The sequence below is a fragment of the Paraburkholderia saeva genome (genome assembly GCF_907164555.1).
Taxonomy (GTDB): domain Bacteria; phylum Pseudomonadota; class Gammaproteobacteria; order Burkholderiales; family Burkholderiaceae; genus Paraburkholderia; species Paraburkholderia saeva.
Genome location: NZ_CAJQZC010000003.1, coordinates 1 through 113975, shown reverse-complemented (window position 1 = coordinate 113975; position 113975 = coordinate 1). Strand labels below are relative to the sequence as shown.

At 62.9% G+C, this 113975-nt stretch carries 106 protein-coding genes, 3 pseudogenes and 1 riboswitch (1 of these 110 running past the window's edge); of the genes and pseudogenes, 44 read left to right on the top strand and 65 right to left on the bottom strand.

Features of this window, described 5'->3' with window-relative positions; all coding sequences use genetic code 11:
- The 4 genes from sdhA to LPA36_RS08675 form a co-directional block, all read right to left on the bottom strand.
- Window positions 1–429: the 5' end (the start) of a succinate dehydrogenase flavoprotein subunit gene (gene sdhA, locus LPA36_RS08690; RefSeq protein WP_228875751.1), read on the bottom strand. 1347 nt of this gene lie to the left of the window's left edge; only the first 429 of its 1776 coding nucleotides appear in the window; the start codon lies at window positions 427–429; its stop codon lies off the left edge, out of view.
- A gap of 4 nt (window positions 430–433) precedes the next feature.
- Window positions 434–802, bottom strand: a complete 369-nt coding sequence (sdhD, locus tag LPA36_RS08685) for a succinate dehydrogenase, hydrophobic membrane anchor protein (RefSeq protein ID WP_228875750.1) — start codon at window positions 800–802, stop codon at window positions 434–436.
- A gap of 3 nt (window positions 803–805) precedes the next feature.
- Window positions 806–1219 (bottom strand): succinate dehydrogenase, cytochrome b556 subunit, encoded by a 414-nt coding sequence (sdhC, locus tag LPA36_RS08680; RefSeq protein WP_228875749.1) that lies wholly within the window; start codon window positions 1217–1219, stop codon window positions 806–808.
- A gap of 145 nt (window positions 1220–1364) precedes the next feature.
- Complete coding sequence (locus LPA36_RS08675; RefSeq protein WP_228875748.1) at window positions 1365–2165, bottom strand: GntR family transcriptional regulator; 801 nt, start codon at window positions 2163–2165, stop codon at window positions 1365–1367.
- A 515-nt stretch (window positions 2166–2680) separates the two neighbouring features.
- Here LPA36_RS08675 and LPA36_RS08670 point away from each other — a divergent pair.
- The 6 genes from LPA36_RS08670 (at window position 2681) to acnA (ending at window position 11017) form a co-directional block, all read left to right on the top strand.
- Window positions 2681–3664 carry a malate dehydrogenase gene (locus LPA36_RS08670; protein ID WP_228875747.1) on the top strand — a complete coding sequence of 328 codons (984 nt, stop codon included), beginning with the start codon at window positions 2681–2683 and terminating at the stop codon, window positions 3662–3664.
- Window positions 3665–3881: 217 nt separating this feature from the next.
- Window positions 3882–4883 carry an HpcH/HpaI aldolase/citrate lyase family protein gene (locus LPA36_RS08665; protein WP_228875746.1) on the top strand — a complete coding sequence of 334 codons (1002 nt, stop codon included), beginning with the start codon at window positions 3882–3884 and terminating at the stop codon, window positions 4881–4883.
- A 124-nt stretch (window positions 4884–5007) separates the two neighbouring features.
- On the top strand, window positions 5008–6183 hold the full coding sequence (prpC, locus tag LPA36_RS08660) for a bifunctional 2-methylcitrate synthase/citrate synthase (RefSeq protein ID WP_228875745.1): 1176 nt from the start codon (window positions 5008–5010) through the stop codon (window positions 6181–6183).
- A 101-nt stretch (window positions 6184–6284) separates the two neighbouring features.
- Complete coding sequence (locus LPA36_RS08655) at window positions 6285–6773, top strand: hypothetical protein (protein WP_228875744.1); 489 nt, start codon at window positions 6285–6287, stop codon at window positions 6771–6773.
- Window positions 6774–6797: 24 nt separating this feature from the next.
- Window positions 6798–8249: a bifunctional 2-methylcitrate dehydratase/aconitate hydratase gene (locus LPA36_RS08650; RefSeq protein ID WP_228875743.1), complete on the top strand. Its 1452-nt coding sequence runs from the start codon at window positions 6798–6800 to the stop codon at window positions 8247–8249.
- 50 nt (window positions 8250–8299) lie between these two features.
- Window positions 8300–11017 (top strand): aconitate hydratase AcnA, encoded by a 2718-nt coding sequence (gene acnA / locus LPA36_RS08645; protein ID WP_228875742.1) that lies wholly within the window; start codon window positions 8300–8302, stop codon window positions 11015–11017.
- A gap of 174 nt (window positions 11018–11191) precedes the next feature.
- Here the strand turns inward: acnA and LPA36_RS08640 are convergent, their stop codons facing one another.
- From LPA36_RS08640 to LPA36_RS08610, 7 genes are all read right to left on the bottom strand, one after another.
- On the bottom strand, window positions 11192–12946 hold the full coding sequence (locus LPA36_RS08640; protein ID WP_228875741.1) for a ShlB/FhaC/HecB family hemolysin secretion/activation protein: 1755 nt from the start codon (window positions 12944–12946) through the stop codon (window positions 11192–11194).
- A gap of 157 nt (window positions 12947–13103) precedes the next feature.
- On the bottom strand, window positions 13104–13283 hold the full coding sequence (locus LPA36_RS08635) for a hypothetical protein (protein ID WP_228875740.1): 180 nt from the start codon (window positions 13281–13283) through the stop codon (window positions 13104–13106).
- 180 nt (window positions 13284–13463) lie between these two features.
- Window positions 13464–13817 (bottom strand): hypothetical protein, encoded by a 354-nt coding sequence (locus LPA36_RS08630; RefSeq protein WP_228875739.1) that lies wholly within the window; start codon window positions 13815–13817, stop codon window positions 13464–13466.
- Window positions 13818–13961: 144 nt separating this feature from the next.
- Complete coding sequence (locus LPA36_RS08625) at window positions 13962–14321, bottom strand: hypothetical protein (RefSeq protein ID WP_228875738.1); 360 nt, start codon at window positions 14319–14321, stop codon at window positions 13962–13964.
- Window positions 14318–14587, bottom strand: a complete 270-nt coding sequence (locus LPA36_RS08620; RefSeq protein ID WP_228875737.1) for a hypothetical protein — start codon at window positions 14585–14587, stop codon at window positions 14318–14320. Before LPA36_RS08620 ends, LPA36_RS08625 begins: the two co-directional genes overlap by 4 nt.
- Complete coding sequence (locus tag LPA36_RS08615) at window positions 14584–15600, bottom strand: hemolysin (protein WP_228875736.1); 1017 nt, start codon at window positions 15598–15600, stop codon at window positions 14584–14586. Before LPA36_RS08615 ends, LPA36_RS08620 begins: the two co-directional genes overlap by 4 nt.
- Before the next feature lie 86 nt (window positions 15601–15686).
- On the bottom strand, window positions 15687–21614 hold the full coding sequence (locus LPA36_RS08610; RefSeq protein ID WP_228875735.1) for an ESPR-type extended signal peptide-containing protein: 5928 nt from the start codon (window positions 21612–21614) through the stop codon (window positions 15687–15689).
- Between the two features lie 529 nt (window positions 21615–22143).
- Here LPA36_RS08610 and LPA36_RS08605 point away from each other — a divergent pair.
- From LPA36_RS08605 to LPA36_RS08545, 13 genes are all read left to right on the top strand, one after another.
- Complete coding sequence (locus LPA36_RS08605) at window positions 22144–22434, top strand: Flp family type IVb pilin (RefSeq protein WP_228875734.1); 291 nt, start codon at window positions 22144–22146, stop codon at window positions 22432–22434.
- 13 nt (window positions 22435–22447) lie between these two features.
- Window positions 22448–23998, top strand: coding sequence for a pilus assembly protein TadG-related protein (locus LPA36_RS08600; protein ID WP_228875733.1), 1551 nt, complete (start codon window positions 22448–22450; stop codon window positions 23996–23998).
- On the top strand, window positions 23995–24861 hold the full coding sequence (locus tag LPA36_RS08595) for a hypothetical protein (RefSeq protein ID WP_228875732.1): 867 nt from the start codon (window positions 23995–23997) through the stop codon (window positions 24859–24861). The genes LPA36_RS08600 and LPA36_RS08595 overlap by 4 nt, the downstream gene beginning before the upstream one ends.
- Window positions 24858–25571, top strand: a complete 714-nt coding sequence (locus LPA36_RS08590) for a hypothetical protein (RefSeq protein WP_228875731.1) — start codon at window positions 24858–24860, stop codon at window positions 25569–25571. The genes LPA36_RS08595 and LPA36_RS08590 overlap by 4 nt, the downstream gene beginning before the upstream one ends.
- A gap of 1 nt (window position 25572) precedes the next feature.
- A complete protein-coding gene (locus tag LPA36_RS08585; protein ID WP_228875730.1) occupies window positions 25573–25761 on the top strand; it encodes a hypothetical protein in 189 nt (62 codons plus the stop codon).
- Window positions 25762–25784: 23 nt separating this feature from the next.
- Window positions 25785–26909, top strand: a complete 1125-nt coding sequence (gene cpaB, locus LPA36_RS08580) for a Flp pilus assembly protein CpaB (protein WP_228875729.1) — start codon at window positions 25785–25787, stop codon at window positions 26907–26909.
- A 20-nt stretch (window positions 26910–26929) separates the two neighbouring features.
- Complete coding sequence (locus LPA36_RS08575; RefSeq protein ID WP_228875728.1) at window positions 26930–28486, top strand: type II and III secretion system protein family protein; 1557 nt, start codon at window positions 26930–26932, stop codon at window positions 28484–28486.
- A 22-nt stretch (window positions 28487–28508) separates the two neighbouring features.
- Entirely contained in the window at window positions 28509–30386 is a 1878-nt protein-coding gene (locus LPA36_RS08570; protein WP_228875727.1) for an ATPase, T2SS/T4P/T4SS family, read from the top strand.
- 10 nt (window positions 30387–30396) lie between these two features.
- Window positions 30397–31245, top strand: a complete 849-nt coding sequence (locus LPA36_RS08565) for a type II secretion system F family protein (RefSeq protein ID WP_228875726.1) — start codon at window positions 30397–30399, stop codon at window positions 31243–31245.
- 3 nt (window positions 31246–31248) lie between these two features.
- On the top strand, window positions 31249–32130 hold the full coding sequence (locus tag LPA36_RS08560; protein WP_228875725.1) for a type II secretion system F family protein: 882 nt from the start codon (window positions 31249–31251) through the stop codon (window positions 32128–32130).
- Between the two features lie 26 nt (window positions 32131–32156).
- Window positions 32157–32477 (top strand): DUF192 domain-containing protein, encoded by a 321-nt coding sequence (locus LPA36_RS08555; RefSeq protein WP_324250918.1) that lies wholly within the window; start codon window positions 32157–32159, stop codon window positions 32475–32477.
- Window positions 32478–32548: 71 nt separating this feature from the next.
- Window positions 32549–33295, top strand: a complete 747-nt coding sequence (locus tag LPA36_RS08550) for a TadE family protein (protein ID WP_228876498.1) — start codon at window positions 32549–32551, stop codon at window positions 33293–33295.
- Between the two features lie 107 nt (window positions 33296–33402).
- Window positions 33403–33966, top strand: a complete 564-nt coding sequence (locus tag LPA36_RS08545; RefSeq protein ID WP_324250917.1) for a lytic transglycosylase domain-containing protein — start codon at window positions 33403–33405, stop codon at window positions 33964–33966.
- A 40-nt stretch (window positions 33967–34006) separates the two neighbouring features.
- Here LPA36_RS08545 and LPA36_RS08540 read toward each other — a convergent pair whose 3' ends face one another.
- Both LPA36_RS08540 and LPA36_RS08535 read right to left on the bottom strand, forming a co-directional pair.
- Window positions 34007–34363 (bottom strand): Hpt domain-containing protein, encoded by a 357-nt coding sequence (locus LPA36_RS08540; protein ID WP_228875723.1) that lies wholly within the window; start codon window positions 34361–34363, stop codon window positions 34007–34009.
- 4 nt (window positions 34364–34367) lie between these two features.
- The gene (locus tag LPA36_RS08535) at window positions 34368–34952 is read right to left on the bottom strand and encodes a response regulator transcription factor (RefSeq protein WP_228876497.1); all 585 of its coding nucleotides are present in this window, start codon (window positions 34950–34952) and stop codon (window positions 34368–34370) included.
- Between LPA36_RS08535 and LPA36_RS08530 the strand changes: the two genes are divergently transcribed.
- Entirely contained in the window at window positions 34860–35099 is a 240-nt protein-coding gene (locus LPA36_RS08530) for a hypothetical protein (protein WP_228876558.1), read from the top strand. The two genes, LPA36_RS08535 and LPA36_RS08530, sit on opposite strands and share 93 nt — an antisense overlap.
- Here LPA36_RS08530 and LPA36_RS08525 read toward each other — a convergent pair.
- Window positions 35088–35825, bottom strand: coding sequence for a hypothetical protein (locus LPA36_RS08525; protein WP_228875722.1), 738 nt, complete (start codon window positions 35823–35825; stop codon window positions 35088–35090). The genes LPA36_RS08530 and LPA36_RS08525 overlap by 12 nt on opposite strands.
- A gap of 304 nt (window positions 35826–36129) precedes the next feature.
- Between LPA36_RS08525 and LPA36_RS08520 the strand changes: the two genes are divergently transcribed.
- Complete coding sequence (locus tag LPA36_RS08520) at window positions 36130–37785, top strand: tetratricopeptide repeat protein (RefSeq protein ID WP_228875721.1); 1656 nt, start codon at window positions 36130–36132, stop codon at window positions 37783–37785.
- Between the two features lie 25 nt (window positions 37786–37810).
- Here LPA36_RS08520 and LPA36_RS08515 read toward each other — a convergent pair whose 3' ends face one another.
- The 4 genes from LPA36_RS08515 to LPA36_RS08500 all read right to left on the bottom strand — a co-directional run bounded on the left by LPA36_RS08515 (window position 37811) and on the right by LPA36_RS08500 (window position 42234).
- Window positions 37811–38647 carry an ABC transporter permease gene (locus LPA36_RS08515; RefSeq protein ID WP_228876496.1) on the bottom strand — a complete coding sequence of 279 codons (837 nt, stop codon included), beginning with the start codon at window positions 38645–38647 and terminating at the stop codon, window positions 37811–37813.
- 15 nt (window positions 38648–38662) lie between these two features.
- On the bottom strand, window positions 38663–39934 hold the full coding sequence (locus tag LPA36_RS08510) for an ABC transporter permease (RefSeq protein ID WP_324250916.1): 1272 nt from the start codon (window positions 39932–39934) through the stop codon (window positions 38663–38665).
- A gap of 111 nt (window positions 39935–40045) precedes the next feature.
- Entirely contained in the window at window positions 40046–41095 is a 1050-nt protein-coding gene (locus LPA36_RS08505) for an ABC transporter substrate-binding protein (RefSeq protein ID WP_228875720.1), read from the bottom strand.
- A 47-nt stretch (window positions 41096–41142) separates the two neighbouring features.
- A complete protein-coding gene (locus LPA36_RS08500; RefSeq protein ID WP_228875719.1) occupies window positions 41143–42234 on the bottom strand; it encodes an ABC transporter ATP-binding protein in 1092 nt (363 codons plus the stop codon).
- Between the two features lie 128 nt (window positions 42235–42362).
- Between LPA36_RS08500 and pdxR the strand changes: the two genes are divergently transcribed.
- On the top strand, window positions 42363–43931 hold the full coding sequence (gene pdxR, locus LPA36_RS08495) for a MocR-like pyridoxine biosynthesis transcription factor PdxR (protein WP_228875718.1): 1569 nt from the start codon (window positions 42363–42365) through the stop codon (window positions 43929–43931).
- 47 nt (window positions 43932–43978) lie between these two features.
- Here pdxR and LPA36_RS08490 read toward each other — a convergent pair whose 3' ends face one another.
- Both LPA36_RS08490 and LPA36_RS08485 read right to left on the bottom strand, forming a co-directional pair.
- Complete coding sequence (locus LPA36_RS08490; protein WP_228875717.1) at window positions 43979–47782, bottom strand: DUF748 domain-containing protein; 3804 nt, start codon at window positions 47780–47782, stop codon at window positions 43979–43981.
- 224 nt (window positions 47783–48006) lie between these two features.
- Window positions 48007–49431: a DUF1254 domain-containing protein gene (locus tag LPA36_RS08485; protein ID WP_228875716.1), complete on the bottom strand. Its 1425-nt coding sequence runs from the start codon at window positions 49429–49431 to the stop codon at window positions 48007–48009.
- A gap of 250 nt (window positions 49432–49681) precedes the next feature.
- Between LPA36_RS08485 and LPA36_RS08480 the strand changes: the two genes are divergently transcribed.
- From LPA36_RS08480 to LPA36_RS08470, 3 genes are all read left to right on the top strand, one after another.
- Window positions 49682–50323: an FMN-binding negative transcriptional regulator gene (locus LPA36_RS08480; protein WP_228875715.1), complete on the top strand. Its 642-nt coding sequence runs from the start codon at window positions 49682–49684 to the stop codon at window positions 50321–50323.
- 165 nt (window positions 50324–50488) lie between these two features.
- On the top strand, window positions 50489–52951 hold the full coding sequence (locus LPA36_RS08475) for a heavy metal translocating P-type ATPase (RefSeq protein ID WP_228875713.1): 2463 nt from the start codon (window positions 50489–50491) through the stop codon (window positions 52949–52951).
- A 137-nt stretch (window positions 52952–53088) separates the two neighbouring features.
- Window positions 53089–55056, top strand: coding sequence for a methyl-accepting chemotaxis protein (locus tag LPA36_RS08470; protein WP_228875712.1), 1968 nt, complete (start codon window positions 53089–53091; stop codon window positions 55054–55056).
- 28 nt (window positions 55057–55084) lie between these two features.
- Here the strand turns inward: LPA36_RS08470 and LPA36_RS08465 are convergent, their stop codons facing one another.
- The 6 genes from LPA36_RS08465 to LPA36_RS08440 form a co-directional block, all read right to left on the bottom strand.
- A complete protein-coding gene (locus LPA36_RS08465) occupies window positions 55085–55702 on the bottom strand; it encodes a flavin reductase family protein (protein WP_228875711.1) in 618 nt (205 codons plus the stop codon).
- A 43-nt stretch (window positions 55703–55745) separates the two neighbouring features.
- On the bottom strand, window positions 55746–56684 hold the full coding sequence (locus tag LPA36_RS08460; RefSeq protein ID WP_267478896.1) for a 3-hydroxyacyl-CoA dehydrogenase family protein: 939 nt from the start codon (window positions 56682–56684) through the stop codon (window positions 55746–55748).
- 161 nt (window positions 56685–56845) lie between these two features.
- Window positions 56846–57148 (bottom strand): hypothetical protein, encoded by a 303-nt coding sequence (locus LPA36_RS08455; RefSeq protein WP_228875710.1) that lies wholly within the window; start codon window positions 57146–57148, stop codon window positions 56846–56848.
- Between the two features lie 446 nt (window positions 57149–57594).
- A complete protein-coding gene (locus LPA36_RS08450) occupies window positions 57595–57753 on the bottom strand; it encodes a hypothetical protein (RefSeq protein ID WP_228875709.1) in 159 nt (52 codons plus the stop codon).
- Window positions 57754–57920: 167 nt separating this feature from the next.
- Window positions 57921–59381 carry a hypothetical protein gene (locus LPA36_RS08445; RefSeq protein ID WP_228875708.1) on the bottom strand — a complete coding sequence of 487 codons (1461 nt, stop codon included), beginning with the start codon at window positions 59379–59381 and terminating at the stop codon, window positions 57921–57923.
- 184 nt (window positions 59382–59565) lie between these two features.
- A complete protein-coding gene (locus LPA36_RS08440; RefSeq protein WP_228875707.1) occupies window positions 59566–60249 on the bottom strand; it encodes an MgtC/SapB family protein in 684 nt (227 codons plus the stop codon).
- A 182-nt stretch (window positions 60250–60431) separates the two neighbouring features.
- On the opposite strand from LPA36_RS08440, the gene LPA36_RS08435 reads away from it, so the two are divergent.
- Window positions 60432–61526: an AGE family epimerase/isomerase gene (locus LPA36_RS08435; protein WP_228875706.1), complete on the top strand. Its 1095-nt coding sequence runs from the start codon at window positions 60432–60434 to the stop codon at window positions 61524–61526.
- A gap of 96 nt (window positions 61527–61622) precedes the next feature.
- Here LPA36_RS08435 and LPA36_RS08430 read toward each other — a convergent pair whose 3' ends face one another.
- Window positions 61623–63242 carry a methyl-accepting chemotaxis protein gene (locus LPA36_RS08430; RefSeq protein ID WP_228875705.1) on the bottom strand — a complete coding sequence of 540 codons (1620 nt, stop codon included), beginning with the start codon at window positions 63240–63242 and terminating at the stop codon, window positions 61623–61625.
- Between the two features lie 234 nt (window positions 63243–63476).
- Here LPA36_RS08430 and LPA36_RS08425 point away from each other — a divergent pair, with 234 nt between their 5' ends.
- The gene (locus LPA36_RS08425; RefSeq protein WP_228875704.1) at window positions 63477–63911 is read left to right on the top strand and encodes a PaaI family thioesterase; all 435 of its coding nucleotides are present in this window, start codon (window positions 63477–63479) and stop codon (window positions 63909–63911) included.
- Between the two features lie 79 nt (window positions 63912–63990).
- On the opposite strand, the gene LPA36_RS08420 is transcribed toward LPA36_RS08425, so the two are convergent.
- From LPA36_RS08420 to LPA36_RS08380, 9 genes are all read right to left on the bottom strand, one after another.
- Window positions 63991–64839 (bottom strand): ureidoglycolate lyase, encoded by an 849-nt coding sequence (locus LPA36_RS08420; protein WP_228875703.1) that lies wholly within the window; start codon window positions 64837–64839, stop codon window positions 63991–63993.
- Between the two features lie 65 nt (window positions 64840–64904).
- Entirely contained in the window at window positions 64905–65648 is a 744-nt protein-coding gene (locus LPA36_RS08415) for an SDR family oxidoreductase (RefSeq protein WP_228875702.1), read from the bottom strand.
- 82 nt (window positions 65649–65730) lie between these two features.
- Window positions 65731–66567: an amidohydrolase family protein gene (locus LPA36_RS08410; protein WP_228875701.1), complete on the bottom strand. Its 837-nt coding sequence runs from the start codon at window positions 66565–66567 to the stop codon at window positions 65731–65733.
- 1 nt (window position 66568) lies between these two features.
- Window positions 66569–67606 (bottom strand): aldo/keto reductase, encoded by a 1038-nt coding sequence (locus LPA36_RS08405; RefSeq protein WP_228875700.1) that lies wholly within the window; start codon window positions 67604–67606, stop codon window positions 66569–66571.
- Window positions 67607–67631: 25 nt separating this feature from the next.
- The gene (locus tag LPA36_RS08400; protein ID WP_228875699.1) at window positions 67632–68960 is read right to left on the bottom strand and encodes a UxaA family hydrolase; all 1329 of its coding nucleotides are present in this window, start codon (window positions 68958–68960) and stop codon (window positions 67632–67634) included.
- 33 nt (window positions 68961–68993) lie between these two features.
- Window positions 68994–69314: a UxaA family hydrolase gene (locus LPA36_RS08395; protein WP_228875698.1), complete on the bottom strand. Its 321-nt coding sequence runs from the start codon at window positions 69312–69314 to the stop codon at window positions 68994–68996.
- Between the two features lie 59 nt (window positions 69315–69373).
- Window positions 69374–70417: an ABC transporter permease gene (locus tag LPA36_RS08390; protein ID WP_228875697.1), complete on the bottom strand. Its 1044-nt coding sequence runs from the start codon at window positions 70415–70417 to the stop codon at window positions 69374–69376.
- The gene (locus LPA36_RS08385; protein WP_228875696.1) at window positions 70407–71933 is read right to left on the bottom strand and encodes a sugar ABC transporter ATP-binding protein; all 1527 of its coding nucleotides are present in this window, start codon (window positions 71931–71933) and stop codon (window positions 70407–70409) included. The genes LPA36_RS08390 and LPA36_RS08385 overlap by 11 nt, the downstream gene beginning before the upstream one ends.
- A complete protein-coding gene (locus LPA36_RS08380; protein ID WP_228875695.1) occupies window positions 71930–72982 on the bottom strand; it encodes a sugar ABC transporter substrate-binding protein in 1053 nt (350 codons plus the stop codon). Before LPA36_RS08380 ends, LPA36_RS08385 begins: the two co-directional genes overlap by 4 nt.
- Window positions 72983–73232: 250 nt before the next feature.
- Here LPA36_RS08380 and LPA36_RS08375 point away from each other — a divergent pair, with 250 nt between their 5' ends.
- Window positions 73233–74024, top strand: a complete 792-nt coding sequence (locus LPA36_RS08375; protein WP_228875694.1) for an IclR family transcriptional regulator — start codon at window positions 73233–73235, stop codon at window positions 74022–74024.
- 118 nt (window positions 74025–74142) lie between these two features.
- The gene (locus LPA36_RS08370; protein ID WP_228875693.1) at window positions 74143–74685 is read left to right on the top strand and encodes a hypothetical protein; all 543 of its coding nucleotides are present in this window, start codon (window positions 74143–74145) and stop codon (window positions 74683–74685) included.
- Between the two features lie 181 nt (window positions 74686–74866).
- Here the strand turns inward: LPA36_RS08370 and LPA36_RS08365 are convergent.
- The 3 genes and pseudogenes from LPA36_RS08365 to LPA36_RS08355 form a co-directional block, all read right to left on the bottom strand.
- Window positions 74867–75139: pseudogene (locus LPA36_RS08365) on the bottom strand (type II toxin-antitoxin system RelE/ParE family toxin); the annotation flags it as partial.
- Window positions 75140–75146: 7 nt separating this feature from the next.
- Window positions 75147–75416, bottom strand: coding sequence for a ribbon-helix-helix domain-containing protein (locus LPA36_RS08360; protein ID WP_228875692.1), 270 nt, complete (start codon window positions 75414–75416; stop codon window positions 75147–75149).
- A gap of 168 nt (window positions 75417–75584) precedes the next feature.
- Window positions 75585–77984 carry a GNAT family N-acetyltransferase gene (locus LPA36_RS08355; protein WP_228875691.1) on the bottom strand — a complete coding sequence of 800 codons (2400 nt, stop codon included), beginning with the start codon at window positions 77982–77984 and terminating at the stop codon, window positions 75585–75587.
- A gap of 183 nt (window positions 77985–78167) precedes the next feature.
- Window positions 78168–78355: riboswitch (yybP-ykoY riboswitch) on the top strand.
- Window positions 78356–78450: 95 nt separating this feature from the next.
- On the opposite strand from LPA36_RS08355, the gene LPA36_RS08350 reads away from it, so the two are divergent.
- Entirely contained in the window at window positions 78451–79461 is a 1011-nt protein-coding gene (locus LPA36_RS08350; RefSeq protein ID WP_228875690.1) for a sodium:calcium antiporter, read from the top strand.
- Window positions 79462–79637: 176 nt separating this feature from the next.
- Here the strand turns inward: LPA36_RS08350 and LPA36_RS08345 are convergent, their stop codons facing one another.
- The gene (locus LPA36_RS08345; RefSeq protein ID WP_228875689.1) at window positions 79638–80831 is read right to left on the bottom strand and encodes a phytanoyl-CoA dioxygenase family protein; all 1194 of its coding nucleotides are present in this window, start codon (window positions 80829–80831) and stop codon (window positions 79638–79640) included.
- Window positions 80832–80929: 98 nt separating this feature from the next.
- On the opposite strand from LPA36_RS08345, the gene LPA36_RS08340 reads away from it, so the two are divergent.
- Entirely contained in the window at window positions 80930–81985 is a 1056-nt protein-coding gene (locus tag LPA36_RS08340; protein WP_228875688.1) for a LacI family DNA-binding transcriptional regulator, read from the top strand.
- Between the two features lie 329 nt (window positions 81986–82314).
- Here the strand turns inward: LPA36_RS08340 and LPA36_RS08335 are convergent, their stop codons facing one another.
- The 6 genes and pseudogenes from LPA36_RS08335 to LPA36_RS08310 form a co-directional block, all read right to left on the bottom strand.
- The gene (locus tag LPA36_RS08335; RefSeq protein ID WP_228875687.1) at window positions 82315–83916 is read right to left on the bottom strand and encodes a peptide chain release factor 3; all 1602 of its coding nucleotides are present in this window, start codon (window positions 83914–83916) and stop codon (window positions 82315–82317) included.
- A 222-nt stretch (window positions 83917–84138) separates the two neighbouring features.
- A pseudogene (locus LPA36_RS08330) lies at window positions 84139–84528 on the bottom strand (MFS transporter); the annotation flags it as partial.
- Window positions 84529–84740: 212 nt separating this feature from the next.
- Window positions 84741–85145 (bottom strand): annotated as a pseudogene (locus LPA36_RS29505) (aldo/keto reductase); the annotation flags it as partial.
- Window positions 85146–85799: 654 nt separating this feature from the next.
- Window positions 85800–86105 carry an H-NS histone family protein gene (locus LPA36_RS08320; protein WP_228875685.1) on the bottom strand — a complete coding sequence of 102 codons (306 nt, stop codon included), beginning with the start codon at window positions 86103–86105 and terminating at the stop codon, window positions 85800–85802.
- A gap of 122 nt (window positions 86106–86227) precedes the next feature.
- On the bottom strand, window positions 86228–87427 hold the full coding sequence (locus tag LPA36_RS08315) for a serine hydrolase domain-containing protein (protein WP_228875684.1): 1200 nt from the start codon (window positions 87425–87427) through the stop codon (window positions 86228–86230).
- 187 nt (window positions 87428–87614) lie between these two features.
- On the bottom strand, window positions 87615–87821 hold the full coding sequence (locus LPA36_RS08310) for a hypothetical protein (RefSeq protein WP_228875683.1): 207 nt from the start codon (window positions 87819–87821) through the stop codon (window positions 87615–87617).
- Between LPA36_RS08310 and LPA36_RS08305 the strand changes: the two genes are divergently transcribed.
- Window positions 87786–89360, top strand: coding sequence for a helix-turn-helix transcriptional regulator (locus tag LPA36_RS08305; protein WP_228875682.1), 1575 nt, complete (start codon window positions 87786–87788; stop codon window positions 89358–89360). The two genes, LPA36_RS08310 and LPA36_RS08305, sit on opposite strands and share 36 nt — an antisense overlap.
- Window positions 89361–89396: 36 nt before the next feature.
- Here LPA36_RS08305 and LPA36_RS08300 read toward each other — a convergent pair whose 3' ends face one another.
- The 3 genes from LPA36_RS08300 to LPA36_RS08290 all read right to left on the bottom strand — a co-directional run bounded on the left by LPA36_RS08300 (window position 89397) and on the right by LPA36_RS08290 (window position 91788).
- The gene (locus LPA36_RS08300) at window positions 89397–89690 is read right to left on the bottom strand and encodes a hypothetical protein (RefSeq protein WP_228875681.1); all 294 of its coding nucleotides are present in this window, start codon (window positions 89688–89690) and stop codon (window positions 89397–89399) included.
- 66 nt (window positions 89691–89756) lie between these two features.
- Complete coding sequence (locus LPA36_RS08295) at window positions 89757–90314, bottom strand: BON domain-containing protein (protein ID WP_228875680.1); 558 nt, start codon at window positions 90312–90314, stop codon at window positions 89757–89759.
- 1 nt (window position 90315) lies between these two features.
- Window positions 90316–91788 (bottom strand): sigma-54 interaction domain-containing protein, encoded by a 1473-nt coding sequence (locus LPA36_RS08290; protein WP_324250915.1) that lies wholly within the window; start codon window positions 91786–91788, stop codon window positions 90316–90318.
- Window positions 91789–92121: 333 nt separating this feature from the next.
- Between LPA36_RS08290 and LPA36_RS08285 the strand changes: the two genes are divergently transcribed.
- The gene (locus LPA36_RS08285; protein ID WP_228875679.1) at window positions 92122–93522 is read left to right on the top strand and encodes a GntP family permease; all 1401 of its coding nucleotides are present in this window, start codon (window positions 92122–92124) and stop codon (window positions 93520–93522) included.
- A 105-nt stretch (window positions 93523–93627) separates the two neighbouring features.
- Here LPA36_RS08285 and LPA36_RS08280 read toward each other — a convergent pair whose 3' ends face one another.
- Both LPA36_RS08280 and LPA36_RS08275 read right to left on the bottom strand, forming a co-directional pair.
- Window positions 93628–93888, bottom strand: coding sequence for a DUF6723 family protein (locus LPA36_RS08280; RefSeq protein ID WP_228875678.1), 261 nt, complete (start codon window positions 93886–93888; stop codon window positions 93628–93630).
- A 106-nt stretch (window positions 93889–93994) separates the two neighbouring features.
- Window positions 93995–94267 carry a hypothetical protein gene (locus tag LPA36_RS08275; RefSeq protein ID WP_228875677.1) on the bottom strand — a complete coding sequence of 91 codons (273 nt, stop codon included), beginning with the start codon at window positions 94265–94267 and terminating at the stop codon, window positions 93995–93997.
- Between the two features lie 221 nt (window positions 94268–94488).
- Here LPA36_RS08275 and LPA36_RS08270 point away from each other — a divergent pair, with 221 nt between their 5' ends.
- The gene (locus tag LPA36_RS08270) at window positions 94489–94692 is read left to right on the top strand and encodes a cold-shock protein (protein WP_090535384.1); all 204 of its coding nucleotides are present in this window, start codon (window positions 94489–94491) and stop codon (window positions 94690–94692) included.
- Between the two features lie 213 nt (window positions 94693–94905).
- Here the strand turns inward: LPA36_RS08270 and LPA36_RS08265 are convergent, their stop codons facing one another.
- Both LPA36_RS08265 and LPA36_RS08260 read right to left on the bottom strand, forming a co-directional pair.
- Window positions 94906–95760, bottom strand: coding sequence for a CHAD domain-containing protein (locus tag LPA36_RS08265; protein WP_228875676.1), 855 nt, complete (start codon window positions 95758–95760; stop codon window positions 94906–94908).
- Between the two features lie 478 nt (window positions 95761–96238).
- Window positions 96239–96892: an H-NS histone family protein gene (locus LPA36_RS08260; protein ID WP_228875675.1), complete on the bottom strand. Its 654-nt coding sequence runs from the start codon at window positions 96890–96892 to the stop codon at window positions 96239–96241.
- Window positions 96893–97270: 378 nt separating this feature from the next.
- Here LPA36_RS08260 and LPA36_RS08255 point away from each other — a divergent pair, with 378 nt between their 5' ends.
- Window positions 97271–98035: a hypothetical protein gene (locus tag LPA36_RS08255; RefSeq protein ID WP_228875674.1), complete on the top strand. Its 765-nt coding sequence runs from the start codon at window positions 97271–97273 to the stop codon at window positions 98033–98035.
- A 20-nt stretch (window positions 98036–98055) separates the two neighbouring features.
- On the opposite strand, the gene LPA36_RS08250 is transcribed toward LPA36_RS08255, so the two are convergent.
- Complete coding sequence (locus tag LPA36_RS08250) at window positions 98056–98352, bottom strand: DUF2866 domain-containing protein (protein WP_228876488.1); 297 nt, start codon at window positions 98350–98352, stop codon at window positions 98056–98058.
- 213 nt (window positions 98353–98565) lie between these two features.
- Between LPA36_RS08250 and LPA36_RS08245 the strand changes: the two genes are divergently transcribed.
- The 3 genes from LPA36_RS08245 to LPA36_RS08235 all read left to right on the top strand — a co-directional run bounded on the left by LPA36_RS08245 (window position 98566) and on the right by LPA36_RS08235 (window position 99946).
- A complete protein-coding gene (locus LPA36_RS08245; RefSeq protein WP_228875673.1) occupies window positions 98566–99003 on the top strand; it encodes a PRC-barrel domain-containing protein in 438 nt (145 codons plus the stop codon).
- Between the two features lie 242 nt (window positions 99004–99245).
- Window positions 99246–99557 (top strand): hypothetical protein, encoded by a 312-nt coding sequence (locus tag LPA36_RS08240; protein ID WP_228875672.1) that lies wholly within the window; start codon window positions 99246–99248, stop codon window positions 99555–99557.
- Between the two features lie 116 nt (window positions 99558–99673).
- The gene (locus tag LPA36_RS08235; protein ID WP_228875671.1) at window positions 99674–99946 is read left to right on the top strand and encodes a DUF1488 family protein; all 273 of its coding nucleotides are present in this window, start codon (window positions 99674–99676) and stop codon (window positions 99944–99946) included.
- Window positions 99947–100005: 59 nt separating this feature from the next.
- Here LPA36_RS08235 and LPA36_RS08230 read toward each other — a convergent pair whose 3' ends face one another.
- From LPA36_RS08230 to msrB, 6 genes are all read right to left on the bottom strand, one after another.
- Window positions 100006–100953, bottom strand: a complete 948-nt coding sequence (locus tag LPA36_RS08230) for an RDD family protein (RefSeq protein ID WP_228875670.1) — start codon at window positions 100951–100953, stop codon at window positions 100006–100008.
- 171 nt (window positions 100954–101124) lie between these two features.
- The gene (locus LPA36_RS08225; RefSeq protein WP_228876487.1) at window positions 101125–102051 is read right to left on the bottom strand and encodes a CPBP family intramembrane glutamic endopeptidase; all 927 of its coding nucleotides are present in this window, start codon (window positions 102049–102051) and stop codon (window positions 101125–101127) included.
- Between the two features lie 75 nt (window positions 102052–102126).
- On the bottom strand, window positions 102127–102747 hold the full coding sequence (locus LPA36_RS08220) for a J domain-containing protein (RefSeq protein ID WP_228875669.1): 621 nt from the start codon (window positions 102745–102747) through the stop codon (window positions 102127–102129).
- A gap of 330 nt (window positions 102748–103077) precedes the next feature.
- Window positions 103078–103311, bottom strand: coding sequence for a T6SS immunity protein Tli4 family protein (locus tag LPA36_RS08215; RefSeq protein WP_228876484.1), 234 nt, complete (start codon window positions 103309–103311; stop codon window positions 103078–103080).
- Window positions 103312–103628: 317 nt separating this feature from the next.
- Entirely contained in the window at window positions 103629–104369 is a 741-nt protein-coding gene (gene msrA / locus LPA36_RS08210; RefSeq protein ID WP_228875668.1) for a peptide-methionine (S)-S-oxide reductase MsrA, read from the bottom strand.
- A gap of 114 nt (window positions 104370–104483) precedes the next feature.
- Window positions 104484–104993 (bottom strand): peptide-methionine (R)-S-oxide reductase MsrB, encoded by a 510-nt coding sequence (gene msrB, locus LPA36_RS08205; RefSeq protein ID WP_228875667.1) that lies wholly within the window; start codon window positions 104991–104993, stop codon window positions 104484–104486.
- Window positions 104994–105335: 342 nt separating this feature from the next.
- Between msrB and LPA36_RS08200 the strand changes: the two genes are divergently transcribed.
- A complete protein-coding gene (locus tag LPA36_RS08200) occupies window positions 105336–105938 on the top strand; it encodes a cytochrome b (protein WP_228875666.1) in 603 nt (200 codons plus the stop codon).
- 35 nt (window positions 105939–105973) lie between these two features.
- Complete coding sequence (locus LPA36_RS08195; RefSeq protein ID WP_228875665.1) at window positions 105974–107458, top strand: glycosyltransferase family 2 protein; 1485 nt, start codon at window positions 105974–105976, stop codon at window positions 107456–107458.
- Window positions 107459–107504: 46 nt separating this feature from the next.
- Here LPA36_RS08195 and LPA36_RS08190 read toward each other — a convergent pair whose 3' ends face one another.
- Both LPA36_RS08190 and LPA36_RS08185 read right to left on the bottom strand, forming a co-directional pair.
- Window positions 107505–107798, bottom strand: a complete 294-nt coding sequence (locus LPA36_RS08190; protein WP_228875664.1) for a hypothetical protein — start codon at window positions 107796–107798, stop codon at window positions 107505–107507.
- 95 nt (window positions 107799–107893) lie between these two features.
- On the bottom strand, window positions 107894–108658 hold the full coding sequence (locus tag LPA36_RS08185; protein ID WP_228875663.1) for a ribonuclease activity regulator RraA: 765 nt from the start codon (window positions 108656–108658) through the stop codon (window positions 107894–107896).
- Between the two features lie 214 nt (window positions 108659–108872).
- Here LPA36_RS08185 and LPA36_RS08180 point away from each other — a divergent pair, with 214 nt between their 5' ends.
- The 3 genes from LPA36_RS08180 to LPA36_RS08170 all read left to right on the top strand — a co-directional run bounded on the left by LPA36_RS08180 (window position 108873) and on the right by LPA36_RS08170 (window position 111264).
- Complete coding sequence (locus LPA36_RS08180; protein WP_228875662.1) at window positions 108873–109274, top strand: DUF302 domain-containing protein; 402 nt, start codon at window positions 108873–108875, stop codon at window positions 109272–109274.
- A 275-nt stretch (window positions 109275–109549) separates the two neighbouring features.
- Window positions 109550–110419: a transglutaminase family protein gene (locus LPA36_RS08175; protein WP_228875661.1), complete on the top strand. Its 870-nt coding sequence runs from the start codon at window positions 109550–109552 to the stop codon at window positions 110417–110419.
- A 41-nt stretch (window positions 110420–110460) separates the two neighbouring features.
- Window positions 110461–111264: a transglutaminase-like domain-containing protein gene (locus LPA36_RS08170; protein ID WP_228875660.1), complete on the top strand. Its 804-nt coding sequence runs from the start codon at window positions 110461–110463 to the stop codon at window positions 111262–111264.
- Between the two features lie 39 nt (window positions 111265–111303).
- Here the strand turns inward: LPA36_RS08170 and atpE are convergent, their stop codons facing one another.
- The 3 genes from atpE to LPA36_RS08155 all read right to left on the bottom strand — a co-directional run bounded on the left by atpE (window position 111304) and on the right by LPA36_RS08155 (window position 112758).
- Complete coding sequence (atpE, locus tag LPA36_RS08165; RefSeq protein ID WP_228875659.1) at window positions 111304–111543, bottom strand: F0F1 ATP synthase subunit C; 240 nt, start codon at window positions 111541–111543, stop codon at window positions 111304–111306.
- Between the two features lie 105 nt (window positions 111544–111648).
- Entirely contained in the window at window positions 111649–112377 is a 729-nt protein-coding gene (locus LPA36_RS08160) for a pentapeptide repeat-containing protein (RefSeq protein WP_228875658.1), read from the bottom strand.
- Window positions 112378–112464: 87 nt separating this feature from the next.
- Window positions 112465–112758: a GYD domain-containing protein gene (locus tag LPA36_RS08155; protein WP_228875657.1), complete on the bottom strand. Its 294-nt coding sequence runs from the start codon at window positions 112756–112758 to the stop codon at window positions 112465–112467.
- A 345-nt stretch (window positions 112759–113103) separates the two neighbouring features.
- On the opposite strand from LPA36_RS08155, the gene LPA36_RS08150 reads away from it, so the two are divergent.
- Entirely contained in the window at window positions 113104–113814 is a 711-nt protein-coding gene (locus LPA36_RS08150; protein ID WP_228875656.1) for a glutathione S-transferase N-terminal domain-containing protein, read from the top strand.
- The last annotated feature ends 161 nt before the right edge of the window (window positions 113815–113975 follow it).

The following is a 113975-nucleotide window of genomic DNA, read 5'->3' as shown; positions in this document are numbered from 1 at the left end:
AGCCGCCGCGCAGGCGCGCTGCACCGGCTTTTCGCCGTAGTTCGCCGTGTGGCCGCCGAACGGACGCTGGTAGATCGTGCCGTCAGCGTTACGGTCAAACGGCATGCCCATGTGTTCGAGTTCGTAGACGGCGCCCGGTGCTTCGCGGCACATGAACTCGATCGCGTCCTGGTCGCCGAGCCAGTCGGAACCCTTGATCGTGTCGTAGAAGTGATAGTGCCAGTTGTCTTCGCTCATGTTGCCAAGCGAGGCGCCGATGCCGCCCTGGGCAGCGACCGTGTGCGAACGCGTCGGGAACACTTTCGACAGCACGCAGACCGACAGGCCGGCGCGCGCGAGTTGCAGCGAAGCGCGCATCCCCGAGCCGCCTGCGCCGACGATGACCACGTCAAACTTGCGACGCGGCAGAGAATTTTTGATTGCAGCCATTCTTTTACACTCTCCAGAGAATCTGCGCAGCGTAGCCTGCACACCCGAGCAGCCAGACGATCGTCAGCGCCTGGAGGAACAGACGGAGCCCCGTGGGCTTGATGTAGTCCATCCAGATGTCACGGATGCCGACCCACGCGTGATAGAACAGCGAGAGCAACGTGACAAACGTGGCGAGCTTCATCCATTGCATCGCGAAGATCGATGCCCAGCCGTCATACGAGAAATCGTGCGCGCCGAAGAAGAGCGCAAGCAGGATGACGGTATAGACCGCCATGATGCAGGCGGTGATGCGCTGCGCGAGCCAGTCGCGCAGGCCGTAATGTGCGCCTACGACAAGGCGCTTCGAGCCGATCCGGTTATTGGCTGCCATTTTTCAGAATGCTCCAAACAGTTTTGCCGCAAACACAATCGTGAGCAGCGACGACACAACCAGCACGACGACCGACGTCTGCTTGCCACCTTCCTTCGAGACTGCGTAGTGCATGTCCATCACGAGGTGACGGATACCGGCGCAGAAGTGAAACAGAAAGGCCCACGCAAGAACGAGCGTGATGAGCTTGACGATGATGTTGGAGAGGAAACCCTTGAAGACTTCGAAGCTGAGTTCAGACGTGAGGCTTTGATCGAAGAGGTACAGCAGGAACGGAAGAAATACAAAAAGCAGCCCACCGCTCAAACGATGGAGAATCGACACACGCCCCGCTAGAGGGAGACGGTATGCCGTCAAAATCTGCCCGATACCGATGTTCCGGAATTCCGGCCTCGGTTTTTTTACGGCTTCAGCCATGCTAGACCCCTACTTGTAGTCACACTAATCCGCGATTTTAGCGCCTTTTCATTTCGCGCTGCAGCGTAACAACGTTCAACACTGTTGTCGCGCGCGCGATAAAGGCGTCTTCATACGGGCTGCGCGCCTCGCGCAGCACCGTCATTCAGCTCAAGTCATTCTGATAGTAATACCCGGTTGTGACGTACCAGCCGCGCCGCACTTCGACGGGCCGGTCACCATAGGTATACGAAACGCGTTCGACGGAGAGTAGCGGAAACCCGGCCGGCACGTGCAGCAGGTCCGCTACCGAAGGCTCCGCGGCCACAGCACGGATCTTTTCTGTCGCGCGGATCATGCGGGTGCCGAACTCCGTTTCGAACATGGCGTAGAGCGGCCCCTTGTACTCCGACAGGCGCTCGAGCGTCAGCCCACGAAACACGCCGCCAGGCAGCCAGATTTCATCGAGCACAGTGGTTTCGCCGTCGAACTGCAGGAGGCGCTTGATCAGCACGACCGGGTCGGCCGGCTTCAGGTCGAGCTGCCGGGCAATATCGGCCGAAGCGCGCAGCCGTCTGCATTCGAGCAGCCGGCTGACGTGTGGATGTTCCACACCGTCATCGGCCAGTAACCTGAGAAAGCGAAACTGGGCACGGTCTTCGTTGTGCGTCGCAACAAACGTTCCCTTGCCCTGGCGGCGGACCAGCAGGTTGTCGGCGGCGAGTTCGTCGATCGCCTTGCGCACGGTGCCCTGACTGACCTTGTAACGCGACGCCAGTTCGACTTCACTGGGAATGATCTCGCCCGGCTTCCATTCGCCGGATTCGAGGCTCTGTGTAATGAGCCCCTTGATCTGCTGGTAAAGCGGGCTGAACGTGGGCGAAGAAGCAGGCGCAGCAACGGGCACAGCCTCGCCGCTGGCGGCCGGGCCGATCGGATTCGCGGTGCTCGCCGGGTTCGAAGTCATCCGCGCATTTCATCATAAAGGGTCATCCGCCGTCCAGAGATTTCCCCTCAAGACTTATGTCTTATATAAGACATAAGATAATGTTGACTTTGCGCCTCTCGACTTCTACACTCCTTGTCGAGCAAGGGTTTGCAGGTGCGATTGCGGGTGGTCGGGCAGCGTATTTTCTGCATGACCGCCGCGTCGCGAAAGCTGCCCTGCGCCACGCAGCACCCTCCGCAGTCCAGGTTTCGATTCGCCCGTCAGTGCTACGTCAGACGCTTCCGGAACACGCTGTTGCAGGGCCCGCGCCATGCAGTGGCCAGACGCAGCGCTCGCCGCTTCCCGTTTTACCCGCTCTGCCGTACAGGCACAGGTTTTCCGGCATGGTGGCCTCGCCGCAGCACGCCTTCCAGCTTCATTACAGGCTGTTCGCGCGCTGCGAATTCCGCTGTGTTTAACCGACGCTTCGAGCAACGCGCATATAGAATGGCGTTTTCCCTTAGCGTCTAACGCATCGTCCTGGAGATTTCTCAATGGCTAAGCCCGCAAAGCGCGTTGCCGTCACCGGCGCCGCAGGTCAAATCGCTTACTCCCTGCTGTTCCGCATCGCCAATGGCGATCTGCTCGGCAAGGATCAGCCGGTCGTCCTGCAGTTGCTGGATCTGCCGCAGGCGCAAGCCGCCGTTAAAGGCGTCGTGATGGAACTGGATGATTGCGCATTCCCGCTGCTGTCGGGCGTCGTAATCACCGACGATCCGAAGGTTGCATTCAAGGACGCCGACGTTGCCCTGCTGGTTGGCGCCCGTCCGCGTTCGAAAGGCATGGAACGCAAGGACCTGCTGTCGGCAAACGCTGAAATCTTCACGGTTCAGGGCAAGGCGCTGAACGAGGTCGCAAGCCGCGACGTGAAGGTGCTGGTGGTCGGCAACCCGGCCAACACGAACGCGTACATCGCGATGAAGTCGGCGCCGGATCTGCCGAAGAAGAACTTCACCGCCATGCTGCGTCTCGACCACAACCGCGCGCTGTCGCAACTGGCCGCGAAGTCGGGCAAACCGGTCGCTTCGATCGAAAAGCTGGCTGTGTGGGGCAACCACTCGCCGACGATGTATCCGGATTTCCGCGTTGCAACGGCCGAAGGTCAAGACCTGACCAAGCTGATCAACGACGAAGAATGGAACCGCAACACGTTCATCCCGACCGTCGGCAAGCGCGGCGCGGCGATCATCGAAGCGCGTGGCCTGTCGTCGGCAGCATCGGCGGCGAATGCGGCGATCGATCACGTGCGTGACTGGGTGCTCGGCACGAACGGCAAGTGGGTCACGATGGGCATTCCGTCGGACGGTTCGTATGGCATTCCGGAAGACATCATTTACGGTGTGCCGGTTACGTGCGAAAACGGCGAGTACAAGCGCGTCGAAGGCCTCGCGATCGACGCTTTCTCGCGTGAAAAGATGGACGGTACGCTGAACGAGCTGCTCGAAGAGCGCGACGGCGTGCAGCATCTGCTGGGTTAATCGCTGATGCAAATGAACCGGATCTCCGTTGCAGCGCGGCGGGTTCCGGTTTTTTTCACGTGCGGATACGTGAATGGCGGTTCCTTCGAATTCAACCTGAACGAAGCGTCATCCACGTTTTCCTCACCTGATCCGGACGCGTTTTGCCCGCCTGCTGTCCCGCAGAGCGCGCCCGAATCAGTTTGATCAACAGACACCCACGCCCCTGACGCCGAAGATGCGCGCCCTTTCCCCCGCCGAAGTGTTATTCGAAGGCGAAGCGCCACCCGCTGTTCTGCCTGCCTGCGATCACTACGCCGGCAGCGAAAAGCTGATGCTGAAGTCGCTTGCATTGCAGCAGGCGCTCGGGCCCGTATTCGACGTCACGCTCGATTGCGAAGATGGCGCGCAGGTCGGCCATGAAGCGGAGCACGCGGAACTCGTCGCTTCGCTTCTGGGCAGCGAGCACGACCGCTTTGGCCGCGTCGGCGTGCGGATTCACGACTTCCAGCATCCTCACTGGCGCGACGACGTGCGCCTGATCCTGCGCGCCGCGAAGCGCGCGCCGGCGTACATCACCCTCCCGAAGATCCGCAACGTACCCGACGCCGCCGAAATGTGCGCGTTCATCGAGGCCACACGTCGCGAACTTTCGATTGCGCAGCCGGTTCCGGTGCAACTGCTGGTCGAGACTCATGGCGCGCTCGCACGCGTCTTCGACCTGGCCGCCCTGCCGGGCGTCGAGGCGCTCAGCTTTGGCCTGATGGATTTCGTCTCGGCGCACGACGGCGCGATTCCCGATAGCGCGATGCGCTCGCCGGGCCAGTTCGATCATCCGCTTGTGCGGCGCGCCAAGCTCGAAATTTCGGCGGCCTGCCACGCGCACGGCAAGGTGCCGTCGCACAACGTCAGCACGGAAGTGCGCGACATGAGCGTGGTCGCGAACGACGCGAGCCGTGCCCGTAACGAATTCGGCTACACGCGCATGTGGAGCATTCATCCGGCGCAGATCGAGGCGATCGTCGCGGCGTTCGCACCACGCGACGCCGAAATCGCCACCGCCGCTGAAATCCTGCTTGCCGCGCAATCGGCACAGTGGGGCCCCACGCGCCACCACGACACGCTCCACGACCGCGCGAGCTACCGTTATTACTGGTCAGTGCTGCGTCGCGCGCGCTCGACTGGCCGCGCCGTGCCTGAAGAAGCCGCACCGCTGTTCGCAGGGAGCGCCGTTTCGTGAGCATTCGACACAACGCATTCGTCCCGAAGCGCGACTTTTCGCAGGAAAGTCGCGACTGTCAGGCCGCAGGTAATCGACATAACACCGCAACGAAAATGCGCGGACATACAGGAGATTGCTGGAGATGAGCGAGACGACACAAGCCGCGGCACCGTCAGAAAGCGGCGCATTCAAACCGAAGAAATCCGTCGCGCTGTCCGGCGTGACGGCCGGCAACACGGCGTTATGCACGGTCGGCAAGACCGGCAACGACCTCCATTACCGCGGCTACGACATTCTCGACATCGCCACCACCTGCGAGTTCGAGGAAATCGCGTACCTGCTCGTGCACGAAAAGCTGCCGACGCAGGCCGAACTGACCGCTTACAAGACGAAGCTCAAGGCGTTGCGCGGTCTGCCCGCGAACGTGAAAGCGGCGCTCGAATGGATTCCGGCTTCGGCGCACCCGATGGACGTGATGCGCACTGGCGTTTCGGTGCTCGGCACCGTGTTGCCCGAGAAAGACGACCACAACCTGCCGGGCGCGCGCGATATCGCTGACCGGCTGATGGCGTCACTGGGTTCGATGCTGCTCTACTGGTATCACTATTCGCACAATGGCAAGCGCATCGAAGTCGAAACCGACGACGACTCGATCGGCGGCCACTTCCTGCATCTGCTGCATGGCGTCACGCCGTCGAAGTCGTGGGTCGAGGCGATGCACACGTCGCTGAACCTGTACGCCGAGCACGAGTTCAACGCATCGACGTTTACCGGTCGCGTGATCGCGGGCACGGGCTCGGACATCTATTCGGCGATCACCGGCGCGATCGGCGCGCTGCGCGGCCCGAAGCACGGCGGCGCGAATGAAGTCGCGTTTGAAATCCAGTCGCGCTACCAGTCTCCCGATGAAGCCGAAGCGGACATTCGTCGCCGCGTCGAGAACAAGGAAGTCGTGATCGGTTTCGGTCATCCGGTGTACACGATCTCGGACCCGCGCAACAAGGTCATCAAGGAAGTCGCGAAGAAGCTGTCGAAAGAAGCGGAAAACATGAAGCTTTTCAGCATCGCCGAGCGGCTCGAAACCGTGATGGCCGATGCGAAGAAAATGTTCCCGAATCTCGACTGGTTCAGCGCCGTGTCGTATCACATGATGGGTGTGCCGACGGCGATGTTCACACCGCTTTTCGTGATCTCGCGAACCGCGGGCTGGAGCGCGCACATCATCGAGCAGCGCATCGACAACAAGATCATCCGACCGAGTGCAAATTACACCGGACCTGAGAATTTACGATTCGTGTCGCTAAATAAGCGAAAATAGCGTCCGCTGTGCGCTCCTGAAGCGCGTGCAGTTCAACCCTGGCGGTTGCGCGGTTAGCGCCGTCCACCGTTTAACTGATACTAGATAGAAAGGTTTCTCTCATGAAAAAACTGCTGATCGCCACCGTCGTTGGCGCACTCTCCACGACGTTGCTGGTCGCCGCTCCCACTGCTTTCGCGCAAACCGCGACGGGCGCAGCGAAACCGAAGGCACCGGCACCGAAGCGCCTGATCAAGCGCAAGCCGAAGGCTGAGGAGCAAGCGAAGGTCGATCCGGTACCGGAAGGTTCGGAAAAGTGGTCGTGCAACGAAGGCCTTTCGTTCGACATGAAGGGCGACATGAAGCGCGACCAGATCGTGACCGTCCACTGGGCGAACAAGAACTACAACCTGCCGCGTGAAACCACGACGACGGGCGCAGACCGCTTCCACGATGCCGCAACGGGTATGGACCTGGTCGTGATCCCGACCAAGGCAATGCTCTTCTCGGACAAGGACAGCTCGCGTCTCGCCGACGAGTGCAAGACGGCCGCCATGGTTCAGGGCGCGCCGGCTCCGACGCAGTCGAACGCCGTCAACAAAGCGCAGTAACTTTCCTTACGCCAGGAAGCCTCGATGTCCGCCCCGATCTCCAACGTCCGGCCCAAACCGGACCAGGTGCTTGCCGATATCGTCGATTACGTGCAGAACTACCGGATCGACAGCGCGCTCGCGCTCGAAACGGCGCGTAACTGCCTGATCGACACGCTCGGCTGCGGACTCGAGGCGCTCACCTACCCGGCGTGCACGAAGCTGATGGGACCGATCGTGCCCGGCACGATCGTCCCGAACGGCGCGAAGGTACCAGGCACATCGTTCCAGCTCGACCCCGTCCAGGCCGCGTTCAACATCGGCGCGGTGATCCGGTGGCTCGACTTCAACGACACGTGGCTCGCCGCTGAATGGGGTCATCCGTCGGACAACCTCGGCGGCATTCTCGCCACGGCCGACTGGCTCTCACGCAGCGCCATCGCCGCCGGCAAAAAGCCGCTGACGATGCAAGACGTCCTGATCGCCATGATCAAGGCGCATGAAATTCAAGGCTGTATCGCGCTCGAAAACTCGTTCAACAAGGTCGGCCTCGACCATGTGCTGCTCGTGAAGCTCGCTTCGACCGCCGTGGTCGGCCAGCTGATCGGTCTCACGCGTGACGAGCTCATCAACGCGGTGTCGCTCGCACTGGTCGACGGCCACGCGCTGCGCACGTACCGGCATTCGCCGAACACCGGTTCGCGCAAGTCGTGGGCCGCGGGCGATGCGACCTCGCGGGCCGTGCGTCTCGCATTGATCGCGAAGACCGGCGAAATGGGCTATCCGTCTGTTTTGACCGCGAAAACGTGGGGCTTCTACGACGTGCTCTTCAAGGGCAACGCGTTCAGGTTCCAGCGTCCGTATGGTTCGTATGTGATGGAAAATGTACTGTTCAAGATTTCCTTCCCGGCTGAATTCCACGCGCAGACCGCCGTGGAAGCGGCGATGAGCTTGCACGAACAGCTTCGTGCAAAAGGCAGGAAAGTCGAAGACATCAGGAAGATCACAATCCGCACGCACGAAGCGGCACTCCGCATCATCGATAAAAAGGGTCCGCTGGATAACCCGGCCGACCGCGATCACTGCATCCAGTACATGATCGCCGTGCCGCTGGTTCACGGGCGCCTGACCGCAGCCGATTACGAAGATTCGGTCGCACAGGATGCCCGTATCGATGCGTTGCGCGACAGGATGGAATGCGTCGAAGACACGCAGTTCACGAAGGATTATCACGACCCGGAAAAGCGTTCGATTGCGAATGCGCTGACGGTCGAGTTCAATGACGGTTCGAAGTTCGACGAAGTCGCCGTCGAATATCCAGTCGGCCACAGGCGTCGCCGTCACGACGGCATCCCGCTGCTGGTCGAGAAGTTCCGGACCAACCTCGCCCGACGTTTCCCGGCGAAGCAGCAACAGGCGATTCTCGACGTGTCGCTGGATCAGGCAAAGCTCGAAGCGATGCCGGTCAATGAATACGTCGATCTGTATGTGATCTAGTTAGTAGAAACGTAGCAACGTCATTTCCTCGAAAACCCCAGGAATAAACCATGGCCCACAATCTCCACAAAACGCTCAAGGAATTCGACAGCGGTTCCGGCAAAGCCAAGTTCTATTCGCTGCCGCAACTTGGCAAGGCACTCAACGTCAAGATCGACCGTCTGCCGGTTTCGATCCGCATCGTGCTGGAATCCGTGCTGCGTAACTACGACGGCAAAAAGATCTCCGAAGAACACATCGCGCAACTGATCAACTGGAAGCCGAACGCAGCACGCGTCGACGAAATCCCGTTTGTCGTGTCGCGCGTCGTGCTGCAGGACTTTACCGGCGTGCCGCTCCTCGCCGACATCGCTGCCATGCGCGGCGTCGCAAAGCGCGTGGGCAAGGACCCGAAGTCGATCGAACCGCTGGTCCCGGTCGATCTGGTTGTCGATCACTCGGTGCAGATCGATCACTTCCGCGAAAAGAACGCGCTCGACCTCAACATGAAACTGGAATTCCAGCGCAACAACGAGCGCTACCAGTTCATGAAGTGGGGCATGCAGGCATTCGACACGTTCAAGGTCGTGCCGCCGGGCGTCGGTATCGTCCACCAGGTGAACCTGGAATACCTCGCACGCGGTGTGCACAAGAAGGCTGACGGCAACGACACCGTGTACTACCCGGATTCGCTCGTCGGCACCGACAGCCACACCACCATGATCAACGGTATCGGCGTGGTGGGCTGGGGCGTGGGCGGCATCGAGGCGGAAGCCGGCATGCTCGGCCAGCCGGTGTACTTCCTGACGCCGGATGTGGTCGGCGTGGAACTGAAGGGCAAGCTGCGCGAAGGTGTGACGGCCACCGACCTGGTGCTGACCGTGACCGAACTGCTGCGCAAGGAAAAGGTCGTCGGCAAGTTCGTCGAATTCTTCGGCGAAGGCACGAAGTCGCTGTCGCTGCCGGACCGTGCGACGATCGGCAACATGGCGCCGGAATACGGCGCGACGATGGGCTTCTTCCCGGTCGACGAAAAGACGATCGACTACTTCAAGGGCACGGGCCGCACCGACGCAGAAATCTCGGCGTTCGAGAACTACTTCAAGGCGCAGAACCTGTTCGGTATTCCGAAGGCTGGCCAGATCGACTACACGAAGGTCGTCACGCTCGACCTCGGCACGGTTGCACCGTCGCTGGCAGGACCGAAGCGTCCGCAGGACCGCATCGAAATCGGCAACGTGAAGTCGACGTTCGGTGATCTGTTCTCGAAGCCGGTCGCCGAAAACGGCTTTGCGAAGAAGGCCGCTGACCTCGACGCACAGTACACCACGTCGAACGGCGTGAACGTGAAGAACGGCGACATCCTGATCGCCGCGATCACGTCGTGCACGAACACGTCGAACCCGAGCGTGCTGCTGGCCGCCGGTTTGCTGGCGAAGAAGGCCGTCGAAGCCGGCCTGACCGTTGCGCCGCACATCAAGACGTCGCTCGCTCCGGGATCGCGTATCGTCACCGAATACCTGACGAAGACCGGCCTCCTGCCGTTCCTCGACAAGCTCGGGTTCACGCTCGCCGCTTACGGCTGCACGACCTGCATCGGCAACGCGGGCGACCTCACGCCGGAACTGAACGAAGCGATCACGAAGAACGACATCGTCGCGGCAGCCGTGCTGTCCGGCAACCGTAACTTCGAAGCACGTATTCACCCGAACATCCGCGCGAACTTCCTGGCCTCGCCGCCGCTCGTCGTCGCTTACGCGATCGCCGGCAACATCACGCGCGACCTGATGACGGAACCGGTCGGCAAGGGCAAGGGCGGCAGGGACATCTTCCTCGGCGACATCTGGCCGACGAGCGACGAAGTCAACGCACTGCTCAAGTTCGCACTGGACGCCGACGCATTCCGCGCGAACTACGCCCAGCTGACGAAGAAGGGCGACCTGTGGAGCAAGATCGAAGGCGAGGAAGGCCAGGTCTACGACTGGCCGAAGTCGACGTACATCGCTGAGCCGCCGTTCTTCGGCAAGGACTTCTCGATGACGCCGGCTGCAAGCATCGCCCCGGTCAAGGGCGCGCGCGCACTGGGCATCTTCGGTGACTCGGTCACGACCGACCACATCAGCCCGGCTGGCTCGATCAAGGAAGATTCGCCGGCAGGCAAGTGGCTGAAGGCAAACGGCGTGCAGAAGGCCGACTTCAACAGCTACGGCTCGCGCCGCGGCAACCACGACGTGATGATGCGCGGCACGTTCGCGAACGTCCGGATCAAGAACCTGATGATCCCGGCGAAGGCAGACGGCACGCGCGTCGAAGGCGGCCTGACGATTCAACAGCCGTCCGGCGAACAGGCGTTCATCTACGACGCCGCGATGAAGTACATCGCCGAAGGCACGCCGACTGTCATCTTCGCGGGCGAAGAGTACGGCACGGGCTCGTCGCGTGACTGGGCAGCGAAGGGTACGCAACTGCTGGGCGTGAAGGTTGTGGTCGCACGCAGCTTCGAGCGGATCCACCGTTCGAACCTGGTCGGCATGGGCGTGCTGCCGCTGCAGTTCAAGGGCTCGGACAGCGTGCAGTCGCTTGGCATCACCGGCGACGAAACGTACGACATCGAAGGCCTCGGCGCAGACTTCAAGCCGCAGCAGGAAGTGACGCTCGTGATCCATCGCAAGGACGGCAAGTCGCAGCGCGTGCAGGTTCTGCTGCGTATCGACACGCCGATCGAAGTCGACTACTACAAGCACGGCGGCATTCTGCCGTTCGTTCTGCGCTCGCTGCTCGCAGCGTAAGCATTGCATTAGCAGAAAGCTTTTGCAGGTGTCGCGGCCTTTCGGGGCTGCGGCAATTTCGAAGCCCGACCTGGTCGGGCTTTTTTTTCGGTTATTCGCTGGATTCCGCGCGCCACGCGATCGTTCTGCAAATGGGCGCTGCTTTCAAGAGCATCGGCCTTGTCGCCATTGCGACTAGAACTGTGCCGTCGCCTGCACGCCCGCGGTCACACGCGAAGTTGAAAATCCCTTGGGCTTGTAGATCGGCGTACCCGCGAACAGGTCATATGAGAGTCCCGCAAAGCGCGAAGGCACACCGCCTCGAATCCCAATCACCATACCCGCCAGTTGCGTCCCGGCCAGATATGCCGTGTTCGGGCCGAACACGCGTCCATAATCGATCCCCGCGTACAACGCCTGCCCGGTCTGGCCGATGGGCCATTGCAGCTCGTTGCGCCAGTAAAAGCCCTTCTCTGCCGCCAGCATGGTTTCGCCGTCGAAGCCACGCACGGTGTAACGGCTGCCGATGGTCAGGTCGTCCAGATAGAACAGCGTGTCGTCGGTTAATTGGGCGTGCACGGTCGTCACGTAACGGAAGCCCTGTTGGGCGACGGAAAACGGCACCGACAGATTCGCATCGAGCACGGCCATGTGGTAACGGTACGTCGGCCCCTCTGGATACGGGTCGGGCGTCGCACCAAGGCCACCGATCCCCTGTCGGTACGCGAGCGTGCCGTCGAACTGCGACGCGCCGAAGTAATGCCGATCGGTCAGGCCCGCTTCGATGAACGTGTTGTTACGTCGCTGCTGCGGGATGTCGGCGTCGTCAATGAAGCTCTCGCCGAAACGCTTCGATAGCTGGAACTCCACGCCGAATACATCGCTCTGGCTACGCCTCAGTACACGCGCAAGCCTGAGTGCGGCGGTCTGCGAATTGCCGCTGGACACGAACGTCTGGTTCACGCCCGCGATGTTCTGGTAGTAGGTGTTCGTGTTGCCCGACAGCGTGGCCGTCCAGTAACCCCATGGCACGGAATACGAGCCATTGAATCCGTGTGAACCGAGCGACTTGTTGCCGAACGAAAGGTCCTGGTTAGCGCCGACCGTGAACACATCGTTCAGACCGAGCGGATTGTCGATGCCGAGGCTCATGTTGCCTTGCCACTTGCCGGTCGCGTCCGTACCCGAGTTATCGACGGATGCGACAAAGCTCCACGGCTTCGAGCGCTTCACTGTCACCACGACATCGCTTTCGCCGGGTGTATCGGTCGGCTCGATCTTCATGTCCACGTCCTGCGACGCGACACGCTTCATCTGCTCCAGGCCCTGCTCAAGGTCGCGCAGGTCCAGCAGGTCGCCGTCGCTTGCCGGGAATGCGGATTTCAGGGTGCCGCGTGTGTCAGGGTCGGCAAAGCGGAGCTGGTGCACGACGCCGGGGACGAGTGCAAATGCCAGTGTGCCGCTGGACAGGTCCTGCTGCGGGACGAGCACGCGCGTGGTCACGTATCCGCGACTCAGGATCGCCTGCTGCAGTCCTTTGGTCAGTGTGTCAATGCCGGCCTTGCCGACGCACAGGCCCTTGTAGTGATCGAGCCATTCGCGCGCGAAGGCGAACGGGTCCAATGATAGGGCCGACGCTCCCTTGCTGCGCATCGCATCGGGCAGCGTCGTCGGGACATCGAGCGCGAACGTGCCGATGCGGAAGCATGGCGTCTCGACCGGCAGCAACGGATAGCCCTCGAATGTCGGAAGGGTCGAACGCACAGCGGGTGCCTGCACGATTGCGTCGCGCTGCTGTGCCTCACGCTGCTGCTGGATTTGCTGGTTCTGCCCGGCGTTGGCCCGCGCGGCAGCGGCTTCGTCCGCTGGCGTGGGCGCATGCTGCGCGTTCGACGCGAGCGATACCAGGGCTGTGAGCGGCAGTGCCGCCAGCCTCTTTCTGAGTTTCATGGTTATTCCAGACCTTGATTCTGCTCGTCGCGCGACGATGCAAGCGAGGGAGAGCAACAGTCGCACTAAATGCTTTTCTGGATTTAATGCCTTGATCGATTTGGAATGCTAACGACGATGAGCCTAAGCAGTCCAATCACCAGCATGAAACCAATCGCTACGACTTCTCAACCGCCTTTCCGATGCGGAGCGCCAGTGCCAGTGGACGGACGCCCCAATTGTCCATATCCGGAAGATATAGAATGCCGAAATAGGCCCCGGACACCAGAAGAATCCGCGTGACGATTCCCTTCCAGCCGTCGTCAAAGATCAATTGATCAACTTTCGAATACCTCACTTCGGTTTATCCTTCCCAGGTTCAAGTCGTTAATCGCTTGGTCAACAGTAAAACCCTGCTGCTTTGCATAGGCCGCCGCGTTGTTCTTGATCCACTGCGTTTCCGTCGGATGCAACTGACGGTTGTAACGGTCAACCGGGACCGGGGCGATACGATAGCAATCGCTCCAGCCGCGACACGTTATCCTCGATGCATATCGAGCTCGACCTTCTTCAACACTCCGGTTTTATCGTCAAAATAAAAATTTGCGACTTTCTTCGCACCTGTCGGAACAGCAGCAAATGCCACCATGACGTAAGCATTCGATGCGTATGAATATGTCCAAACCTCCAAGGACCCGGCCGTTATCTTTTTGTCGGGCGGCCCCAGCTGGCTTACAACGTCATCTCTAGTTGCAATGTCAGGCTTGAACTGACTAGCCAGCGACTCCTGACTCGCGTTCTCAAGCGTTAGATTGCCACTTCTTTCGCCTGAATTGAAGGCGCAAGCAGAAAGTGCAGCGATTAAGAGAATAAATGCTAAGTTTTTGAACATGAACAGCTTCCTCGTTTTCCATTGGGGTGAAACATTCTGTTGTACAAGTCCGGTTGAACTAATAGCCCCGACTAGTGACAGACATCTGGTTTTGACGGTCGGTTTCGCGGGTCTATCCATACATCTTTTTGGACCAATCCACGCTCACTCCACATCGAAATAGCGCCAGTGTTGGCAAGGTGCACGTCGATGCTGGATAGCGTTGGCTTGAGCACCTTTCGCTAGCGCGGCAACGCCGGTGTTGATGAGGAATATGCCCGAAGCAATACGTCGGACTAGGCCTGTACAGCGATTCAGGCACCGAGCCAGCAAGGCGTACCCGACGGTAAAATAAAGTGTCTTGGCGATCGCATTATTGATCGTCGAGACGCGCTGCGTTGTCGAGGCTTGCGGGGCGAAACCAAAGGGAACCACTACGGTTGCCGCCATTAGCGCCACCACCACTTGCAGGATCGAAGACAGGTGGAGTACCAGCTGTGCGACGCCGAATTTCGTTTGCTTCATTTCGGTTCATCCTGCTTATCGCCTTCGGTTTTGTAGCTCTCGCGCGCCTTCTTGTAGCTGTTGTCGAAGGGTTTGATGTTAAGCATGTGGGCGCGACTAGAAATTCCGCCTACAGCCATTAGCCCAAAGCCCAACAGGAAAGCCGCCATCCTGAGCCCGCGCGGCAACCAATCGAGCGCGAGGCTCATGCCGAATGCGGTAAGGCCGACCACGAACAACGTAATGCGTACCCAGCCAGATAAATTTCCGGCCTCAACAAATTTCATTTCCTTGTCCCATTCGAATTTACATTGAATATCGAGTTGGATTGACGAGTTATCCAATCTTGGATTTGTGTCGAATATGGAGCGTTGTTTAGTGCAGTTGCGGCTCCATTGACCACCAACGATGCTGTCGGAGCGCGGTCCGCTGCGATCTGGCCTGCTAGTGCTACTGCGCCTTGATATGTGTACTGTCCGACGTTAGGCCGCACCAGTTGCGATACCCCGTCTGCGGCAATGCCTACTACCGTAGCACCGAAGGCAATTTCACCGAAAGCAGGGGCCAACGGAGACGGTGATACTGCGCCGGTGGCCGCAGCAGAACTGATCCATCCGGCAGTGTTAGAAACCATTGAAGCCGTGTCGGCGCTCGTATTCCGCATGAAGTCCGCGTCCGACTTATCGAACTTCGTGAACGGACCGGTGATGTTAATCGAGTCGCTTCCAGTCTGTTGATACGTGAACTGGCTCGGCACTCCACCCGGCGAAGCGCTGTTGTAGTTCGCCAGAATATACGACTGCAACTGCGGATCGGCCTGCACCGTTACCTGCGTCAGGATCGGCTTGCCGTCCACCGTTGTCCCGCCCGAAATCCAATGTGCGCCCGGGTCCGTCGGCGTCTGGCCAATCACGGTCGTCGGTGCGCCCGACTCGTTCGTCCCATTCACGCTTACGCCCATGATACGAAGCTGGTCTTCGACCTGTGCCTGCGTGTACTTGCCATCGCTCTTTTCCGCGATCTGCTTCGCCAGCGTCTTTTCGTCAGGATGTAACTGCCGGTTGAACCGGTCAACGTTATAGCCTTCGAATGCACCTGCATTGCCGCCGACAGCCGCACCCGCGCCGGTAGCAATCGCGTTTGCCACGATGTTGCCAAGCGCGGTGTTGACGTCAGAACTGCCAGTCGGGTTCGATCCGGCGATAGCACCACTCAGGTCGTTCAGCTTGCCCGCAGCAATCGACGCGATACCCGCACCCGCCGCACCGCCGAGCGCATTACCACCCGCAAGACCGGTCACAAGCGCCGCGCCTGTCTGCGATGGTCGAACCCTTCACGTTCAGGTCGCGGCCCGCGCTGACCGTGACCGTATCGCCGGATACGGTGCTACCCACGCCGATGGAAGTACTTCACGCCACCGCCATTGGTGATGTTGTTCACCGTACTCGATATGTTCGTGACGTTACCGGCCAGGTTTGCCACGTCCTGGTTCGTCGCGTAGAGCTGCGAACCGGTGACCGCATCCGAACTCGTCGCCGACAGCGAACCGTTCGACAGACCCGTGATCTTCGTACCGCTCGTGCCCTTCAGCGTGATCGAGCTCATGGTGGAGTCGTCGTAGGAGACGAAGCTGCCTTTCACCTTGCCGTTGCCGTCGATGATCGCGCCCATGTCCTTCAGCTGCGCGACGTTCACCGCGTCGGAGTTGTTGACGCCCGCTGCCACGTTCGTCAGCGTGACCGCCGGTGCGCTCGTGCCGCCCAGCGTGACCTGCGTATGCGCCGACGTGTCGTACTTCACGGCATCGGCTGCGGCCGCGCTCGAGCCCGCGGTGACGGCCGCCTGCAACTGGCTGACGTTGACGGCATCGGTCGCCGCCGAACCGGCTGCGAGGTTCGTGATGCGACGTTCCGCACCCGACGAGCCCAGCGACACTTCTCCCGTGGCGGTCGTGCCGGCCAGCGTGCCGGTGCCCGGGTTGTACGCAGCAGCGGAAAGATTCGCCGTCGTCGTCGCGTTCGCCCCGAGCGCGATCGAGTTGTTCGCCGTAGCCTTCGCATTGCCGCCGATCGCCACCGCGTTGGTGCCGGTCGCCGACGAATCGGCCAGCGTCGAATTCGCGTGGAAATACTTGACGCCCGTATCGCCGTTCGTGATGTTGTTGACCACGTTCGTCAGGTTCGTCACGTCGCCGGCGACGTTCGCAACATTCTGGTTCGTCGCGTAGAGCTGCGAACCGTTGACTGCGTCCGTGCTGGCTGCCGACAGCGTGCCTGCCTTGAGGTTCGTGATCGTCGTGCCGCCCGTGCCGCCGAGCGTGACGGTGCCCTTCGACGCGTCGTCGTATGCGACGAATGCGCTCGTCACGTTGCCGTTGCCGTCGATCGAAGCGCCCATGTCTTTCAGCTGCTTCACGTTCACCGCATCGGAGTCCGCTGCGCCCGTTGCGACGTTCGTCAGCGTGACCGGCGCGCTCGCACCGGTACCGCCCAGCGTGACGCTGGTGTGCGACGGGGAGTCGTACGAAACCGCATCGGGCGAACCGGCGCCTGCCGCTGCGACAAGCGCCGAGCCGACGTCGTTGTACGTCTTGCCACCGATCGTGTAGGTCGGCCTCAGGATCGAGCCATCCGTATTGACGCCTGCGCCGCCGCCCATTGCGGACGTGACGCCCTTCAGCTGGCTGACGTTGACCGCGTCCGTGTCTTTCGTACCGGCCGCCATGTTGACGACCTGACGCTGCGCCGTGCTGCTGCCGACCGATACCGTGCTGGCGCGGTCTGCCACCGAGTTCGAGCCGATCGCGACCGAGTTCGCGGCCGTGACGGACGAACCCGCGCCGAGCGCCATCGACTGGGTCGCGCTACTCGACGTGAACGCGTTGCTACCGATCGAAACAGAACTGTCGCCGAGCGTGCTGGCGTTCGAGCCGATCGACACGGCGTTGGCTGCCGAGGTGCGCGACAGTACGCCGATGGCGACACCGTTGTCGGCGTCGTTCGTGGTCGATGCCTGCGCCCCGATCACCGTCGTATTCACCGCGCCCGCGTCGGCGATATAGCCGACGGCCGTCGAGCCGTCCTGCGCCGCAAAGGCGCCCGCGCCGATTGCCAGCGATTCGTTGCCGATCGCGTTCGACACCGGGCCGATTGCCATTGCGTCCGTCTTGCTGGTGTCGACGTGCGTCGAGTTACCCTGCGTAACGATGGGGCTCACGACGATGTAGTCCGTCACCGGCGTGCTGGTCGCGCCGAGCAGCGTCGGCGAGCGCAGCAACGTGGTCTGCTGCTTCGTGAGCTGCTGTTGCAGCGCAGTCAGCTGACCGTACGTGGCGGCGTCGGTTGAGGTCGTGCCCGCCGCGACATTCGTGATGCGACGCTCCGCACCCGCAGCACCCACCGACAGCGTGTTCGCCTGGTTGGCGATCGAGTTCGCGCCCAATGCGATGGCATTCACGCCCATCGCGGTCGCACCCGAACCGATCGCGATTGCGCCCGATGCACCGGCGAACGTGCCGCCGCCAATGGCGACGGTGTTCGGGCCGGACGCCTGCGCTTCCGATGTCGTTGCCGTGACCTTGATGTACTTCGTCGTGCTGCTGATGTTGGTGTTGATCGTATCGACGGTTGCGCTCATGGCGTCGAGCGCTGAGCCGACGTCGTGATAGGTCGTCGTGCCGATCGTGTAGGCCGGCGCCGAGAGCTTGCCGTCGGCACCGACAGCGGTCGTGCCGCCGAGCGCGCTCGCGACGCTGTTTGCCGTGTCGGACAGCTGGCCGCCGTTGATCGCGTCCTTGCTGCCGGCGGCGACCTGACCTGCGGCGACGTTGGTCAGCGTGACCGGCGCGCTTGCGCCGACGCCACCGAACGTTACCTTGTCGTGAGCCGAGGTGTCGTATTTGACGCCGTCTGCCGAGCCCGTCGACGCTTTTGCATCGACTGCCGCGAGTGCCGTGCCTACGTCGTTATACGTATTCCCATCGAGCGTGTATGCCGGCGTGCTGAGCTTGCCGTCAGCGCCGACCGTGGTGTTTCCGCCGAGCGCCGTCGCGACGCTGTTCGCCGTGCCGTACAGTTGCGCGCCGTTAACCGCATCCTTGCTGCTTGCCGTGACCTGACCGGCGGCGAGGTTCGTCAGCGTGACAGGCGTGCTTGCGCTTACTCCGCCGAACGTTACCTTGTCGTGTGCCGAGGTATCGTACTTGACGCCGTCTGCCGAGCCCGTCGATGCCTTTGCGTCGACTGCCGTAATCGCCGACCCAACGTCGTTGTACGTGCTGCCGTCCACCGTGTACGACGGCTTCGAGATCTTGCCGTCCGCGCCGACGGTCGTATTGCCGCCCAGTGCATCGGCGACGCTGCTGGCCGTGCCGTACAGTTGCGCGCCGTTGATAGCGTCCTTGCTGCTTGCCGTGATCTGGCCGGCTGCCAGGTTCGTCAGCGTGACAGGCGCGCTTGCGCTTACTCCGCCGAACGTTACCTTGTCGTGGGCCGAGGTGTCGTATTTGACGCCGTCTGCCGAGCCCGTCGACGCTTTTGCATCGACTGCCGCGAGTGCCGTGCCTACGTCGTTATACGTATTCCCATCGAGCGTGTATGCCGGCGTGCTGAGCTTGCCGTCAGCGCCGACCGTGGTGTTGCCGCCGAGCGCCGTCGCGACGCTGTTCGCCGTGCCGTACAGTTGGGCGCCGTTAACCGCATCCTTGCTGCTTGCCGTGATCTGGCCGGCGGCGAGGTTCGTCAGCGTGACAGGCGTGCTTGCGCTTACTCCGCCGAACGTTACCTTGTCGTGCGCGGATGTGTCGTATTTGACACCATCTGCCGAGCCTGTCGATGCCTTTGCATCGACTGCCGTAATCGCCGACCCAACGTCGTTGTACGTGCTGCCGTCCACCGTGTACGACGGCTTCGAGATCTTGCCGTCCGCGCCGACGGTCGTATTGCCACCCAGTGCATCAGCGACACTGCTTGCCGTGCCATACAGTTGCGCACCGTTGACCGCGTCCTTGCTGCTTGCCGTGATCTGGCCTCCGGCGACGTTCGTCAGCGTCACAGGCGTGTTTGCGCCGACCCCACCGAACGTTACCTTGTCGTGTGCGGACGTGTCGTAGCGCACGCCATCCGCCGGACCAGCCGCCGCCTTCGCGTCAACTGCCGTAATCGCCGAGCCGACATCGTTAAACGTGTTACCGTCAACCGTATACGTCGGCTTCGAAATTTTCCCGTCCGCGCCGACGGTCGTATTGCCACCCAGTGCATCAGCGACGCTGCTGGCCGTGCCGTACAGCTGCGCACCGTTGATTGCATCGTTGCTGTTCGACGTGACCTGACCCGCTGCCAGGTTGGTCAACGTGACAGGTGTGTTTGCGCCTGCGCCGCCAAACGTCACCTTGTCATGCGCGGACGTGTCGTATTTAACGCCATCAGCCGAGCCCGTCGATGCCTTCGCATCGACTGCAGCGAGCGCCGTGCCTACGTCGTTATACGTGTTGCCATCGAGGGTGTATGCCGGCGTGCTGAGCTTGCCGTCAGCGCCAACGGTCGTATTGCCACCCAGTGCGCTCGCGACGGTGCTTGCCGTGCCATACAGCTGCGCACCATTGACCGCATCCTTGCTGCCCGATGCGACCTGACCTGCTGCCACGTTGGTCAACGTGACAGGCGTGTTTGCGCCGACGCCGCCAAACGTGACCTTGTCATGCGCGGACGTGTCGTAACGCACGCCATCCGCCGGACCAGCCGCCGCCTTCGCGTCAACTGCCGTAATCGCCGAGCCGACATCGTTATACGTGCTGCCGTCAACCGTGTACGACGGCTTCGAAAGCTTCCCATCCGCGCCAACGGTCGTCTTGCCGCCGAGCGCATCGGCGACGGTGCTCGCCGTACCGTACAGCTGCGCACCATTGACCGCATCCTTGCTGCCCGATGCGACCTGACCTGCTGCCACGTTGGTCAACGTGACAGGCGTGGTCGAGCCGGCGCCGCCAAACGTGACCTTGTCATGCGCGGACGTGTCGTAACGCACGCCATCCGCCGGACCAGCCGCCGCCTTCGCGTCAACTGCCGAAATTGCCGAGCCGACGTCGTTAAACGTGCTGCCGTCAACCGTGTACGACGGCTTCGAAATCTTCCCGTCCGCGCCGACGGTCGTATTGCCGCCCAGCGCATCGGCGACGCTGCTGGCCGTGCCGTACAACTGCGCGCCATTGACCGCATCCTTGCTGCCCGATACGACCTGACCTGCTGCTACGTTGGTCAGCGTGACTGGCGTACCCGAACCCGCACCGCCCAGCGTCACATGATCGTGGGTCGTCGAATCGTAGATCACGGCATCCGGCGAACCGCCGCCTGACGAACCCGCGATCGCCGCATTCATCTGGTCCAGGTTGACTGCATCGGTGCCAGCCGTGCCCTTTGCCACGTTGATGATCTGACGTTGCACCGTGCTCGAACCCACCGACACCGCGTTGCCCCGGCTCGCAACCGAACCGGATCCGAGCGCCACCGAGCCAACGCCCACTGCATTCGCGTTCGCACCCAGTGCGACCGACTGGTCCAGCACTGCGTTCGAATTGGCACCGAGCGCCACCGAGCCCGTGCCCATCGCGCCCGCTCCACGACCGACCGCCGTCGAGGTCGCGCCGGCCGCGAGCGCCCACGGTCCAGCCGCGACCGAGTCGCTACCCGTCGCAGCCGCATCGCTTTGCGGTGCGTCAGAAATCGAGTTCGCCTTGAAGTAGCGCGTGTGCTCGTACAACTGGCCGTAATTGACCGCATCGTGTGTCGCACTGCCGTCGGCAACGTTGACGATCTTCGTACCCGTCATGTCCGCGCCGGCCTGGAACGTGGCGTTGCCGGTCGTGGTCGTCGCACCCTCCAGTGCAATGCCGCCAGGGCCATACAGCGCGACCGAACCCGCTGCGTTGTACGCCGTCTGTCCCACGGTGATGTAGGCAGTCGAGCCGCTCACCCCACCGTTGCCCGAGTTGTACTCGCTCATGACGACGCCCGAGCCGCCCCCGCACTCGCCCTCACCCATCGAGCCGATCGCACTGCCCCAGGTCGCGCCGTTCCAGGACGCGCCGTCCGCCGCGTTCATCCACTGGCTGCTCGCCGAATCCGTTCCATTACCCGCGCAGTTGACTATCGCCCCGGCAAACGCAGCCGGCGCAACCGACACCGCGCCCGCACCCAGCACGACCGCCGCCACGCGCGCACGCCGCGAGGACCCTTTCTTCTTCGCCGTACTCAGCTCGGATGCGGCGACCCACGCGCCGACCGACTCATTCCAGACAGACTTATGTACCTTGTTCATTGCCTATTACAACCTCAAAAATTGCCAATGGATTTGTTCTCTTTCGCAATTCGCGATTCGTCGCGCAAAAATCCCTTCCGGGTACCGGGCAGGAAGCCTGTGTATAAAAAATCCCTCATCGCACACAGCGTCGCAATTCTGTTTATCGCCGCGTAACTGTATCGACAGGCTCCGCCCTATCAAATCAGTGGGCGCCGAATCGACGTAGGAATATTCGCAACTGGCTGACGATAAATGGAAGACTTGAACTGAAGACGAAGCAGCCGCCTTGCGCCCACCTCAGAACGGCCTGATCGCCCGCAGGCAATGGCAAAGCGGAATATCTGGATACGCGCATCGGGATAAAACCACCTGAAAAAGAGGAAATTTCCCCATCAACTATCCAGGTGGCGTTTCTATAATCTCAGCCCGATTCAATCAAATGAATCGAAGAAGCGCATTAATCAATCATTTTATTTTTTGCGCGCTAAACAGTCATGCGCTCATGGCCGCGCATATCAAGTCGACATTAATAACGGGCATATAAACCATGCAACTTTCCCAGCTTCGCATTAAAAGCCGTCAACGCGGCCAGGGCATGACCGAATACATCATCATCGTCGCGTTGATTGCCGTTTCGGCGATCGGTGTTTATTCGCTTTTCGGCCAGACGATCCGTAACCAGACGTCCGGGCTCGCGCAGGAAATGTCGGGCGGGAATGCCGCGAACGACATCAGCAACGCTCAGACGAACGCTGGTGACGCTACGACCAATGGCAATAAGAAGAAGGACATGGGTACGTACAACGACAACAACAACGGCGAGATGCAGAACCACTAAGTCCGCACCCACCATGAACCGCTCTGCCCGCCCGGGCAGGGCCAGGGTCGCCGGCGCCAGCGGGCAGGCGCTGGTCCCTGCACTGATTTTTCTTCTGGTCGGCGGCATTGGCCTTTTTGTCGCCTTCAATTCCTTTCAGATGACAAGCGCCCGCATCAAGCTGCAGAACACGGCCGACGCCGCTGCGTACAGCGCCGCCGTACTGCAGGCGCGCGACTACAACTTCGCCGCGTACACGAACCGCGCGATGGTCGCCAACCAGGTCACCGCCGCCCAGGCAGGCGCGCTGAAATCGTGGATCGACGACCTGGACGCGACGTACGCACCCTCCGATGTCGATGACACGGTCAGTGTCTACGCCGATCATCCGGTGCTCTGGCAAACGCCGAAGCAGGCCGGTCACGCCGAAATCGCACCGCTGCGCGCAACGCTCGATGCGCTGCTGCCCGTCGTCACCAGCGGGGTCGGCCGGATCACGCGCGCGCTCAGCGATGCGCAACTCAACTATCACGCCGCCACGCTCGTCACCGCGCCGCAAACCGCGGACGTCGTCGCGCAGCAGAACCAGTCCGACACGCACGTGACGGCCGGCTATTTCACGAGCGCACGCAACGCGACGCAGCTCGCCGCGTGGACAAACTACACACAGATCGTGACGCCCGCGGGCTCATTGGGTGCCGATCATTTCGCCGATGTCGTCACCGATGCGGACACGCTCGATGCGTTCCTGAAAGACCGTTCGGGCACGCGCAGCACCGGCCCGCGATACCAGGAACTCGACGACTCGGGCGGCACCCGATGCCGCTTCAACCCGGCCGCGACAGTGAGCGTGCGCGCGTTTCACAACGGCGCCACGCAGCTGCGTCAGGACAAGAAAGGCTGGGAAGCGATCGACGCAACGACAGCATCGGTTTACGTCAGCTGCTACGACATGACCTTACCCGTCATCGCGGGAACCGGCGGTAGTACGAACGGCGATGTGCGCGTCAATGGCGTCGAGAGCTATCTGAAATCCCCGCCGTTCGTCGCATGGTCCGACTGGCAGGGTTATGGCGGCTATTACAACTTCGGCGATCACACGTCGACCACGCCGGGCCTTGGCGTTGCGGACGGTCTCGCTCAGAAAATGGGCGAAGGCCCCGGCGCGTCGCTCGATCTTGCGAACGGCGGACTGCTGCCGTACCAGGACATCAACGGCGCGCCCGTAGCGAGCGCAGCCCCGCGCATCACGATCGAAGTCGAGCGCGCAAGCGACACCCGTATCAAGACGCAGGGCCTGTCCGGCGGCGGACGGATGGCCGTGTCGCCGGCCGACGCAGGCGGCGTAATGCGCGCACTCGCGAGCGCGAATGCGTACTTCGTGCGCCCCAACCCGGGCGTGCTGGACGCGTCGATCAGCGGCGCGCTGCTTCACGCGAAGGACTGGCTGCGCGCCGACGGCAAGACCGAGTTCCCCGACACGTTCAGCCCGTACTGGCAGGCAACGCTCGCGCCCACCAGCGATGCAGAACGCGACGCGGCGCGCGCCGCGCAGATTCCGGCAAGCGAGGCGGTTGCACCATGAAACGCACATGCTTTCAGCCAACGCCGCAGCAATACGGCCAGGCGATGACCGAATTTCTGGTGGCGACCGCGCTAGTGATGGGCGTGCTGCTCCTCGCGGTCGCCACGCTCGGCAAGTTCAATGACGTGCGCAACAAAACGCTGATGGGCGCGCGCTACATCGCGTGGGAACGTACGGTCTGGCGCAGCGAAGCGACGGTGAACGACTCGCCAGCAACCTCCGGCGACGACGACTGGTACAGCCAGTACGGTTCCGGCACCCAGCAACCGGTCAAGAGCGATAACGAACTGCAACGCGAAGTGATCCGGCGGATGCTCGCGCAGAACGGCGCGCCAGTGGCGGCTGGCGACCGTGTGAACAGCAGTCTGCCCATCGCACCAGCCATGTGGGAAGACCACGGCGGACACGCATTTCTCGGCGCGGCGGACGATGTCGTCGCGAGCAGTGGCCGCGACGAAAGCCCCGCGGCGAATCTCGCGCAGTACACGTCCGGCTCGTTCGGTTCGATGTCGACGTCGGGCAGCGGGACGTTCAACGCTTCGCTGAATCTGGCTACGCGCAATCTGCAGACCGGCACGCTCAGCGTAGCGATCGCAAAAGACAACGACGCGTTGAAGAACATCTGGCCCGGTTTCAGCGGTCTGACGTTTAGCGATACGAACGCGGTACTCGCCAACACATGGCTCGCCGAAGGCGCGTCGAAGGGTGAGCAACTCTTCACTGCAGCCACGCCCGCGCCGAAAGCGAGTCTCGTCAATCCGTCGCTCTACACCGGCCTTGGAAAGTACGCGCCCGAAATCGGCACGCTTCAGTTCGGCCGCGTCGAACGCGACGTGGTCCCTGCCGACCGCCTCTCGCCATGACGATCAGACATCCGGTATTTCGCGCCGCGGCATGGGTCTGCGCAGCGCTGCTGGCGCATGCCGGCAGCGCGCACGCGGCCTGCGACAAACAACCCGTCAAGGCGGAACGCGTTCAGGCGGTCGGCCTCGACATGCTCGTCAACGGCGTGCCGACCTCGATTCGCGAACTGGACTTCGCGGGGACCGCCGACGATGTGTCGAGCGCCTTCCGCGAATTCTGGACGCAGGAGGACGTGCCTGCGAAAGCCGTGCGTGCGCCGGAAGGACTGGTGCTCAGCGCGCTCGACGAAACTTGCTTCTACGTTCTCACGATCCCCGCCGCAGAGAGCAATGCGCCCGCGAAAGGCATCCTCAGCGTGATGCAGATCGGCGAACAGAACGCGTCGCATGCAATTGCCCGTTCGACGATTCCGTTGCCCGAGGGCACAACGATCAGCGATGTCGAAAGCCGCGATCCCGGCCAGGCCGGACGAACCTGGCTTATCCAGATGTCGGGCAACGCCAGCGACAACGCGCGCCGCTATGCGAACCAGCTTGAACAACAGGGCTGGTCGGTGATCGCGCAGGCGCCTGCGTATCAACTCGACGGATCGAACCGCGTGCTCGGCAACGCGCTCGCGATGCAGCGCGGCAACGACCGGCTCGATGTGATTTTCACGGCGCGCAACGGACAAACCGAAGCCGTCATCAACGCAACAAGGAATCGCTGACATGAAGCACTCCGCACACCCTGCGCGCCGGCAATGTGGTCAGGCGAGCATCGAATACGTCGTCGTGACGGCGTGCATCGCGACCGCACTGCTCGTCGCGGGCGATATGCCCCAGTCGCCGGTCGACGCACTGACCGCAGCGTTCAAGTCGCTTTTTAGCGCCTACAGCTTCGCCCTTTCGCTTCCCTGATCATCAGGGCTCACTCATTCGCCATGTTCAAAAGAATCAAGATTCGCTCGCTCCTCGGCAACGCATGGGTGCTCTTTCTGTGCGCCGCGCTGGTCGCGGGCGGCCTCACCTTCGTGCTCTATCGGTATCTGAGCGAGCGCGAAACACGCATCAAGGCCGAAGCCGCCGGGCAGCAGCAGCGCGCCGGTATCGAAGTCGTCGTGCCGCGCCGCGATGTGCCCGTCGGCACGCCGCTTTCGAGCGGAGATTTCGTCGCACGCGAGATCGCGGCGGACCTCGTCTACGACGACATGATCCGTGTCGGCGATTTCGATACGTACCGTACGTCGCATCTGGTGAACGCCGTGCGACGCGGGCGTCCATTACGCGCGGGCGATATCGACGCGCTGCATGGCCGCGATTTCGCCGACATCCTGCCGGCGGGCCAGCGTGCGTTGACGCTGGAGATCGACACGGTCAATTCCACCGCGACGATGGTGAGGCCCGGCAATCGCGTCGACGTGTACTGGGTCGGCAAGAATCCGGATCCGCAACCGGCCGGCGTTCAGTCGGGTCTGTCGAGTTCATCTGCGCAGTCCGGCGACGGCAAGGCGATTCGCCTGTTGTTGCCCAATGTGCTGATTCTCGCGACCGGTCAGGACATTCGTCCGCGCAATGCGGGCGAAGCGATGGAACGCACAACCAGTCAACGCCCGACTGACAACTACAGCACCGTCACCGTGCAGGTGCCGGTCGCGGAGGCACCGCGCATCGTGCTGGCGCAAAAAGTCGGAACCCTGCGCCTGATCCTGAAGAACGCCGACGACGCCACGTCCGACGTCCCGCAAAAGCTCACCGAAGACAAGCTGTTTGCGAACGCCGGCGGTGCTGGCGGTAGCAGCGCAAGCACCGGTAACGCGTCGTTCGTCGAAGTCATCACCGGCGGCGGATCCACCGCGACGACGCTCGTGCCTGGGGGGCCATCCGACTCCGCGCCAGCCGCGGCAGCCTCATCGCAACGCGCTCGCGCTCTTTCCGCGCCAGCCGCACCGGCTGCCGCAGGCAACCCGTTCTCGGGCACACCGCAACCGGACGCCTATGAAGAGGCGAACGCGATCGCTCAACAACTCCAGAAACTCGATACGCGCACGACGTCGGATCGCAACTGAAAGTACACGGCAGGTTCAGAATGAAAGTCCCTCATCGTCCGACGATGTTCCATCGCCGCGTCATCCCGGCGCTGATCGCCGGCGTTCTCCTGTGCGAAGCCGCGCCGGTCGCGCTCGCACAGCGCGTCGACATGTCGCTCACTCACGATGCCATCAGCGAAAACACCAGCACCAGCGTGCTCGAACTCTTTCGCGGCGAAGTCCACATGCTGCGTCTGCCCGGCACGATCAAACGCATCGCGATCGGCAACGGCAAGATCGTGAACGCGAGTGTCGTCGATGGACGGCTCATGCTGCTCGCCGAAAGCGCGGGCGTGACCTCGCTCGTGGTGTGGAACGAAAAGGGCATCGCGCTGCAAACGATAGTGCGTGTCGGCAAGGGCGAGGTGAACGCATCGGTCGAGCAGTTGCGTCGCGTGCTGCAGTCCGTTAGCGGGCTGCGCATTCAGCCGGTCGGGCCGAACATCGTGCTTTCGGGTGTCGTGCATCGTGACATGGTGCCGGTGATCCAGTCCGCGACTGCCGATCTCGGCAACGTCATCAACACGACGACGGTCGACGAAGGCGACGCGCTGAAAAAGACGATCCACTTCAAGGTGCAGATCATGGAAATGACGCGCACCGGCCAGGAAAGTCTCGGCATCGCGTGGGACAGCCAGTTCAACGGGCCGCAGGTCGGCGGCCAGGCGCTTTTCGGAACTGGCGGCGCCGCAGCGGCTGCAACCGGCGCGACGAATTTCTTTCTCGCGGGCATCGCGTCGAACATCACGTCGAAGATCAACTTCGCGATCAACAACGGCGACGCCTACATTCTCGCGGCGCCCGAACTCAACACGAAGAGCGGCGGCGTAGCGACGTTTCTCGCCGGCGGCGAAGTGCCGGTGCCGAAAGCCGGCGCGCTGGGCACGACCGATGTCGACTACAAACCGTACGGTATCAAGCTGAACATCAAGCCGGTGGTGGACGCGAACAACATCATCTCGGCGAGCCTCGAAACCGAGATCAGCCAGATCGATCCTTCTGTTTCGTATGGCGGCTTTCCGGGCTTTCTGACGCGCAAGACGACCTCCGACATTTCGCTGCGCGCCGGCGAAACGCTCGCGATTTCCGGGCTCGTGAGTTCCGACGCGCTCAATTCGGCGGACGGCATGCCGTTTCTCGGCCAGTTGCCGATCATCGGCAGACTGTTCCGCTCGGACTCGTTCCGTTCGAAGAAGAGCGATCTCGTGATCTTCGTGACGCCGATGATTTCCGATCCGGCGCTCTCGCCGAACGCGGGCCTGCTCGCGCGCGCCGACCGTGTCGATCAGCATTTCCGCGACCAGTACGGCGATCCGAATCCGCTTGCGCCGGTTCCCGCAAAGGACACGCCGCCCGCGCCACGGCAAGTCATTGCGCCCACTGCCGCAGTGCCGCCGGCTCCCGTGCGCAGCGCCCCGCAGCGCGCTGAAGCGCAGGCTTCGGCGCCTGCCGCAGCGCCGGTACCGAATCTGCCGGCCTCGTCAAATCCCGTTGGACTCGCGGAAGCGATCCGCATGCTCGATACGCCTGCGGTCTCGCAAAGCACCACGCACTGATCACCTACGGACGTCGCTTCTCATGATCCATCTTCACGTGCAGCCGCGTAACGCACCGGCGCAGACTTTTCAGACCGATAGCGGCTGCTCGATCGGCAAGGACCCGGCGTGCGACATCGTCCTGAAGGGGATGCTGGTCGGCAAGCTGCATGCGCGTGTTATCCGCGAACACAACGCGTGGTACATCGAAGACCAGGGCGGCATTCTCGCGACGCTCGTCAACGGTTCGGCCATTACGCGCTACGGCCCGTTGATGGACACCGACCGGATCGAAATCGGCACGACGGTGCTTCAGATCGTGACCGCGCCTGCGGTTTCTTCAGGCAACCCCGTCGCCGGTGTAACCGCGGCGGTTGCGTCTGTATCGCAACAAACGGCACCGGTGGACAATGCGGCGCGAGCGGAGTACAGCGCACCAGTCGATGCGTCTTACGCCGCAGCTAACGAGCGGCCTGCTGAAATCACACGACCATCGCCGTTTGCGGAGCCCGTACGGCCCGATCCGCTCGCAAGAGAACAATCCCACGCGTCAGCGCCACCGGAAAAACCGCAAGCGCCACCCCGCGCGCAATTCCCAGCTGCACGAAAATCGGCCGCACCGGCGCTCGAAGTCTCGCCGATCAACAGTCCGAGCGGCATCGAACTGCGAAAGCGGGCGCATATGAAAGTCATCGCAACGCTCGACCTGCGTCGTCTGAACGTTTCGCGCATGGAAGAGGACGAACTGCGCCGCACGGTCAACGCCGCGCTCGACGAAATCCTCAATCACGACGTCAGCCTGCGCTCGCCGGACATCCCGCTCGACGTGTTGAAGAAAAGCGTGTTCGACGAAATCATCGGGCTCGGTCCGCTTGAAGAACTGCTCGCCGACGAGAGCGTGTCGGAAATCATGGTGAATTGCCACGACGAGGTCTTCGTCGAGCAGCATGGACGTCTGGCGCGCTCGCCCGTCGTCTTCACGGACGATCGCGCGGTGATCGGCGCCATCGAACGCATCGTCGCGCCGATCGGCCGGCGTATCGACGAAAGCTCGCCGATGGTCGATGCGCGCCTGCCCGACGGCTCGCGCGTGAACGCCGTCATTCCACCGCTTTCGCTCAAGGGCCCCAGCATCACGATCCGCAAGTTTTCAAAGCGCAAACTCGCCGGTGAAGACCTGATCGACTTCGGCACCCTGTCGCCCGACATGCTGGAATTTCTGCGGACCGCCGTCGAACAGCGCGCGAACATCGTCATTTCAGGGGGCACCGGCTCCGGCAAAACGACGCTGCTCAACGTGCTGTCCAGCTACATTCCCGACGACGAACGCATCGTGACCGTCGAAGACGCCGCCGAACTGCAGCTTTCGCAGCCGAATCTCGTGTCGCTCGAAGCGCGGCCCGCAAACATGGAAGGCAAAGGCGCGATCCCGATCCGCGATCTCGTGAAGAACTGCCTGCGGATGCGTCCCGACCGGATCGTGGTCGGCGAATGTCGCGGCGGCGAGGCGCTCGACATGCTGCAGGCGATGAACACGGGTCACGACGGCTCGCTCACCACGACGCATGCGAACACGCCGCGCGACTGCATCGCGCGCCTCGAAGTGATGACGTTGATGGCGGGTCTCGATCTGCCTGTGCAGGCGATTCGCGAACAGATCTGTTCGGCCGTCGACATCATCGTTCAGCAAAGCCGCTTTTCGTGCGGTTCGCGGCGCGTCACGCACGTAACTGAAGTGAATGGCATGGAATCGGGCGTGATCCAGTTGCAGGACGTATTCGTCTTCAAGGAAGAAGGCTTCGGTATCGATGATCGCATCCAGGGCGAGTTCGTGCCGACCGCGTATATCCCCGATTTCTATCAGGATCTGATCCGCAGGCGCATTCCCGTGAACACCGATATCTTCACGCGCACGGACTAGCTTTTCGATCATGACCCTCGCACTCATTCTCGCGCTCGTTTTCACCGGCATTCTTGTCGTGATCTGGCTGGTCGCGCGCGGCGGCAGAACCGCGCTCACCGCGCGCTCGCAGCACATGGCACACGAACTTGAACAGCAGCTGGCCGATGCGTTCGTGTTCGTGAACCGCCAGAAGGTCGCGACGTGGACGATGGTCGCGATGATCGCGCTCCCCATCGCGGCATTTCTGTTGAGCGGAAGCGTGCTGGTGGGCATCGTCGCCCTACCCCTTGCACTGATGTTGCCGAAAAAAGTCGTGGCGCGCATGCGTGCAAAGCGTATCGTCGCGCTCGAAAAGCAGTTGCCCGATGCATTGCTGATGCTCGCCGGCGCGTTGCGGGCGGGCGCGAGTTTTCCAGTTGCGCTCGAGAGCGTGGTCCACGAATCCACGCCGCCCATCGCCGAGGAATTCGATCTGCTGATGCGCGAAATCCGCCTCGGCATCGATCTCGACGTCGCGATGCGCAACGTCGAAAAGCGCATCCCGGTACCCGACTTCATGATGGTTACGGCGGCCATTACGATCGCGCGCGAAGTGGGCGGCAATCTCGCCGAAGCGCTCGAATCGGTCGCGCGCACACTGCGCGAAAAACTGCAGATGGAAGGCAAGATTCGCGCGCTGACTTCGCAGGGGCGTATGCAGGGCATCGTGATGACGTGTCTGCCGTTGCTGCTGATGCTTGTGCTGCGCTTCATCGAACCCGTCGCGATGGCGCCGCTCTTTAGCGAGCCCGTCGGCTGGGCGACGCTTGGTGTGATCGCCGTGATGGAGTTTCTGGGCTACCGGTTCATTTCCGCAATCACCCGTATCGACGTCTAAACCATGCTGCTTGTCATCGCATTTCTCGTCAGTTGCGGCGTGGTAGTCGTCGCGTTCCTCGCGTTTCATTCCGTGTCGGGTCTCACCCAGGCTGTACCCGACGAAGACCGCACGTGGCTCGATCCGCTCCCGAAGCCACTCCGTGTGTTATGGCCCGTCGTCAATTTCGTCGACCATCACTTTGGCGCGCTCTTTAGCGACCGACACGTCGCACGAATCGAAGCGCAGTTGCGGATTTCGTCGATGCTGTTCCTGATGAGCGCGCGGCAGTTTCTTGCGCTCTCGCTGCTGACTTCAGTCCTCGCCACCCTCGCCGCGCTGCTGGTGATGCTCGCGCTGCACGCGTTTTCTGTCTGGGTACTGGCCGGTGTCGCCGTGCTGGCGTTCTTCTATCCGCGCGTCTGGCTCAAAGGTCTGCGCAAACGTCGCGTTTCGCAGATTCTGCGGCATCTGCCGATCTATCTCGACTTCCTGACGCTGGCCGTCGAGGCAGGACTGAACGTCAACGGCGCCATCCAGAAGGCCGTCGAGAAAGGTCCCGATGGTCCGCTGCGCCGTGAATTCGAACACGTGCTGCGCGATCTCAAGTCGGGGCTGAGTCGTAACGAAGCGCTGCGGCGATTCGACGACCGGCAACGCATCAAGGAAGTGTCGAATCTGGTTGGCGCCATCGTGCAAGCGGAACGCATGGGCTCCGGTCTCGCAAAGACGTTGCGTTTTCAGTCCGAACAGCGTCGCTCCGAGCGCTTTCAGCGAGCCGAAAAGCAGGCCATGGAAGCGCCCGTGAAACTGGTCTTTCCGCTCCTCATCTTCATCTTTCCCGTTACGTTCATCGTGCTGGGATTTCCGATCGCCATGAAATTCATGCAGGCGGGCATGTTGTGAAGCGCGCCCGACTGATGAACACCGGTGTGGATACAGGCCTCCGCATCCTGATCGCCGATACGGCGGTCGAGCGCATGCGCGGTCTGCTCGGTCGCGACCACCTCGCGAGCGCCGAAGGGTTGCTGTTGCGTCCGTGCCGCTCGGTGCATACGTTCGGCATGCGCTTTTCGATCGACGTGCTGTTTCTCGATCGCGATGGCTGCGTCGTTGCGTGCCATGCCGATACGCCGGCACGGCGTCTCCTCTTCAACTTCCGCGCGACGCAAACGCTTGAACTCGCGGCGGGCGCCGCACGCATACGGACGATCGAACCCGGCGACATACTGGCTTTTGAGGCGATACCTTGAACCTCCTTCAATTCCCGCGGCGCGCACGCGCGATCCGCATTCGTGTGACGGGGCGGCAACGCGGCCAGTCGATGGCGGAGTTCCTCATCGTCGCGCCGTTGCTGCTGTTCTTCTGCCTTGCGACTGTGCAATTTGTCCTGCTATATCAGGCTAAATCCACGCTGGACGTCGCGACGCTCGAAGCCGCCCGCGCAGGCGCCGTTGCGCATGGCTCGATGACCGCGATGCAGGACGGCCTCGCACGCGGCCTCGCGCCGCTCTACGCGCGCCATGCAAGCGCCGACGGGGCGCAGGCCGCATTGCTGAACGCCCAGACCGATGTAAAGACAACCAGCCACGTCACGATCATCAGCCCGACCGCCGACATGGTCAGCGATTTCGCGCAGGCGGGCTCGTTCGCGACGCAAGGCGCAGCCGTCGCCGAAATTCCGAACGACACGCTGATCTATCGCAATACCGTGACCGGCCCGCGCTCCGGTGTGAACATTCAGGACGCGAACCTGCTGAAAATCCGCGTGCATTACTGCTACGACATGTATGTGCCGCTGGTCAACAAGGTCCTGTATTACGCGGTGAACGTGATCGGCAATATCGGCCCTGACGGCATCCTGCCGCGCGAACCCGCCGACGCCGGCGAAGATCCCTATGGCGATCCGCAACAGCCTGACACGTGGTGCAGGACCCAACTCGCGGACGGCGTCGCTACCGGAAAATGGCCGCTCGCCCTGGAATCCGAGGCGCTCGTGCGGATGCAGTCCAGTTTTCGTCCGTCCGCTGCGAACGATCTGACTACGACGCGCAGCGCGCCGGCACCGTGAAAATGTCGCTGTCAATGTGCCCCGCAGGATGCAGATTTCTGACGGCCATCGTGCTCGCTGCGGCTGCAGTTGCGGTGCCGCATTCCGCCCTGGCTTCGGGCGTGGTCATGATAGTCGGTGGCTTGAATCACGATGCCGATCGCGCCGTTGATACGGATCGCACCGCGGTGATCGTCGAGCCTGCGAACCGGCAGTCGTCCTCGAACATGGCGCGCGATTCGCGCGTTATCGCATTGACGCCGCTGATCAACGAGGCGGCGCATAACACCGGTATTGATCCCGCGTTGCTGATGGCCGTGATCGACGTCGAATCGGGTGGCGACGCGCGCGCGGTTTCGCCGAGGGGTGCGAGCGGATTGATGCAGCTGATGCCAGCAACGGCCGCACGACACGGCACACTCGACGTCTTCGATCCGAAGCAGAACATCGCGGCTGGAGCGCGCTATCTCGGGCAGCTATTGCATCAGTTTGGCACGCTGCCGTTGGCGCTCGCCGCGTACAACGCGGGTGAAGGGGCCGTGCTGAAATACGGTAAACAGATTCCACCGTTCGAGGAAACGCTGACCTACGTGCCGCGCGTGCTCGACCGCTATCAGCGATACCGGAGCGTCGTGCAGCCACAAGGGCGCTTCCTGCTCGTGCGAAGCGGAGATGTCCTGTCGCGCGAGTGATGCATACAGCTTTTGATTCGCGCCGCGCAAACCAGCGACTTCAGGCATTTGCATCACCTGCGCCGGGGAGATTTTCAAGCCACGTCTCCAGGTTCCCGACGTCCTGCTCGACAGCCGCAAAGAGTGCGGCTGCACGCGGCGCATGCCGCGCCGTCGCCGCCGATTCCAGCTGCACTGTCCGCTCGACGAGTTCTTCGAAGCCGATCAGTCGCGCGGATCCGTTGATGCGATGTGCGGCGCTTGCTGCGACTTTCCACGAACCCGCGTTCAACGCTTCACGCAACGTCTCGAGCGTCGCGCGATTCGTGTCGATCAGAATGCGAACGAACTCGCGCGCAAGCCCAGCGTCGCCAGCGGCGAGTTCCTGGACTTTTCTGGCAAGCGCATATTGATCCATTTCTTCACGCTATACGGCAACGTCGCGCGAAATCGATCAGTTCAAGCAACGTCTTGACGCCCACTTTCTTCATGATGCGAACCTTGTGGCTGCTGACTGTTTTGTTGCTGATAAACAATATCTCGCTGATTTTTTTGTTCGACAGCCCGCCTGCGAGCATCCGCAAAATTGCTAGCTCCTTGTCGGATAGCAGCGCGAGCCGGTCTTCATCGGTCAGCGTCTGAGAACCTGTCCGCGAGGCAGGATGGTGCAATGCCGGGAACGCGGTATAGCCGCCCAGAACGGATTCGATATGACGTCCAATCCCGTTCAGATCCAGCGATTTGCTGACGAAGCCCCGCGCGCCTGCACGCATCGCGCGGGGCGCAAAAGTCTCCGGGTCACCACCGGACAGCACGAGCACGCGAATCCCGGGGCGCAGGTGCTGCAGCCTTGTGACGACATCGAGCCCGTTGATGCGCGGAATGTCGAGATCGAGCACGACGAGATCGGGCGCGTGCCGCCGGACCATGTCGATGGCGTCCTGTCCATTGTCTGCTTCGCATACCTCAGTGACGCCGAGCAGTTGCAGCGCGTGCGTCCTGATCACGAACCGGAACGCGGGATGATCGTCGACGATCAGGATAGTGGCCAACCTTGTTTCCTCTCGAAGAGCACGGCGAAGTTCAAAACCGGAAATGTGTCCGCCGCGAAAAATCGCGCGATCGTACAGCAGCGGCTCTATTCATCCTCTTGAAAAAGCCGCCCTGTTTCGCGAGCTCCCTGCAGCATTCCGGCTCTGCGGATCGGGCGTGCCGACAGGCGACACCCGATCCGCGTCGTGCCGCGTCGAACATGCAAGCGTGTTTCCGGCTGAGGTGCGCAACAGATTCGTTGCGGTCGCGACGCGCGCTTCGGCCTCGTCATAACTGCGCCGCCAGGCATCATGGCCCGCGTGCATCAACGCGACTTCAGCACACGCGAGCGGCATGACTGCATTCGGGCAATGCGCAAACGCCGGATCACCGCGCACCACGTCGACGATCGCCCACAGATCCGGACGCACGGTGACGACCGTTCGCATCACGGGCCGCGCCGCGGACGGCGTCACGCCTTGCTCCAGGCTCACGGAAAGCACGGCCGCCGCGCCGATCGTTTCCTCGACAAAGCCCCACTGGTCACCTGCCTTGAACGCCTCGCGGCCGGCGTCGATCCAGCATTGCGCTTTCGCACGCACGTAGCTGTCGCCAGCGATGCCGTCGAGCTTCCGCTGCACACTGGCAAGCGCCGCACGACGGCTTTTGACCGGTGCATACGTGTCGATCCATTGACGGTCCGGCGCGCCCGCTGTGGCGTCCTGCGTCGCGCCGAAACCGGTTCGCGTCGCAGCAGAATCCTGAATGCCGAGCCGCGCCCGCGCGTCGGGATCGGCGCATCCGGAAAGCAGCCACGCGCACGCAAGCACCGTGAACGGGAATCTCATGAAAGACCGCGGAAAAGGAGGTGTTTGAAGTAGAAGCGCTGGAGGATAGATGCGCAGGCCCGCGCGAGGGTGCGGAATTTTCCGCACGCGTCGCCGGACGATTCCGCAAACTGCGTTCGCGGCTGCGATACGAAACAGCGGACGCGTCGCCGGGATTTCAAATCCCGCGGCACCCGATTCGTCTTCAGAATGCGGCGCACGAATGGACGTTGCGCACGCCCGCGCCTGTGCCCCGAGCCGGCCATCAGTCACAACGACAACAAGCACCGACCGGGCACCCACGCCACCTGTGAGGTACCCGATCATGTCCACCGTCAAGCCGCCTCACCGGCCCGGCCGGGCGCTCGTGCCCGTGCCGCGTCACACGGCCATCATGCTCCGGCCGGCGGATCTGCGCCGTCCCACCCGGCGCCGGCTGCGCGCGTGGCTGGCGAACGCCGCGAAGCTCACCACAAGCCTGCGTACGCTCGCCATCAACGCCGTCGTGATCGTGGGCATCGCCGTGCTGGTCGCGGGCGTCTGGACGCAGATCAAGCCGCGCATGCTCGTCGAACCTGTCCAGCTGCCGTCGGTTCTTCTCAAGGACGGCTACAAGGAAGACGGTGTGCAGCGCATTCTGGCCGGCAAGCTGGAGTCGATCGAACAGACCGCGTTCGGAACCGTGCCGGCGCCCATCGGCAGGAACATCGATGCGGACACCCGCCAGCCGGACCTGACCATTCCTGATACCGGCGTTTCGCTCGGACAGATCGTGCAGTCGTTGCGCGAGCTGATCAAACGGGACCAGTACGTGACGAGCGAAATCATCGGCAGCGGCCAGATGCTGACTTTCCATGTGACCGTGCTCGACCCGGCCCAGCGTCTGCTCTCCGACGACGGCGAAGCGCAGCCGCCCGACAGGCTCGACGCGCTCATCACCGACGGCGCACAACGCGCGCTCAAGCTCGGCAATCCGTACATGTACGCGTCCTGGCTGTCGGCGAAGGAACGCGACACCTGCTACGCCGATCCGACGCAATGCGGCTTTCCACTGTCGGGCGAGGCGTATCAGGGTATCGTCGATAACGGTCCATCGGACCCGTTTGCAAAATGGGCGCTGCTCGCACTTTCAAAGATCGACGAGGACCGCGGCGACTTCGATCTCGAAGCGGAGAAAACAAAGGAACTGGTGAACGCCGATCCGGCGTTTTCGTGGGCCTGGTACAACCTCGGTGTCGCGCTGACCGAACTGGGCTGCACCGAACAGTCCGCGCGCGCTTTTGAAACCGCGTTGCGTTACGACGACAAAACTGAGGCGAACTACAACGCAGCGGGACGGCGCCTGCTCGATGTCGCTGCGCGCGACGCCGCGAACGCGCCGGATCTGCTGCGAAGCGCCGTCGACGATTTCACGCACGCGCTCGAACTGAAGCCGCACTATCAGGAGGCGCTGATCAACCTCGGGCTCGCGCGCTTCGCGCAGTTTGCGGCGCGCGACGCGCAGCGGGCATCCGATGGCACGCAGCCTGTCGATCGCGAAGCGGCGCAGGCGCTCGACGACGCACAATCCACACTTGAGCGCGCGGTGCGTCTGGACGAAGCGCACGCTGCACGGGCATTGCTGGGACTCGCAAGCGTTGCGTGGGCGCAGAACCGGACCAGCGACGCGGAGCAACTTGCGCACCTGGCGCACGCGCGCAGCGACAGCGATCCGTTCTGCAGCCAGCCGTTCGCCACGACGCTGCGCGAAGCGCGCGGATGCATCGTGTCGCAGCCCATGAAACGGGTGGTCACCCGCGATGCGACGTATTCGGGACTATTGCTGACCGGCGGTGACGGACAGCGCGCGACACGAGGATCAACGCTGCCATCAACGACATTGCCATTGCGCGTGTGCGCAGTGAAATTTCCGCCTGAATCGCCGTTGACCGGCATCGCGTGGAGCGGCGTTCCCGCGCCGCTGATGCAGGCGCTGCCATAAGCCGCGCGTGCATCAGCCTGTCGCGTTACGCGACGGCGCGCGCCGCGTTGCGGCCGCGCAGCCATTCGAGCGCGAGCAGCAGACAGGTCGAGAAGATAATGAGGATCGTCGCAAGCGCGGCGATCGTCGGGCTGATGTTTTCGCGGATGCCGGTGAACATCTGGCGTGGCAACGTGGTCTGGTCCGCGCCTGCAAGAAAGAGCGTGACGACCACTTCATCGAACGATGTCGCGAACGCGAACAACGCGCCCGAGATCACGCCCGGCGCGATCACCGGCAACGTGATGCGGAAGAACGTCTTCACCGGATTTGCGCCGAGCGAAAGGCTTGCGCGCACGAGGTTGTAGTTGAAGCCCTGAAGCGTCGCGACCACCGTCGTCACGACGAACGGCACGCCGAGCGAGGCGTGCGCCATGATCAGCCCGATATACGTGTTCGCGAGCCCGAGCGGCGCGAAGAACAGGTACATGCCGACGCCGACCACCACGACCGGCACGATCATCGGCGAAATCAGGATCGCCATCAGCAGCGCCTTGCCGCGGAAGTTGGCCTTCGTCAGGCCGATCGCGGCGACCGTGCCAAGCACCGTTGCCAGCACCGTGGCCGAAGGCGCAACGATAAAGCTGTTTTTCGCAGCCATCCGCCATTCGTCGGAGGCGACCAGGTTCTGGTACCAGCGCAGCGACCAGCCCGGAATCGGATACACGAGGAAGGTGCTCGACGAGAACGACAGCGGCACGATGGCGAGCACCGGCAGGATCAGATACAGCAGCGTCAGCACGGCGAGTCCGCGCAGCGTGAAGTACCACACGCGTTCGACCAGCGACGTATGGGGCGCAAAAAGCGGTTTCGCGAGTTTCATCATGAGTCTCCGTGCTCAACCGAGGCTCAACGACGAACGCGTGAAGCGTCCGTAAATCACGTACAGCACGAGCGTCGCAGCAAGCAGCAGGCCGCCGAGCGCGCACGCCATACCCCAGTTGATCGTCACGTTCGTGAAATACGCGACGTAATAGCTGACCATCTGGTCGTTCGGGCCGCCGAGCAACGCGGGCGTGATGTAGTAGCCGATCGCGAGAATGAACGTGAGCAATGCGCCCGCGCCGACGCCGGGATACGTCTGCGGCACGTACACGCGCCAGAACGCGGCAAACGGATGGCTGCCGAGCGAAATCGCCGCGCGCTGGTACGTGGGCGGAATCGACTTCATCACGCTGTAGAGCGGCAGGATCATGAACGGCAGCAGGATATGCGTCATCGAAATGTAGACGCCCGCGCGGTTGAACAGCAGCGCGAGCGGTGCCTCTATCAGCCCCGCACCGAGCAACGCCTTGTTGACGAGCCCTTCGCTTTGCAGGATCACGATCCATGCGGCCACGCGCACGAGGATCGACGTCCAGAACGGAATCAGCACGAGAATCATCACGAGATTCGCGCGTCGCTCCGACAGCGTGGAAATCCAGTACGCGAGCGGATAGCCAAGCAGCAATGCGAAGATCGTCACGGCCGCGCCGATCACGAATGTGCGGCTGAATACCGCAAGGTAAATCTGCTGGTCGGGATCGGTCGGGATGATGTGGCCGAACGCGTCCTGCTTGTGGTCGAGCGAGGCCAGTACGTAGAACGGCGAATACTGGCCGCCGTTTTTGGCGATCGCCTGCCAGTACGCGATGTCGTTCCAGCGTTCGTCGATCTCGACGAGCTTCGCGTGAGCCTGTGCGGGCGCGAGTGCGTGGCCGGCGTCATCGTTGAGCGGCATCGCGCGCGCGGTCTTCGCGACCATCGAACGGTAGCCCGGAATCTCGGTGTTCAGACGGCGCGCCAGCGCGCCCATCGATTCGCCATCGGCGACCGCGGTGAGGTCGGTGGCGAGTGCGGCGTACGCGGCGTCGGGCGGCGTGGACTTGCGGTCCCAGTCGTGCAGCGCGCTCACGGTATGCGGCAGCGCGGTCGCGATTTCCGGGTTCTGCACCGCGCGGGTCAGCAGCGCACCAATCGGCACGACGAAAATCAGCAGCAGAAAAATAGCGAGCGGCGCGATCAGCAGTAACGCCATCGCGCGTTTCCTCGCTTCGGCGGCCCTGAGCTCGCGCTTCAGTTTGTTCGACGATTCGGGCGTGGAATCGGCGGCGATCGTCATTGTGGTCACACGTGTCTCCTGTCGGCAATGAGGGTGCTGCGTTGCCTGCATCGCCTCGATGCGGCGCCGCTTCACATCACGAAGCGGCGCCGCCGGGTTTGCTACGGTACGGCTACGTGCTTACTTCGAAGCCCACGAAGCGAAGCGTTGCTCCAGTTCGTCGCCATGGTCGGTCCAGAAAGCCGCATCCTGCAACACGGCGTTCTTGCCGTTCGCCGGCGAGTTCGGCAGGTTCGCGAGCGTCTTGGCATCAAGCGACTTGATCGCGGCGTTGTTCACCGGACCGTACGCGATGTGCTTCGCGTATTCCTGCTGCGGCTTCGACGACAGCGTGTACGCAATGTACTTCTCGGCCTGATCCTTGTTCGGCGAGCCCTTCGGAATCGCCCAGTAGTCGAGGTCATAGATGCTGCCGTTCCACACGACCTTCAGGTTCTTGCCTTCCTTCTGCGCGGCATCGATACGGCCGTTGTAGGCCGTCGTCATCACCACGTCGCCGGCGACGAGGAACTGCGGCGGCTGCGCGCCCGCTTCCCACCACTGGATGTTCGGCTTCAGTTCGTCGAGCTTCTTGAACGCGCGGTCCTGGCCGGCCTTGGTCGCGAGCACCTTGTAGACATCTTTCGGCGCAACGCCGTCAGCCATCAGTGCGAATTCGAGGTTGTAGCGCGCGCCCTTGCGCATGCCGCGCTTGCCCGGGATCTTCTGCACGTTCCAGAAATCGGCCCAGCTTGCCGGGCCCGTCTTCAGCTTGTCGGCGTTGTACGCCATCGCCGTCGACCACACGAAAAAGCCCACGCCGCACGTTTGCGGCGATTCCGGCACGAGGTCCGACTTCTTCGCGATCTTCGACCAGTCGAGCTTTTCGTACATGCCTTCGTCGCAGGCACGGCCGAGATCGCCCGATTCCACTTCGACGACGTCCCAGTTCACGTGCTTCGCTTCGACCATCGCCTTCACTTTCGCCTGCTCGCCGTTGTACTCGACAGCAGTGACTTTCGTGCCGGTGGACGCTTCGAACGGCTGGTTGAACGCGACTTTCTGCGCGTCGCCGTTCGCACCGCCGAAGTTGACGACCGTCAGCTCAGCCGCCATGACCTGCGACGAACCGAGCGCCAGTGCGAACGCACCGACGGCGACAGCACAGCGTGATTTCCCGAACTTCAACATAATGTGTCCTCTCTCTTTCTGGTGGTCTGTCAGGGTTGTTGTCGTACTCAGGCGAACACGCGCAGATGCTCCGGCGCGAATTCAAGTGCGACCGGCGAACCGGGCGCGAACGTGTCGAGCATTTCAGTGCCGAGCGGCACCTTGACGAAACACTCGTCCTGTTGAGGCAACCCGCACCGCATGCGCACGTGGTCGCCAAAATAGATGAGGCCGCGCGCTTCGCCCGCGAGCGCGTTCGACCCGTTGCGACCCGCGCCGCCCGCGAGCTTCATGCGCTCAGGCCGGATGCAGGCCACCGCCGGCGTGCCCGCCTGCGCGCCGCCGATATTGCGGCCCTTGAGGCGCGTGCCGTCTGCCAGATGGAAATCGCAGAACTCGCCGTCGACGTTCGCAATCGTGCCGCGCAGCTTGTTCGAATCGCCGATGAAGTTTGCGACGAATTCGTTGCACGGCGATTCATACAGACGGTCGACGGTATCGAGCTGCTGCACGATGCCCTTGTCGAACACCGCGACGCGATCGGACATCGTCAGCGCTTCGCCCTGATCGTGCGTCACGTAGACGAACGTCACGCCGAGCTTTTCGTGCAGCGATTTGAGTTCGTATTGCATGTGTTCGCGCAACTGTTTGTCGAGCGCGCCGAGCGGCTCGTCCATCAGCACGAGCTTCGGTTCGAAGACAAGCGCGCGCGCCAGCGCGATCCGCTGCTGCTGGCCGCCTGAGAGTTGCGCCGGATAGCGCTTCGCGAAGCTGTCCATGCGGACCATCTTCAGCGCGTTGTCGACCTTGTGGGCGCGTTCTTCAGCGGAGAGCTTGCGCACCGTGAGCGGATACGCGACGTTCTGTTCGACCGTCAGATGCGGGAACAGCGCGTAGTTCTGGAACACCATGCCGATGTTGCGCTTGTGCGGCGGCACGGTATTGAGCAGCGTGCCATCGAGCCAGATCTCGCCGCCCGTCGGAAATTCGAACCCCGCAAGCATCATCAGGCAGGTTGTCTTGCCGGAGCCGGACGGCCCGAGCAGCGTCAGGAATTCGCCCTGGTAAATGTCGAGGTCGAGCTGTTTGACGACGAGCGTCTCGCCGTCGTACGTCTTGCGCACGCCTCTAAAGCTGACGATCACTTCTTCGGTTTTCATCGTCTACGTCTCCTTCTCCATCCACGCTGGTTCCCCCGGAAAGGGGCCATCGCATTAATCGCGTGAGCCACTATAGCCCGTTCCGGTTCTACAATATGGAACCATTTCATTATTCCGGATAGAACCACTTGGACACCGTCATTTTGTCGGACTGGCTTGCCGTGCGGCTCGACCGGGCGGCCGCCGAACCCGTCTACCGGCAGGTGTTGCGGCTGATGCAGCAGGCCATCCTGACCGCCCAGTTCCCGCCCGGCGCCAAGCTGCCAAGCTCGCGCACGCTCGCGACCGACCTTGGCATTGCACGCAATACGGTACTGCACGTGTACGACCAGTTGACCGCCGAAGGCTACGTCATCTCGACAACCGGAAGTGGCACCTACGTCGCCGATACGCGGCCTGATAGCGCCGCGGTCAGCGCACGGCGCGCGGCGCCCGGGGCGGTCGGACCCACTGCCACCGCCACCGGGACCGGCGCAGTCGACGCAACCGAAGCGACACCGGCCAGAACAGCACGCGAGCGCCGCGGCCTTTCCTCGCGCGGCAGCCGGCTGATCGACAAGGCGGGTGTGTCGCTCAAGCAATGGGGCGCCTTCATGCCCGGCGTGCCGGACGTCGCCGAGTTTCCGGCGCGCACGTGGAGCCGTCTGCAGGCGCGTTTGTGGAAGGAAGCGAATCCCGATCTCCTGACGTATGCACCGGGCGGCGGCTATCGTCCGCTGCGCCGCGCGCTGTCGGACTATCTGCGGGTTGCCCGTTCAGTGAACTGTACGCCTGACCAGATCATCATCACTACGGGTATTCACCAGTCGATCGATCTCGCCGTGCGCCTCCTCACCGACGTCGGCGATCGCGCGTGGGTGGAAGAGCCGTGCTATTGGGGCGCGCGCAGCGTGCTGCAATCGTCGGGACTGACGCTCTCGCCCGTGCCTGTCGATGAGGAAGGTCTGAACCCACGCGAGCAGGACCTGCGGAATCCCCCGCGCCTTGCGCTCGTCACGCCTTCGCACCAGTATCCGCTCGGCATGGTGATGAGCCTTGCGCGCCGACGCACGCTGCTCGAATACGCGCGGCAGCACGGCGTGTGGATCATTGAAGACGACTACGACAGCGAGTTCCGCTACGGCAGCCGGCCGCTCGCTTCGCTCCAGGGGCTTGACGAGGCGGGCCAGGTGATCTACGTCGGTAGTCTTGGCAAGATGCTGTTTCCGGGTCTGCGGATCGGCTACATGATCGCGCCGGAGCATCTCGTCGATACGTTTCGCACGGGTGTCGCGGAGCTCTATCGCGAGGGGCAACTCATGCAGCAGGCGGTGCTGACCGAGTTCATCATGGATGGCTACCTGACTTCGCACGTGCGCCGCATGCGTGCGCTCTATGGCGAGCGGCGGCAGATCCTGATCGACGCGATCACCACGCATTTCGGCGACACGCTGCCCGTCATGGGTGACGAAGCCGGCTTGCATCTCGTGCTCGGCCTGCCCGACCACGCGAACGATCGCGAGGTGGTCGCAGCCGCCTACGACGCCGGCGTAATCGTGCGTCCGCTCACGTCGTACTACAGCGGCGAAGGTCCGGTGCGACGCGGGCTCCTGCTGGGTTACGCCTGCGTGCCGAACGAAAAGATCGGCCCGGCGTTCGCCACGCTCGCGCGCATCATCGAACAGACCGCATTGCGCAAACCCACGCGCGCCGCCTGACCCGTCGGGCGCGCGGGTAGCGCAGAACAGACGGCAAAACGCGCTGCCTATTTCAGCCCGAAGTCGACGCGCGAGCCGACGCCCTTGTCCTTGATGCCGTCGGCGGTGAGCTTCGGCGCGACGATAAAGACGCGGCTGCTGTCCACCTTCCCGTCGAAGTACTGCTGCACCGCCTGCGCGCGCCGCTGCGCGAGACTCCGCAGCGCTGCATCGTCGATCGGTGCGTGTTCGGCAAGCGCGCTCTTCATGTCGTCGTCGGGTATCGACTTCGTCAGGCCGACGAAATTGCGCGGCTTCTTGAAGTCCGCATCCTTGTACGCCTTCGCGAGGTACTTGCTGTACTCCTTCTGGTCCACGGTAATCGACGACGTGTCGACGCTTTCGCCGTTGCCCACCGTGTCCCTGACCTTCTGCGCCTTCACCTGACGGTCGACGTACAGCGTGCGCAACGCGGGCACGTCCGTCGCGGGATCGACGCGGCCGATCAGGTCGATACGGATCGACGGCTTGTCTTCCAGCGCTTTCGAGATCGTGTCGAGCTTTGACGTGGACGCGTCCGTGAGTTTTGCCGAGCCCGGATCGAATTCGACGTAGCCAAGCTCCTCGCCGTTTCCGCCGAACGCGTTCGCGAGCAGCGTGAACGGCGCGGTCACCGCCTTCTCGACGAGATTCACGATCGCGCGCCAGATCAGGCCGCCCAGGCTGAACTCCGGATTGGAGAGCGACCCCGAGACCGGAATGTTCACATCGATCTCGCCGCGCCGGTTTTTCAACAGCGAAATCGCGAGACGCACGGGCAGCTTCGTCGCCGTGTCGTTGTCGACGTGATCGCCAAACGTGAGCTGATCGATGAACAGATGGTTGTTCGCGCTCAGCTGGTCGTTCTCGAGCTTGTAGTGCAGATCGACGTTGAGCTTGCCCTTCGTAATCGGATAGCCCGCGTATTTCGCCGAATACGGTGTGAGGTTCGTCAGCTCGACATCGTGCGCGCTCGCGGTCAGGTCGAGCGCCGGTTTCGCGATCAGCGGATTGACCGTGCCGCGAATCGAAAGCGGTCCGTTCGCCGCGAGCTTCGCGGCGACATCGACGGGCGCGGGCGTGGTGGATTGCGTGCCGAACGCGCCGATCGTCCCCTGTATCGCGACGAGATTCGCCGTGAAGTTCGGCTTGATGAAGTTGTCGGTGTATGTCACGCGGCCGTTCTGCAGCACAAGCTGGCCGAAGTGCAGTTTCACGGGGCTCGTGGGCGGCGTGGCGGCGGTAACGGTCGCGGACGTCGAAGCGGGTGCGGGCGCTGAAGCAATCGCGGCCTCGGACGCCGATTGCGGCGTCAGCGGAATGGGCTCCTTGCCGCTCTTGTCGCGCGTCAGCGATTTGGCGCTGCCCGACTGCTGCGCGACCACGTCTGTCAGGTTCAGCTTGCCTTGCGCATTGAGCAGCACGCGGCCATAGAAGCCTGTGAACGTCACCTTGCCGGCATCGACATCGGTGCCGCGCGCGTCGTAGTTCGCCTTCAGGTTCGTGAGCGCCAGCGAGCGCCAGCCAGCGAACGGATCGGACGTCGCCTTGTCGAGCATGCGGACATCGACGAGCGCAATGTCGCCCTTGTACGAAGCGCTCAGCGCGCTACCCGCACTTCCCGCACTTCCCGCGCTTCCCCCCTTACCCGCCACCTTGCCCGACTGGCTCATCGCCAGGTCGCCCGACGCGTTCAGGAGCGCGCTCGCAATCGTCGCGTTCAGCTTGTTGCCGAAGTACGGTTCGAACGCGGCGGCGTCGAGCCGGTTGGCGTTGACCTTCAAGGCCAGCTTGAGCGGCGTGGCGGTGACGTCGCCGTTCACACCGAGCGTGCCCTTGCGGTTCAGCGTCGCCTGCAGGTCGATGGGCAGCGGTTTGCTGAGGTCGTCGCTGATCTGCCGCACCTTCAGCTGCAAAGGCGCGACATTGAGTTTGACGGGGTGTTCGGTCGAGTTGTCGGTGAACGTGGCCGCGCCATCCTTCAGGTTCAGCTCGCCGATCTGGTAGCGCCACGCCGGCCCCTGTTCCTGCGCCTTCTGGACCTTGCGCACCGCCGTATGTTCGGCAAGCGTCTCATGCGGACCCGCGAGCGTGGCGAGGTCGATGCTGCCGTCCTTCAGACGCTCCGCGGTGATGTTGAGCCCCGTCAGATCCACGCCGGTGATATCGGCGGTGCGCGCGGAAACGTCGATCGCCTTCACCTGAACACGCCCCTGCGCGAGCGCGACGACCGGCTCCTTCGTGCCCTGCGTCGCGAGCTTCAACGACTGCAGGTTCAGTTCGGATTCGCCTACCTGCACAAGCGCTGGCGATTTATCCCAGTTCGCGCTCACATTTGCGCTCAGGTTGAGCGAGCCGTCGACGACCTGCGCAGCCGTCACACCATCGATATAAGGCTGCAGGAACGGCAGATGCACCGACTTGAGATCGATCTTCGAATCGGCGGTTTTCGCGGCAAGGCCGAACGCGCCGGTCGCGGTCAGCGAACCACCGTCTGAGAGTGCCGTTTCAAGCGAGTACTTCGCCGGCGGTTTGCCGAGCGTCGTGAAATCGGCGAGGGAAACATGCATGCCCTTGAACCCTAGCGTCACAGGTTTCGGCACGCCCTCGTCCATGATCTGCACGGTGCCGTCGTTCAGCGCAAACGCCTTGATCGACAGATCGAGCGGGGCCGCGGCTTTTTCTTGCGTGGCCGCGGTTGCAGCACCGGATGCGCCAGCAGCTGCGCTCGCCGGCGCCGGCTTTTCCGCGGCTGCTTGTGGAGCAGCCGGCGTGAACATCTTCTGCACGCTCACCACGCCGGATTTATCGCGCGACAGGTGTACGTCCGGCCCGTCGAGCCGGATTTCGTCGAAGCGGAACACGTTCCTGAGCGGCTCAAGCGAAGCTGCAGCGACATGCAGTCCGCGCGCCGCGAAGAACGGTGCCTTGTTCTCATCGACGACATCGAGACCGGCGAGATCGACGGTGCCCGTGACGCTCAAAGCAGGCGCGTCGTTGGACACCACGAAGTGCATTTTCAGGTCGCTCGACAGCTTGCCGGCCTGCACGGTCACCGGCAGCTTCGCCGGGACGTAGGACAGGATGCGCGGCACGTCGAGCCCGTCGAAGCGCAGCGCCACTTCCGATTCGCGCGATGTCGCGAACGGCTTGGTGCGGCCATCGATGGCGAGCGGAGAGCCGTCGATGCGCGCGCGCAACATCGGCTCGACGAAGATGTCGGTCGTAGACGGCAACGTCGCGATAAACGGAATGCCGATCGCCCACTGGTCGACCAGATGCTGCACGCCGAGCAGCCTGTCGTCGAACTCGATGCGGCCGTTCTCGAGGCGGATATTCGACACGGAGAAAAGCGTCGGCTTGCTGTCGGGCTTCGACGGCTGCTTTGCGAACCTGTCGATCAGATCGGTAAAGTTAAAGCGCTGCGCATCGTATCGAACGATATGAAAGCGCGGCGAATCGACATGCACTTCGTTCACGATCGGCGAGCCGCGAAAGATCGACGACCACGATGGCTGCACGATCAGCCGCTCGATATCGATGAAATTGCCCGCGCCGCCGCGCTCCCCAATATGGACGCGATCGGCTTCGAAGTTGAGCGTGTAAGGGTTGAGTGCGATGCGGCCGATGGTGGACGGCCGGTCGAGCTGTTTGCTCAACTGCTGCTCGGCGATATGCCGGATCAGCGGTGGCGCGGCAAAAAAGCCGACGAGGCCAAACAGCACCAGAAAGATCAGCAGGCCGATGACGACCCGCCGGAGGCGGCGGCCGTTCGCGACGCCGCGCACGGTCTGCAGGGAAGATGCGAAAGATGCTTTGTTCGGGCTTGCCATGCTTGGTCGCAGGTGATGCGGCGGCGGCCCACCGCGATGACGAAAGTATCAGGCTGCGGAAAGTATACGTCGTCGAACTGACTTGCTGAACAAACCTCGTGAAACGTTTGCTACGCGCTATCTGCCGGTTGACTCCACGCAATCAATACGCATCGGATACGTCGGGCGCGTACGCCGGCCGACATGGCCGTTTCCCGCGCCCCCGGCAGTACCCGTACCCGAACTTACTGACGCACCACTTCCGGCGGTTGCCACGAGCCGTCTCCGGCCTGCGGCTTCGGCGCGTACAGGCGCATGACGAGCTGGAAGTCGCCGCGCGGCGCCGGCAGCCAGTTCGCGGCTTTCGCGCGGGCTGCCGAAACCGTCACGTCGAGCGAGCCGTCGCGGTTGCGTTTCGCGCCATTGCGATCGCCGACCGCGACGCGCGGCGGCGTCGTTTCTCCGAGCGCGCCGTCTTTCGTGTACGCCGTGATCGACCAGAAACCGCGCACCGGCGGCACCTGGTTCGGCGCGAAGTGGATCACATAGCGGTTGGCGCCGTTCAGCGCGTGGCCGTCGCTGTCCTGTGCGACCGTCGCCCGGATTTCATCGTCCTTCGTGCCGATACCCGGCTGCGTGTACGCCGCGTATGCACGCAACGCGTAATCTGGACCGTAATTGCCGACGCCATCGCCGAACCAGCTCCAGCCGTTTGCCGTCAGCACGTTCGTCGGCGCGCTCGCCACACGCTCGTGACCCTCGGCGAGACCGGCGGCAATGGCGTCGCTGGCGCCGGCCGGCAACTGGACCGGCGCGCCGGGCGTCACGCCAAGATCGCCGAGAATTTTCAGCGCGTGCGGATCGTCGGGCGCGGGCGGATTGTCCGCCAGCGCCTGCGCGAGGCGGCCGAAGAAGCCCGCCGCGTCGAGCGCGGCGACCTTCGCGGGCGGCCCGCCGGCCGCGCTCATGTCGGATGGCATCGGGCGCGTCACGACGGTGGCCACGCGCGTGTCGCCGTTAAAGACGCTGAGCGGTGCCACGCGGATGCCGTGCTGAAGTTTGCGCACTGCCGTGATATCTCGCGAGCCGTTTGTCTGGATGCGCGCGGTGAACCACACGTAGCGCGTCGAAACCTCGACGCGTTTCGCGCCGGCCGGCAGATTGCCGTGCCAGTCCTTCGGCACGAACGCGATGGTCTGCTGCCTGACGCCAGCCGCGCGCGCGGCCGCCGGTGCGCCGGACTGCGCGGCAGTCGACCAGACCACGTTCGTCCACATGTCGAGCGCGCGGGCGTCGAGGTAGCGGCCGTGCGAGTCGGGCAATACGACGATGACAGGTTCTTCGCTGAGGTCGAGCCAGCCGGTCGAGTCGAGCGTGTCGATACCCGGCGTCGCCGGACGGCCTGTGCCGACAGGCGGTAAAGCCTGCGCGTGGCGCAGCGTATTGACGGGCGCCTGGCCCGGATCGGTGCCGTTGGCCACCTCGCGGGCGACGTCCATCAACACGAGCGGATAGCCGAATACGTAGGAATCCGCGACTTCGTTCTTGATCCAGCCGGTGGATTTCGGCGAGGACGCCGGCGTCGAAGCGCAACCGGCGAGAAACGCAAGGCCTGCAAGCGATGCGCAGGTCCAGGAAACAGAAAACAGTTCTCGTCGATTTTTTATCATTCGTTAATCTTGCGGAACAGGCGGTCCATTGGGTGCCGATGATCATGCGATCGCGTTCGCGGGCGCCCCCCAAGGTCACCTGCAAAGCCGCGCGATTCTGATCCCGACAACGGGTTGTATCGTATCCTTGACAGCCAGGCAAGCGCAAAGGCGCACAGTGACACGTTCTGTGCACGCGAGCCCGGTTTTTACACTCGATCTGGCACCTTTCGTCCATTCAAAAAAACGTCACCGTCCGCCTGGAGCGCGCATGTATATCCCCGCCCATTTCGAAGAAAAGCGCCCTGAGGTGCTGCACGGACTGATCGAACGACATCCGCTGGGCGCGCTCGTCACGAACGGTCCGGACGGGCTCGACGCCAATCACGTGCCATTTGAATTCGATCCCGCAAAGGGGCCGCTCGGCACCTTGCGGGCGCACGTGGCGCGGGCGAACCCCGTGTGGCGCGAAGCGGCGGACAGGCCCGATGCGCTCGTGATCTTCCAGGGCGCGACAGCGTATATCTCGCCGACGTGGTACCCGAGCAAGCACGAGACGCACCGTCAGGTGCCGACGTGGAACTATATGGTGGTGCACGCGCACGGCCGGATCATTGTCCATGACGATGAAACCTTCGTGCGTGGCCTCGTTGCGAGACTCACGCGCAAGATGGAAGCCGGCGAGACGAAGCCGTGGAAAATGGGCGACGCGCCGCCGGATTTCATCGCGCAGATGGTCGGCGCGATTGTCGGCATCGAAATCGAGGTCACGAAGCTCACCGGCAAGTGGAAACTGGGCCAGAACAAGGATTCCGCCGATCGCGTGGGCGCCGCCGAAGCGCTGCGCGCCCACGGCAGCGACGCACGACAGGACGTGGCCGAAGCCATGCTGAAGGCGCCGCCCGCACTCTGATCTGCCTTGACGGAACCACCGGATCGGGCGCCGGGGCGCCTCGCAGCGGGCTTTGCATGGGTGTGGCAGGATACGCGCAATCTGTCCTTGACCTTCCCATCATGGGAACGTCGAAACTGGGTTTATCGGGCAGCGATTTCGCGCCCATCGGACCCTGAGTGAACCATGACCGACCTTTCCACTCCCCAGCGCATCACGCCTGCCAGCGTCGAACTCGAGATCGGCGGGATGACATGTGCATCCTGCGCGAGCCGCGTCGAGAAGGCGCTCGCGAAGGTGCCTGGCGTGAGCCGCGCATCCGTCAACCTCGCCACCGAAAAAGCGACCATCGAAACCGGCCCGGAAGTCGCAGCCGAATCGCTCGTCGCCGCCGTGACCCAAGCAGGCTACGAAGCGACGCCAGTTGCGCGCGAAGTGGCAGAACTCGCCATCGGCGGCATGACGTGCGCGTCGTGTTCGGCACGCGTTGAAAAGGCGCTTGCGAAGGTGCCTGGCGTAGCCAGCGTCTCCGTCAATCTTGCAACAGAGAAGGCGACCGTTTCATTCCGTGAATCAGTGAGCACGGATCAACTGGTCGCGGCTGTCGAAAAGGCGGGCTATGAAGCGACGCCCGTCATCGAAGCAACCGTCGCGACCGAAAATGCGACTGCGGGCGGTTCAGCCACGGCCGCGCGCCCGCGCGATACAACGCGTCGCGAGTTGTACGCCGTGCTGGTTTCCGCGCTGCTGACGTTGCCGCTCATCGTGCCGATGGTGGGCGAATGGTTCGGCACGCACGCGATGATGCCCGGCGCGCTGCAACTGGCGCTTGCGAGCGTCGTGCAGTTCGTGTTCGGCGCACGCTTTTACCGTGCTGCGTACCGGGCGGTGCGCGCGGGCGCCGGCAACATGGATCTGCTGGTCGCGCTCGGCACGTCGGCGGCTTACGGGATCAGCGTCTACCAGTTGCTGACGAACAGCGGCGACGCCGCGCATCTGTATTTCGAGGCGTCGGCCGTGGTGATCACGCTGGTCCGCTTCGGCAAGTGGCTCGAAGCCCGCGCCAAACGCCAGACCACCGACGCCATCCGCGCGCTGAACGCGCTGCGCCCCGACCGGGCGCGCGTGCGCGTCGGCACTGAAGAGCGCGAAGTGCCGCTCGCGCAGGTGCAGGTCGGCACCGTCGTCATCGTGCGGCCGGGCGAGCGCGTGCCGGTCGACGGCGCGGTGATCGAAGGCCGTACGCACATCGACGAATCGCTGATTACCGGCGAAAGCCTGCCCGTCGCGAAGCAACGCGATGACGCCGTAACGGCCGGTTCGATCAACGGCGAAGGCGTGATCGCGATTGTCACAAACGCGATTGGCGCCGAAACGACGCTCGCGCGGATCATCCGCCTCGTCGAATCGGCGCAGGCGGAAAAGGCTCCGATCCAGCGGCTCGTCGATCGCGTGAGCGCGATCTTCGTGCCGGTGATCCTCGTCATCGGCGTGCTCACGGTCGGCGGCTGGCTGCTCGCCGGCGCGGGCTTCGAAACCGCCATCCTGAACGCCGTCGCCGTGCTGGTGATTGCGTGTCCGTGTGCGCTCGGGCTTGCGACACCCGCTGCGATCATGGCCGGCACCGGCGTCGCCGCGCGCCACGGCGTGCTGATCAAGGACGCCGAAGCGCTCGAAACGGCGCATCGCGTGAACATCGTCGCATTCGACAAGACCGGCACGCTGACCGTCGGCCAGCCCTCGGTCACCGCGTTTGAAGCGATCGATCTCCCGCACGACGAAGCGTTCGCGCTCGCCGCAGCCGTGCAGCGTCACAGCGACCATCCGCTCGCGCGGGCCATCATGGCGGCTTACGCACAGCTTCCGGCAGGCCCGGGAAATGTTCCTTCCAGCAGCGCCCGCGCCGTGCCGGGCCGGGGCGTCGAAGCGGAAGTCGAAGGCCGCCGGCTCGCGATCGGCAGCGCCCGCTGGCTCGCGGAACGCGCCATTGTCGTGCCGGATGCGTTCACGCAACGCGCGCAGCAGCTGGAAGCCGAAGGCAATACGGTATCCTGGCTGATGAGCGTCGATGCGCCAGGCACGGCGCTCGCACTGATCGCGTTCGGCGATACGGTGAAGCCCACCGCGAAGGAAGCCATCGCGCGCCTGAAGCAGATGGGCATCCATAGCGTGCTCGTAACGGGCGACAACCGCGGCAGCGCGGCCGCCGTCGCCGCTGCGCTCGGCATTGATGAATTTCATGCTGAAGTGCTGCCGGACGACAAGGCCCGCGTGATCCGGGATCTCAAGATCCGCACGACAGGCATCGTCGCGATGGCCGGCGACGGCATCAACGACGCGCCCGCGCTCGCCGCCGCCGATATCGGCATCGCGATGGCGACGGGTACTGACGTCGCGATGCAGGCGGCCGGTATCACGCTGATGCGCGGCGATCCGGCGCTGGTAGCCGACGCGATCGACATCTCGCGCCGCACGTGGCGCAAGATTCAGCAGAACCTGTTCTGGGCGTTCTTCTACAACCTGATCGGGATTCTGCTGGCCGCCTTCGGCCTGCTCAATCCGATGCTGGCCGGCGCGGCGATGGCGTTTTCGAGTGTCAGCGTGGTGACGAATGCGCTCCTGCTGCGCGCCTGGCGCGGGACGAAGTGAAGAGATGGCGGGCAATAAACCGGAATTCTTACAGCTAGTTAAAGGATTCCGGTTCATGGCCGATATACCGGGATAACCCTAATGCCGTCGAGCGCGTCTTTTCTGACGGTACCTTGTCCTCCTAACGCCAGCAAACCATGGATCTTCTCTCTCTGCGCCGCGCGAGCGTCGGCGCCAGACTTGCCATGCTCTCGTGCGCGCTCGTCGCACTCATCTTCGCGGCGTTCACGTGGGCGGTCACCCGCTCGGCCGGCGAACAGGTCACCGAGCAGGTGGTCGCCCGGATCGGCGAAAAAGACCGTTCGATCGCCGCGATGATCGCGCTCTTCGACAGCAGCCTCAGCGCCGAGGTCGGCCGCTCGATGAACCTCTTCGCCAGTTTTCTGCCGGCTGACTACTCGGTCGACGAAACGCAGAAGGTGGACATCGACGGCGTCGCCACACCGACCATGAAAGCCGGCGACAAGGCCCTCAACCTCGATTTTTCGATTCCCGACCAGTTTCTGGCGCGCAGCGGCGCCATCGCGACCGTGTTCGCGCGCACTGGCGACGACTTCGTGCGCGTGACGACCTCGCTGAAAAAACAGGACGGCTCGCGCGCGATCGGTACGCTGCTCGACCGCAAGGGTCCGGCGTACTCGCTGGTGCTCGCCGGCAAGACCTACACCGGTCTTGCCGCGCTTTTTGGCAAACGTTTCATCACGCAGTACCGGCCCGTCACCGACGCCAGCGGCCGCGTGATCGGCGCGCTGTTCGTCGGCGTCGACGTCGGTCCGCAGATCAGGTCGATCGAAGACGGCATCCGTCAGCTGAAGATCGACGAGAGCGGTTATTACTTCGTGCTGAACGCGTCGAACGGGCCGGATCGCGGCAAGTTCATCGTCCATCCGGCCGCCGCCGGCCAGGCCGCCGACGACGCCAACGCGCCCTACAGGCAGATGCTTGACGCAAAGGAAGGGCAGATCACGTACACATCGACGGACTCGACGCTCGGCGAAACGCACGCGCGCGAGAAGTACGTTTCCTTTGTCAGCGTGCCGGAATGGCAGTGGCTCGTGGGCGGCGTCGCGCCGCGCGACGAGGTGATAGCGGAAGTCACGTCCACCCGCAACCGCTTCCTCGTGGTCGGCTTCGTGCTGGTCGCGGCGTTCGCGGCGATCTTCCTCGTTGCCGTGCGGCGGATGGTGAGCCGTCCGCTCGACGAGGCGGCGAAGGCGTCCGAACGGCTCGCTTCGGGCGACCTCAGCGTGCGCGTCGCAAACGGCCGCACCGACGAGATTGGCCGTCTGCTGAGCGCAATCGACGGCATCGGCGAAGGACTTGCGCGCATCGTCACGCAGGTTCGCGGCGCCTCGGCGAACATGACACAGGGCACGGCGGAAATCGCCACCGGCAGCGGCGACATCGCAGCGCGCATCGCGACGCAGGCGAGCAGCCTTGAAGAAACCGCGGCGAGCATGGAAGAAATCACATCGACGGTGCAGCAGAACGCGGCGCACGCCGCCCAGGCGAATACGCTCGTCACGCGCGCTTCGGACGCGGCGCTCAACGGCGGCCGCGCGGTCCAGCGCGTCGTGTCGACGATGGGCGACATCAGCCGCTCGTCGCAAAAAATCGCCGACATCACGTCAGTCATCGAAGGCATCGCGTTCCAGACCAACATTCTTGCGCTGAACGCCGCAGTCGAAGCCGCCCGCGCAGGCGAACACGGCAAGGGCTTCGCGGTGGTCGCGTCCGAAGTGCGCGCGCTCGCGCAGCGCAGCGCGGCCGCGGTCAAGGAAATCGAGGCGCTGATCGGCGAATCGACGGCACGCGTCGAGTCCGGCTACAGGATCGCGGAAGAAGCCAGCACGACGATGAACGGCATCGTCGAACATGTGGAACGCGTGCGCGCGATCATGGGCGAGATTACCGTCGCTTCGAGCGAGCAGTCGGGCGGCATCGAGCAGGTGAATCTTGCCGTCACGCAGATCGGCGAGGCGACGCAGCAGAACGCGACGATCGTCGGTGTGGCCGAGCGCGCCGCTGCCGACCTGCGCGAACAGGCGGAGCGGCTCGCGCAGGTGGTGAGCGTGTTCAAGCTGGAAGCGTCGGCACGGCATTGAGGTGCAACGCCGCGTCTGACCGCGCGGACTACGCCGTCGGCCGGACCATCTGGAACATCTCGCCGATCTCCGCGTAGTCGGCGCGATAACCGGCGCGCATGATCGGCTGCGCCGCATGCGTGTCGAAGAGGCCGTCCTTCAGGAACGCCTTCTGGATATGCACGCCGACGACCTGACCGAGCGCCAGATAGTTGTCCATCGGCGTGCCGTCGAGCGCATGCAGCCGGACGATCTGCAGCAGCCTGCACTCGAGCGCCGCGGGCGCCTCCGCGACATGCGGCACTCCGATGTTGCGCCCCGCCGCTGGCGTCAGACCTGACAACGCAAACTCATCGACCTCGGGACCCACCGGCGCGGACGACCGGTTCATCTGCTCGGCGAGCGGCCGCGTCGCGAGATTCCACGCGAATTCGCCGGTCGCCTCGATGTTGCGGATGCTGTCCTTGTAGCCTTCGCTGCTGAAACCGATGATCGACGGAAACGTCGAAAAAGCACCGAAGAAACTGTATGGCGCGAGGTTCAGGCGGCCTTCGGGCGAACGTGTCGATATCCAGCCAATCAGACGCGGCGCGACGATCGCCTTGAATGGATCGTGCCGCAGGCCGTGACCTTCGGCGGGATCGTAGAAATGAACGTCGGGATTCATGCGTGGCTGCCTCCGGGGTTTGAAATGGCGTCGTTCGCTGCGCTCAACCGCGGCTGATCAGGCGCTTGCGGCCTTCCTTCACGCGTGCCACGTGCGCTTCGTCCCAGTCGTAAAACCCGGTGCCGCTGCGCACGCCGACGCGCCCCGCGTTCACCTGCGCGCGCAGCAGGTCGATCACGTCTTCGTCTTTCGCGAGCTCGGGCATCAGATGCGACGCGATATCGACGAACGTATCGAGGCCGCCCATATCCGCGCCTTCGAACGGACCGACGATGCCCCACCGGCGCCCCAGCGACGCCTTCATTACGCGGTCGACTTCATCCGGCGTGGCGGCGCCCGAGCGCACGATGTTGAGCGCCTCGCGCAGCACGGCGAACTGGAGCCGGTTACCGACAAAGCCTGGAATCGCCTTCTGCAGCTCCACCGGCTCCATGCCGATCGCCGACATCAGCGCAACGGTTCGCGCCAGCACGTCGGGCGTGGTCTCACTGCCAGGCACCACTTCGACGAGCGGAATCATGTGCGGCGGGTTCCAGAAGTGCGCGATCACGAAGCGCTCTTTCGCGCGTACCGGCGTGGTCAGCACATCCGGCGGAAAGCCGCTCGTGTTGCTGGCAAGAATGGTGTCGGGGGCAAGCAGCGCGTCGAGCGCTTCGTACAGACGATGCTTGAGCGCCAGCACCTCGGGAATCGCTTCGATGATGAACTGCGCCGACGCCATGACGTCGAGCGTGGCGTGCGTTTCGACGCGGGTGAGTGCCGCCGTTTTGGCCGCGCTGTCGATGCGGCCGGCGTCGATCAGTTCGTCAAGCACGGCCTCGGCCTTGGGACCGACGCTCGCGAGACGCGCTGCATCGACGTCGTGGACGATTGTCCTGTATCCGTGCAACGCCGCTTGCGTCGCGATGCCGACGCCCATCAAACCCGTGCCCACCACGCCCACCACTGCCTTATCGTTGTTCAAGCCATTCTCCTGCAACATCGATGAAAGCGTTCAAGGATAGCGCAGCGGGCGTGGTCGCGGTGCTCGCCTGGATGCACGGAGGCCGGCGTCCCGTCAGGGAGAGCCGGCCTCCGTTTGCATGACGCCGCGGCGGGCGTCATGCGGTTCACACGTCCAGCGCTATCGGAATCAATAGGGAATCAATAGTGCTCGGGGTGATGATGGTCGTCGTGATGGTGCGGATCGTAGTCGTGCGGATGATGGCGCATCCACTCGTCGTGTTCCCAGTAGCGGTGACCATCGTAATAACGGTCGCCATGCCAGCCGACGCTGATGCTGACGCCAACCGGCATCATGTGTGGCTGGCCATACGCGGCTGCAGGCGGCGCATCGCGCATCATCATCGGGTCGTGCTGTGCGAAAGCAGAACCTGCGGTGAGCAGGGCGCCACCAGCAAGCAGCGTGGCGAGGACAGTGCGGGTCTTACGATTCACGGTATTCATGGAGGATCTCCCTTTTTTAGATCACACCACGCGCCGGCTTCGAAATATCCAGCTGTCGTGGTGCGCTTGAGACCCACTTTAGCGATCCGAACCGCATACAACCGTGAGCACTTGTAAGCGTGCGTTTCAGCGTTTTGTAGCCTTGGGTCAGCGTCCGGCGGCGAAAACTTTCATCAGGATCAAGACTTACGCCGAACCTCAGTCCGGAGCCGCCGGGTGGCCCCGTGAATCGTCGTTACATTCGTTGGCTTTAAGAAATATTGCGACGACACGGATATTACGAAAAGAATGGAAAACGAAAGCAAATCAAAAGGTTAGCGCGACCTGAAGCGGATCATCCGGATATCGGATGCAAGGCGTTGATGGCAAGAAAAAAGCCCGATGCGGAATGTCCACATCGGGCTTTTGAATCTTGGCGCGGACACACCGCGCGCCGCGCTGGCTGGTCAGCCGCGCAGGAAGCCGAAAATTGCGACGCGCTGCGACTTGCGAACGCGTTCAGCTTCGCGATAACGCGCTTCGTGCGAATAGTCAGTGTCCAGCGGAAGGAACGGCGACGCAAAGAGGTCGCTAACCTTTTGAAGCAGTGCAAGGATCAAGCTCATGGCGACTCCCGGTTGAATGATTGGCTAGGGTTTTCCCTTAAGATGCATTATAGGGTTATCCCTTAGTCAAATCTAGTGCAACGCAGCATTTTATTCGCCGGACGCCTTGCCGAACCGCCCCACATGGGTTTGGTGCGTTGCATCATTACAACAACAGCGGGGCCGGATCAGTGCGTCGCGGGCGTTTTCGCCTTGTGAGCGTGCGGGGTTCGGGCCGTGTGCTTCGGCGAGGCTGGGGGCGCGGCGGGCCGTGGGGCGGCGTCGGCCTCGGGTGCTGCTGGCGCGGCAGGCGTCACCGGCACGATTGCCGGCGCGCTGACAGTTGCCGAATCCGTATCGAGCAGCGTCGAGAGCGTTGCCTGCTGATTCAGCATCATCTGTTCGATGCGCTGCTGCTGAGTGGTCGAATCATGCGTTAGACGCATCAGAAGCATCGTCTGAGTGATACCGATTGCGACCGTCACAAGCAGCGCGGCGACCACGATCGAGAGCATCCATTTCATCCGGCGCGAATGGTCGGTCGCGGCGCGGCGTTGATCGGCGATCACGCCGTAAAGCGCATCGACGGTGTCCGCGAAGGCCGTCGCCCGCGCGCGGTCGAGCTCAGGCGCGGCGGAGTTCGTCGCGGTCGAAGTCTGAGACATGCCAAACGTCCGCGACGCGGCGCCCGGTTGCGTCGACTGCGCCTGCGCTCCGGACGACGAGGCGCGCGGCGCGTTGGCCAACGTCGTTGAAGCAGCATCGCCGGCGGGCGAGCCTTCGCCTGCAGCGCTCGCCGCCTTCGCGAACGTCGACGCGAAGCGCGGCGACGCTGTGGCCAGCTGGCTCGACGGTGCCGCTTCATTCGTGCGGGCCGTCGCAGCCTGGCGCAGCCCCGCAGACGAAGCCGAAGGTGCAGCCGGAATGACTGGCGAGACCGCGCGCGGAGCCCGCTGACCGGAGGCCACCGACGCGGCGGCGGCCGGTTTCGCTGAGGTCTCCGCGCTGACGGCCGTCCGCTTTGCCGATGCGTTACGCGCCGGGTTTGCAACTTCGGTAGCTACATCGGCCTGGCTTTCTGCAACCGGGTCCGCGCTCGTTGCGGTAGCTGCGGCCATATCCATTTGCGCGACCCCGGCCACCGCCGTCGCGGTCACATTCAATCCGGCATCGTGAACGCTTTCCACCGCGGCGCCCGGCGCGCGCGCCTGCAGCGTGGTTTCTACTCCAGCCGTATCGGTCACCGACGGCTCGATGCGTTCATCCAGCACGCTGGCCTGCCTCGACAGCGACGCGGCCTCATCGACCTTCGCCGCGCGCGTCACACGACGCGCCAGCTTCGACTCGCCGGCCAACGCGTCGCCGTCGTCCGTAATACCGACGGCTGCCAGCACTTCGGCGGGCAGCTCGAAGCCCGTGAGCGTGCCCTGCCGTATGTCGATCGTCATGGCTTCGAGCGTGGCTCGCGTCGGATCGTCGGGGAACAGGTCGAACGTGCTGTCGTCGCGCGGGACGTCGGAGAGCTGCGCGAGCCGCTGCGCGGAGCGCGCGGCGCGGGCCAGCTTGTTTTCGGTTTCAGTGGAGACTGTCGTCTCGCGCCGCTTTGCGGAACGGGCGCGAGGTGCACGGGAATTCGGGGATGCTGCCAAATCTGCGGAATCTGCCATGAGGAAAGGAGCGGTCGTTCTGGTCGTCAGCCGGCACGCGCCGGCCGCGGGTCGCCGCTGCAAAATGCCATCTTCGTTTTTCGAGACCGCATTGTCGCACGCCCACACGCCCGGATTGGCCCATCGCGGGGAAAACGTCGAAGTTCGCCCCGCAACAATGCACCCGCTATGACGAAGCCTCCTCACGAAACTCCTTCACGCCCGGCAACGCGCGAAGCTGGCTGCAGATGGCCGCATATTCCGTAGCCGACACGCGATGCAGCGTGATCGTGATGTCGTCCAGCTCGGGGGCGTCGTCGCTCTGTTGCATGACGAACTGTTTCACGCGCGGGCTGGCTGCGCCGAGCGCATCGTGCAGCGAATGGAATGTCAATGTGCCGCGTTCGACCAGCATCGTGATCTGGCGCCGCTGTTTGACTGTGATGAAGCGCCGCTCGATCGGCTTGATGCCTGCCAGGATCACCAGGATGATGAGCGTCGCGGCAATCGCGGCCGTGTACAGGCCGCCGCCCACCGCAAGGCCGATCGCCGCGACCGACCACAGGCTCGCAGCCGTTGTCAGGCCGCGCACGATCTCGCCGCGCAGCAGGATCGAGCCCGCGCCGAGAAAGCCGATGCCCGAGACCACCTGCGCGGCCATCCGCGATGGGTCGAGCACAATGTGATCGCCGCCAAGCACATCGGCAAAGCCGAACGCCGAAACGATCATGATGAGCGCGGAGCCGACGCAGACCAGCATGTGCGTGCGCAATCCAGCTGCCCACGAAAGGCGTTCTCGCTCGAATCCGATCACGCTGCCAAGTGCGGCGGCGAACACGAGCCGCGAGACAAGTTCGATGTTGCCGGGCATGGTGGCTCCTCCGTTTTTGAGCCGGAGCGGCAACCGCGCAACTGGCTGCGTCACGCGCCGCGCGCCCCTTCTGGTTTATCCTTGCGCTCTACAGGCCCGACGGCGCCCGGGAAAATTGCGCCCAACCCCGACCCGTACGCCCGCTTTCGTATGTTTTCCGACCCGCACGACACACCAGCCGCATGACATCATCCGCTTCCACGGCCACGCTTGCCGCCCTGCTGCGCACGCATTTCACGCAGGTAGTCTTGCCAATATGGCGCGGGCCCGGCTTCAACGCCGCGCTTCGCCTGCCCTGCGAAGCGGTCGGTCATGACCACCGGCCGCTGCCTGCCGTACGTTATCGCGCGATGGCGTGTGCGCGCCAGCTTTTCGTGTTCTCGCAGGCGGGCGACATCGCTCACGCCGATATCCTGTTCGATTCACTGCGCCGGTATTTTCATGACACGCAACGAGGCGGATGGTTCTATAGCGTCGATGTCAACGGGGCGCCGCTCGATACAACGAAGGATCTGTACACGCACGCGTTCGTCGTGTTCGCGTGCGCAGAATATCTGGCCCGCTCCGGCAATCGCGACGCGCTCGACGTGATGAACGAGACATCGGCGCAGATCGTCGATCGCTTCGCCGCGCGTGACGGCTTGCTCAACGCGGCGCTCGATGCAGGCTTCTCCACTGTCACCGGCACGCCGGTGCAGAACCCCTTGATGCATCTGACCGAAGCGTGGCTCGCCGCTCACGATGCGACCCGGGATGCGGCGTTCGCCACGTCGCTCACGCGTCTTGTCGAAGCCATCGCACGCACCTTCGTGCATCAGCCAACCGGCTGTATCGCCGAACTGCCGGCAGGGTCCGCGGACAATCGCCTTGAACCCGGCCATCAATTCGAATGGTTTTATCTCGTGCGACGCGCCGCGGGTCTTCTCGGGCAATCGGAACTTGACGCTGCACTCACGCGCGCGTTCGATTTCGCCGAAGCGCGCGGCATCGATCATTCGACGGGCGGCGTCTATGCGTCACTCGACGAAGCGGGTGCGATCAAGGACAGCGCCCAGCGTATCTGGGCGCAAACCGAATACCTGCGCGCGCTCGCCACGAAAGCCGACGAAGCGGCCAACGCCCGCCTGCCGCAGCAGATCGAACGCTTTCGCGAACGCTTCCTGCGCAGCGACGGCTGGATCGAAAGCATGACGGCCACGGGCGAAATTACGCGCGCCGAAATGCCTTCGACCACGCCGTATCATCTGGCAACGTCATACGCGTCGCTGCCGGTCTAAAGCCGCTCGATACCGCTAACGACAGAAACAAGAAGGCCCGCAGGAACTTGACGTTCCTGCGGGCCTTGCGCTGTCAGCGTAGTCGGGCTTAAAGCATCAGGCCAACGGCATCATCGCAAATCCACCCCTACGCGGCGACGCGTAAGCGCCGCCCTGCTCGACCGCCAGCACCGCGTCCGAAATCTCGAACACTGATACCGCGTCTTTCAGCTGCTGCGTCTGCTGATGCAGCGAAGCCGCCGCCGCGGCTGCTTCTTCGACGAGCGCAGCGTTTTGTTGCGTCATACCGTCCATCTGCACCACGGCCTGATTGATCTGCTCGATGCCCGTGCTCTGTTCCGACGAAGACGCGCTGATCTCCGCCATCATCTGCGTCACGCGCGAAATCGACGCCGACACGTTGCGCATCGCGTCGCCCGCGCGCTCGACGAGCGCCGAGCCGCCCTGAATTTCCGCGACCGATTCGCTGATCAGCGTCTTGATCTCTTTCGCCGATTGCGCGCTGCGTTGCGCGAGGCCGCGCACTTCGCCCGCGACCACCGCGAAGCCACGACCCTGCTCACCGGCACGCGCCGCTTCGACGGCCGCGTTGAGCGCGAGGATGTTCGTCTGGAATGCGATGCCGTCGATCACGCTGATGATTTCCGCGATCTTGTCCGAGCTTTGCGCAATACCGCGCATTTTTTCGACGACTTCGTTCACGACGTCGCTGCCGCGCGAGGTCGCGTCCAGCGCGCTTTCCGCAAGCGTATTCGCTTCGCGCGCGTGGCTCGCAGTCTGACGCACGGCGGCGGTCAGCTCTTCCATGCTCGACGCGGTTTCTTCGAGCGAAGCAGCCTGGTTCTCCGTGCGCGCCGAAAGATCCGCGTTACCGGTCGCGATTTCGTCCGCGCCGAGATGAATCGAATCGGCCGAATCGCGCACCGTCTTCACGGTACGCGCGACGCTCGCCTGCATCATGGCGAGGCCCGAATACAAGCGCCCGATTTCGTTCGTGCCGCGCGCTGCGATCGGCTGGTCGAGCCGCCCTTGCGCAATGTGGTCGAAGTGACGGCCTGCTTCCTCGAGCGGCGCCACGACGCCATGCTTCAGCAGCAGAAATACCGCCGTCGTGCCGGCCAGCAGCAACGCGAGAATCACGGCACCCACCGCGCGAAAGAGCGCGAGCCGGCCATCGATCGAATCGAGCGACGCGCGGCTCGCCGAATCGGCGAACTGCGCGAAGTTGTGCTGTTCGGCGAGAAACGCGTCCTGGAACGACTGCGTCGGTTGATCGAGGAACGCCTGGATGTTGTTCGCGTCGAGAAACTCCGCGAGTTCGCTCAATGCCGCGTGCAGTTTCGTATAGCGCTCCGTGAGCGCGGCCGCACGGGCGCTGTTTTCGTCGTTCATCTTCGGTGCGTTGCTGAACGTGCCGAACGAACGCTCGGCTTCCTTCAACTGCTCGCGGGCGTGCTGGACGATTTCGGCAGGCTCGGTGCCGCCGCGGACCATCCGCGTGCCGGCCCGCGACAGATTGATACGCGCGTCCATCAAATGCTGTGTCGTTTCGCTGACGGCATTCATCTGCCGGAGCGCGACGTTCGACAGATCGCCGACGTCATCGTGCGTGCGCGTCAACGACCAGAATCCGAGACCTTCCGTGAGCAGCTGAAACACACAGAAAGCGACGAGTACGCACAACAGGCCGGAAGCGACCTTGATCTTGCTGAACATCGAGAACACCTGAATTACGAAAGGGATGACTACGGGTTTACGGCAATATGTGGGACGCCTTGAGTCTGCCCAGCCAAATGAGGCGAGATTGCCTGCCCGCGGCAGACTTGCGACGGATTGCCTTTATTTTTCGCAACAATCCGAAGGCAATCTCTTCGAATGACCTTGACGCGGTGCGCAGGCGCTTCCTAGAGTGGACAGGAACCAGACGGGCCGCCGCCCGAAGGAACCGAGATGACTGATCTACTCGATCGCGCACGGGGCGCGCTGCACGCGCAGCCATTCAGCATGCTGCTTGGCGCTGAGCTCATGAATACGGGCGCGCATGAACTGACGCTCTGCCTGCCGATCCGCGATGAACTGAGGCAGCAACATGGTTTCGTCCACGGCGGGGTGATCAGTTATCTGGCCGACAACGCGTTGACGTTCGCCGGCGCGCTCACGCTCGGACCGCGTGTGGTCACGGGGGAATACAAGATCAACTACCTGAGGCCCGCGATCAACGGCACCCTGATGGCGCGCGCGCAGGTCGTACACGCCGGACGCAATCAGGCGACGTGTCAGTGCAACATCTTCGTGATGGACGATGGTTCGGAGAAGCTCATCGCCGTGGCGCAGGGCACGATCAACCGGATGGCCGAGGGAACGGAGGTCGCGGCGCCGGCTTGAGGGGGTTTGACGCGAACGCCGGTTGAAACTGGGGCGTTCGCATGCGCGGCCCGTTGGGCCGCGCATCACACTACTGCATTTATTCAGCCGCGTAAGTCTTTTGCGTCTGCTCGCCGAGACCCTGAATGCCAAGGCGCATCGTCTGACCCGGCTTCAGGAAGACCGGATTCGGCTTCACCCCCATGCCGACGCCCGGTGGCGTGCCGGTCGAAATCACGTCGCCCGGTTGCAGGCTCATGCACTGCGACAGGTACGACACGAGCTTCGCGACCGTGAACACCATCGTCTTCGTGTTGCCGTTCTGGTAGCGATGACCATCGACTTCGAGCCACAGGTCGAGCGCCTGCGGGTTGGCCACTTCGTCACGCGTCACGAGCCACGGGCCGATCGGGCCAAACGTGTCGAAGCCCTTGCCCTTGTCCCACGTGCCGGTGCGTTCGATCTGCCATTCGCGTTCCGACACGTCGTTGATCACGCAATAGCCCGCGACGTAATCCAGCGCGTTCGCTTCATCGATGTATTTCGCGGGTTTGCCGATCACCACGCCGAGTTCCACTTCCCAGTCGCACTTCTTCGAGTTGCGGGGAATTTCGACGTCGTCGTTCGGGCCGACAATCGCGCTCGTCCACTTGTTGAAAACGACCGGTTCGGCCGGCACCGGCAGATTCGATTCCGCCGCGTGATCCGCGTAGTTCAGCCCGATACAGACGAACTTGCCGATGTTCGCCACGCACGGACCGATGCGCGGATTGCCTTCGACCACCGGCAGCGAAGCCGGATCGAGCGCGCGCAGTCTGGCGAGACCGGCATCGGTCAGTACATCGCCGCCGATATCGGCGACGACTTTCGACAGATCGCGAATCTTGCCTTGCGCATCGAGCAAGCCCGGTTTTTCCTGACCTTTCGGCCCATAACGAAGCAGTTTCATCGTGGCATTTCCCTGGTGTTCAGTGAAAAAATGCATTGGCGGCCGGCACGCCGGCCACCGCGCAGCTAGTTGGACCAGCCACCGTCGATCACGTGCGCGTGACCGGTGGTGAACGCGGATTCGTCGGAGGCGAGATACAGCGCGAGCGCCGCGATCTCTTCCGGCTTGCCGACACGTCCCATCGGCTGGCGTGCAACGAAGGCGGCCTGCACGGCATCGATTGTCGCGCCCTGGGCCTGCGCCTGCGCCGCGATGCGCTGTTCGAGCGACGGCGAAGCCACCGTACCCGGACAGATCGCGTTGCAACGCACGCCGCGCGTCACGAAGTCTGCCGCAACAGCCTTCGTGAGGCCGATGACGGCCGCCTTCGACGCACCATACACGAACCGGTTCGGCACGCCCTTGATGCTCGAAGCCGCCGACGACATGTTGATGATCGAGCCGCCGCCCTTCTCGAGCATGCCAGGCAGAAACGCGCGGATCGTACGGTACATCGCTTTCGCGTTCAGATCAAAAGCAAAGTCCCAGTCTTCCTCGCTCGCTTCGAGAATCGAACCTGCGTGCACGAAACCCGCGCAGTTGAACAGCACATCGATCGCGCCGAGTTCGGCGGCGAGCGCCTTGATCGCGGCGTCGTCACGCACATCCAGCTTGCGCGCCTCGACGGGCTTCCCGGCGAGTGCATCGATGCGGATATCCGTGGCGATCACACGGGCGCCCTCGCGCGCGAAGAGCTCCGCGGTCGCGAGTCCGATGCCTTGTCCGGCGGCAGTGATCAGGGCCGTCTTGCCGGCCAGTCTTTGTATCATCTACGGCTCCAGTTGAAATGGCGTTTGGGTCATACCGGGTATTGCAGCGCCTGCCGGGATGAACCCGACACGCACGAAAGGTTCACAGTCGATAAAAAGCGGCCGCGTTGCCGCCGAAAACCGCGTCGCATTGCGTTTCCGACAGCGACGCCAGCAGCTCGTTCGCAACAGCATGCCACGTCAGGTAATCGCCGTTCAGATTCAGCACCGGCCAGTCGCTACCCCACATCAGTCGCGTTGGGCCAAAATGCGCAAGCAGATGGTCGACGTACGGGCGTAGCGTGCCTTCGGTCCAGCCCGGCGCCGCCTCAGTGGCAAGACCGGACAGCTTGCAGTGGACCTGCGGAAAACGCGCGAGCTTCTCCATGCCGTCCGCCCACGGCTGCCAGCCAGCGGCACCATCGCGAATGGCGGGTTTCGCCCCATGATCGACGACGATACGCAACTGCGGAAAGCGCTGAATGAACGTTTCCAGTGCATCGACGTGACGCGCAAAAATCAGCGCATCGAACGCGAGGTCATGCGTGATGAGCGCTTCGATCGCGGGCGCCAGTGCGGGGTTGGCAATCCAGTTGTCGTCGGGCAAATCCTGCAGCATCGGCCTCACGCCCTTGAACTTCGGCTCACGCGCCAGTCCGGCGATGAGCGCAGGCGCATCGTCGTCGAGCAGTGGTACCCAGCCGACCACACCTGCAATCGAAGCCTCATTGCGTGCGAGATCCAGCAGATAGCGCGTTTCGCCGATGGTCGCCGCCGCCTGCACGACCACCGTCTTGTCGATGCGCGTGGCCGTGCGCAACGGCGCAAGATCGGCGGGACCAAACGTGCGATAGAGCGCCGTCAGATCGGGCGTAAGCCACCCGTAGTCGCCGCGATCCGGATTCCAGTAATGCTGGTGTGCATCGATGCGCGTCGCCACGTCAGTCTCCGGGAACCGGCGCGCGTGGATCGAGCAGGCCGTCACGCAGCGCCTTCCATAATCCCGCCGGCAACTCGCGTTCGAACGACGCGACGTTCTCGCGCACTTCGCCGGCGCTGCGTGCGCCCGTCAGCACGGTGGCCACGGCCGGGTGCGCATACGGGAACTGCAGCGCGGCAGCGGGCAACGGCGCACCGTGCACGCGACAGATCGCTTCGAGCCGGGTCACGCGGTCGATGACGTCCTGCGGCGCGTCGCCGTAGTTGTACTTCAGGTCGCCCTGCACGCCGCGCGCGAGGATGCCGGAATTGAACGCGCCGCCAAGCAGGATGCTCACGTGCTTCGCTTCGCACGCGGGCAGCAGGTCGTTCAACGTGTCCTGTTCGAGCAGCGTATAGCGGCCCGCGAGCAGCGCGCAGTCGATGTCGAATTCCGCCATGGCTTCGAGAATCGCCGCGCCTTCGTTCACGCCGAGGCCGACCGCCTTGACCGCGCCGCCCGAGCGCAGTTCGTCGAGCGCCTTGAAACCGCCGCCTTCGGTCAGCTGCTTCCAGTAATGCGCGTTGCGATCGCCGTGTGTATAGCGGCCGATGTCGTGAACCAGCAGGATGTCGATGTCGACCATGCCGAGCCGGTGCTGGCTGTCTTCGAACGAACGCAGGATGCCGTCGCGGGTGTAGTCGTAGATCGCTTCGAACGGCAGCGGGTTCTGCCAGCCTTCGCTGCCGTCGTAAGGGTGCGTGCGCGGCACGAAGTGCCGACCCACTTTGGTCGACAGCACGTATTCGCCGCGTGGATATTTGCGCAGCGCGTGGCCGAGCCGGTGTTCTGCCTTCGTGTGTCCGTAGTGCGGTGCCGTGTCAAAAAAGCGGATACCGGCGTCCCAGGCGGCATCGATCGTGCCCTGGGCTTCTTCGTCGGTGAGATCACGATACAGGCCGCCAAGCGGGGCCGTACCGAGACCGAGACCGGTCACTTTCAGATCGCGCCGGCCAATGCCGCGCCGCTGGCTCACCTTCGGATTCGCCGCTGTTGTCATGCCTTGTCTCCTCGTTGTCCGCGCTTCAGACCGGCGCGATTTCAACTACGCGATGTTGCACTGCACTCGAAGGCAGGCATGCAGGCCCTACCGGTTCGAACGTCTTGTACGTCAGGATGAACTCCTGATGACCCAATGCTTCCGACTTCGATGCCGCGCCCTGCGCGACGGCGACGGTCGTATCGAATACTTCACGGCCGACTTCGTCGAGCGTCGCGCGGCCCTCAAGAATACGCCCGGCGTCGATATCCATGTCGCCCGCGAGATTACGGTACGTCGACGGATTCGCGCACACCTTGATGACGGGCGAAATCGCCGAGCCGACCACCGAGCCGCGTCCGGTCGTGAACAGGATCACATGCGCGCCGCACGCGATCAGCTCGCCGATCTCCGCGTTGTCGCTGATGTTCGGAAAGCCGAAACGCGGCTCGCCATCGGGCACGACATCGAGCAGATAAAGACCGCCGGTGGGCGGTACATCGCCGGGTTTCACGATGCCGACAATCGGCGATGCGCCGCTTTTCGCATACGCGCCCAGTGACTTCTCTTCCTGGGTTGTCAGCCCGCCGTCGGCGTTGCCGACCGCGAAACTGCCGTGTCCGAGAATGGAATAGTAACGCGCCGCCTTCGCAACGCAAGCGACGATTTCGTCGCCCAGATCTTCGCGCGCGGCGCGGCTCTTCATGTGGAACTCGCAGCCGACCAGCTCGCCCGTTTCCTCGAAGATACAGGTCGCGCCCGCGTCGATCAGATGATCGAACGCGCGGCCCACGGCCGGATTCGCGGTGATGCCGCTCGTGCCGTCGGAGCCGCCGCAGATCGTGCCGATCACGAGTTCGTCGAGCGCCATCGGCACTTTTTGCTGCGCTGCAAGCTGCCGGCGCGCGTCGCGCACCCAGTCGACGCCATACTGGATCGTGCTGCGCGTGCCGCCCTTTTCCTGAATCGTCAGGACCTCGACGGGCCGGCCGCTCGCGCGCACGACGTCGACAAGGTAATGCTTGTTCATGCTCTCGCAGCCGAGCGAAACGAACAGCACCGCGCCGACGTTCGGATGCGTGGTGAGCTGCTGCATCATCTTCTCGGCGTAGCCGTTCGGATAGCAGCCCGGAAAGCCGATCAGATGAACGGGGGGCTCGCGTTCGGCTGACGGATCGTCGAACGCGTCGAGCGGCTCGCGAAACTGCGTGACGATTTCGCGCGCGACGTGATGCGCACATTCGACGAGATACGCTACCGCGACGACATTGCGGATGCCCTTGCGGCCATCGCTGCGCAGATAGCCTTGCAGCACCGGCGCCGACGCACTCTTGAGCGCCTGCGCGACACCGGATGCAACGGAAGTGTCAATCATGATCGTTGGTTCCCGCACGGCGAAGCGCCGTGTTCAGTGGTGCACGAATGCGTGGCCGGCGTCGTGCGTGTAGGTCGGCAGGTAATCGCTTTCGAGGTTATGGGTATGCAGATGCGCGCCGCGTGCGACGGCTTCGGTCACGTGACCGATCACCGCGCCGTAACGCAATACCTTTTCGTTCCGGACCAGCGCGCGACGCGCGACCTTGTGGCCGAGATCGATGGTCTTGGCGAGCGTGATGCGCTCGCCTTCGATCACGACCTCGGTCCCGGCTTCGAGCCGCGCCGCCGCGATCAGGCAGTTGTCCTGTGGCGTCAGCAGGATGAGGCGCGGGTCGGTTGATGAACTGCTCAAAATAGTGTCTCCGTGATGCCCTGGCGTGTTCCCGCCAGCGCTTCTTCCAGCGTTGCAGATCAGTTCTGGCCTTCGCCGCCCGCGAGCCGCGCCACCATCAGCGAGCCGAGGATGATCGCGCCATAAATCGCCTGGATCCAGAACGACGGCACCTGTGCAAGCGTCAGCAGGTTCTGCACGACGCCGAGCAGCAGCACGCCGGACAGCGCGCCGAGCATCGTGCCCTTGCCGCCATCGAGCGAAATGCCGCCGATCACCGCCGCCGCGAACACCGTGAAGATCATGCCGTTGCCCTGGTTCGCATTGATCGCGCCCACGTAGCCCGTGACAATCAGGCCGCCAATCGAGGCCAGAATGCTGCCAAGCACGAAGACGCCCCATGTAATCCGCTCGACGCGAATGCCAGCCGCACGCGCCGCTTCCGGATTGCCGCCGATCGCGTACAGCGCGCGGCCGATGCGGTGATAGCGCAACATAAAGGCAGCCGTCGCGAACGCGGCAGCCGCGAGCCACACCGACACCGGCAAACCGAGCACGATGGTCGTAGCGAGCGTGAAGAACGACGGCGGCATGTCGAACAGCGTGCCGCCCTTCGTCGCGCCGACGAGCATGCCGCGCAGCACGATCAGCATCGCCAGCGTGACGATGAACGCGTTCAGGCGCAGACGCACGACGAGGAAGCCGTTGATGAAACCGATCAGCGCGCCAACCAGCACGATTGCAAGCAGGCCCATCGCAGTCGGCCATTCCAGGCCGAAGCCCGCGGACGCCGCCGGCATGACGAGCATCGCCCCGACCGCGGGCGCAATACCCACCGTCGATTCGAGCGAGAGATCGAACTTGCCGGTCAGCACGATCAGCGATTCGGCGAGCACGACGAGCGCGAGCGCCGCCGATGCGCCGAGCACGCTGATCAGGTTCGCCTTCGTCAGAAAGCTAGGGCTGACGAACGCGCCAATCACGAGCAGCAGCGCGATCGCCGGCAACAGCGCGAGGTCGCGAAAGCGCGCGAGTTCGAGACGCGGTCGGCGGCGCTGCACGGCACTCGCGCCGGCCAGTGCCTGGCCCGTCGCGAGCGCGGGAGTGGGCGCACTATTCTTCATGGAGACTGACTCCTTCAACTGAGGCAATTAGGTCGTGGTCCTGCCAGCCCGCCGGAAATTCGGCGACGATGCGGCCACGGAACATGACCAGCACGCGGTCACAGGTGCGCAGGTCGTCGAGTTCGCCGGAAGCGACGAGCACGGCCTTGCCGTCCTCGCGCACACGGTCCACGACGGACAACAGCGCTTCCTTCGATTTCACGTCGACGCCCGCCGTGGGGTCGATCAACACGAGCACATCCGGATCGGTGGCAAGCGCACGCGCCATCACCACTTTCTGCTGGTTGCCGCCCGAGAGGCCGGACACGACGTGCTCCGGTCCCTGGGAGACGATGCCGAGCGCGTCGATCATCTTCTGGCCGAACGCGTTTTTCTTCGCGGGCGGCGCGATGCCGAACCTGCCCAGCAAGCGCGTGATCGTCATCGATGCGTTTTCCGCGATCGACTGCGAGAGCACGAGGCCTTCGTGATGGCGATCCTTCGGCACGCAGCCAATGCCCGCTGCGAGTGCCGCCGGCACGTCGCCTGAAGGCAGCGCGTTGCCGTCCACGCGGATTTCGCCGCTTTTCACGCTGCGCAGACCGGCAATCGCTTCGGCGACGCTCGTGCGTCCGCTGCTCGTCGCGCCTGTAAGGCCGACGACTTCGCCACGCTTCACGGCGAACGACACGTCGTCGTAATCGACGCCCGCCAGGTTCGCGACTTCGAGCGCGATCTTCGTGTCGGGGGGCAATGCTTCGCGCGTTGCGGCATCGGCGACGTTCAGGCCGCCGCGCTCGCCCGTCATCGCTTCGATCAACTGCTCGCGTGGCAAGGCGGACACCGGCGCGCTGACGATATGCCGCGCGTCGCGCAGCACTGTCACCGCCTGGCAGATCTCGTACACCTCCTGCAGATGGTGCGAGATGAAGAGGAACGTCACGCCTTCGCGCTGCAGTTCCTGAATGCGTTTGAAGAGACGCTTGATTTCGTCGCCGTCGAGCTGCGCTGTGGGTTCATCGAGAATGATGAACCGCGCGCCATACGACAGTGCCCGCGCGATTTCGACGAGCTGGCGTGCTTCGACGGACAGGTCGCCAGCACGGGCGTCCTCGCGAACGTCGATCTTCCAGTGGTCCAGCAACGTACGCGCGTCGCGCCGCATCGCCGGCCAGTCGATCACGCCGCGCCGTGCCGGCTGGCGGTTGATGAACAGATTCTCCGCGACACTCAGATCGCGGATGATCGTCGAATGCTGATAGACGCACGCGACGCGTTCGCGCCACGCGTCGCGATCCGCGATCGGCGGCGCAGCGACGCCGCCGAAACGCACCTCGCCGGTATCCGGCTTGCGCAGGCCGCTGAGCATCGACACCAGCGTCGATTTCCCGGCCCCGTTACGCCCGACGAGTGCATGCGACTCGCCGGGCATCACGCGGATGCTCACGTCTTTCAGCGCGGCCGTCGAGCCGAAACGCTTCGTCACATCGAGCGCTTCAACCACGGCGGACACAGCGGAGGACGTCATTTCACTCATTTGACGGTGTTGCCCCAGAGGTTCTTGTCGTCGACATTCGCCTTCGTCACGAGCGGCGCGGGCAACTGGTCTTCGAGTCTTCCCGGCGCCAGCTCGACGATGGTGCTGCCATGATCCGTCGGGCCCGGCTTGAACGTCTGTCCGGCGAGCGCAGCCTTGATGTAGTACAGGCCGTATTTCGCGTAGAGGTCGGCGGGTTGCGAAATCGTCGCATCGATATCGCCGCGGCGGATCGCGTCGAATTCCTGCGGAATGCCGTCATTGCTGACGATCACGACGTGCTTCGCATCGCCCGCCGGATACAGCATCTGCTTGCGGCGCAGCGTCTGCAGCGTCGGCGACAGATACACGCCGCCTGCCTGCATGTAGATGCCCTTCACGTCGGGGTTCGCGGTCAGCAGGCTGTCGAGCCCGGTCGCCGCGACGTCGCCCTTCCAGCCCGCCGGGATTTCCAGCACCGTCAGCGCCGGGAACTTCTTCATGCAGGTGCGGAACGCGTCCGAGCGGTCACGTCCGTTCACCGAGCCGAGATCGCCCATGATCTGCACGACCTTGCCCGCTTTCACGTGCTCGCCGATGTACATACAGGCCTTCTCGCCGTACGCGTGGTTGTCGGCGCGCACGACCATCGCGACCTTGCCCTGCGTCGGTGCGACGTCGACGGCCACGACCGGCACGTTCTTCGCCGAAGCGGCGTCGAGCGCGCGGCTGATCGCCGCCGAATCCAGCGGACCGACGACGATGCCCTTCGAACCGAGGTTCAACAGGTTGTTCATGTCGGTGATCTGCTGCACCGGGTCGCCGTTCGAGTTCACGGGCGCGAGGATGTCGATGCCCATGTCCTTCGCGTATTTCGGCAGGTAGTTGTTGTACGACTGCCAGAACGGCGAGGTGAGGAGCGGCAGGCCGAGGCCGACCTTGCCGGCGTCAGCGGCCTGCGCGGTCGTGCCGAGGGCGACGCCCGCGACGCATGCGGCGCCAAGGCCGAGCGATAACGTCTTGCGAATGAAACGGCGGGCCACCTGCGGCCGCGTTGCGAACTTCGACATGCTTGTCTCCGGGATCTGCGTTGTTGAACCGCCGGAATCCGATGTGGGTGTCCGGCACGTTGCCATGCGCTTTCTTATAAATTGGCGAATTCTTATTCACCAATGAACGTATTATTCATATACGGACTTTTTTAAGTCAAGCGAAGTGTGCGGAACCGACCGTCCGTGTTTTCCCTGGCGGTGAGTCGCGCCCAACGATCTACACTCACGCGCCAGGCAGCCGATGAATTGCACAAGGACCTGAATCACGATGGCAACCGATCTGGAAGACAAGGACGACGCCGACCGATACCGCGCGCCTGCGCTCGACAAGGGTCTCGATATCCTCGAACTGCTTGCCGAGCAGAAGGACGGCCTGACACGCGCCGAGATCACGAAGCTGCTGGGGCGCAATGCGAGCGAGATGTACCGGATGCTGGAGCGTCTCGTCGCGCGGCAGTACGTGGTGCGCTCGACGGGCGGCGACCGTTATTCGTTGAGCCTGAAGCTGTACGCGCTCGGACACCGCCATCCGCCGATGAACCGGCTGATCTCCGAAGCCCTGCCGCTCATGCAGCGCTTTGCCGATCGCGCCGAGCAATCGTGTCATCTGGCCGTGTACGACCGTGGCAATCTGCTTGTAATCGCGCAGGTCGACGGTCCGGGCACGTGGGGCATTTCGGTGCGGCTGGGTTCGCGCGTCGGCCTGATCGACACCGGGTCGGGACGCGTGATGCTCGCGTTCCAGACGCCCGAGCAACGCGCGCACATGCTCGCTGAACATACGAAGGTGAAGGGCGAAGTTACGGTCGATCGCGACGCGCTGGAAGGCGTATGCGACGAGACGCGCAAGATGGGCTTCTCGCAAAAGGACAGCCAGCAGACGTTCGGCGTCACCGATTTGACGTTCCCCGTGCTCGGGCCGTCCGGTCAGGCGATTGCGGCGATGACGTGTCCGTATCTGCGCCGTATCGACGAATATGTCGCGCCGACGCTCGAAGCGGCGACGGTCATGCTGCGCGAGACAGTCGAAGCGCTTTCGATGTTTCGCGAGCGTGCCTGAAGGCGAAAGAAGGGGCAGACGGTGACGGACTTGTGCGATGCACGGGACGCGTTAGAATAGCGGCCCTTTCCGAAACCGCCGCACGATTGTGTGTCGTGCGCGCCCTCTTGTAGACGTCATGGCTAAACTTCTGAACGACCACGAATTCCAGCGTTTTTCCGAGCTTCAGCAGAAGCAGGCCAGCTTCACGATCACGAACGAAGAAGCCGACGAACTGCGCGATATCGTCGCGCGCGCGCAGAAAAAACGCGACGACCGCGCGGCGGCGATGCAGGCGATCGAAGCGCACATCCAGCAGTTCGACATCACGCCCGACGAGCTGTTCTCATCCGACCAGATCGCCGATGCCGCGCGCACGTTCGGCCTGATTCCGGCTGCGAAGAAGGAACGCGTACTGCCGCCTTCGTTCACGTTCAACGGCAAGCCGTATCAATGGACGCGCGCGCTGCCCGAAGAAATCCGCGTGCCGCTGTTCGAAGCGTTCACAGGCGGCCAGTCGGTGAAGCGCTTCATTGCCACGCCGAAGGACGCCGTGCGGTGCGCCGCGACAATCGCGCGTCTGGAAAAGGAAACCGGTACTGTGTACGCGGAAGCGTGGCTTGAAGAGCTGGCCGTCTCGCGCGCGCAGGTCGAGGAGCAAGCGACGAAGCTGGCGGCGTAACCTGTCGCAGGAGCGGGCCCGGCTGCTGCGGAAAGGCGCACTGCGATGCGCCTTGTACGCGGATGCCGTCCGGCTGCCCGCCGCCGTTGGGCGCGGTCAATGCCGTATCGGCGTTCTGTGGCCAGACGATGCTCATCGTCACACCCGGGTCGGAATCCAGCGACCCCTCGTAGTTCTGCCCGCCGTAGAACACCCCTTCGACGAATACCTGTCTCTCACGAACCGCGAACGCAATGACCGTTCGCCGGCGGTAGTTCGTAATCCGCAGGCCCGGCCGGATGTCATCCCGACGTGTGCCCCGACGCGGAAAGGTCCGCAAACTCCAGCAATAAGCCACGATGCCATCGACGTAGCGCGCCGCCAGTGCCGGCGAAGCCACCCCAGCAATATATCGTTCGAGATCCTCGAGTTGTACGGGCGCTTCAGGGGCAAACTTGACCGGCGGTGTCGTCATACGTTTTCTAGGTTCCTTTCTTTCGTTTCGCTGCAAGCGCCGAACGCACTTCGTCCACGCCAAGCGCACGCGAAGGATCGGCTACCAGGGCGTCATGGGCCGGCGCGACCTGCTCACGCAACCAGGACTCCATGGCGCGGTCGCGGGCAACCAGCACGCGCAAGCCATCCCGGATCACCTCGCTTTCCGTGGCGTATTCGCCAGAGGCAACTTTTGAGCGCACCAGGTCAGCCATTTCGTTCGGCAAGGTGATGCTGAATTGTTGGGTGGAACGCATGACGATTCCTCGCGTCGATTGAGTAGGATTTAATCCTACTCCAACCTGTGCAGCGATGCCGGTTCATTATTGATGTTGTCACGATCGATACCCTCTGTATAACTAATTAATCTGAAGCATAAAGTAAAACTACGCTTCAACAAATAGACCGTTCGGCATATTTCTCTTTCACGCCCGACTGTCGCCCACCTCCTCATCGAGCGCCATCCTGAACCCCACCACACCCGGGTCCTCAGTCCTCGTCACGGTAAAACCGCAGGCCTGTGCAAGCCGGATCATCGGTGTGTTCTCGCGCAGCGCTTCGCCAACAAGCCAGTGCGTGCCGCGCGTGCGCGCATACGCAATGATGCGCTCCATCAACAGGCGACCCAGCTTGCGTCCCTTCTGGTCGGAGCGCAGCGCCACCGCAAATTCGGCCGTTTCGTTATCCGGATCCGCTATCGCGCGCACGACGCCCAGCGTATGCATCGAACCGTGCTCGTCGGTAATCGTCGCGATCAATGCCATCTCGCGGTCGTAGTCGATCTGCGTCATCCGCGCGAGCTGCGAATGGTCGAAGCTGCGTACCGCGCCGAAAAAGCGCAGACGCAGATCATCGGCGGTCATCCCCTTCACCATTTCGCTGTGCGCGGCTTCGTCTTCGGGACGGATCGGCCGGATTGTGACGCGCAGGCCGTGCCAGTCAAGCGTCTCCTCGAAGCGTCGCGGATAAGGCACGATCGCAAGGCGGCTGCGTTTGCGCGCGAGCCGCACACACGGCCCGACGATGACGGTACGCGTCTGGAACACGCGCATCGTCAAAGAAAGCCCGACGATCTCTCGCACGTCGCACACGGCCTGCGAAATCCCGGTCAATGCGACGAGCGACGGTTCAGCCGGCACAAGATGCGCATACGGCGAACGCCCGACGATGTCGCGCGCGAGGACCGGATTGAGCGGCGGCAGGCCGTATGAGCGCATCGGCGGCGACACGCCATCGGCCGATGGCGCCGTGAAGCGAAACACGGGGCCGAAGTTCTCGTCGTCATGCAGTTCAACCGCGATGTCGACAATGACCCGTTCGGCCGATTCCTTCGGCTCGACTGTGAGTCCAAAATGGCCGAGGAGACGCGCAGCATCGTCGCCGGTGAGCTTCGCTGTTGTTGTGTCGACGACCTGCCCTGCTTCGGCCGCCGTCAGTGCGGCGCAGGCCTGAGCCTGCGCGGCATCGATCGATTCGGGCAACCGTGCGGACAACCCTTCCGGCGTCTGCATCAGCAGTTCACGGCCAAGCCGGTAGTCGACAAGGCGCGCGAAGGCGCTCGCGAGCCGCTGCGGCGTGGTGTGCACCGGAATGCCGTGCGCGTGTAACGCATCGCGCGTCGCGGTATCGACGCCGCCGAAAAAACACGCCAGCAGCCCGCGATACGCAAACTTCTGCTGCGCGCACAGCACTTTTGCAACCTGCGCGGCGGGCGCGCTGTGGGTCGATGCGTGAACCACGAACGCTGTGCCCGTCGCACGTCGTGTCGCCAGCAGTTCGAGCGCGGTGCCGAAGTGTTCCGGGCGCGCGTTGTCGCCGAGCAGCAACGGGTTGCCTGGCGTCGCGTTCGGCAGCGCGTTCACGACGGCTTCGGTAGCGTCGTCGGGCCAGCGGGCGAGCGTGTCGCCTGACGCAGCGAACGCGTCTGAGGCGAGCGCGGCGACGCCGCGGTCACTCGTGATCAGCGTCGCCGTATCGCTCGCGGCGACACGGCCCACGCCGAGCGTTTCGATTTCGTCGAGCAGATCGTCGAGCGTATCGACGCGCACCATCCCCGCGCGACGGAACGCGGCGGTGTAGAGCGCATCGACGGGATCGGAGCGACCTGGGCGCAAGGCGAGCACCGGCTTGTTACGCGCCGCGGCGCGCGCCGCCGACATGAACTTGCGTGCCGCGCGCACCGTGTCGAGTTCGAGCAGGATGGCACGCGTACCCGGGTCGCTCGCGAGGTAGTCGAGCACGTCGCCTGCGTCGACGTCCGCTTCGTCGCCAAGCGCCACGGCATGCGAAAAGCCGAGCCCGCGCGCATGCGCCCAGCCGAGCACGGCATTCGTCAGCGCATTCGACTGCGACACCCACGCCACGCCGCCCGCCTTCACGGTGCACGACGGCGCGCCGAGATGCGCGCCGAGCGCGGGCGTCACGACACCGAGACTGGCGGGCCCGACAATGCGTAGCAAATGCGGCTTAGCCGCGGCGAGCGCGTGACGCACCGCGGTCCGGTCTTCATCACAACGCGCCTCGCCGACGATGATCGCCGCACGCGTGCCCATGCCGCCGAGACGATGCACGATCGCGGCCCACGTCGCCGGCGGTGTGCAGATCAAAGCCACGCTGGCTGGTTCGGCCAGATCGCCGACGTCGGCCATCACGCGATGTCCGTCGAGTTCGTCATATTTCGGATTGACCGGCCACAACGCGCCGCCGAAGCCACCATGAAGTACACGCGACCACACCATTTCACCGATGCTGCCCGCGCGCTTCGAGGCGCCGATGACGGCAACGGATTGCGGCCGGAACAACGCGTCGAGATTGCGAACGGTCACAGGCACTCCGCGAAAAGGTGAGCCCGGATCGACCCGGGCGAGGAGGGGCGCGCAGGCGCTACGGGCCCGCGTATCCTTCAACAGGATAGGCGAAGTTGATGCGCATGGTTCGCGCGAATCCGGCCGCGGTGTAAGAACCGCGGGCCGGCCAGGCTTGTTGAAAGCGCCATGTGCCGTTAGAATCGCCCGGTCATTGGGGAGTAGCCTTCCTCCTTCCCCGGAGGAGAATGCGTCAACATATCTGGCCCGGCGGTTTCAACTGTCCTGAGCCATGGCGCATTCGACCGCACAGGTCTGGCGAGACCATTGACGTGCTGCTTCGTCCCGGGTCGGACGGGAAGCGGTGCGTCATGGTTCGTGTACGTCCGGCCCCGGAGACTCCTGTGAAGCGTCACCTTTTCATTTTCATTCCCGCCATATTCCCCTTGAGCGCAACATCCCGCGCGTGTCGTGCGGAGGGATGTGCGTGACCTCACTCCTCGTCGAACTCGCCATCATGCTGGTCGTCATTCTGGTGGCGGCTGAACTCTTCACGAACGCGCTCGAACACCTCGGCGAACGGCTGAAAATTTCCGAAGGCGTGACCGGCTCGCTGTTCGCGGCGGTCGGCACCGCATTGCCGGAGACGATCGTGCCGCTACTCGCCATCGCCAGCAGCACGGGGCCCGGCGGCGTCAACCAGGAGATCGGCGTCGGCGCGATTCTCGGCGCGCCGCTGATGCTCTCCACGCTGTCGACGTTTCTGATGACGCTTGCCGTGCTGCGCACACGCGGTGTCGACGGGCGCGTCATGCCCGAGCGTACCGGCTTCACCCGCGACCTCAATTACTTCCTGTTCGCGTTCTTTCTCGCTGCTGTCGCGATGTACGTGCCGCACGAGCGCACGTCCGTGCGCGCGCTCTTCAGCGTCGCGCTGGTCGGCGTGTATGTGACGTATGTGGTGATGACGTTCCGTGCATCGAGCAATCTCGTCGCGGAAGGACACGGCACCGAGGCGCCGGGCCGCATGCTGCTTGCACGCATCGGCCTGCCGACCACGATGCTCACGATCGGCTTGCAGCTGCTGCTTGCGGTCGCGCTGCTGGTCTGGGGCGCGGAGGGTTTCATTCATGGCGTGCGCGGCGTCTCCGAAGGGCTCGGCGTTTCGCCGCTGCTGCTCTCGCTGCTGATCATTCCGATTGCGACCGAACTGCCGGAGAAGGTCAACAGCATTCTGTGGATCCGCCGTGGCAAGGACACGCTCGCGTTCGGCAACATCACGGGCGCGATGGTGTTTCAGGGCACCTTGCTGCCCGCCATCGGCATCCTGCTGACACCCTGGGAGCCGCGTATCGAAGTGGTGACCGGCGTTGTCATCACGCTGGTCGCCGCGGCATGGATGCGCGTCAACGCACGCGCGCCCGGTCTCGCGATCTGGGCGCTGCTCGTCAATGGGTTGCTCTATCTCGGCTACCTCGTTATTACGTTGACGCGATAGCCGTCGGAAAGCGCAATTCGTCGCGCTGCGTCAGAAAAGTCGTCGTCTGCCGCGGGATTCCGGCTGGACTGGCGATCGTCAATGGCCGTGCCCTTTCGCCATCGTGCGGATGCCTTCTTCAGCGATCAACGCCATCACAGGATTTCCGTCCCTGGCAAAGAGGCCCTCAGGCGTCTCTACGGCTCGCGTCTCCCGGTCTGCCTGCGTAGCTCGCCCACGAACCTTTCCGTGCTCCACCGCTCTGTCAGGGCGCGCCGGAACAGTCCCTGCTGGCTTTCCGGCGCGAGGCCACCCTGTGGCGGGTCCCTGTCCAGGTTCGTCGGAAATGGATAGCCCTCCGCACATGACGCTATTACCGCGTCGACTTCCTCAAGGGGAATGCTGTCGTCGCGCACCCGGTCCAGCAGCACCGGATAAAGCACCTCGCACATCTTCGTGCGATTTACCGACTCCATCGCGCGGCCGTAAGCCGAAGAAATCTGCAGGAGGTTGGCCATACGCTGAACAGAAGTCGTGCGGTTCGAACCGGCGGCATGGAAGAGCGCGGGATTGAAGAACAACGCATCGCCTTTTTCGAGCGGAAGCTGAACGTAGTGCGTTTCAAAGTAGTCGCGGAAGTCCTGGCGGCGCCACGCGAGGTATCCCTCGGCATAGCGCTGCGAGAAGGGCAGCAGCCTGGTCGGCCCACTTTCCACTGGCATGTCGCTGTGCGCAATGGCCCCTTGCAACGTCAGGAAGGAAGACATCGCGTGAACGTGTGCGGGGTAGCGCCCGGCCTCCGCTGCCGTTTGAAATCCCAGGTGGTAATCGCGGTGCGCCTGTTGTGCCTGCCCGCCGGGACGCACAACATTGACCTGCGACGTCACCTGGAAGTGAGGACCCAGCCACGCGTCAGCTATCGCACGCAGAGCCGGGCTCCCGAAATAGCGGGCGAACACCGATGGGGCGCGCAGGCAAAGCTTCTCCTGAGCGTTCCAGATACGGTCGTTCGCTCCCGCTCTGGCGAAATGGTCTGCAGCGGCGCCACCGGCTTCCCGCTCCTCCCGGATGACCGAATCAAAAACGGTGGTCGCTTCATCGACGGGCGCCGTGTCGGCAAAAATGCGCTTCAGTACCAGGACGCCAGCACCCGCGCTCAAGACCTTCGCCCATTCGGCCTTCAGGTCCGCGCACTGCATTGCGTGACCCAGGACGCCAACGAGCGCCTGGCAGTCGTACATCGGAATGTGGTCGACTGTCCGGGCAGCGAATTTCAGGCTCCTGCCATCTGGGCGGGGCTGAAGCGCAGCGACGAAGTCCTGGAGCGAACAGTCCTGCTCCCGGTACCAGTGGCGCAACGGGATATCCCGGCGCGGTTCAGTGGGGTTCACGGTCTCTCCTCCTGTTCTTGTGACAACAATAGCCCTCAAGCAGACGGCCGGGTTACCATAAACACATCAAAAACACCTCAAACCAGGACCTGCTCGACATGGCTCGTCGTTTCCTCATGAAGGAAATCGCCCTTCAGGCGGGTCTCGGGCTGGCGACTGTCGACCGGATATTGAACGGGCGGGAGCACGTCCGTGAGCACACTCGCCAGCGCGTGCAGCATGCGATAAAGGAACTGGAGAAACAGCAATTCCAGCTTGCGACGAGCGGGCGCAAGCTCGTTGTGGATGTGGTTGTCGAAGCGCCGCGCCGGTTTTCCGACGAGATACGCGAAGCACTGGAGTCGGAACTTCCGGGCCTGAAGCCGGCGGTGTTTCGGCCCCGGTTTCTGATGCAGGACACCATGACCACGGCGGAAGTCGTGGACGCACTGAAGGCGATCGGCCGACGGGGCAGCCACGGCGTATTTCTCAAGGCCCGGGATGTACCCGAGGTTGTCGACGCCGTCGCGGATTTGCGGCAACGTGATATCCCTGTCATCACCATCTTTACGGACATTCCGCAATCGATACGCATTGCGTACGCTGGTCTCGACAATCGGGTGGCAGGCGCGACGGCTGCCTACCTCATTGGCCAATGGCTCCCTCGCCGTGAAGGGGATGTACTCGTCACGATGAGTAGCGAACGTTTTTGGGGCGAGGAGGAGCGCGAAAGCAGCTTTCGGAATGAGTTGCAGCAACGCTTTCCGAAGTTAAGACTGGTTGATGCCAGCGGCGGTCACGGCCTCGACGCCCAGACTGAAGAGCGGGTAAAGCAGGCCGTCGGTTCAGACCGGAAAATCGTGGCTGTGTATTCGATGGGCGGGGGAAATGTAGCGATACTGCGCGCGCTCAAGTCGATAGGCCAGACGCCCAGGTGTTTCATCGGGCACGACCTGGATCGCGACAATGTTGAATTGCTGCATGAGGGGAAACTCAGTGCGGTGTTGCATCACGACCTGCGGCAGGACATGCGAACCGCATGCCACCACGTCATGCACTTTCACAAGTTGCTGCCGGCGTCGGCGGTTGGTCCGTCATCGTCGGTGGTCGTGGTCACTCCGGCAAACATTCCACAATCTGTCGAGCACCGATTCGACAGTCTGTCTGCTACCTGAGCCGCTTGATGCGTCGGCCCATCTCGATTCTCCGGACACAGTTCGTACCCTTGCACCAGTCACGTATCGATCCCCGCACGACGTTGCAGCCTTCCGCCTGTCCTGACTTTTTGGATTACTGCTGGCCTTCGGCGATTCACGAACCCTCTTCGCGGCAAAGAGCGGCAGGTCATCCGTGAGGCGAGCGTCGGGTTGGCGGTTCTCGTCCAGACCACTATGCCGATATCGACCAGCCTGATGCCGAGGGGGAATAGCATCGCCACCCCCTCGGCCCCAGCCGGGCGGAATCTTCGCAAGAAGGCTCTATTCGAAAGCCACCCAACCGCCCGTTACATCGCCTTCTTGAACGGGGCGCCGGAATGCTCGCGTAGTTCGTTGAAGACGATCTTCGGCCACGCCTTCTGTGCGACCTCGATCTCGGAGATGTGCGAGGCCAGATATGTCGGCGCATTCGATGCGTCGAGCGCGATCCGCGCGGCGTACGAATCCGTGAAGCGACGCAGTTCCGCCGGATCGTCGCACGTGACCCAGCGCGACATGCGGTAGCGCGCGGGCGCCATCCGCACATCGACCTTGTACTCGGTCGACAGACGGTGCGACACCACTTCGAACTGCAGCTGGCCGACCGCGCCGAGAATCGTCAGGCCGCCCAGGTCCGGACGGAACACCTGAATCGCGCCTTCCTCGCCGAGTTGCTTGAGCGCTTCGCCGAGCTGCTTCGCGCGCATCGGGTCGACCACTTCGACAGTCTGGAAAATTTCCGGCGCGAAGAACGGCAGGCCGACGAACTGCAGCATCTCGCCTTCGGTCAGCGTGTCGCCAAGTGACAGTGTGCCGTGATTCGGAATGCCGATGATGTCGCCCGCGTACGCTTCGCTCACCGTCTCGCGGCGCTGCGACAGGAACGTCACCACGTTACTCGCGCGGAACGTCTTGCCCGAGCGTGTCACCTTCAGCGCCATGCCGCGCTCAAAGTGCCCCGAGCACACGCGGATAAATGCCACCCGGTCGCGGTGCGCCGGGTCCATGTTCGCCTGCACCTTGAACACGACGCCCGTGAACTTCGGCTCGTCCGGCATCACCGGACGTTGCACGGCCATGCGCATCGAAGGCGGCGGCGCGAGGTCGACGAGCGCGTCGAGAATTTCCTTCACGCCGAAGTTGTTGATCGCCGAGCCGAACAGCACCGGCGACTGCTCACCCGCCAGAAACGCCTCGCGATCGAATTCCGGCGACGCGCCGGTGATCAGCTCGATTTCGTCCTTCGCACGCGTCCACGCCTGACCGAAGCGCTTTTCGCCTTCTTCGTCGGAGAGGTTGTGCAGCGTTTCCACCGCGCCGCCGGCCGTGTCCTGGCCGGCGCGGAACACGCGCACCTGGTCGCGCTGGATGTCGTAGACGCCCTGGAAATCCTTGCCCATGCCGATCGGCCACGTGAACGGCACCGCCGCCACGCCAAGATGCTGCTCGATTTCGTCGAGCAGCTCGAGCGGCTCGCGCACTTCGCGGTCGAGCTTGTTGATGAACGTGACGATCGGCGTCTTGCGGCTGCGGCACACTTCGAGCAGCTTCAGCGTCTGCGCTTCGACACCGTTCGCGCCGTCGATCACCATCACGGCGGCGTCGACCGCGGTCAGCACGCGATACGTGTCTTCAGAGAAGTCTTCGTGGCCGGGCGTATCGAGCAGATTGATGACGGCTTCGCCGTACTCGAACTGCATCACCGAACTCGCGACCGAAATGCCGCGCTGCTTTTCGATCTCCATCCAGTCCGACGTGGCGTAGCGATTGCTCTTGCGACCCTTCACGGTGCCCGCAATCTGGATCGCGCCCGAAAACAGCAGCAGCTTTTCGGTAAGCGTGGTCTTGCCCGCGTCGGGGTGGGAAATGACCGCGAAGGTACGGCGGCGTTTGAGTTCGGAGACTGACATCGGTGCTGGGAATCACGGTAGGGGTTCGAGCGCGCGTCACGGCGTGCGGCCGGCGCGGGCTGGTGCGCCGGCAGCGCCAGACGCGACGGCGAAGGTGGGGGAATTTGCCCGAAAAACGGGAAATCCCGGCACAGAACAGCGCCGGGACGAATGATACACGTCATGGGCGCCCGCGTCGGGAAACGGGACGCCCGGACGGGGCGCCCGAACGGCGGGCCCGGTTCAGCGGGGCGGCCGCCGCACGGGCTGTCGAACGGCGGGTCGGCTCCGGCTGGCTTCGTTCAGCGTCAGATGTTTTGTTTCCGGAGCCCAGGCGATCGAAACGAGCATGCCAACCAGCAGCACGGCCGCGAGCACCATCATGGGAGCGTGAAGGCCGAGTACCGCGATGCCGAGCGGCAGCAGGAACGTGCCAATCGCCGAGCCCAGCCGGCTGCACGCGATGGCCAGGCCGACACCGCACGCGCGCACTTCCGTCGGAAACACGCCCACCAGGTTCGAAAACGCCGACATCGTCAACGTGAACACGGCGAAGGCGACGATCATCGCCACCGTTGTCGAATTGAGCAGCACGCTCAGCGCAACCAGCGAAAGGCACGTCACCGCGAACGAGGCATGCTCGACACGCCCGTATGCCCGAGCACCCACGCCTGCGCGATCTGCGCGGCACTCACGCCGCGCTGCACCGCGACGCGCGCCACCGATGCCGCAATTTCACGCGAGGCTGCATTGCCATATATCTGCGCGGTGAAGAAGTCGGTCTGGTTGCGGGTCGAAACCGGATCGCATGTAAGGAGGCCACGCGCAAACGGGCTGAACACCGACACGCCGATATAGCGCGCCTTGCCTGCCCGCACGATGTCGTCGAGCGCGCGCATCGTTTCCTCGACGGGCGTGTTCACGTCGAAGTCATGCAGCATGTAGACGTCGACGTAATCCATACCGAGACGCGTCAGCGATCCGTCGATGGCATCCATGATGTGCTTGCGCGAATGGCCACCCGCGTCCTGGTATGCGCCCATGTCGTAGCCGACCGTGGTCGTCACGCCAGGGCGGGCGATCACGACGAACGGCGCGTGGCCGCTGAAAGGCGTGGCGAGTGCAGTCGCGAACGCCTGGCCCGCCGGGCCACTGCGCGGTCCGACCCGCACGTTGATGTGCGCGAGGTTCACGCCCGGGCCTTCGAATCCTTCACCGATATAGAGTTGCTTTTCCATTGATGCGCTCATGGTCTCTCCCGTCGGAAGTGGGGTTAGTCGATGGCTGATTGTGCTGCGCGCCGTGCGACACCATGAATCGATGATTTTTGATCCGGGGTATGAGACGGACTCATTTCCGGGTTTCCACCGAGGGTCCGCGAACGTGGCTACACACGCATCGCGCACGTGTCGCTGCGGATCAGGTTTTCGGTAAGGTGAGGATTTTCGGGACCTGTGCGGCCGCGACGCTTGCGGCGCGTTTTCGGGTGAAGCAGGTAGGCCCTGTATTCAGCCAGCGATAGCGGGTTCGCGTGCGTACAACCTGCTCCGGTAACATCGTCGATGTATTGATTCCCCACGCAATGCGAGCATGATCATGCCGGGCTGAAAGCCTTCTACTGAAAGGCTTTGCGCGAGGTCGAGAACATCGTGCGCACCGCGTTTTCGTTTCGCGAAACCATCATGCTGGTCACGCGTTGCATGACCGCGATACCGCACGGCGATACATGAAGTGTGCTGGTCGGTACATCGCGCTATTCGCTCCCGCAGAGCCAGACCGATCGCCAAAGGTGAGCGTTTTCGGGACCCACGCAAGCGGTGCAAAAGCGGACGCACTACAACTCACCACGCGTATGCACGAAGCGCACGAAGCAGGCCTCGACCCACATCGCACCGTGTGGCCCGTCAGCTCTCTATGAGGAAGCGCTCGCGATTTTTCCCGACGATCCATCCTGGCGAGCGTCCGCGTCCGCTCCATGTCTCGCCGGTTTTGGGATTGCGATAGCGCGGGGGCAATGCCGGCTTGCGGCCTTTCGTTTTGGTGTTTTTCGTGCCCGGCGCGGCGAAGCCGAGTTCTTCAGCCGTAATATCGAACTCCTCGATCAACAGCTTGATGTCCGCAACGACCTGCGCCACTTCCTTCTCGCGCGCGACCGCCACTTCCTTGTGGAGCTTCTCGAGTTGCGCAGTCAACTGCCTGTAGGTGGCCATGAGGAACAGTCTCCAGTCGGTGTCGGTGACGACGACGGCACGACTCTACCAGTCCGAAAAGATGCTGGCCACGGCGCCATCGCGCCGGCATGCCGCGCGACCTGCATTGCATGCTGCGTGAATCAGTCGTCGATGGCGTCGTACAGGCGGCGCTCGAATTCGACCGACATCGGAAACGGCTCGATACCACGCCGCTGGATCAGCATCATCGCGATCATGTCTTCGACGGGGTCGGCAAGCCAGCTGGTGCCATAGGCGCCGGGCCAGCTGAACGATCCCGCCGAGCGATAGCCGAGCGGCAACTGCTGCGCCGGATCGTCGACGACGGCGAGCCCCAGCCCGAAGCCCTGTCCGGCCCAGACGATATGACCAAACGACGGCAACCGGCGCTGGTCACGGCTCAGGAAGTTCGATCGCATCAGGTCGACGGAACGATGCGAGAGCAATCGCGTGTCGTCCACGCGACCGCGCCCAAGCAGCAGGCGGGCGAACTGGAGATAGTCTTCCGCGGTCGACACGAGCCCTCCGCCACCGCTGTGGAAGCGCTCCGGGTTGGCCCAGCGGCTGCCTTCCGGATGATCCTCGACAACACGCCGCTTCGTCGCCGGATCGATCGCGTAGGCCGTGGCAAGACGCGAAAGCTGCGCTTCGGGCACCCAGAACGCGGTATCACGCATGCCAAGCGGCTCGAAAATGCGCGTACGGAAGAAGTCGCCGAGCGACAGGCCCGTGATGCGATAGATCAGCACGCCGAGTACATCGGTGGCAATGCCGTAGTGCCAGCGCGAGCCGGGCTGGAACATCAACGGCAGCGCCGCGATGCGCTTGAGCCAGCCATCCGGCCCCGCCGACGACTCGAACCCGTTGAATGCGCCCTGGTAGGCTTCGGCGAGCGGCCCGAGCGCGGTGAAGTGATAGGCAAAGCCGGCGCGGTGCGTCAGCAGGTCGAGAATCGTGATCGGTACGCGGGCTTCGACGGTGTCGTCAAGCGGCCCGGCGGGGTCGCGCAGCACCCGCAGGTTCTCCAGTTCCGGCAACCACCGGGCGACCGGCGCATCGAGCGTCAACCGGTCTTCTTCCGCGAGCATCATGATCGCCGCGCTCGTCACGGGCTTCGTCATCGATGCGATGCGAAACAGCGTGTTGCGGGCCATCGGTTGCCGGGAAACGTCGTCGAGCGCACCGAGCGCATCCATCTGCGCGATCTCTCCGCGCCGCCAGATCAGCGTCACGACACCGGCCACCTCGCCCCGGTCGACATAGCCCTGCATGGCCGCGGTCAACTTCGCCAGCCGCGCGGCCGAGAATCCTGCGTGGATCATGAGTTGTCCTGGTTGCACGGGTGAAGCGGCACTTGCATGGTGCGGTCGCGATGCGCGATGCGCGTTGCGCACCGCGCTGGCCCATGCACTGACCCGGAGTAGCCTGGTCCCGTACGCGCCGCCGGAGGATTGTCACATGGAATAAAGCAGGGGCGCGGCGAGTGAGTCCGCCTCGCGCACGGATCGGTCATTTGACCTGCATGCGCGCTTCCAGCGCACGCAATGCTTCGTTAAGGCGCTTGACGCGGCTCGCCTGCGAAGGCACAAGCGCGGCGCCCAGCACACGATCGATCCGGTCACGCCAGTACGACAGCGGAATCCGGTCCTGAGCAGAAAGGCGCGAGATAACGTGCTCCAGATGCTCAATATCTTTTTCGAGTTGATGGTGATTCATTGTTTTCCCCGGAATTGCTGTTTCTGGTGCCGCTTTCTCCGCATGAATTGTGCCGCGGCCACGCGTTGTTGCCGAAAAAGAAAAATCCTGCTTCCCGACGCTTCTGTCAGGCGCCGTCTGGAAAATGCAGGCAAAACACATGTTATGACAATACTGCGGGACATCGATGAACACTATAAGACAGGCATCTTCCATTCATCCGTTAGCCGCCGCACGGAAAGGCACCGCCGCATGCGCGAAATTGGCACAAGGGAGCCAGTATTAACGATGGCTAATTGGGCTGTATATTCCTCGTTTGCGGAAAAAGCCCGAAATGTGCGGCAGGTTGAATATTCCATCATCCGCCTGGAGCCGCGACGACACGGGGGCGCAGTGGAATTGGGCGAAACACCGTATGACCGGCTGGTACATCAGATATATGACACCGTCAGCGATCCGGAAACATGGCACCTGCTTTACGCGGAGCTTGCCGAACTGATTGGCGCGAAAACCATTCATCTCGTGGGTTTCGATAAAAAACACAACGCGCTTTCATTTAGCGATGGTTTCAATCTGCTCCCCGGCCGTGAACTCGGCTACATCCGCCGTTATCATCGTATTGATCCACGGCTTTCGACTTTGTGGTCTCGACCGGTACTCAAATGGTTACACTGTCACGAACATTTTGACGAAGAATTTGTTCGGAATGACCCGTTTTTTCAGGAATTCCTTTTACCGGGCGGACGACGTTATGCGTCATGCGTAAAACTCGTCGACGATGAAACGGTTGCCGTTTTTTTCACGTGCCTGAGAAGTCTCGAACAGGGCCCGTTCTCTCCCGACGCGGTGACGATACTCGAACGTCTGACGCCACATCTCGCGCGCGCCGCCAGATTCCAGGTTCAGCGCTTCGTGTTTTCGACGGATGCGCTGGTGGGGCACGCGCTCGTCAACCGCTGGCGACAGCCTGTCATTCTCGCTAGCACGGAAGGCGACGTGCTGCGACTCAACGGCGCGGCCGAGCGGCTCCTGCAGACCACGATGATGGTGCGCACGAACAATCGCAAGGTGACGCTACCCGCGCCGTTCCAGCAGCGCTTCCTGGAAGACTGCGCGGCGACCGAAGCGCATCTGCGCATCGCGAGTGCGGCTGTACACGCGGATGCCGCACGCTATCGCGTGATGCGCATCCAGGATGACACGAGCCCGTTTCCGCAGGACACGCTCTACGCGTTCTATAACCTGATCGCACCCGGCGAGGTGTCGGCGGTGTTCGGGCTTCGGGCCATCGTGATGCTGATCTTCTATCACCCGCCTTCCGCGCCGCCCGTCGACGAAGACCTGCTCGCCGCAGCGTTCGACCTGACGCCCGCCGAGTGCCGCGTCGCGCATTTTCTGGCGGAAGGGATGTCGCCGAAGGAAATCGCCACGCGCATCGGCGTCCAGCACGACACAGTGCGCAAGCAGTTGCAGTCGATCTATCAGAAGACCGCGACGAACCGTCAGCCCGATCTGATCCGGTTGCTGCTGCATTTACCTGGCAACGGCAGCAACCACTAGCGGGGCCAGCTCATTGCGAGGAGGTCGTGGCCGGATTCAGCCCGGCTTCCTGCACGCGAAGAGCAGGCTGCGCACGCCGTCGGCGGTTGTCTGGCGCACGACCTCGAACGGGCCGCCACACATGCCCCGCGCCTGCTGCTCGCAGCCATCGCCACCCGCCGCCGAACACTGGACCTGCGTCGTGGGCAGACCGTCCGGAGAGAACAGCGGCGGCGCGCTGCTACAGCCGGCCAAAGCGGCGAGCCCCATGCCCGCGCAGGCGGCCGCGGCGGCAGATAGCGTGCGTGTGGCGAAGCGCGATTGGGCGCGGAACGAACGATTGTGTTTCATGGAAAACCCCGGCTGGTTTTTTGTTCTGTGGATCCTGCGATTTTGCCACGCTGACATGGCGCTGCGTCAGTCGGGTGCGGCAAGCGTCTTGTAGGGCAGCGGGCCGCGCGGCGTCGCCGTCACGCGCATGAAGACCTGCTCGACGTCAGGAATCGCTTCGAGACGCTTCTGCAATGCGGCGGCATTGAACGATGCCGGCGCGCAGCCTTCCGCATAGACGAAGCGGCGTTGCACCGTGATCCAGATGCTCGTGCCGTCGAGCCCTTCCGGCTCTGCAAACCGCGTGCGGATTGCGTCGGCGATTTCCGGGTCGTACATGTAGGAATTGGGCTTCGTGCATTTGTGCGCCAGCCAGCACGTCGTGCCGCGCTCGACCCGATAGTGCGCGTCGTCTTCCATTTGCGCCTTCGTCATCAACGGGCCGAGCGGCACCGGGCAGTTTGGCACCGCGTGCGACAGCGCGAAAAACGGGTCGTTGTACCAGTTCTTGCGCTCGACCGCCGATGCGCCAGCGCCGGATGCGGCGGACACCGCCGACGCCGGGACCGTCTGCGCAAACGTGTCCAGCGCGTGGAACACGATACCCGTGGCGAGCAGGATCGCAGCGCAGCGTGCGTGATTCATGTCACGCCTCGATACCGTAGGCCGCGATCTTTTTGTAGAGCGTCGCCCGTCCCATACCGATACGCGTCGCGGTTTCCGTCACGCGGCCGCCGCTTGCACGCAGCGCGTCGCTCAGGAAGCGCCTTTCGAACGCGGCCATCGCGTCAGTCCAGGTTTCGTGTCCGGCATCCGCCACGATTGTGGAAGCGGAGCCCGTTGAACCCGCGACGTCGATGACGGCTTCGCGTGCCGCAACGGGCACGCGCGTCGGCCCGAGAAACGGCGCGAGCACGCGAGCGTCGATGCGTTCGCTGTCCGACATCATCACTGCACGCTCCAGCGTGTTGCGCAGTTCGCGCACATTCCCCGGCCACGCGTAAGCGCACAGGAGACGTAACGCGTCGTCCTGCAACTCGAAGTGCGCACCCGGCACGTTCAACGACAGATCCTCCAGTATTGCGTACGCCAGCGCTTCGATATCCGACGCGCGTTCACGCAGCGGCGGCGCGTGGATCGTCAGCACGTTGAGCCGGTAAAAGAGGTCCGCGCGAAAGCGTCCGGCCAGGACGAGCGCCGGCAGGTCCGCCGAGGTGGCCGCGATGATCCGCACGTCCGCGCGTACGATCCGGTTCGAGCCGAGCGGCTCGAACTCCTTGTCCTGCAGCACGCGCAGCAACTTGCCCTGCAACGGCAGTGGCATATCGCCGATCTCGTCGAGAAAGAGCGTGCCGCCATCGGCGAGTTCGAACTTGCCGACGCGCCCCTTTCGATCGGCGCCCGTATAGGCGCCCGCCGCCGCGCCGAAGAACTCGACTTCGAGCAGCGTATCCGGAATCGCGGCGACGTTGACCGTCACCAGCGGTTTGTTTGCCCGCGCAGAAGCGCCGTGGATCGCGTGCGCCAGCAGTTCCTTGCCGGTGCCCGTCTCGCCGAGCAGCAGCACGGGCGACTCGACCTGCGCCGCGCGCCGTGCCTGGCGTTTGACCTCGAGGCTCACGGCGTTCGTGCCGACGAAACTCGCGAACGTATATTTCGCGCGCCGCGCCTGCGCGAGCGACTGACGCGTCGCGATCAGTTCCTGCTGGACGCGCGAGTAATGTGAGAAGAGCGGCGTGAGCGCCTTGAGTTCGTCGAAGAGCGCAAAGCCGACGGCGCCGACCGTCACGCCCGCGTCGTCCTTCAACGGGAGACGGGTGACGACGAGCGGCTCACGGTCGGTTTCGAGGATATCGAGCAGGATCGGCTTGCCTGTTGCGACGACATCGCGCATCAGGCTGTTCGGAATCACCGCTTCGCAGTCGCGGCCGATGGCCTGCTGCGGATCGGAGAACCCGAAGCGCGCCGCGTAGCGTTTGTTGATCCACACGACGCGCGCATCGGCGTCGACGATGAACGTGCCTTCGCTGAAATTCTCAAACGTCCGGAAGAGCGATTCCATCGCCCTTCGCAATACATCGCTATAGTTCTCGGGCAGCCCTGCCCAGTCGTTCATCATGGTGTCGCTGTCTCCCATTATCGTTTTATGTGTGCCGCCGTCTCAAGACGTAGACAGCTTATCTCAACGTCGAGACCGCCAGCAAGGCCGTCCATCCTGAAATTGACGCGGTCAGAGCCTCCCGGGTGGTCGTTTCTAGTCTCGAAGTTGAGACTTTATGTACAATCCGTCGCACCGCGCGCCGGACAGCGTGCCGTTCACGCATCCGACACGCCGCCCTGCACGGTCTGGCGGCTGGTGGCACGAAAGCTGCATACGCGAGCGCCGGCTCCCTACGTCTGCGCTCAGGCCGTCGACGCGCGTGCGTACAACACACCAAGTTCTGGAGACTTAATGTCCTTTGTCATCGTCCTCGCCGCACTGGCGTTTCTGATGTTCGCCGCCTATCGGGGCTACAGCGTGATTCTCGTCGCGCCGATCGCCGCGCTCGGCGCCGTGCTGCTGACCGATCCCGCCGCCGTCGCACCGGTCTTTTCCGGCATCTTCATGGAAAAGATGGTCGGCTTCGTCAAGCTCTACTTCCCGGTGTTCCTGCTCGGCGCCGTGTTCGGCAAGGTGATCGAACTGTCGGGCTTTTCCGAATCGATCGTGGCCGCTGCGATCCGCTATATCGGCCGTTCACGCGCGAATGCGGTGATCGTTGCCGTGTGCGCGCTGCTCACCTACGGCGGCGTTTCACTGTTCGTGGTCGTGTTCGCGGTGTACCCGTTCGCGGCTGAGCTGTATCGCCAGAGCAACATCCCGAAACGTCTGATGCCGGGCGCCATCGCGCTGGGCGCCTTCTCGTTCACGATGGATTCGCTGCCGGGCACGCCGCAGATCCAGAACATCATCCCGACGACGTTCTTCAAGACCACCTCCTGGGCCGCGCCGTGGCTCGGCGTGATCGGCTCGGTGTTCATCATCGTGGTGGGCCTGACGTATCTGGAATGGCGTCGGCGCGCGGCAATGGCAACGGGCGAAGGCTACGGCACCGATCTCGTCAACGAGCCGGAACGCGTCGAATCGAAGGCGCTGCCGCATCCGCTGCTGGCCGTCGCGCCGCTGGTCCTCGTGGGCGTTGCGAACTTCGCACTGACGCGCATGATTCCCGAATGGTATGGCGCAAGCTACACCGTCGCGCCGGAAGTCCTGCCGGGCGTGCATGCGCCGGTGACGACGGCGGTGAAGGCCGTGGTGGCGATCTGGTCGGTGGAAGGCGCGCTGCTGCTGGGCATTCTGCTCGTCGTGCTGACCGCATTCGGCCGCGTGCGTGAGCGTTTCGCGACCGGCACCAAGGCTGCCGTGGGCGGCGCATTGCTGGCTTCGCTGAATACGGCATCGGAATATGGCTTTGGTGGCGTGATCGCCGCACTGCCGGGCTTCCTCGTCGTCAGCGATGCGCTCAAAAGCATTCCGAACCCGCTCGTCAACGCGGCGGTCTCGGTCAGTTCGCTGGCGGGGATTACCGGTTCGGCGTCCGGCGGCATGAGCATCGCGCTCGCCGCGATGTCGGATCTGTTCATCAAGGGTGCGGAAGCCGCGCATATCCCGATGGAAGTGCTGCACCGTGTGGTCGCCATGGCGAGCGGCGGTATGGACACGCTGCCGCACAACGGCGCTGTGATCACGCTGCTTGCGGTGACCGGCCTCACGCACCGTCAGTCGTATCGCGACATTTTTGCCGTTACCGTCATCAAGACGCTGGCCGTGTTCTTCGTGATCACGGTGTACTACACGACCGGGATCGTCTGATCCTGGCTGCCGGCCACGCCCGCGGACGTGCAATGCGCCGCCGGACTGGCCGGCAGCGCGCGCCGGGGTTGTGTTTGTTGCTGCGGGCCTGATAGGCCCGCACGCTTACAGCTCCGGATGCGCCAGGTCGCCCGCGACGATCTGCTCGCCCTGCACCTGCGCGGCCGCCAGCGCCTCGTTTTTTGTCGCGAAAGGGCCGAGTTCCGGCGCGCCGTCGAACGGAAACAGCACTTTCCCGTCGGTCTTTCGAACCACCCGCAAAACCCCATAGAACCGGAGATAGCCGGAGAGTTTCGTCGTCGCGAAGATGTCGAAATCGTCTTCCGACGTGGCGGGGACACTGGGGATGAATCTGAAGTTAGGCATGACGGGCTTCTGGGTTGCTGTGCCGGGGCTGCCGCGCAACGCGCCCGAAGCCCGCTGCCGCCCCGCCGGCGAAAGAGACTGGGACCCTGAAGCCCCTTTTACCGCGCTACTGCCAGGTTTCCCGCTGCCACGGACCCCATTCGGCGCCCGCAACCTTGAAACGCGTGTAAGTCGCGCTGTGACCGGTCGGATCTTCCGATGTGTCGCCTTCCGGTTTGACGTCGGTGGTGTGAAGCGCGAAGGCCTGATGATCGTCGGTATCGATTGTCACGCGACCAATGGGATCAGTTCCACCGCTTTGATTTGACTCAAGAATTACGAAATAAGGGGCGAGCCGACCCCAAAAGGCAGTCAATTCATCTTGCAAATAATGTGTCATGGAGTTCCTGGATGTGTGGCTCCAGTTTACCCTGGTCACCATTGATGACGATTTTTGACCGCTCGTTCGCCCAAATGGGTGCATAAATATCGCAAAAATTCGTTACCCCGTGTACTTGCTGATAGGCGGTTTTCATAAAGGCGTGGTACAACTCTATCTTCGCGGCTACCGATCCAGAAATACGGCGGTCGCGATGGAACACAACTTTTACTGGATTAAAAATGGCAACTGGTACCGTGAAGTGGTTCAACGATGCGAAGGGTTTCGGATTCATCACGCCGGATGACGGCGGCGAAGATCTGTTCGCACACTTTTCTGAAGTTCAAGGTAGCGGCTTCAAGTCGCTGCAAGAAAATCAGAAGGTTAGCTTCGAAGTGAAGCAAGGACCGAAGGGCAAGCAAGCCGCCAACATCCAGCCGCTGTAAGCAGCTGGACGGTCGGTTTTGCGACTACGAATGGCCCGCCCTCGCGGGCCATTCGTACTTTAACGGCAGCGAGACAGTCGCCGCCGCGTGGTGAATCGTGTGTGTTCCGCACGCTGTGCGTTTCATGCCGCTAACCCGCACGCATATTCAACGCGTTGATCCGTTGCGCCGTCGCTCGCGTTCAGTAACGCGCTGTGGCTCGCTGTGTTGTATCTACGCATCGCGCAGCAACTTTCTTGCTGCCCGCAGGCGACGCCTGCGCTCCCGCTTCATCCATTCCAGCGCGGAATCCCCTGCACCGCTACTTCCAAACAGGTTTTCGTTCTGCTGAAGCAGCGCTTCGCTTGCGACAACATCGTTCAGCGTGCCAAACCGTTTCTGGATTTTCGTCAGGCGCCTGAGCGTCCGTCGATGACGGCTGCGTAGCACCGGGCCGAACATTTCGAGCAGATAGCGGAGCGTCTTGCCCGCCTTCCGCACTTCATGGAACGAAGCGTAGTCCGACTTCTTCGCTCCCGACGCGCGCTTCATGCGCTTGCGCAATGACTTCTCGCTCGCCGCGACCCGACGCTCTGCCAGTTTCCCTATCGTTGCGCGCGCGTGCGCCGTATTCAACGCCGTTGTCGCATCCGATAGCGTTTCGCGCAGGACCTCTTTCACGTTCGCGTTCGCGAGTGTCCCGAGACTCATGGTCAACGCCTGTGCACGAGCCGCCTTTAGCTCGCTCGAAGAGGCAGATTCGGCTTTCACTTCTTCTTCAAGCAATTCCAGAAGAATGTCCCAGTCGCGCGTTTTGCCGGCAGCCGTCGCGAGGAATTTGAACAGCGCACGCTGTTGCTGGTTGATGTCCTTATCGAAGAGCGGCCGGTACGCCCACCATAGCGAACGCAAGCGTCGTAGCACGACGCGCAGTTTGTGGAGCGATTCGGGTGCGGAGCGCTCGTCCAGTTGCGCTGCGCAGTCGATCGCCTCATGAACGAGCGGCGCCGCCAGCGATGAGAATGCGGCTGCGGCGTCCTGCCCGGCGTCGATCCGGGTCGCTGCATCAGTTGCATCGTCGCGCTTCATCCGACCTCCGCATGTGGAGAGGTTCACGCTGACATGGAAAAGAGACGGTCAGCGCGCGTGGATACCCTTTGCTTCATCATAGACGTAGACGCATGGGCGGCGCGCAGGTTCTTGCCGCCGTTAAATGCATGCGGCGCGCCTCACCGCGAAGAGCGGACAGTGCAGACAGCGGAATGAAAATTTGATCGATGGGTTCTAAAAACCCAATCGTAAAAGGAAGGCGCTAAAGCCAGAGACAACGAGTTGATCGGTCAAGGTGCCTGGATGCGAACAAAAACGCTCGCGGCGTTTGCCGGGACACCGCACCCACCAGTCGAAGCGACGATGCAGGCAGTAACCCGCGGCCCACTTCGCGTTCGTTCTGGTTTTTCCGTTTCGCCTGCATGCTTCAGGCGGACACGACCACAGCCGGTTCGGGTTCAGGTCGTATCCGCTAACGCCGTCGACGCTTTCGAGGCCGTCAACGTACATCGACTACTTACGACGCAGAAACTGCCTCCGCAGCAGCGACCTTTTGGGCGGCGACCTTCTTCACTGCCGATGCCTTTTTAGCCACCGCTTTTTTAGCTGCCGTCTTTTTGACAGCGGCCTTCTTGCCGGCAGCCGCAGCGGTACGCTTCATTGCCGTTTTAACACCGATGGCTTTCTTTGCCGTCACTTTCTTTGCAGCGGTTGCCTTCTTTGAGACCGCCTTCTTTGCGGTTGCCTTTTTGGCAGCAGCGCCACGTTTAGCCGCAACCTTCGCTTTACCGACAACGCTCGAAACTGTCGAAGCCGAATCAGCCGCTGCGTCGATCAAAAACTTCGTGCGGTCTTTGACGTTCTTGATCCAGACCGGCGGACGCGCGTGACCGCTCCACGTTGCGCCTGTTTTCGGATCGCGATACTTCGGCGGAAGCTTGCCCTTTGCCGCGCCAGCAGTCTTTGCCTTGCCAATCGCCGAGCGACCGTTCAAGGCCTTTGCGTCGCGTCGTGCCTTGGCTTTTGCTTCGATATCCGCAGTCGTCAAACCATGCTTGAGCATCAGCTCACGAATCTGGTTCACTGCGACTTGTGCCTTTCGCGCAATTAGCGCATCGGCTTGCGCCTGCAGTTTTTTCAGTCGCGCCTGGATTTGTTCCAATGTGGCCATCAAAGCCTCCCTTCAGGTTTAGATGGTCGCACTATGCCACGTACAACCACTTAATGACAAAAGTTTTGTCATTACTTGACGTTTCAAAAGCGACGGTCACGCCATTTGCATCCCGTTTCTTTCGCTTTCGAGATTTATTTAAAGCGGATTTTCAAGCTTGCTTCACACACTGGCCGCCCTGATTCAGATTTTGAAACAGTCCATTTCGGCCGGGTAGCCCTCAACCGCGACAGCCGGTCGCATCGCTTTTGAAAGCCGCGCCCTAGACTGGAATGAGCGCTGCTGAAAGACACCGATCATGGACTCAAGACGGCAGCCATCATGACTGTCTGCGATGCATCACCTGCTTCGCGGCGGTCGTCGAAAGCGGAGTGGAACATGTCGAGGCCAATCATCAACTCAAAGGAACAGCAGGTAGCTACAGGCCCACGCGCCGGTATGGGCGTCATGGCATTCATCGCGGGAATGGCGCTTGCGGCATGCTCTGGACCTGCCGATACACCGATTCCGTCAGACATGGCCGAATGGGACACGCAACTTGCTCCGGTACTCAATCGTCTCAAGCCTGAAGAAAGAGATCTGGCCTCCGGCTATCTGGCTCGCGTTAAAACCGGCGAGATATTCGGTGGCGAAGGCGTGCCGGTTGGCATGACGATTGGTAAGGCGATTGGCGAACAACGGCTCTGGCTTTACGACCAGCATGAGATGGGTCAGTCGGCGGAGATACTCAGTCACAAGCTGGAAGCCGAGCGTGAGGCGACGCTGGAAAAGATGAACGCGCTCGTCAATGTCGCATTGATCGACAAGCACGAGGACCCACGCCACGCGGAAAAAAAGGGCTATCACGCCCGGCAGATACTCAAGATCAGTGTCGCAAACCGTTCCGAAAAAGCGCTTGCGGGTGTCTCCGGCGACCTCGAATTCTTCGACGTATCGGGCGCCAGTGTCGGGACTGTTTACATCGCCATACGCGAGAACATCAAACCAGCTCGCACATTTGTCTGGGTGGACCGCCGGGAATACGACGCCTCGCTTGAAGATCAGAAAGCCATCTGGAACCTGAAGAAAGGAACGTATCAGACGCGTTTCATTCCGCATTCAATCGTGTTTGCCGATGACACGAAACTGGTCGCGCCTGAATGACGTCATACTAAAACACGGCTTCAGGCGTCTTCGCTGGAAAGTCGCACACGCCTTCCGGGAACATGAGCGAGGAGTGTTGCGACAATCTCTTCAGCGCTGCTTTCCGCAGGCACGACGCGACAACACGCGTCTTCTTCCGCATGCGGCGACCATTCGACAAACCGGTACGGACGGCCCCACAGCGGCTGAAAAGGCTCGGAAATCCGGCACGACCGCGGTGCGAATCCGCGCTCGGCGCTGGACATGGCCCGAAGCTGTTCACGCACATTATCCTGAACCATCGTCGATTCTCCATGGCTGGTTGCATTTCGCTTCATGTCGAACACCCCGCATGCCTAAAAAAATTGCCGCCGATGAACTGGCGGCCAAAACAGGGGTCGACTCATAGTCGCAGCGAACAATTAAGTGAGCCTTAAGGCACCTATAAAAAACTGGCTTGCCTCGAATCCGTCTGCCCCGTATTTCGTGCCAGCGTCGAATCAGGAACGCGGCTTGCGCAAACCGGGAAGAACACTGGCCAGGAGCGCATCATGAACACACCCAACTCCCCCTTGCAGTCAGCCGCAGGCGACAGCGGCGCGAATATCGTTGGCGTTCTCCCTGGCGACGGGCCGGGTCCGGATGTTATGGCGGCCGGAACACTTACGGGCGACAAGGTCGTGACGACGGATGGCGAACACGTCGGACACATCACGGGAATCATGCTCGACGTACGGAGCGGGTGCATCGCTTATGCGGTCTTGTCTGCCGGCGGCTTTCTCGGCATGGGCAACACATTGCACGCCATTCCATGGGGCGCACTGACGCTGAACATCGACGAAAAACTCTTTCTCGTCCACATCACCGCGGACGAAATCAAAAACGCGCCGGGTTTCGACAAGGACCACTGGCCTTCCATGGCCGATCCTCAATGGGCGACAGCGGTCCATCGTTATTTCGGGCGCGAGCCGTACTGGCTTCCTCGATAGCATCCTTACGTTGTAAATCCCGCACACGTCAATCGTCTTAGCAATGCGCTTGACAGTGCGACATTCTCCGGAGACCCGTGCCAGAGCACACTTATATGCCATTACCGTGCGGCCGCTAACGGTCAGGTACAACGATTGCTGATGCAATAACCCGCGTGGCCTCCTGCCGGAGCCTCGACGCTACCGGGCAGCGCGTCGGGTAACGCGCTGAATGAAACATCCTGACCGAAAAGAACCAGAACATGATAACCACCAGACCATTGACTGCAACGCGGGGAACCGGCGGCGATGCCATTACCGTCGCCTTCTATCCGGACACGGGGTGCCTGCGGTTTAGCGATGCGCGAGGCGCCTGTCTGCACGAACTGCTTCCGCCGCATTCCTGGTTTGCCGTCTCGTCGTTCGCGCGAAACGATCAGGCCGGCGCCGCACCGCGTCCGCAGACACTCGACATCCTGCTGACCGAATTTACAACGGGTACGCGCTTTACGAACGCACGTATCCATCAGCGGATGGCACCCGATTCGCTCGCGGGTTTCGCCCGGTTCCGGTAATACCGGTTCCAAAGGCGACGCCAATAGCGCGCGCACGCTGTGCTTCTGTTAAATTAATCCGGGCGCCACGCGAAGTATGAGACTTCGCTGGCCCACCGGATGCTGCGAGGTGTGTCATGGAGATTGTGGAGTTCGAGCCCAGCGTCTCGCCCGATGGTCGGGCAGTGGTCTTCGTTCTGTCACTTCGGGGGCGGGACCATGAGTGCTCGGTAACCCGCGAAGCGCTGGAGCAGCATTTCTGGCTGCAGCATGGCGCCGCTGAAGCGCGAATCCTCAGAACTTTCGACGACGGCCGCAAACGCATTTTCGCCGTAGCGGAGAGGAAACTGCTGGCAAATCCAGGCGGACGCGTCGTCGTTACAGCAAACGACTTCGGCACGCGGCGCTAGGCAACGCACGTCGGATACGTTCCGGCCGCCGGGCGGCACCGTATCCCTATCTGCTACGGCTAAAGCCTTTTAGCAGCCGCGACCATCTCGAGTGCTTCCGCAGTGGCGGGTTTCGCGCGCGCTGCTTCTGGCTGCGTCTTCACGGCAGGCACTATCGCTCCGGCGCGAGCGTGCACCGCGCGATGGTAAGCAACCGCGGAGACAAGCAACGCCGCAAACAACACCGCGAGCAGATAGTGAACGGTCGTACACGGTTCGCGAACCACGCGGAACTTCAGACGTGCGTCCCATGCGGTCGTCCCGTCGCGCTTAAGCAGCACCGCATTCAGGATCATGATGAGTTGCTGCGCCACGGGTAACCCAAACGCGAAGCCGCGCATCCACACCGAAAAATTGCGCGCCAGGTACCGGCTAAACGAAGGCGCGGTGCCATCCGGTTCGACGACGCGAATGCCAAGCAATGCCTTGCCGATGCTGTTCCCGCAAGCCGCATAGATCAATGCATCGATGAAGAGTGCGAGCGGCAGATAGACCATGCCCATAAAGCTCACATTCACCATGAGCGTCGAGCGAAACTGCAGCAGGTGCCAACCCGTCACGCCATTGATAAACGCCACTGCGTAGCCGGCCAGGAATGTCCAGAGCAGCAGGTCGAGCGTTCTTGCGGCGTAGCGGCGCCATACACCTGTCGCTTCGGGAGCGGTTACCTTCGGGCCGACGCTCGCGGTGACGGATAACGTCACACTGGTGGCCGGCGTCGCAAACGCAGCGCGGGCTAACAGTTGCGTTCTTGACGTGGCATCGCCCGGTGTGACTGGCAGCCGCTCCTTGCCGAGCGCGCTTGCGAAGAGCCACGCGATCGCCCACAGCAAAACGAGTGGACGCATTCCGAGCGACAGCATCGCAAAGAGTGGATCGAGTGTGTGAACGGCGAAGCCGCAGGCAAACGCCAGCCAGATTGCCGAAGGGACAGCGAGTGTCCTGACCGTCCATGACTTGTATGTCATGTCGCCCCCGAATTCTTTTCAGTTAAATTTTTCTGAACTCTACTGCGGCGCCCGGGATGCGTCTACAGGTGAGAGTGCGGCAACGCTCAGTTCCGCACAGCCGGACGATTTCGCATCGGCGGCTCGCTGCGTATCTGGCCTGAAATGCCGGAAAAATCCGCCCGCCACGCGCTACGAAACCACGCCCCGCGCTGCACGGCCCATGCGCCATCGCGCGATCAGATAGAGCGTCGTCGCCAGCACGACCGCGTCGAGAAACGTGAGCCGCGTTATCGGTCCGGTGGCTGTGAAGAAACTCGCGGGATCGTCCTGCCCGATGAAAAGAACGCCAGTTGTGGCGACCCAGACGTTGTTCATCGCATGAGCGCCCATCGCTTCATCGAGTCGCCCGGTCAGACTGACGAGTGCCGAGAGTCCCAGCGACGTCACGACGTAGTCGGCAAAGCGCCAGTAACCGTCGAGGCCGTGTGCCACTGAAAACGCAACGCCCACCAGCAACGCGATGCACCAGCGCCTTTGCATGACCTGGCCGAGCGTGCGCGTGAGCCAGCCGCGAAACACGAGTTCCTCGATGGCGGATTGAAATGGAAAGAGCACGACCAGCAGCACCCACGCTAATGCGATTTCACGCTGTGGCGGCCAGACAAAATCGTGCGCGAGGTTGCGTGCCCAGTGCGGGTCCATCGCCATCGAGACCGCAACGAATACGGCAAGCGAAACCAGATGCGCGACGAACCAGAGGCCCGCACCGCGCAGCACGCGTCCCGGTTGAGGCCAGACACACCGCAAAAATGCGCTAAACGACAGCCCACGCGATGTGCGCCTGACGCTAAGGAACAGCGCGACGAACAGCGCACCGGAACTGCCGCCCGCAAGCAGCACATGACGAAAGAGCGAAGACGTTCCCGTGTGGTGCGCAACGAGTCCCCAGAATCCAGCCACCACGCCTAAGGCCATCGCGAAGCCGATGCCCACGACGAAATAGCAAACGATGAAATACGCCAGCGCACGAATCACGCCTTTCAAGCTGCGCACAGACGCGTGCTGCGGCGGCCCGTACCGTTCATCGATTGTGGTCGGGCCTGCGCCAGTCTCCATGTTCACGCTGTTCTCTCATTCTTCTGGTTATCAAACTGCGTGGCACGCGTTGGTCGCCCGCTGTTGTATCGCCGGTCAGAACCGCAATCCGTTCAGGAACTGGTACCACAGTGTGCCTAGACCCCCGCCCGGTGCGTCGGCGCTGGCGTTTGACCTTGCGTGGCGCGTCTCGCCATTGCACGCGGCGGCGTGTTCTGCGACATCGTCGTCTGTCGCTGGTACGTCTTCCTCCACCGGCGGCGCCTGGCGTGATGCATGCAACGCTACCGCACTGGCCGCGATCTGCGCAGCGAGACCGGGTTCGCATTGCTGCCCGATGAGCACGCCAAACACGACATCGCGATTGTGACCTTCGTCGGCGAAGCGCATCGCCACGGCGACCCGTTCCGCGTATTCCGCCTCGGCGGCTGCTCGTGCCGCTGCTTCGCGCCCGGCCTGCTCGCGCGCTTCACGTTCCCGATGCGCTTCCCATACGCGCATCTGCTCGGCGTACACGGCGTCGTACACCTCGCGCTGCGATGGGTCCGAGAGTATCGCGTACGCGTTCTTGACATCCTGAAACGCCGCCCGCGCGACCTCTTCGTGTCCGGCGTTGCGGTCCGGATGCCAGCGCATCGCGGCCTTCCTGTACGCCCGCTTGATTTCTTCGCCCGTGGCGCTTGCGGGCACGCCCAGCGTGTCATATAGGGTTGCCATGGCTTCCTTGCCTGTTCGCCTGTCAATCACATTGCGGGTCATCGTAGCATGGGGAAAACACGCTCCTGTTACGGTGGCCCCCGCGTCGGTCGCCGGCCAGTCCCGTGAAGCGACGCTCGGCGCGTGGCCGCGCGCCGCCTGGCAGGAACTCGGGGCATTCCTGGAGAAGACCTGCAGGGGCGAGATGCCGTAGTTGCCGAATCCCGAGTACGAAGCCTACGACCTTGGCCCCGAGGACGCGCCCGCCCTGCCCGAGGCGGCGTAGGCCCGCCTGCGCGGAAAATCACACCCTGTGATTTCCGGCTGATAAGAACGCTGCTCGCGACCAGGTTAATAGCCGTTTGGGCGTGGCCGAAGGGTACGTGACACGGCGTCCCACAGCGCAACGGCTTCGCCTGTTGTCAGCGACGCCTTGTCGAGCTTTACATACTGGTCCTGGATCTGCAGCTGCCCCCCTGTAGTCAGATCCATGGACAGGAACGGCGACGAAGGGCTGCTCGTGATCTCGTTGACAACGAGGGAAAATGAGTTGCCGCGTCCGTCCCCAGGTCTGCGGCCTTCGATCAGCCAGCCGGCCAGACAGGCCGCGGCCGCCGTTCACGATGCGGCGGCGACCGGCGGCGTCAAATTCAGGGAGCAGCCCTTCGCTGATGGATTGCGAACGATTTTCCCCACAAACCACCTGCGGCGGACAACCGGAGGCCATGTGCCGACAATCAGCTTGTTGAATCCAAACGGAACAGATGTTTGCTAAACCTGGGCGTCGCGGGGTCAGGTTATCCCCACATTTTGTTGAGAAGCCTGTGGACAACCTGCGCACACGTCGCTCAAGTCCCTGACACGCAACAACTATCTGCCTGCGGTCTCACCGCAGGCAGCGCTCATTTCGAAGCCGTCGCGACGAGCACCGGCTTGTCGCGGTAGAGCGTCGGGAACATCCGCTTGAGGTTCGCTACCTTCGGCAGGTCATTGATGGCGATATACATCGAGTCCGGGTGCAACGTCAGATAGTTCTGGTGATAACCTTCGGCCGGATAGAACGCCTTTAGCGGATCGGTCTTCGTCACGATCGGCGCGGGAAACGCGTGCGACTTGTTGAGCTGCGCGATGTAGCTCTGCGCGACCTCCTTCTGCATGTCATTGGCCGGAAAGATCGCCGACCTGTACTGCGTACCAACGTCGGGCCCCTGGCGGTTCAGTTCGGTCGGATCGTGCGCCACCGAAAAGTAGATCTGCAGCAACCGGCCATACGTGATCTGCGACGGGTCATACGTGATCTGCACCGATTCGGCGTGACCGGTCTGCCCGGTGCTGACCGTTTCGTATTCCGCCGTATCTCGCTCGCCGCCCGAATAGCCGGAGACCACGTTCGTCACGCCGCGCACGTGCTGGAACACGCCCTGCACACCCCAGAAGCAGCCGCCCGCAAGCACGGCGGTTTCCGTATGCGCGCCCGTTGCCGGTTCGTCCACGGCTGGTGGCGCGATCGCGACAGCGGCTTCCGCCGACATTGCCGTGCGCTGCGTCAACACGAGCGCGCCGCCAGCGAGGCCAAGCGCCACCGCGACAGCCAGCGCACATGTGCGCGCCGGCCGTCCGAAAGTTTGAGTCAGGAACTTCATGATCCACATCCTCGTTCAGCGCGCCGTTTTGCGTCATGCCCGGCCGGCGCAGGACCGTTGCTTTTATGCCTGCGGATTACCGCGTGTTGCGACGCGGCCGCAGCACCAAATGCGTCATACGGCCTTGGCCGTAAACGTCATCGCAAGACCGTTCATGCAATAGCGCAGGCCGGTGGGCTGCGGGCCGTCGTCGAAGACGTGTCCCAGGTGCCCGCCACAGCGCCGGCAGTGCACCTCGTTGCGCGCCATGCCGAACGACGTGTCGGTCTGCGTCGCCACGGCGCCATCCAGCGGCTTCCAGAAGCTCGGCCAGCCGGTATGGCTGTCGTACTTCGTCTTCGATGAAAACAGGTCCAGCCGGCACCCGGCGCACGAGAAGATGCCCGCGCGATGTTCGCTGTTGAGCGGGCTGCTGTACGGGCGCTCGGTGCCTTCCTCGCGAAGCACGTTGTATTGCGCGTCGGTCAGCATCTTGTGCCACTCGGCGTCCGAATGGCTGACCTCGAACGGCGCACCGGTGGCCGCCTGCGCCGGCGCAGCGCCAAACAGGCGCCACGCGGCCGTGCCGCCAGCGAGTGTGGTCGCGCCGAATACCTTCAGGAAAATCCGTTTCGAGCGTTTCATGATATTCATCCGAGTAAAGTCTCCGGCTCTGATATCAGGGCCAAGGCGCCTTACGTTCGCCGGATTCCGCACGTTTGGCTGCTGGATCCGTCCAACGTTTTTAAGCATTCGTAAGCGTGAGTCGCGCGAGACGCCGATAAATGACATTACCCCTGCACTGTTTACACATCCAGTGGCGGGTTATTCCGTGAAATATCCGGAAATGTTTGAAACGATATATCCGGAATAAAGTACGCAGGGCAGGCGTTTTCCTGTAGACCACGCCAGGTTCGCAAGCGGAATACACCTGGCGCCCCCATTTCTGACAGCTTTCATCGCCTCACACTTCTGAAGACGCCACCGATGAACACACAGGCCAACCCGTCGCGCGCCGAACTGGCTGACACAACGACGCCCTCGCGGTATTCCCGCACCGCGATGCTGCTGCACTGGATCATTGCGGTGCTCATTCTCGTCAACGTCGTGCTCGGGCTGAGCGCGGATTCGCTTCCGGACGACTGGGTGCGTCCCGTCATCAACACGCACAAGTCCATCGGCATTACGGTACTCGGCCTCGTGCTGCTGCGCATTCTGTGGCGCGCGTCGCACCGGCCGCCGCCCCTTCCGCGCAGTTTCCCGAACTGGGAGCGTGGCGCGGCGCACGTCGCGCACTTCCTGCTCTATCTGCTGATGATCGGACTGCCGCTCTCCGGATGGATGCACGACTCCGCGTGGAAAGATGCGGCGACGCATCCGATGACCCTCTTCGGAATCGTGCCCTGGCCGCGCATCGGCCTGATCATGAATCTCGCTCCCGCCGTGAAGGAACCACTGCACGACACATTCGGCGCGCTGCATACGTGGCTCGGGTATGCGCTGTATGCGCTGCTCGCGATGCACATCGGCGGTGCGCTCAAGCATGAGTGGATCGACCGCAAATCGGTATTGAAACGGATGGTGCCGTGAGCCATGACGTCGATTGTCCCGCCAGGACCGCGCCCGTGAATTCCGCCGACGCGGCACGAAGTGCGAAAGCTTCGCTGGAAAGCGCGCTCGCGCTCGCCTCGCCACGCATCCTGCCGCGCCCGGCGACGATGCTGGGCGTGGCGATTCATTTCAGCGTCATCGCGCTGTGGCTGGTGCTGTTCGCGCGGGCGTTCTTCCTGCATGGCGTCGTCGCGTGGTCGACGGGCATCGCCTACGTGATCTACGACACGCTGCTGCTCGCGTTCGTCACGCTGAAAACGTTGCCGCTGATCCGGCCGATGCAGCCACCCGCCGCGGACGCGCGCGGAGCGGATGCGCCGATGCCGGGCATGGGCGTCATCGTGGCGTCACATAACGAGGCGGCCGTGCTGCCCGTGACGCTTGCCGCGCTGCTGCGGCAGACGCACGGGCCGGCGCAGATCGTCATCGCCGACGACGGATCGACCGACGGCACGCGGGATCTCCTCACACGCCGTTTTGGCCTGACAGCACCCGCAGAAGGCGAACTGAGCGCGCCGAGCACGCTGTATCCGAATCTCTACTGGCTGCGCGTGCCGCACGGCGGCAAGGCGCGCGCGCTGAATGCCGCGATTACCGTCATGACGACCGAAACGGTGATGACGGTAGACGCCGACACGCTGCTGGCCGACGACGCCACCTTTGCGATGCGCGCCGCGTTCGCGGGCAATGCGGGCCTCGTCGCGGCTGCGGGCATTCTCGTGCCGGTTTGCAGCAAGACGGTTGCGGGTCGGCTCTTCCAGTTTTTCCAGACGTACGAGTACATGCGCAACTTCATCGCGCGCTTTGCGTGGATGCGCGCGGACAGCCTGCTGCTGATTTCAGGGGCATTTGCGTCATTCCGGCGCGATGCGCTGCTCGCGGTCGGCGGCTTCGATCCGCAGTGTCTCGTCGAGGATTACGAGCTGATTCACCGCCTGCGCCGCTACGCGGTCGATCACGGTCTACACTGGGACGTGAGCGTCGTCGGCAATGCACACGCGCGCACCGATGCACCCGGCACGCTGGCGACCTTCCTGCGTCAGCGGCGTCGCTGGTTCGCGGGCTTTCTGCAGACGCAGTACTGGAATCGCGACATGACGGGCAACCCGCGTTATGGCACGCTCGGCATGCTGATGCTACCCGTCAAGGCAATCGATACGATGCAGCCGATTTACGGGCTCACCGCCTTCGCGCTGCTGCTGGGCTTCATATTCGGTGGACACGGCGCAATCGTCATTTCGATCTTCAGCGTGATCGGCCTGAAGACCGCCATCGATCTCGCGTTCTACCTGTGGTGCGTGCACCTCTACCGTCGCTGGACGGGCGACCGCTCAGGCTCAAGCATCGGGATGGCGATGGCCGCCGCGATCGCCGAGCCGTTCACGTTCCAGCTGATCCGTCACGCAGGCGCGGCGCTGGGCTGGCTCCACTTTCTGCGCGGTGGACGGTCGTGGGGCAAGCAGCGCCGCTCGGGCCTTGTCGCGCCGGACGAGCGCTGAAATTCGCGCGCCGGACGGCGCCGGCCGGCAGGCGCGCGGGAGCGCTTTAGTGTTTCTGGTGCGCCTCGCCGCCCATGCCGGGAAAGAACGCGTTCCACGCCGCGCGCACGCCTTCGGCCGCCATGACTTCAGCGTCGATGGTTTCGGTTTCGTCTGATCTGGCGGGATCGGAAACAAGGCCACGCCAGTGTGTAAAAACGAGCATCGGTTTCTCGGTCCACTCGCCTTCGCCGAACTTCGCGAAGGCCGTGTCTCCATTGACGAGCTGCACCTCGTACCAGCCCTCGCGGGCAGGCGCGTACCGGTCTAGCGGGAACCACGCAGTTGATTCGATTTCCATATCGACCTCGATGAGCCATGGAGTGTGAGGACAGGAAGACGCATTCTTCGTGCCTGTTTTTCCAGACTCGAAATCACACACCACGTTGCAACGCATCAACCGGCGGGGCCCATCTGCGGCGCATCCTCGGTGCGGGCTTTACGCCACTGCTGGTAAGCGGCCAGCGTTTCGGCGTTCGGCGGGTACGTGCCGCGCAACGGCGCACCCGCTTCGATGCGCTCCGTGATAAACGCTTCCATCAGTTCCTGTTCGGCCGCGGCGTGCGCGACTTCCTCGGCGAGATGGCGCGGCACGATCACGACGCCATCGGCATCGCCGACGACGATATCGCCCGGATACACCGCCACGCCGCCGCAACCGATCGGAACGTTGACGTCGACCGCGTGATGCTTCGCCAGATTCAGCGGCGCGCTTGCGCCCGCGCAGAAGAGCGGGAGACCGAGCGCGGCGATCGTCGCGCTGTCGCGGATCGGGCCGTCCGACACCATGCCGGCTACGCCACGCATTTTCAGACGCGTCGCGAGAATCGAGCCGACCGACGCGACGCTGCGCTCGCCACGGCAGTCCTGCACGAGCACGCTGCCGGGCGGCGCCGTTTCGATGGCCTTGCGCTGCGGATGGTCCGGATCCTGAAAAATGCCGATGTGGTCGATGTCCTCGCGCGCGGGAATATTGCGCAGCGTGAAGGCCGGGCCGACGAGATTCGGCGCACCGGCCGCGGGCTTCACGAGCGGCACGATGCCCTGGATGAACACGTTGCGCAGGCCGTGCTTGAAGAGCTGCGTCGTGAGTGTGGCGGTACTGACGTGGCGCAGTTTTTCGAGGGCTGCTTCGCTGACGGGATGTTCGGTCGAAGTCATCGAATAGATTCCGTGGTGAGGTTCGGGCGGCCTTGCGAATTGCTATGACCCGACGGGGCATTTTTTGCCGACCGATGTTATCGCTACGGTCTGGCCGATGCCCGCCAGGGATTACGCGTACGCGCGCGCTGTCTGCCTTCGTTTGGGAAGCACAGTATGCTGGCGGCAGTCATTGTGCGCTTCCAGCAGCACCCCACTGCAAAGGATCACGATCATGCCCGCCTTTACCGCGCCGCCCGCCGTCGTCACATTGCAAAGCCGGTTCGATTTTGACCGCACCGTGGCGCTTGTCACCGAGACACTGACGTCGCGCGGCATGACCATTTTCGCCGACATCGATCAGGCCGCTGCCGCGGCAAAATCCGGAACGACGCTGCGCCCGACCCGGCTGATTCTCTTCGGCAATCCGAAAGGCGGCACGCCTGTCATGCAGGCGAACCCGCACGCCGCGCTCGAACTGCCGCTGAAGATCGTGATCTGGCAGGACGCACAGGAACCGGTATGCGTCGATTATCTCGACCCCGGTGCGTTGCTGGCCGACGGATACGGCATCGATCCGTCGCTGACTGGCGGATTCCGACAGGTCGCGCAACTCCTCGCGCAGACGTTTCAGTAACGGTTACCGTACCTCGCACCCCTTTACCGACCTGCGCTCACGCCGCTGCCGCCGCTCACACGCCGTGCAGAAAAACATCTGATGCGGGCAAATATGGCGCGTGTATGCTCGATCAGGAATGCTTTCCCCGCGCGCGCCGGAAAGCACGATGTGGCTCACGAAATGCATGCCACAATCGTCGCCCCAGTTCGTGCTGTCGCGGCAGGCTTTCACAGGCGACAACATGACGATCGTTTTGATCCCCGCGGCGTCCGTCACCCGGACGGCGGCACAACATGACTGAGCCGCAGCGCATGACGGTGCGACACACGAGCGTCTACCGGTATTCGGAGCCCGTGAGCTTCGGCGAACACCGGATGATGTTCCGGCCACGCGCGAGTCACGATCTGCGGCTTTTGACGACACAGCTTGTGATCACGCCGCAGCCCGCGCGTCTTCACTGGCTGCACGACGTTTTCGACAACTCGGTTGCCGTTGCAACGTTCTCCGGAACGGCGGCCGAACTGCGCTTCAGAAGCGAAGTCACGCTCGAACATTTCGAGGCACCGCTGCCCGACTATTCGCTTGAGCCCTACGCCGCGACGTGGCCGTTCGCTTACACGAACGAGGAAGCAACGGACCTGGTCAACGCGCGCAGCCGCCAGTATCCGGACGACGAAGTCGACACCTGGGCGCGCGCTTTCATCGCGTCCGACGGCAACACCGGCACGATGGCGATGCTGCGCGCGATGACGCTGGAGATCAAAAGCAGCTTCTTCTATGTGCGACGCACTGAAAAAGGCGTCAATCGCCCAGCCGATACGTTGCGCCACCGCAGCGGCAGCTGCCGTGATTTCGCGGTGCTGATGATGGACGCCGTGCGCTCGCTCGGACTCGCCGCGCGTTTCGTCAGCGGCTACATCTTCGTACCCGATCACGATCCGGCACAGGGCGGTGGCTCGACACACGCATGGCTGCAGATCTATCTGCCCGGCGCCGGCTGGATCGATTTCGATCCGACCAACAGCATCATCGGTAACCGGCATCTGATCCGCGTGGCCGTCGCGTGGAATTACTACCAGGCGCTGCCGCTGTGGGGCACCTGGCATGGCGCCATGCATTCGTTCCAGGGTCTCGACGTCGAAGTCAGCGTCACCGAAGAGTAAGCGCGCCGCCCAATCACATTCAACACATAAAGGCTGTTCCGATGAAACTTCGCGTGGGTTATGAACTGGTCTACGAATGCGAGCAGCCGACGCCGATGATGCTGATGCTCAACACGCATTATTCGCGCGTACAGGACGTTGTGAGTCCCGATGTGCTGCATGTGCACCCGCCTGTGCCGATTACGCAGTATCGCGACGGTTTCGGCAACCTGTGCAGCCGCATTGTCGCGCCGCCGGGGCAGATTTCGCTGTCCACGTCCGCGCTGCTCAATATTTCGGATCAACCGGAAGCGCTGCAGCCGTTCACGTACGCGACGCCGGTTGAACAGTTGCCGGACGAATGCCTCGTGTTTCTGCTCGGCAGCCGCTACTGCGAAACCGACCTGCTTTCCGACATCGCATGGAAACTCTTTTCAGCTTCGCCGCCGGGACGCGATCGCGTGCAGGCGATCTGCGACTATGTGTTCAATCACATCACATTCGGCTATGACTTCGCGCGGCCGACGAAGACTGCGTTCCAGGCGTGGCAGGAAAAGAAAGGCGTGTGCCGCGACTTCGCACATCTCGCGGTCACGTTGTGCCGCGCGATGAATATTCCGGCGCGCTACTGCACCGGCTATATCAGCGACGTCGGCACGCCACCGCCATATAGCGCAATGGATTTCGCCGCGTGGTTCGAGGCGTATGTCGGCGGATGCTGGCAAACGTTCGATCCGCGTAATAACGCGCCGCGCACCGGCCGCGTATTGATGGCGCGTGGACGCGATGCCGCCGATGTCGCAATCAGCAACGCGTTCGGCCCGACAAAACTGATCAGATTCGACGTGCATTGCGCGCCGGAATGAAAATTCCGGCGCTATTTATGCCTGGTGGCCGCTTGCTGCCTAATGAAACGGATTGGCGAACGAATACATCATTGCGATGCCAGCGCCGATCAGGAAGTTAGCATCGATCAGCCCCGCCAGCAGGAACATCCGCGTTTGCAGTTCGGTCATCATCTGCGGCTGACGGCCGGATGTTTCGATGAAGCGGCCGCCCATGATGCCGATACCGATACACGCGCCAATCGCGCCGAGTCCGATGATGAGGCCGCATGCGAGTGCGACGAACGAGACGTTGGTCATCTGCTTTCTCCGGTGGGTTACATGGCTCGACTACGACCTGATTCTCGCCAGTCCCACGCGGACGTTCAATTACCTCACAGGTAAGCAGATCGTTGCATCGCGCGCTTACGCCACCCGCAATCCAAGCTCTTCCATCAGCATTGCCGCCTGCGCGTGCGAAATCGTCGCGCCGCGAAACTGCGCGGCGTCGGTAAGACGGAGGCCGCCGAGGTCGGCGTCGCGCAGATCCGCACCGGCGAAACGCGCGTTCTTCAACAACGCGTCGCGCAGACTGCCGCCGCTGAATACGGCATCGCGAAAGTCGGCGCCGTCGAGGTCGGCATCGGAAAAATCAAGCTGGTCGAGCGTCGCCCTCCGGAACGACATGCCCCGCAGGTCCGCGCCGATCAGCAGGCACTCGCGGAACTGCAAGCCGAGCGTCGAAGCATGTTCGAACGTGGCCCCCGTCAGCTTGCTCTCGCTGAACGATACCGACGCGAGCTTCGCGCGCCGCCAGCTGGTGTTGTTGAGATCGCAGGCGTGAAACGTCGCGTCATGAAGATCGGCAGCGCCGAAATCGGCCTGCCGCCCGCGGCAGCTACGCCAGCGCGTGCCGTTGAGCTGCGCGCCGAAGAATGACGCTTCCACCACGGTGCAGCGCGTGAAATGGCATCCGCTCAGGTCGAGTCGCGACAGGTCGGCCATGTCGAACGCGCAGTCTTCGAACGAAGGCGGCGTCGTCGCGCCGGCAAGCAGCGCTTCGAGCAGTTCACGCGTGAAAGTTGTCGATGCAACGGACTGGCTGCTACCACCGGCGCGACCTGGCGCGGCATCCGGAAAGAGTTCGTGGTTCATGTGGAGTCGAAGTACGCCGCGCGCAATACGCCGCACGCGGCATGAAGAAGGCGCATGAACCATTTTAACGTCAGCGCACGGCGTGACCTATTTCAGGCCGCTGAGAATGCCTGTCATCTCGACTTCGCCGAACGCACGCATCGTCGTCGAGCGAACGTTGCCCTGAAGCGCCAGCGCGAGTCCGACGCGGGTCGCGGTTTCGTCGTCAGGTGCATCGAAGGTGATAACGAGGTCGTACGGTCCAAGCGTCCATAACACGCTGCCGACCTTCACGCCCATTCCGGCCGCCACTTCCCTGAACGCCTTCGCACGGTTGACAGTTTCCTTCACGGCGCGCACGCCCTGATCGGTCCAGTTGACCAACACGATGTATGTCGCCATCTCGCCCTCCTGTACTGCATGACCGCACTGATCCTCCATGAGAGTCACGGGTGCGGACTGGATTGCGTCGACGGACGCACGGCATGACCCGACGACGCGCCTTGAACATCGTTCAGGCCGGTTCGCCAGGTCGAAGGCGGTGACACGGATTCGGCGTGTGAATCGGGAACTGAGCACGTAGAAGTATAGGGAGCAGAGAGGCGCACTGCGCCGGCATTCGACGCGGCCACGGCAGGCAAAAAATCATGGAAGTGTTTATATTTAAGGCCCTGTACGACGAATACCGCCGGATACGCATTCAACGGCGCCGCGTCGCCGCTCACGACCCCGCATCAGGAACTCCAGATGACCCAGCTTTCCGCCTTTCCGATTACAACGAAATGGCCCGCCCAGCATCCCGAGCGCATCCAGCTCTATTCGCTGCCGACTCCGAACGGCGTGAAAATTTCGATCATGCTCGAAGAAACGGGCCTCGCTTATGAGCCGCATCTCGTCAGCTTCGAGACGAACGACCAGATGTCGCCCGCGTTCCTTTCGCTGAATCCCAACAACAAGATTCCCGCGATCCTCGACCCCAACGGCCCGGACGGCAAGCCGATGGCGCTGTTCGAATCCGGCGCGATCCTGATCTATCTCGCCGAGAAGTCGGGCCGGTTCATGCCGCAGGACGCCGCCGGCCGTTACGAGACGATCCAGTGGGTCATGTTCCAGATGGGCGGCATCGGCCCGATGTTTGGACAGGTTGGCTTCTTTCACAAGTTTGCCGGCAAGGAGTTCGAAGACAAGCGTCCGCGCGACCGCTACATCGCCGAAGCGAAACGGCTGCTGGGTGTGCTGAACGACCGCCTCGCCACGCGCCAGTGGATCATGGGTGACGACTACACGATCGCCGACATCGCGACCTTCCCGTGGGTGCGCAACCTGGTCGGCTTCTACGAAGCGGGCGAGCTTGTCGGGATCAACGACTTTCCGCACGTGACGCGCGCACTGCAGGCGTTCGTCACGCGCCCCGCCGTGGCGAAAGGGCTGACGATCCCCCCGCGCAAGGCAGCCTGACGGGGCAACATGCCGCGCGATGTCCCCCACGCAACAACGCCGCGCGCGGGATCGGGTAGGGTGAGGGGTCACCCCCTCAGCCCTCCCACACCACCGTACGTGCGGTTCCGCATACGGCGGTTCATCAAGGACGCTGGAGGCGTCGCTGGGTGTCCAGCAGC

Excerpts from the sequence above, each read along its gene's own strand:
- sdhD (WP_228875750.1), bottom strand. The coding sequence starts at position 802 with ATGGCAGCCAATAACCGGATCGGCTCGAAGCGCCTTGTCGTAGGCGCA.
- sdhC (WP_228875749.1), bottom strand. The coding sequence starts at position 1,219 with ATGGCTGAAGCCGTAAAAAAACCGAGGCCGGAATTCCGGAACATCGGT.
- LPA36_RS08675 (WP_228875748.1), bottom strand. The coding sequence starts at position 2,165 with ATGACTTCGAACCCGGCGAGCACCGCGAATCCGATCGGCCCGGCCGCC.
- LPA36_RS08670 (WP_228875747.1), top strand. The coding sequence starts at position 2,681 with ATGGCTAAGCCCGCAAAGCGCGTTGCCGTCACCGGCGCCGCAGGTCAA.
- LPA36_RS08665 (WP_228875746.1), top strand. The coding sequence starts at position 3,882 with ATGCGCGCCCTTTCCCCCGCCGAAGTGTTATTCGAAGGCGAAGCGCCA.
- prpC (WP_228875745.1), top strand. The coding sequence starts at position 5,008 with ATGAGCGAGACGACACAAGCCGCGGCACCGTCAGAAAGCGGCGCATTC.
- LPA36_RS08655 (WP_228875744.1), top strand. The coding sequence starts at position 6,285 with ATGAAAAAACTGCTGATCGCCACCGTCGTTGGCGCACTCTCCACGACG.
- LPA36_RS08650 (WP_228875743.1), top strand. The coding sequence starts at position 6,798 with ATGTCCGCCCCGATCTCCAACGTCCGGCCCAAACCGGACCAGGTGCTT.
- acnA (WP_228875742.1), top strand. The coding sequence starts at position 8,300 with ATGGCCCACAATCTCCACAAAACGCTCAAGGAATTCGACAGCGGTTCC.
- LPA36_RS08640 (WP_228875741.1), bottom strand. The coding sequence starts at position 12,946 with ATGAAACTCAGAAAGAGGCTGGCGGCACTGCCGCTCACAGCCCTGGTA.
- LPA36_RS08630 (WP_228875739.1), bottom strand. The coding sequence starts at position 13,817 with ATGTTCAAAAACTTAGCATTTATTCTCTTAATCGCTGCACTTTCTGCT.
- LPA36_RS08625 (WP_228875738.1), bottom strand. The coding sequence starts at position 14,321 with ATGAAGCAAACGAAATTCGGCGTCGCACAGCTGGTACTCCACCTGTCT.
- LPA36_RS08620 (WP_228875737.1), bottom strand. The coding sequence starts at position 14,587 with ATGAAATTTGTTGAGGCCGGAAATTTATCTGGCTGGGTACGCATTACG.
- LPA36_RS08610 (WP_228875735.1), bottom strand. The coding sequence starts at position 21,614 with ATGAACAAGGTACATAAGTCTGTCTGGAATGAGTCGGTCGGCGCGTGG.
- LPA36_RS08605 (WP_228875734.1), top strand. The coding sequence starts at position 22,144 with ATGCAACTTTCCCAGCTTCGCATTAAAAGCCGTCAACGCGGCCAGGGC.
- LPA36_RS08600 (WP_228875733.1), top strand. The coding sequence starts at position 22,448 with ATGAACCGCTCTGCCCGCCCGGGCAGGGCCAGGGTCGCCGGCGCCAGC.
- LPA36_RS08595 (WP_228875732.1), top strand. The coding sequence starts at position 23,995 with ATGAAACGCACATGCTTTCAGCCAACGCCGCAGCAATACGGCCAGGCG.
- LPA36_RS08590 (WP_228875731.1), top strand. The coding sequence starts at position 24,858 with ATGACGATCAGACATCCGGTATTTCGCGCCGCGGCATGGGTCTGCGCA.
- LPA36_RS08585 (WP_228875730.1), top strand. The coding sequence starts at position 25,573 with ATGAAGCACTCCGCACACCCTGCGCGCCGGCAATGTGGTCAGGCGAGC.
- cpaB (WP_228875729.1), top strand. The coding sequence starts at position 25,785 with ATGTTCAAAAGAATCAAGATTCGCTCGCTCCTCGGCAACGCATGGGTG.
- LPA36_RS08575 (WP_228875728.1), top strand. The coding sequence starts at position 26,930 with ATGAAAGTCCCTCATCGTCCGACGATGTTCCATCGCCGCGTCATCCCG.
- LPA36_RS08570 (WP_228875727.1), top strand. The coding sequence starts at position 28,509 with ATGATCCATCTTCACGTGCAGCCGCGTAACGCACCGGCGCAGACTTTT.
- LPA36_RS08565 (WP_228875726.1), top strand. The coding sequence starts at position 30,397 with ATGACCCTCGCACTCATTCTCGCGCTCGTTTTCACCGGCATTCTTGTC.
- LPA36_RS08560 (WP_228875725.1), top strand. The coding sequence starts at position 31,249 with ATGCTGCTTGTCATCGCATTTCTCGTCAGTTGCGGCGTGGTAGTCGTC.
- LPA36_RS08550 (WP_228876498.1), top strand. The coding sequence starts at position 32,549 with ATGGCGGAGTTCCTCATCGTCGCGCCGTTGCTGCTGTTCTTCTGCCTT.
- LPA36_RS08545 (WP_324250917.1), top strand. The coding sequence starts at position 33,403 with ATGATAGTCGGTGGCTTGAATCACGATGCCGATCGCGCCGTTGATACG.
- LPA36_RS08540 (WP_228875723.1), bottom strand. The coding sequence starts at position 34,363 with ATGGATCAATATGCGCTTGCCAGAAAAGTCCAGGAACTCGCCGCTGGC.
- LPA36_RS08525 (WP_228875722.1), bottom strand. The coding sequence starts at position 35,825 with ATGAGATTCCCGTTCACGGTGCTTGCGTGCGCGTGGCTGCTTTCCGGA.
- LPA36_RS08520 (WP_228875721.1), top strand. The coding sequence starts at position 36,130 with ATGTCCACCGTCAAGCCGCCTCACCGGCCCGGCCGGGCGCTCGTGCCC.
- LPA36_RS08515 (WP_228876496.1), bottom strand. The coding sequence starts at position 38,647 with ATGAAACTCGCGAAACCGCTTTTTGCGCCCCATACGTCGCTGGTCGAA.
- LPA36_RS08505 (WP_228875720.1), bottom strand. The coding sequence starts at position 41,095 with ATGTTGAAGTTCGGGAAATCACGCTGTGCTGTCGCCGTCGGTGCGTTC.
- LPA36_RS08500 (WP_228875719.1), bottom strand. The coding sequence starts at position 42,234 with ATGAAAACCGAAGAAGTGATCGTCAGCTTTAGAGGCGTGCGCAAGACG.
- LPA36_RS08490 (WP_228875717.1), bottom strand. The coding sequence starts at position 47,782 with ATGGCAAGCCCGAACAAAGCATCTTTCGCATCTTCCCTGCAGACCGTG.
- LPA36_RS08485 (WP_228875716.1), bottom strand. The coding sequence starts at position 49,431 with ATGATAAAAAATCGACGAGAACTGTTTTCTGTTTCCTGGACCTGCGCA.
- LPA36_RS08480 (WP_228875715.1), top strand. The coding sequence starts at position 49,682 with ATGTATATCCCCGCCCATTTCGAAGAAAAGCGCCCTGAGGTGCTGCAC.
- LPA36_RS08475 (WP_228875713.1), top strand. The coding sequence starts at position 50,489 with ATGACCGACCTTTCCACTCCCCAGCGCATCACGCCTGCCAGCGTCGAA.
- LPA36_RS08470 (WP_228875712.1), top strand. The coding sequence starts at position 53,089 with ATGGATCTTCTCTCTCTGCGCCGCGCGAGCGTCGGCGCCAGACTTGCC.
- LPA36_RS08465 (WP_228875711.1), bottom strand. The coding sequence starts at position 55,702 with ATGAATCCCGACGTTCATTTCTACGATCCCGCCGAAGGTCACGGCCTG.
- LPA36_RS08460 (WP_267478896.1), bottom strand. The coding sequence starts at position 56,684 with ATGTTGCAGGAGAATGGCTTGAACAACGATAAGGCAGTGGTGGGCGTG.
- LPA36_RS08455 (WP_228875710.1), bottom strand. The coding sequence starts at position 57,148 with ATGAATACCGTGAATCGTAAGACCCGCACTGTCCTCGCCACGCTGCTT.
- LPA36_RS08450 (WP_228875709.1), bottom strand. The coding sequence starts at position 57,753 with ATGAGCTTGATCCTTGCACTGCTTCAAAAGGTTAGCGACCTCTTTGCG.
- LPA36_RS08440 (WP_228875707.1), bottom strand. The coding sequence starts at position 60,249 with ATGCCCGGCAACATCGAACTTGTCTCGCGGCTCGTGTTCGCCGCCGCA.
- LPA36_RS08435 (WP_228875706.1), top strand. The coding sequence starts at position 60,432 with ATGACATCATCCGCTTCCACGGCCACGCTTGCCGCCCTGCTGCGCACG.
- LPA36_RS08430 (WP_228875705.1), bottom strand. The coding sequence starts at position 63,242 with ATGTTCAGCAAGATCAAGGTCGCTTCCGGCCTGTTGTGCGTACTCGTC.
- LPA36_RS08425 (WP_228875704.1), top strand. The coding sequence starts at position 63,477 with ATGACTGATCTACTCGATCGCGCACGGGGCGCGCTGCACGCGCAGCCA.
- LPA36_RS08420 (WP_228875703.1), bottom strand. The coding sequence starts at position 64,839 with ATGAAACTGCTTCGTTATGGGCCGAAAGGTCAGGAAAAACCGGGCTTG.
- LPA36_RS08415 (WP_228875702.1), bottom strand. The coding sequence starts at position 65,648 with ATGATACAAAGACTGGCCGGCAAGACGGCCCTGATCACTGCCGCCGGA.
- LPA36_RS08405 (WP_228875700.1), bottom strand. The coding sequence starts at position 67,606 with ATGACAACAGCGGCGAATCCGAAGGTGAGCCAGCGGCGCGGCATTGGC.
- LPA36_RS08400 (WP_228875699.1), bottom strand. The coding sequence starts at position 68,960 with ATGATTGACACTTCCGTTGCATCCGGTGTCGCGCAGGCGCTCAAGAGT.
- LPA36_RS08390 (WP_228875697.1), bottom strand. The coding sequence starts at position 70,417 with ATGAAGAATAGTGCGCCCACTCCCGCGCTCGCGACGGGCCAGGCACTG.
- LPA36_RS08385 (WP_228875696.1), bottom strand. The coding sequence starts at position 71,933 with ATGAGTGAAATGACGTCCTCCGCTGTGTCCGCCGTGGTTGAAGCGCTC.
- LPA36_RS08380 (WP_228875695.1), bottom strand. The coding sequence starts at position 72,982 with ATGTCGAAGTTCGCAACGCGGCCGCAGGTGGCCCGCCGTTTCATTCGC.
- LPA36_RS08375 (WP_228875694.1), top strand. The coding sequence starts at position 73,233 with ATGGCAACCGATCTGGAAGACAAGGACGACGCCGACCGATACCGCGCG.
- LPA36_RS08370 (WP_228875693.1), top strand. The coding sequence starts at position 74,143 with ATGGCTAAACTTCTGAACGACCACGAATTCCAGCGTTTTTCCGAGCTT.
- LPA36_RS08360 (WP_228875692.1), bottom strand. The coding sequence starts at position 75,416 with ATGCGTTCCACCCAACAATTCAGCATCACCTTGCCGAACGAAATGGCT.
- LPA36_RS08340 (WP_228875688.1), top strand. The coding sequence starts at position 80,930 with ATGGCTCGTCGTTTCCTCATGAAGGAAATCGCCCTTCAGGCGGGTCTC.
- LPA36_RS08335 (WP_228875687.1), bottom strand. The coding sequence starts at position 83,916 with ATGTCAGTCTCCGAACTCAAACGCCGCCGTACCTTCGCGGTCATTTCC.
- LPA36_RS08320 (WP_228875685.1), bottom strand. The coding sequence starts at position 86,105 with ATGGCCACCTACAGGCAGTTGACTGCGCAACTCGAGAAGCTCCACAAG.
- LPA36_RS08315 (WP_228875684.1), bottom strand. The coding sequence starts at position 87,427 with ATGATCCACGCAGGATTCTCGGCCGCGCGGCTGGCGAAGTTGACCGCG.
- LPA36_RS08305 (WP_228875682.1), top strand. The coding sequence starts at position 87,786 with ATGCTCAATATCTTTTTCGAGTTGATGGTGATTCATTGTTTTCCCCGG.
- LPA36_RS08310 (WP_228875683.1), bottom strand. The coding sequence starts at position 87,821 with ATGAATCACCATCAACTCGAAAAAGATATTGAGCATCTGGAGCACGTT.
- LPA36_RS08300 (WP_228875681.1), bottom strand. The coding sequence starts at position 89,690 with ATGAAACACAATCGTTCGTTCCGCGCCCAATCGCGCTTCGCCACACGC.
- LPA36_RS08295 (WP_228875680.1), bottom strand. The coding sequence starts at position 90,314 with ATGAATCACGCACGCTGCGCTGCGATCCTGCTCGCCACGGGTATCGTG.
- LPA36_RS08290 (WP_324250915.1), bottom strand. The coding sequence starts at position 91,788 with ATGATGAACGACTGGGCAGGGCTGCCCGAGAACTATAGCGATGTATTG.
- LPA36_RS08285 (WP_228875679.1), top strand. The coding sequence starts at position 92,122 with ATGTCCTTTGTCATCGTCCTCGCCGCACTGGCGTTTCTGATGTTCGCC.
- LPA36_RS08280 (WP_228875678.1), bottom strand. The coding sequence starts at position 93,888 with ATGCCTAACTTCAGATTCATCCCCAGTGTCCCCGCCACGTCGGAAGAC.
- LPA36_RS08275 (WP_228875677.1), bottom strand. The coding sequence starts at position 94,267 with ATGACACATTATTTGCAAGATGAATTGACTGCCTTTTGGGGTCGGCTC.
- LPA36_RS08270 (WP_090535384.1), top strand. The coding sequence starts at position 94,489 with ATGGCAACTGGTACCGTGAAGTGGTTCAACGATGCGAAGGGTTTCGGA.
- LPA36_RS08265 (WP_228875676.1), bottom strand. The coding sequence starts at position 95,760 with ATGAAGCGCGACGATGCAACTGATGCAGCGACCCGGATCGACGCCGGG.
- LPA36_RS08260 (WP_228875675.1), bottom strand. The coding sequence starts at position 96,892 with ATGGCCACATTGGAACAAATCCAGGCGCGACTGAAAAAACTGCAGGCG.
- LPA36_RS08255 (WP_228875674.1), top strand. The coding sequence starts at position 97,271 with ATGTCGAGGCCAATCATCAACTCAAAGGAACAGCAGGTAGCTACAGGC.
- LPA36_RS08250 (WP_228876488.1), bottom strand. The coding sequence starts at position 98,352 with ATGAAGCGAAATGCAACCAGCCATGGAGAATCGACGATGGTTCAGGAT.
- LPA36_RS08245 (WP_228875673.1), top strand. The coding sequence starts at position 98,566 with ATGAACACACCCAACTCCCCCTTGCAGTCAGCCGCAGGCGACAGCGGC.
- LPA36_RS08240 (WP_228875672.1), top strand. The coding sequence starts at position 99,246 with ATGATAACCACCAGACCATTGACTGCAACGCGGGGAACCGGCGGCGAT.
- LPA36_RS08235 (WP_228875671.1), top strand. The coding sequence starts at position 99,674 with ATGGAGATTGTGGAGTTCGAGCCCAGCGTCTCGCCCGATGGTCGGGCA.
- LPA36_RS08230 (WP_228875670.1), bottom strand. The coding sequence starts at position 100,953 with ATGACATACAAGTCATGGACGGTCAGGACACTCGCTGTCCCTTCGGCA.
- LPA36_RS08225 (WP_228876487.1), bottom strand. The coding sequence starts at position 102,051 with ATGGAGACTGGCGCAGGCCCGACCACAATCGATGAACGGTACGGGCCG.
- LPA36_RS08220 (WP_228875669.1), bottom strand. The coding sequence starts at position 102,747 with ATGGCAACCCTATATGACACGCTGGGCGTGCCCGCAAGCGCCACGGGC.
- msrA (WP_228875668.1), bottom strand. The coding sequence starts at position 104,369 with ATGAAGTTCCTGACTCAAACTTTCGGACGGCCGGCGCGCACATGTGCG.
- msrB (WP_228875667.1), bottom strand. The coding sequence starts at position 104,993 with ATGAAACGCTCGAAACGGATTTTCCTGAAGGTATTCGGCGCGACCACA.
- LPA36_RS08200 (WP_228875666.1), top strand. The coding sequence starts at position 105,336 with ATGAACACACAGGCCAACCCGTCGCGCGCCGAACTGGCTGACACAACG.
- LPA36_RS08190 (WP_228875664.1), bottom strand. The coding sequence starts at position 107,798 with ATGGAAATCGAATCAACTGCGTGGTTCCCGCTAGACCGGTACGCGCCT.
- LPA36_RS08185 (WP_228875663.1), bottom strand. The coding sequence starts at position 108,658 with ATGACTTCGACCGAACATCCCGTCAGCGAAGCAGCCCTCGAAAAACTG.
- LPA36_RS08180 (WP_228875662.1), top strand. The coding sequence starts at position 108,873 with ATGCCCGCCTTTACCGCGCCGCCCGCCGTCGTCACATTGCAAAGCCGG.
- LPA36_RS08175 (WP_228875661.1), top strand. The coding sequence starts at position 109,550 with ATGACTGAGCCGCAGCGCATGACGGTGCGACACACGAGCGTCTACCGG.
- LPA36_RS08170 (WP_228875660.1), top strand. The coding sequence starts at position 110,461 with ATGAAACTTCGCGTGGGTTATGAACTGGTCTACGAATGCGAGCAGCCG.
- atpE (WP_228875659.1), bottom strand. The coding sequence starts at position 111,543 with ATGACCAACGTCTCGTTCGTCGCACTCGCATGCGGCCTCATCATCGGA.
- LPA36_RS08160 (WP_228875658.1), bottom strand. The coding sequence starts at position 112,377 with ATGAACCACGAACTCTTTCCGGATGCCGCGCCAGGTCGCGCCGGTGGT.
- LPA36_RS08155 (WP_228875657.1), bottom strand. The coding sequence starts at position 112,758 with ATGGCGACATACATCGTGTTGGTCAACTGGACCGATCAGGGCGTGCGC.
- LPA36_RS08150 (WP_228875656.1), top strand. The coding sequence starts at position 113,104 with ATGACCCAGCTTTCCGCCTTTCCGATTACAACGAAATGGCCCGCCCAG.